Source organism: Embleya australiensis (assembly GCF_051903075.1).
In the GTDB taxonomy this organism is placed as follows: Bacteria; Actinomycetota; Actinomycetes; order Streptomycetales; family Streptomycetaceae; genus Embleya.
This window is the reverse complement of record NZ_CP182423.1, coordinates 4015092-4130434: the sequence shown is the minus strand read 5'-3', so window position 1 is coordinate 4130434 and position 115343 is coordinate 4015092. Positions and strand designations below refer to the sequence as shown.

The following is a 115343-nucleotide window of genomic DNA, read 5'->3' as shown; positions in this document are numbered from 1 at the left end:
GACGAGATCCACTACCCCGGTACCTACCTCGCCGGCCGCTACGACCGCGTGGTTTCCACGATCGACGGCCGCCAAGTGGAGAACGAGGACCTGATCAACTGCCCGAACTGGCTGCCGCTCACGTTTCGGGCAGGTGGCGCGACCGGGTGGTTCGGCGAGGATCCCACCACACGGATCATGTCCCAACGCCTGGAACTCGACCTGCGTCGAGGGGTGTTGACGCGGGACGCCTTGGTCGTCGACGCCGCCGGCCAACGCACGCGGCTGCGCCAGCGGCGGATCGCCAGTCTCGCCGACCCGCACATCGCGGCTCTGGAGACGGTGCTGATCCCGGAGAACTGGTCCGGCCCACTGCACATCCGCGCAGAACTGGACGGCACCGTCACCAACACCGGAGTTGCCCGCTACCGGAGTCTGGTCGGCCGTCATCTCACCCCGGCCGGTCAGGGGAGCGGGCAGGAATCCCTGTGGTTGTGCGTGCAAGCCGTCGGTTCTCCGCTTCGAATCGCCATGGCCGCGCGCACTCGCGTTCACCGCGACAGCGCGACGATCGAAGCCGAGCCCGTCCTCGAGTCCCCTCCGGGCCGACCGGCACAGGTCTTCACGATCGAAGCCGTCGCGCGACAGTCGGTGACCGTGGAGAAGACGGTGTCTGTGTACACCTCCCGCGACCCGGCCGTCGGTGATCCACGGACCGCCGCCCTTCGTATGGTCTCGCGCGCGGGCGCCTTCGACATCCTGCTGCACGACCACGCGACGCGCTGGGCCCAGCTCTGGCGCCGATTCCGCACCGAGGCGGAGTTCACCGACCGAGCCGGCGAGAGCAACACCCTTCACCTGCACCTGTTCCACACCGCACAGACCTACTCCGAACACACCGTCGACCTGGACGCCGGGATGCCCGCCCGCGGCTGGCACGGCGAGGGATATCGCGGACACGTCTTCTGGGACGAACTGTTCGTGCTGCAAACGCTCAACCTGCGTACACCGCAGATCAGCCGCGCGGTATTGGAGTATCGGTACCGACGTCTGGACGCCGCCAGACAGGCTGCCACGGACACCGGTCTGCGAGGGGCGATGTACCCCTGGCAGAGCGCCACCGACGGCACCGAACAGGCTCCGGGTACCCACCTCAACCCGATGTCGGGGCGGTGGCTGCCCGACCGCACACACCTACAACGTCACGTCGGCCTGGCGGTCGCGTACAACACCTGGCAGTACTACCAGGCCACCGGCGACGCCGACTTCCTGAACACGGCCGGCGCAGAGATGCTGCTGGAGATCGCTCGTTTCTGGGCCGACATCGCGCGCTACGACCCCATCTTGGAGCGATATCGGATCCGGGGCGTCATGGGCCCCGACGAGTACCACGACGCGTACCCGGGGGCCGACCGCCCCGGCATCGACGACAACACATATACGAACGTGCTCGCCTCGTGGGTGCTGGCCCGAGCGCTCGACGCACTCGACGCACTGCCCGGGTATCGGCGGGACGAGTTGACCGAGCGACTCGACCTGCGCTCCGGCGAGTTCGACCGATGGCGCACGGTCGGCCGTCGCCTGCATGTCCCCTTCCACGACGGCGTGCCCAGTCAGTTCGCCGGATACGAGCGCCTGGCCGAACTGGACTGGCGGCACTACCGGCGGCGATACCCCGGCAACCGGCGCCTCGACCGTATTCTCGAGGCCGAGGGGGACAGCGTCAACCGCTACAAGGCGTCCAAGCAGGCCGACGTCCTGATGCTCTACTACCTTTTCCCGACTCGGGAGATTCGCGGGCTGCTGCGTCGGCTCGGCTACCGGGCCGGCCACGAGATGACCCAGCGCACGGTCGACTACTACCGGGCGCGCACCGTACACGGGTCGACTCTCAGCTCCGTGGTGCACGCCTGGGTGTCGGCGCGCACCGATCGCCGTCGATCGTGGCACTTCTTCCGCGACGCGTTGGGCGGCGACGTTCACGATGTGCAGGGAGGTACCACCGCCGAAGGCATCCACCTCGGCGCAATGGCCGGGACGGTGGATCTGTTGCAACGCTGCTACATCGGGCTGGATACGCGCGGGGACGTGCTGTGGCTCGATCCCTGCCTCCCCGCCCGGCTGAGCCGACTGGAGGTCGAGCTGCGCTACCGAGGCCACTGGGGTGTGGTCGTCGAGATCGGTCGACGAGAGGTCACGGTACGGCTGCGCCCGGGGCAGGGCGACTCGGTCCCGATCGGGTTCCGTGGCTCGGTGATCGAGATCCCGCCCGGTGGCAGTCGCACCTTCACCCTCTGAAACAGGACCGCCCCGTGCGCCTTCAGTCGCCGGATGTATCCGACCCGCCACGGCCACGAGCCTTGCCCTTGCGCAGGGTGTGCGCCCCCGCGGTCAGGACCGCCAGGCGCTCCCGGTACTCCTCGGTGTCGATCTCGCCACGGGCATAGCGCTGAGCCAACACCTCGGTCGCCGAGGAGCCCGTCGGCTCCGGGGTTCCGCGGCCGTGCGAGGTATTGCGTACCAAGAGCCACACCACCGCGACGATCACCGCGATCAGGAGCAGCATCATCACCGACCCCCATACCCAGTTCCAGCCGTCGTCCTCGTACATGTGGCCCACGTGTCGCGCGGGCGCCGTCACCAGGGCCGAAGCCAATGTCATCGTCCTCACCTTCCTCGGACGCCGAACCCGACTTCCACCTTCATGGTGCGTCGGAAGCTCGACGAGCACCGGAGTCGTTCGGCCCACCCGACCGGGCCGACCGACCCTTCCGCGCGATATCGCCGGAACCGACCGTGGGGATGAGCGGGCTTCCGCTCCCACTCGGGACGACGCGGCTACCCGTGCAGCCGGTGGACCCTTCGACCGACGGAGGGCGATGTGAACTACGCGAGGAAGCAGACGACGCCGCCGGTTCGGCACCGGACCCTGTCGGCCCGGATTCCCGGTGTCCGTGAGGTGATGAGCACGCCGGTCGCCCGGGTCGCTCTCACTGACACCCCACGCAGGGCCCGCGACTTGATGCTCACGCTCGGACTGCACCACCTGGCCGTCGGGGTGTGTCCGGTCGCCGGGGTTGTTCACGACGCGGAGACGGGGAGCGTTCCGTAGTAGGCGTCGCGCATGAGGGTGATCATGTCGTCGAGCATCGCCATGCGCGGGTTCGCCGGGGCGCACTGGTCCTCGTAGGCGTTGAGTGCTTGGCGGGGCAGCGCGTCCAGGAACTCCCTCTCGTCGACGCCCAGGGCCTGGAACGACGGCTCGACGCCGACACGATCCCGGAGTCGTTCGACTGCGGCGGCGAGCGATCGCACTCCCTCCGCCGGCGTCGCGGCGGGGAGGCCGAGTGTCCGTGCGATGTCGGCGAAGCGTTCGGGTGCGCGGTAGTGCTCGTATTTGGGCCACCCGGCGAGTTTGCCGGGTGGGCTGCCGTTGTAGCGGATCACGTGTGGCAACAGGACGGCGTTGGTGCGGCCGTGGGCCACGTGGAAGGTGGCGCCCAGGGTGTGGGACAGGGCGTGGACGATGCCGAGGAAGGCGTTGCCGAAGGCCATGCCGGCGATGGTGCCGGCGTTGTGCATCTTCTCGCGTGCCTCGGGGTTGGCCTGACGGTCGTTGACGGCGCGTTCGAGGTTGTCGAACACGAGCCGGATGGCGTGCAGGGCGAGGCCGTCGGTGAAGTCGTTGGCGTAGACCGAGACGTACGCCTCGATCGCGTGGGTGAGGGTGTCCATGCCGCTGTCGGCGGCCAGGGCGGGCGGCAGTTCCGCGGCCAGCAGCGGGTCCACGATGGCCACGCTCGGGGTGAGGGCGTAGTCGGCCAGCGGATACTTCTTGCCGGTCGCGGAGTCGGTGATCACGGCGAACGGGGTGACCTCGGCGCCGGTCCCGGACGTGGTCGGTACGCATACCAGCCGGGCCTTCTCACCCAGGACGGGGAAGCGGAAGGCGCGCTTGCGGATGTCGAGGAACTTCTGCCGCATGTCGGCGAATTCGACGTCGGGCTGTTCGTACAGCAGCCACATGACCTTGGCCGCGTCCATGGGTGAACCGCCGCCGAGGGCGAGGATGGTGTCCGGACGGAAGGCCCGCATGAGATCGGCCCCGCGCCGCACCGAGTCGATACTGGGTTCGGGCAACACGTCGTCGATGATCTGTATCGTCACCGGCAGCTCCCGCGAGTGCAGTACGTGCCGAACGCGGTCGACGTAGCCCAGGCGGGTCATGGTCGCGTCGGTGACGATGGTCACCCGGTGTACGTGCGGCATGTCGGCCAGATAGCGGATCGCGTGCGGTTCGAAATAGATCTTGGGTGGGATCTTGAACCACTGCATGTTGTTGCGGCGGGTGCTGACGCGCTTGATGTTCAACAGGTTGACGGCCGAGACGTTGTTGGAGGTCGAGGTACCGCCCCAGGTGCCGCAACCCAGCGTCAGCGAGGGCAGCAGGCCCGTGTAGATGCCGCCGATCGCGCCTTGGGAGGAAGGTGCGTTGACGATGATGCGGGCGGTCTTCATGTGCCGCCCGTAGTCCTCGGCCACGGCGCAGTCCTCGGTGTGGACGACGGCGCTGTGTCCCATGCCGTGGAAGGCCACCATGTCGGCGGCGAGGGCGAAGCCGTGTTCGCGCGAGTCGGCGCGCAGGACGGCCAGGACGGGGCACAACTTCTCACGGGTCAGCGGCTCTTGCGGACCTACCCGGTCGGCGCGGGCGAGGATCACGGTGGTGTCGGCGGCCACCGTGAATCCCGCCTGGGCGGCGATCCACGATGGGCTTTGTCCCACCGCCGCGGGATTGACCCGGGGTTCGCAACCGGGGCTCGTGTCCGAACCGAAGAGGTAGGCCTCCAGCCTGCACTTCTCGTCGTCGGTGGCCAAGTGGGCGCCCAGGGTCGCGAATTCGGTCAGCGCCGCGTCGTGGATGTCGGTGTGCAGGATGACGGCTTGTTCGGAGGCGCAGATCATGCCGTTGTCGAACGCCTTGGACAGCACGACATCGTTGACCGCGCGGCGCAGGTCCACGTCGCGGTCGATGTAGGCGGGCACGTTGCCGGCGCCCACGCCCAGGGCGGGTTTGCCCGCGGAGTAGGCGGCCTTGACCATGCCCTCGCCGCCGGTCGCCAGGATCAGCGCGACTCCGGGGTGGCGCATCAGGGCGGTGGTCGCCGCGATCGAGGGGTTTTCGATCCATTGCACGCAATGCTCGGGTGCGCCGGCGGCGACGGCCGCGTCGCGCACGATCCGGGCGGCCGACGCGCTGCATTGTTGGGCGGACGGGTGGAAGGCGAAGACGACCGGGTTGCGGCTCTTGAGGGCGATGAGCGCCTTGAAGATGACGGTGGCCGTGGGGTTGGTGACCGGGGTGACGGCGCACACGACGCCGACCGGTTCGGCGACCTCGACCATGCCGGTGATCTCGTCCCGAGCGACGATGCCGACCGTCTTGAGGCTGCGCATGCTGTCGGTGGTGTATTCGCAGGCGAACATGTTCTTCGCCGCCTTGTCCTCGAAGATGCCCCGGCCGGTCTCGTCCACGGCCTCGCGGGCGAGCCGGGTGTGCTGGTCCAGCGCGGCGACGGACGCCTTCTTGACGATGTGGTCGATCTGCTCCTGGGTGAACCCTTCGTAGGCGGCCAACGACTTGGCGGCGTCGGAGACCAGGGCGTCCACCGCGGCGTCGATGTCGGATGGGCCCGGGTCCGCGGCGGGGGCGGGTAAGGCAGTGGCGGCGCGGCTGCTCATGGCGGGATTTCTCCTTGGTCCGAGTCGGAGGCGGTTCATGAAGGCGCGCCGAAGTTCCAGGCGCGGCCCGATCGGGGCGATGTGGGTCCTTCGCGGGCCCGGTTCGGCTCAGTGCCGTGGCTCGCGGATGTTCGTCGGCCAGGTCCAGTCGCGTACCTCGGGCATGTCCTCGCCGTGTTCGAGGATCCAGGCGCGGTGTCGGGTGCGGGCGTCGACCATGCTCTGGCGTACCGTCGCGGCGCGGGTGCCCAGGCCGGGGACGCGGTCGATGACGTCGATCACCCGCTGATAGCGGTCCATGTCGTTGAGGACGACCATGTCGAACGGGGTCGTCGTGGTGCCGTACTCCTTGTAGCCACGCACGTGCAGGTGGGCGTGGTTGTGCCGGCGGTAGGCCAGCCGGTGGATCAGCCACGGGTAGCCGTGGTAGGCGAAGATCACCGGGACATCCGTGCCGAACAACGCGTCGTACTCACGATCGGGCATGCCGTGGGGATGCTCCGTCTCGGGAACCAGCCGCATCAGGTCGACCACGTTGACCACGCGCACGCGCAGGTCCGGGAGCAGGCGGCGGATCAGGTCGACGGCGGCGAGGGTTTCCAGGGTGGGTACGTCGCCGGCGCAGGCCAGGACGACCTGGGGGTCGCCGTCGTCGTTGGAGGCCCATTCCCAGATCCCGGCGCCGCGCGTGCAGTGCAGGATTGCCTCGTCCATGGTGAGCCAGTCGGGGGTCGGGGTCTTGCCGGCGACGATGACGTTGACCAGGCCGCGGCTGCGGAGGGTGTGGTCGCCCACCGACAGAAGGGTGTTGGTGTCCGGGGGCAGGTAGACGCGGACGACCTCGGGGCGCTTGTTGATGACGTTGTCGACGAAGCCGGGGTCCTGGTGGGAGAAGCCGTTCTGGTCCTGGCGCCAGACGTGGGAGGTGAGCAGGTAGTTGAGCGAGGCGATGGGTGGGCGCCAGTCGATCTCGCGGCAGGCGTGCAGCCACTTGGCGTGTTGGTTGAACATCGAGGACACGATGTGGGTGAACGCCTCGTAGCAGGAGAACACGCCGTGCCGCCCGGTGAGGAGGTAGCCCTCCAGCATGCCCTGGCAGGTGTGTTCGGACAGGATCTCCACCACGCGCCCGTCCGGGGCCAGGTGGGTGTCGAGGTCGGTGATCGGCTCCTGCCAGGCCTTGGCGGTGGCGCGGTAGACGGCGCCGAGGCGGTTGGACTCGGTCTCGTCCGGGCCGAACAGGCGGAAATCGCGGCGGGTTGCCGTCCGGGCGAAGACCTCGCGCAGGAACTCGCCCAGCGCGCGGGTGGGTTCGGAGGAGGACGCGCCGGGTTCGGAGACCTTGACCGCGAAGTCGTGCAGGTCCGGCAGCGGCAACTCGCGTACCAGAGTGCCGCCGTTGGTCTCGGGCACCGCGCCGAGTCGGGTGTCGCCGGCGGGGACGTTGGCGAGCACGATCGGGGCGGGGTGCCCGTCGGCGTCGAAGAGTTCGTCCGGTCGGTAGGACCGCATCCACGCGTCGAGCAGGGCCAGGTGCTCCGGGTTCTCGCGTACGCCCGCCAACGGGACCTGGTGCGAGCGCCAGGTGCCCTCGACGGGCGTGTCGTCCACGATGTGCGGGCCGGTCCAGCCCTTGGGGGTGCGCAGCACGAGCATCGGCCATCGGGGGCGGGTGTGCGCGGTCGCCTTCAGGTGCGTGATCTCGTCGAGGGCCTCCTCCAGTGCGGCGGCGAACTCGGCGTGTACGCGGGCGGGTTCGTCGCCCTCGACGTGGATGGGGCGCCAGCCGTACCCGGTGAGCAGCGCGTCGAGTTCGGCGCGGGGCATGCGGGCGAGCAGGGTCGGGTTGGCGATCTTCCAGCCGTTGAGGTGCAGGATCGGCAGGACCGCGCCGTCGGTGCGGGGGCTGAGGAACTTGTTCCCGTGCCACGACGCGGCCAGCGGCCCGGTCTCGGCCTCGCCGTCGCCGATCACGCACGCGACGACCAGGTCGGGGTTGTCGAAGGCGGCGCCGAACGCGTGCGAGAGGCTGTACCCGAGTTCGCCGCCCTCGTGGATCGAGCCGGGCACGCCCGGCGCGATGTGGCTGGGCACGCCGCCGGGCTGGGAGAACTGCCGGAACAGGGTGGCCATGCCGGCCGCGTCCCGGGGGACGTTCGGGTGGCGCTCGCTGTAGGTGCCGTCCAGCCACGACGCGGCGAGCGCGGACGGGCCGCCGTGTCCGGGGCCGGTCACGTGGATGGCGTGGGTGCCGCGTTCACGGATCACCCGGTTCAGGTGCGCGTAGATCAGGTTCAGACCGGGCGAGGTGCCCCAGTGCCCGAGGAGGCGCGGCTTGATGTGCCCGGGCCGCAACGGCTCGGCGAGCAGCGGATTCTCGCGCAGATAGATCTGCCCCACGGCGAGATAGTTCGCCGCCCGCCACCACGCATCGACCATCGTCAGATCCGGCGCCTCGGGAATCGCCATCGTCATCGGTCTTCCTCTCGTCCGTCGCCGGAACTCTGCTCATGCCCACGCTCGTGCTCGACCACATGCGGGGTGAAGGGCCGAACGGCCCTACGGGACAGGCCAAACGGGTCGATGCCGCCCGCCATGAGGCGACACGTCCTCAGTCGTGTGTCGAGGAATCCGTATGCGGTGAGGCGGGCACGACGACCAGCGGGCAGCGGGCGTGGTGGATCAATCCCTGGCTCACCGAGCCCAAGAGCATGCCGCGGAAGCCGCCGACCCCGCGTGTGCCCACGACCAGGCACAATGCGTGCTCTGCGGCTTGCACCAAGGTTCGGACGGGATGCCCGACCGCGACCTCGCGACGCACGGGAACATCGGGATACGTCTCCGCCCGACCGGCGAGCGTTTCGGCCAACCGGATTCGGCCCTCCGTGATTTCCTCGGGCATGGCCGAGGCGCTCATCAGACCCGAGCCCGGCTGTCGGACGTGGATGGCAACGACCGTGGCACCGCGTTGCGCGGCCTCGTCGAAGGCGTAGTTGACGGCGGCATCCGAGTGCGACGAACCGTCCACGCCGACCACGACCGTAAGCGGGTCCGCGGTCGCGTGTTCGGGTTCGCGGACGATCACGACCGGGCAGGGAGCGTGCGCGGTGACCGGCACCGCGATGCCACCGGTGGTGAGCAACTCGGTCGCCGCGCACAGCTTGCGTGAACCCAGGACGATCATCGCCGCGTGGGACGCTTGCGTGCGCATGACCGTGGTCGGCTCCCCATCGAACAGCGCCGTGTCGACTACGAGTTCGGCATGCCGGGTCGAGGCCAGGACCGCAGCCTCGGCCAAGGCGCGCAGTCCCGCGTCGCGAAACCGTTGGCTCCAGGTCTGGTGGTGCGGATTGGTCTCGGGGTGACGATCCGCCCCGGCCGGCCAGTCGAGTGCGTGTATCAGGTGCAGTGGCAGTCCTCGTCGGGCCGCCTCGTCGGCCGCCCAGACCACGGCGAGCCGGCCGGCGTCGGTGTGTTCGACCCCGACGATGATCGGAGCGGGTCCGGCGTACGTGCGCACGATGCCTCCTTTCCGGGGGCCGGTTCGCATGTCGGCTCCCGGTGATGTCGATGACGGTGGAGATTCCACGCCGATCAGGTCCGGCCCGTGTGCGTTCCCGTGTCGGTTGCGTTCGGGGTCTTCGTGCCGGTGTCGTGCGCGGCCGTCCGTAGTGTCTCTGTCACGGGCCGGCGAGGGGTTGGGGCTCCGGGAGGCCCATACCCCATCCGCAGCACCATCTGGACGTGGCCGGGGCCGGTCCGCGGGTCGCGCAGGGTCGCCCGGGTATCCGGCCATTCGACGGCCTGATGCAGGACCGACATACGCAGACCGTGGACGGTTGCCAGCAGCCATACCCTCTCCATGGCCTGACCCGCACGCAGCCAGTCCTCCGGACGGTCGAAGCGTGTGGTGAGGGTGGCCACCTGGGGCAGTGCCTCGAAGCGCCGCGTCGATGTGGGATGGGTCGGCGGGTGTCCGGTGAAGGCGCGCACCGGCACACGGGCGTCGTGGTCCTGCGGGCCCAGGGCCGCACGCGGAATGCCGTCGGTGCTGAGCTCCTCGACGCGCAGCCACGTGCGGGTCTCCGCCTGCCGGGCGAGGTCTGCGGCCGTGCGTTGTTCGGCCTCGGCCGTCAGGTTCAGGACGCGGCGGGCGTCGGCTTCTTCCAGCACGTCCAAGACCACGCCTTCCGCCCCGGCGGCGGTGATGAGTTCACCGACGACGCGCTCCGGCACGTCACGGTTGGCGAACGGCAGCCGACTCGAGTGCCGGTCACCGATCGCCGCATACAGGTCCGGGTCGTACGGATGCGAGGCGTGGGTGAATCGACTCAGATCGAGTACGGCTGCCGCAGGCGGTTCGTTCCCGTCGGGCAGCAGCGTGACTTGCGGATCCCGATCCAGTCGTCCGGCGGCGACACGCATGTTGAATACGGCCGCGCCGACCGAGATGTGCAGGGCTCGGCCGTCGGGATCGGTGAGCGGGACGGCACGCGTCCTGTCCGCGTACACCGCGATCCCGAGACCGTCGCTCGTGGGTCGGAAGTACCACGGCTGGCTGTTGTGGAGTGAGGGTGCCGCACCGCCCGCAGCAGCCAGGAACCGTACATCGGCGGGGCTCAGGGATGCGTTGGTCATATCGATCTCTCCCCACGGCCCATCGATGCGGCCGCATGCCGGGAACGGGGCGTCGGAGGCCGCTGTCACGGGGCCTGCGCCGGATATGTCCAGTCTCGGCGGATCGGCGTGGGGAGCACAGGGCCGGACGCCCCCGGACGGCCAGGGCCATCAGTCCCCCGTCTCGGGTGGCGGCCCTATCCGCGTCCTCGTCCCACGCGTTGCGATCCACCGGTCGGCGCGGGCGGCGAGGAAGCCGAGGGCGGCGCCCGCGAGCGGGATCAGGAGGTCTGTGGCCGGGAGGGCGTGCGTGCCCAGCAGGTCCCGCAGCATCGGCACGTACACCCCGGCCAGGCCCAGGGTGGCGGAGGCGAGGACGGTGATCGGCAGGAACGGGTTGTCGCGGGTGAATACCCGCGTGCGCAGACCCGTGACGATACCGAGCTGTGCGCCGAGCAGGGTCAGGAAGAGCACGGTTTGCCAGGCCCGCCCCGTGTGGTCGCTCCACGCACCGGCGGCAAGGCTGACGGCGGTGACACACAGACCCAGGCGCAGGACCCGCTGCCACAGGCCGTCGCCGAGGATGCTCTGCTCGGGTGGGCGGGGCGCTCGCCGCATCGTGCCGGGGCCGGCGGGTTCGGCGCCGAGGGCGACGCCGGTGAGGCCGTGGGTGAGCAGGTTGATCCACAGGATCTGGGCGGCGAGCAATGGCAGGGGCAGTCCCAGGAGTGGTCCGAGCATCATCACGGCGATCTCGGCGGCGCCCCCGGAAAGACCGTAGACGAGGAAGCGGCGGATGTTGTCGTAGACGCGCCTGCCCTCCTCCATCGCGACGACGACCGTTGCGATCTCGTCGTCGGCCAGGACCAGGTCGGCTGCCTGGCGGGCCACTTCCGTGCCGCGGTCGCCCATGGCTACGCCGATGTCGGCGCGGCGCAGGGCAGGACCGTCGTTGACACCGTCGCCGGTCATCGCCGTGACGTGGCCGCGTGCGCGCCATGCCTGGATGATCGTCAGTTTCTGCTCGGGCGTCGTTCGGGCGAACACCCGGGCTGCGGTCAGGTCCCGGTCGGGGTCCGCGCGCAAGTCGGCGCCGGTGAGGACGGTTTCGTCGCCGTCGCGCAGGATGCCCAGACGAGTGGCGACGGCTCGTGCGGTGGACGGGTGATCACCGGTGATCATCACGGGCGTGATGCCGGCGTCGTGGCAGGCGGCGATGGTGGTGCGGGCGGCATCCCGGGGCGGATCGCTGATGGCGATCAGGCCGAGCAGGGACATCCCCTCCTCCGCGTCCTCCACATGGACGGGTACGACGTCGAGGCGGCGGGCGGCGACGGCCAGGACCCGGTATCCGTCGGTCGCCAACAGGTCGGCCTCGCGGCGTGCGGCGTGGAGGCGATCGGGGTCGTCGGCGGTGATGAAGCCCGGGGACAGGACGACCTCCGGGGCGCCTTTGAGGACGGCTCGCAGGCGGCCGTCGTGGTCGCGGTGCACGGTGGTCATGCGTTTGCGGTCGCTGTCGAAGGGGGCCTCCGCCGCCCGGGGGTGTTCCTCGCGCAGCGTGGCGCAGTCGATCCCGACCTTGCCGGCAGCGGCGAGCAGGGCCGCCTCGGTGGGGTCCCCCAATGCCGACCAGGAGGCGTCGGAGCCCGGTGGTACCAGGTGGGCGTCGTTGCACAGCGCGGCGGCGGTGAGCAGCTCGCGCACGCAGGCGGTGGTGTGCGCGTCGATCGGCCGCCCGTCGACGAGCACCGCTCCCTCGGGCGCATAGCCGGTGCCGGTCAGTTCGGCCGTGGCCTCGGGAGTCCACACGCGCTCGGCGACCATGCGGCCCTCGGTCAGGGTGCCGGTCTTGTCGGTGGCCAGCATCGTGACCGAGCCGAGCGTTTCGACGGCCGGCAGGTTGCGGACGATGGCGTGCCGCGCCGCCATACGTCGCGCACCCAGAGCCAGGCCCAGGGTGACCACGGCGGGCAACGATTCGGGGACCGCGGCGACCGCCAGACTGATGGCGGCGACTGCCATCGATTCGGTCGGTTCCCCGCGCACCAGGCCCAGGACGAAGACCACCAGACACAGGCCGACAACCACCGCGGCGAGCACCCTGCCAAGGTGGGCGAGCCTGCGCTGCAACGGCGTCGGTTCGGAGCGGTTCTGCATCAGGGCCGTGATCCGGCCCAGGGCGCCGGCCGCGCCGGTGGCGGTCACCTCGGCAAGCGCGCGACCGCGCACGATCACCGTGCCGGCCTGAAGGAGGTTGTCGGCGCCCGTTTCACCGGCGGGATCGAGGGCGGACTTGTCCACCGGTACCGATTCCCCGGTCAGGGCGGACTCGTCCACGAGCAGGCCCGACATCTCGTGCAGGACGGCGTCGGCGGGCACGATGTCGCCCTCGCTCAGCAGGACGATGTCACCGGGCACCAGGCTCGCCGACGGCACCTCGCTCTCGGCTCCGTCGCGCAGAACCCGCACCGCCGGTACGGACAGGTCCGACAGGGCCGTGACGGCCCGGTCGGCGCGGATTTCCTGAACGACTCCGACGAGCGTGTTGACCGTGACGACGACAAGGATGACGGCCGTATCCGCGGCGTCGCCGGTGAGCGTGGTCAGGACGGCGGCGGCCAGCAGCACCAGGACCAGGGGGTCGCGCAGTTGGGTCGCCACGCGCGCCCACAACGGTGTGCGCCGCGCCTGTCGCACCAGGTTTGGGCCGTACCTGGCGATTCGCTCGTTCACCTGGCTGCCGGTCAACCCGCGGACGAGGACCGGGTGTTTTGCGGGTGCGTTCGGGGCCGGGGACACCGGTGGCGTGTGGGGCACGATCGTTGGCCGATCTGTCGGGATGGATCTGCGGCCGGGTGGCGTGGCGGCAAGAGGGGCACCGGGCGGCGGCCCGATCGATTTCTCGGCCGAACGGCGCAATCGCGGGCAATGGCGATGCGCGGGCGCCGGCCGGCCCGACCGATCCGGAGCGCCGGCCCTCTCGCCCGACTGTGCCGCCGACACCCGTCGTCCGGGCAGGGCCGTTCGGCCCGGCTGCTTCGATGAAGGGCCCCGCGTCGCCGGTGCTCTCCGGCCCTCGGCTGCCACGACGGGGCCACCGGCCTTCTCGTCGGGGGCAGGCGGAGCCCGGAGCCGATCCGCCCCGCCGGGCGCGCCCGGGTTGGCGCAGTTCAGCCGTCCGGGTTCCAGGACGGGCGACGCCCGAACATGCCGGTCCACCGATCTCGGACCCCTCCCGGGCACACGAGGCCCACGGGCCACTCACGCGAACCGATACCGCGTGTGAGCCCACCGGACCCCGCGAGGGAGGCGTTCGGCCCTGGGCGCAACCAGGGTGACGCCACAGGGTAGGGACATGAGCGAATACACGACGAAACGCCCCCTCGACCGCGAGGAGGCGTGGACCCTGATGGCGGGTGTACGGATGGGACGCGTCGTCGTGAGCGAGGATGCTCTGCCGGCCGTCCACCTGGTGGCCTTCGCCCTCGACCGCGACTGCGTAGTCTTTCGTACCCGCGCCGACTCCCCCCTCGCGAAGGCCGCCCTGGACGCGGTCGTCGCGTTCCAGGCCGACGACGTCGGCCGGCCCGAACACGCCGGCTGGACGACCACTGTCATCGGCCACGCCTCGCGGGTCCACGATCACGCGGATCTCGCCCGTTTGGATCGCCTGCTGCCCGAGTCGGACGACGGTGGGAAACGGGTGTGGTTCCGCGTCACATCCGAGTTCGTCACCGGCCACCTCTTGCGACCGGCGCCGGGCACCCACGCCTCCTGCTGAGCCAACGCCCGCGTGTCGGGGACGCCACCCGAACGGCGAGGCAAGGTCCCCTGCGGGACACGCGTCACAAACACCGGCGGGCCCAGGAACGTCCTGTGACCGGTACACCGCGCTCGAGGCCGCGTCTTGTTCGGGCCGGGTTGATGCAAACACCGACAAGCAATCCGACGACCCCGATGGGGTGCGGCCCCGGACGGCGGTCGGCGTGTCCTAGCGATCTCGTTGCGCACGCAGGCGTGGGTGCCCGTCTCGAGGTATGGCCGGCGTTGCGAAGTCGCGGTCGATGCTCGCTCGTACGCGGGCGACAGCCGTGCTGCGGACGCGAGGCTCGGTGAGCGGGCCTGCGAAGGGCGTGCGCTGGTCTCCGGGTGACTGCGGGCGGGGTCCGGCGCGTGGCACGGTCCCGACTCCCCCGCGTTCCGGTCCGACTCTCGCCGGGATGCTGAGCCGAACGAGCAACGGACGGACATCGCCGTCCCGCGCGGATCCACGCGCACCATGCGTGTCCCCTGCTCACCGATCTGCACAGTGCGATGCCGACGGGCACGATCCCGACACGACTGCCGTGACGACCCAGCGAAACCCGATGATCCCATCCGCCGAACCCGTAGCCGGCTCGCGGTCGGGTGGACCGGCGCGGTTTGGCACGATGGGCCCTTAGGAAACGCATCGACAGGTCACCGATTCCCGGGGAGGGACTGCTGTGACGTCCGAGAAGCGACCGGCGTTGCCGGCGCGGATGCGGCTGGACGAGCTGCTCGACGAGTTGCAGGCCCACGTGGAGGTGGTGCGCTCGGCTCGGAATCGGGTGAACGGGCTGTTGGAGGCCGTGCTGACGGTGGGCAGCGACCTCGACCTGGAGATTGTGCTCCGGCGGATCGTGGAGTCGGCCGCGTCGCTGGTCGACGCCGAGTACGGGGCACTGGGGGTGATCGGCGAGGAGGAACGTTTGTCCCGGTTCCTGACCGTGGGCCTGGCCCCGGAGACGATCCGCGAGATCGGCCCCTACCCCACCGGACGCGGCATCCTCGGCCTGCTCATCCGCGACCCGCGCCCGCTGCGCCTGCACAATCTCAACGAACATCCCGAATCGTTCGGCTTCCCCGCCAACCACCCGCCCATGAACACCTTCATGGGCGTGCCGATCCGCATCCGCGACACCGTCTTCGGGAACCTGTATCTGACCGACAAACGCGGCGGCGCCGACTTCGACGAGGACGATGAGGCCGTGCTGCGCACCCTCGCCGCCGCGGCGGGTGTCGCGATCGACAACGCGCGCCTGTACGACGACGTCCGCCGCCGCGAACGCTGGCTCGCCGCCAGCTCCGACCTCACCCGCAGCCTGCTCTCCGGCGAACCCCCCGCCGACGTGCTCCGCTCCTTCACCGCCGCCATCCGCGAGATGGCCGACGCCGACCTGGTCACCCTGGCCGTACCCGTGCACGGCAGCGCAGACGGGGACCTGGTCGTCGAGGCCGCCGCCGGACCGTTGGCGGACCGTGTTCGCGGTCTGGTCCTGTCCGGCGAGAGCACCCTGATGGGCAAGGTGTTCGGCTCCGGCGAGACGATCACCAGGACCGACCTGGCCCGTGACCCCGGCGCCGTGGTCGCCCACACCGCCGAAGTCGACCTCGGCTCGGCGTTCCTGCTCCCGCTGGGCACCCCCGACAGCATCCGCGGCGTGCTCCAGGTCGCCAACCGGGCCGAGCGCCCGCAGCTTTCGGACGCGGTGCTGCGCATGGTCACCGGCTTCGCCGACCACGCCGCACTCGCCCTCGAGATCGCCGAACGACGCCGCGACGCCGAACTGCTGACCGTGCTCCAGGACCGCGACCGCATCGCGCGCGACCTGCACGACCTGGCCATCCAGCGCTTGTTCGCCACCGGCATGACCCTCCAAAGCGCCACGCGCTTCATCGACCACCCCGAAGCCCTCGAACGCGTCGAAACCGCTGTGGACGCCCTGGACGACACGATCAAGGTCATCCGATCCACGATCTTCTCCCTCAAGGCCCGCAACCGCGACACCGGCACCGGACTGCGCGCACGCTGCCTGCGCGAGGTCGACACCGCCACCCAAACCCTCGGCTTCGCCCCCACCCTGCGCGTCGACGGCCTCCTGGACACCTCCGTGCCCGAGAACGTCGCGACACACCTGATCGCGGTCCTGCGCGAAGCCCTCGCCAACGCCGCCCGCCACGCCCACGCGAACCGCGTCGAGGTACACGTGGAGACCGACGACAAACACGTGCGACTTCGGGTCCGCGACGACGGCGTCGGTCCACCCGCGTCCGCGACCCGCGACAGCGGGCTGGGGAACATGCGCGAACGCGCCGAAACCCTGGGTGGTACCTGCTCGTTCGGCCCGGCACCCGACGGCGGCGCACTGGTGGAGTGGCGCATCCCGCTGAGTTGACCGCGTTCGAGCCGTTCCTCGCGAGGGGCGTTCGCACGCACGACGCGGGCCCCACCCGCGGCGGCGGGAGCTCCCGGTCGGGTCACTCGGCCCCTTGTCTCCGGGTCCATCGGCCCGTGTGCGACGGGGACGGTATGCGTTGACATGGACTCGGAAAGGGCAACGCCCGCCCGTGCGGATGCCCCCTTCGAGAAGGGACGAGTCCATGTCTGCCATTGCGCCCCCTCCCACCGGACACGTGGTCGTCGGCGCGGACGGATCGCCCGCCGCGCTCTCCGCCGTCAGCCAAGCCGCCCTGGAGGCGGCGAACCGGCATCTGCCGTTGGAGATCGTCGGCGCTTGGGCCTTGCCCGACGACGCTCAACCGGACGCATTCGCGCCGCAGATGCGCCGTGAGGCCGAGGACGCGACGAGGGCGGCCGCCGCCCACGCTCAGGCGCTGCACCCGGGGATCTGGACGATCGCCCGGGTCCGCCGCGGCCCCGCCCACGAGGTATTGCTCGCCTCCGCCCAACACGCCTCGCTCATGGTGCTCGGAAGCCGCGGACACGGCCGGATGGCCGGTCTGCTCTTGGGCTCGGTCAGCCTTTCGGTGGCCGCGTACACCCCGTGCCCGCTGCTGGTGGTACGCGACAGGCTCGAGGCCGCGTCCCGGCCGGACGGCTCGGGTGAGGGCCTGGTGGTGGTGGGTGTCGAGGACTCGGATTGCGGTCCCGCGGTGGAAGCCGCCTACGAGGAAGCCCAGTTGCGGCACCTGCGGGTGTGCGCGCTCAACGCGATCCCACCGGTGGTCCCCACCCCCCTGGGGCTGCCCGCGGCGGCCATCGAATCCATGGCCGCGGAAACTGCCGTGCGACAGGGCGCCGTCCACGCCTCGCTGGCCACCTCGCGGGCCAAGCACCCCGAGATCGAATCGCAGGTGCGGGTCGTGCGAGAGGGCGCGAGTCGGGCGCTGGTGGAGGCATCGCGCGAGGCGGACCTGGTGGTCCTGGCCGCACACCGTCGCACCGCGCGCTTCGGCACGCGCCTGGGCCGCGTCAGCCACGCGGTTCTGCACCACGCACACGCCCCCGTCCTGATCGTGCCGGTCGGCTGACGGACGTACCGGACCCGGCCGAAGTCCCGAATGCGGTCGCCCGGTTCGACACGGGAGCAAGGAAGACGTTCGAAGCGGTCTGCGCCCCCAGGCGGTCGTCCCCGATCCGTCGGGAACGACCGCCTCTTCGTGCCGTCCGCCCCCCCGGCGCCGGCAACGTCCCGACGACAACCGGCTGTTGGACCCATCGATTGGGGCCGGTCGGCCCTGGGGCGGGGCGCCTGGATCGCGGGAGATTTGCGTCACGGCCCAGCAACGCACGTCGGCGGCCGAGTGCCGGGCACCGAGCCTGGCGCCACCAGGGAGGGAACCCGACATGGCAACCGCACACGACCACCGACTGTCCTCGCGCCTGCACCTGCCCCACCGCCCCACCTCGGCGCCCCGAACCCGGACGGACGCAACCGGGCCCGACGTCGTGGCCGGTGCCCCGGCGATCGCCGCGACCCGCACCGTCGATGTCGCCGTGGCGGGCCTGCGCGTCCTGCTGGGCTTCGTGTTCCTGTGGGCGTTCCTCGACAAGACGTTCGGCTTCGGCTACGCCACCGCGAACGGCAAGGGCTGGGTCGACGGCGGTTCCCCCACCAAGGGGTTCCTGTCCCACGTGCACGTCGGCCCGATGGCCGGCACGCTGCGCGGCTGGGCCGGGGAGACCTGGGCCGACTGGCTGTTCATGCTCGGCCTGCTCGGTGTCGGCCTCGCCCTGATCATGGGCATCGGCCTGCGCCTGGCGGCCCTGTCCGGCACCGCCATGATGGCGCTGATGTGGATCGCCGAGTGGCCGCCGGCAAAGCACCTCGACAACGGCAAGCCCACCGCCTCCACCAACCCTTTCACCGACTACCACGTCATCTACGCGATCTCGCTGATCGCCCTCGCCGCCGTCGCCGTCGGCAGCCGACTCGGCCTCGGTGCCCTGTGGGCCCGCCTGCCGATCGTCCGCGACCACCGCTGGCTGCTCTGATCGCCACCGCGATCACCACGGGCTTCGGCCGGGTACCGTCCGCGTGACGGGCCCGGCCGAGCCACGTGCCGTCACGATCCCCAGACCCCGATGCCCTGCGTACCGACAGGAGCCGGACACCATGCGCACCCCGCACCCTCCCCCCGAGGAACCCGCCTCCGAACCACCCACCGCAGCGGCCGACCCCAACGAGCGCACGCACGAGCCGCCCGAGCCGATCCGACGGTGGCTGGCCCACGCGGTGCCGCCCGGCGCGTCGATCCCGACCCGGGTGGAGTTGCGCGCACACGGCCGGATCCGGGTACGGCGATGGTGGTGTCCCTTCGAGTCCCGGCAGACCCTGACCCCGCCCACCGCGTTCCGCTGGGACGCGGATGTCCGGGGACCCGCGGGGATCCGGATCCGCGGCTTCGACCGCCTGGACGCGGACGGCGCCGCGATGCGGTGGCGGCTGTTCGGCGTGCTGCCGTTCATCGGCGCGTCCGGTGCCGACGTGACCCGCAGCGCGGCCGGTCGCCTGGCCGGCGAATCCGTCTTCGTACCCACCTTCGCGCTGCACCACGACGTGCGTTGGCAAGAGGTGGACGACACGCGCGCCGTCGCCCGTTTCGCCGTCGCCGGCTATCCACAGGAGGTGACGGTGGCCGTGACACCCTCCGGCGCCCTGGCATCGGTCTCCCTGCCCCGCTGGGGCAACCCCGACGGCCGTCGGCATCGCAAACATCGTTTTACCGCCACCTTCGACGGCGAGACCTCGCAGGGCGGATTCCTGCTGCCGACCGGCATTCGAGCCGGCTGGGAGGATGCCGGTGCGTTCATCCGGTACGACATCGACGCGGCGACCTTCCACCGAGGCGACCGGTGAATACGCCCCGTCGCCCCGTCACGGTGATTGCGCCTCGGCCCACCGGCACAGGGCCGTTCGGCCCTGGTCCAAGACCCGCTCGGAGTTCGAGAGTGGAGGGATGAGCGAAGACCTCGTGACCACACGTCCCCTCGACCGCCGGGAGACGTTGGCACTCATGGCCGGCGCACAGGTGGGCCGTGTCGTCGTCAGCGAGGGCGCTCTCCCGGCCGTGCACCTGGTGACGTTCGCCTTCGACGGCGAGTCGGTGATCTTCCGCGCGCCCGCCGACTCCGCGCTCGCGAAGGCCGCGTCGAACGCGGTGGTCGCCTTCCAGGCCGACCACATCGACCCGACCACCCGAACCGGCTGGACGGGCACCATCACCGGCCACGCCTCCCGCGTCCACGCCCCCGTGGCCACCGCGGGTCCGGCACACCCACTCGCCGTATCCGACGACGAGGAGGGGGCGAACCAGGCGTGGTTCTCGATCACTTCCGAATTCGTCACCGGCCGACTGGTAGAACGCACCACGGCCTTGTGCTCGCCTGCGAGTCGGGCGCCGGCAACCGTATCCCCACCCTCGGCGGGCGCGTGAGCCCGAATCGCCCGCCCGACACTGCGGTGCGTCGGGTTTCGCTGCGGCCGACCGCTTTGCGGACGCCGTAGGCTCCGGCGCTCGGCGGGCCGCCGTTTCGTGGCGGAGCCCGAGACCGGCCGGTGCGGTCGGTCTCGGGTTCGTCGCTCGCCGGCGCCGTTCGGGGCATCGGGCCGTCATCGCGGTGGGGTTCCGTGTGTCAGCGCAGGCGCCGCAGGTACGGGTCGTGGCCCTGTCGCGGGGCGAGGCGGATGCGGGCGTCGAGGACGGTGACGCCGTCGGGGCGGGCGACCAGCGGGTTCAGGTCGGCCTCCGCGAGTTGGGGCACGTCGTCCGCGAGCCTGGACAGGCGGTGCAGGATGTTCTCGATGCCGGCCGTGTCGGTGGGGGACGCGCCCCGGTGGCCGTAGAGCAACGGCGCCCCGCGCGAGCCGGCGAGCAACGCGTGTGCGTCCAGGTCGGTCAGCGGGGTCAACCGGGCACCGTGGTCGGCGAGCACGTCGGTGGTCACTCCGCCGAGACCGAACAGCACCAGCGGGCCGAGTACTTCGTCCTGGGTGACGCCGGCAATCAGCTCGACGCCGGAGGCGGCCATGGGTTGGATGACCACGCTCTCCATCAGGGCACCGATGCGATCGGCGAGGTCGGTGAAGGCCGCGCGCACCGCATCGTCGCCGACCAGGCGCAGCCGGACCCCGCCCACATCGCTCTTGTGCACGATCTGCGGGCCGTACGCCTTGAGCACGACCGCGCCGTCGGCGCCCAGGGGCGCAATGTCGCGGGCGAGCGCCACCGCCTCGTCGGCGTCGAAGGCCTGGCGCCACGGGCTGACCTCGATGCCATAGGTGCCCAGCAGGCGCGCGCATTCGCGCGGCGGCAGCCATCCCCCATCGGGCTCGCGCACCAGGTAGTCGGTGGCGAGCGTGCGGGCCGCGCCGCGGTCGACGTCGGGCAGCGGCGGTACCGTGCCGCGCGGTCGGGTCAGCCACATCGAGCGCTCGTGGGCGTGGGCCAGGGCAACTGCCGCGGTGCGTGCGTCGTTGTACACCGGCACCGTCCCGCCCGCGGCAGGCAACAGTTCCACGGAGGCGGCGCGTTCCGGGGCGATGACCACCACGGGCCGCTCCCGTACCGCCGGGCCCTCCAGGAGATCGCCCAGCGGGTCGCCGAGGGCGGTCGGCGCGAGGGCCAGGACGACGGCATCCACGTGGCCGGCCGCCAACACCCGGTCCACGCAACGGCGCAGGGTCTCACCGTCGATGGTGGCGGTGGTATCGACCGGGTTGGCGCACGCGGCGCCGGCGGGCAGCAGCGCCCGCAGGTCGGCCTCCAGGTCCGGGCCGAAGCGCGGCACGGCCAGTCCCGCGTCCACGCAGGCGTCCGCCGCCAGCACTCCGGCGCCGCCGGCGTTGCCGATCACGGCGATCGAGGCGCCGTCGGGCAGGGGTTGCGCGTGTAGCAGCGCCGCGACGGCGATCAGGTCGCCGAGGGTTTGTACGGCGGTGACCCCAGCCTGCCGGAACAGCGCGCCACGCGCCACGGTGGGGGTGACCGCCGCGGCGGTGTGCGACCCGGCGGCGCGGCGCCCGGCCGCGGAGCGACCCGCGTCCACGGTCAGCACCGGCTTGGTGCGGCCGACCGTGCGGGCGATCCGGGAGAACTTGCGGGGGTTGCCGAAGGATTCCAGGTGCAGGATCGCCATCGTGGTGCGCGGGTCGGCCTGCCACCACTGGAGCATGTCGTTGCCGCTGACGTCGTACTTGTCACCGAGTGACGCGAACGTCGACACCCCGATCCCCAGGCGGTTCAACTGCTCCGTCAACGCGATGCCGACCCCACCGGACTGGACCGCCACGCCGGCACTGCCCCGAGTGGGGATGGCCCAGCCGAAGGTCGCGTTGAGCGAGGTGGCGGGGTCGGTCTGTGCGATGCCCAGGCAGTTCGGGCCGACCATGCGCATCCCGTGTCGGCGGATGGAGGCGTGTACGCGCGCCGCCTGCTCGGGCGTGCCGCCCGAGGTCACCACCACCACGGCTCGCACCCCGACGCGCCCGCAGTCCTCGACCAGATCGGGGACCCGGTCGGCCGGGACCGCTACGACCACCAGATCCGGCACTTCGGGAAGCGACCGCGGAGTCGGGAATGCCAACACCCCGTCCACCTCCGTCGCCGTCGGATGCAGCACGGCCAACGACCCGGTATAGCCGGCCGCCTTGACGTTGTGCAGCAGCGCCCGGCCGACCGAGTCCGCCCGCCGCCCGGCGCCCGCGATCGCCACCGAGCGCGGGGCGAACAGCGGGACCAGGCCGGCCACATCCGCCAGCGCCTCTCGTCGGGCCACGGCGGTCAGATAGCGCTCGGTCGTCGGGATGTCGCCGTCCAGTCGAATCGCGCAGCTCAGCACACCGGACACCAGACGGTTCCGAAGCGGCATCCCCAAGTCCTCCAGGACCCGCAACATCGGCCGATTCCACGGCAACAGGTCCGCCACCAGCATGCGCACGCCGTCTGCGCGGGCCATGGTCACCACGTGCTCGATCAGCAGCGTGCCGATCCCCCGCCCGTGCCACGCGTCGGCCACTGCCAGCGCCAGTTCCGCCTCGCCGGAGCCGGCCGCGCCGTTGTACTCGACGACCCCGACCACCTCGTCCCCGCCGTGCGTGAGCGCGATCAACGCGCCACACCCGGCCCGATCGGGTGTACACACCCGCTCGGTCGTTTCACGCGCCGCCGATTCGGAGGCGCCGAAGAAGCGTAGGTAGGAATTCTCCGCCGACATCGCGCGGTGCATCGCCAGCACGCGTTCCCGGTCCTCGGGTTCGGGACGACGCAGCAGTACCGTCTCGCCGTCGGCGGCCAGCGCCCAGATCGCGTGCGGTGTGTCGACCTCGTGCATGGTCCCGTTTCCCTTCGGCCGGGCGCCTTCGCGCCGCTCGTCGCCAGCCTCGCGCGGATCCCTCGCGCCGGGCAGGGCCGACCGGTCCCCCATGAGGGGGTCCGTCGGCCCTGTGGGCCGGGTCTCGGCGACCGGCAGTGTTCGAGGCGAGGCCGGCACACGCCGGTCCGGGCTCAGGGAGGGCACCGTGAACATGCATCAGGGGGCGCCGCCGATCGTGGTGGGCGTGGAGCCCACCGAGGCGAGCGGGTTGGCCGTGGTGTGGGCAGCGGACGAGGCCGCCCGTCGCCGACTGCCGTTGCGTCTGGTCCATGCCTTGGACTGGCCGACCGGTGCCGACCGTGGGCCCGGCGCGAGCACGCATCGGCAGACGTGGAACGAACGGTTCCGCAAGGTGGGGACGCGTGCGCTGGAGGAGGCTCGGGCAGTGGTGGCGGCGCGCCATCCCGGGGTGGTCGCCGAGTCGGTCCTGCTCGACGGTGCGCCCATATCGGTGTTGCCCGGGCAGGCGCGGGACGCGGCGATGATCGTGGTGGGCTCGCGTCGCCTGTCGGCGACGACCGAACTTCTGGTTACCGGCGGCATCGCGACGTCGATCACCGCGCACGCGAGGTGCCCCGTCGTGGTCGTCCGCGAGCCCGAACACAGCGATGCCGATCCGCGCACGATCGTGGTCGGTGTGGACGGGTCCCGGCGTTCGGCGCCGGCGGTGGCGTATGCCTTCGAGGAGGCCGCCCGCCGCGGCGCCGCGGTCGTGGCCGTACATGTACGGCAACTGTCCACCGGTCTGATAGTCGGGTTGCACACGGGTGAGGAACTACGGGAGGGCCGGATCCGGCTCGCCGAGACGCTCGCCGGGTGGGGCGAGAAGTATCCGGACGTGTCGGTGCGCCGCGAAGTCGTCGTCGGACACCCGGTCAAGGTCTTGACCGACGCCGCCGAACACGCGCTGGCTTTGGTCGTGGGAACCCGGGGACACGGCGGCTTCGCGGGCATGCTGCTGGGTTCGGTCAGCCAGGGCTTGATCCACCACGCCCGGTGCCCACTGGTGATCGTCCCCGTCGCCGACGACGAGCGCCCGCACTCGTGACCGGGAACACGGCGAGCCGCACGTCCCCCGCCGGATGAACGCCGCTGCGGAGCCGCCGTGAGCGACTTTCGACCGCAGGCATCGGCGCCGGGGCGGTCACCGTCGTCGCCGGCCCCGGAGCACCACGAGTTCGAGCACACGCACGGTCGTGTGGGCCTGTGCCCTTCACGATGCACCACGCCCACCGGGCTCGGGACCCGCGGCTTGCCGCACGAGACCACCCGCGCATCCTGCTCCTGAGCCGCGTCCTCACCGAGACCCTCCGGCTGTACCTCTCGGGCTGGTTCCTCACACGCACCACCACCCACCCCACCCAACTCGCCGACGCACACCTGCCGACCGGAACCCTCACAGCTGGGTGCGACGGTCAGCGCTAATTGGCCATGGGCAGCGGTTGTTGGGCCGCCTGGGCCTCGGCGCCCGTTCGGTGCGACTCGTCGAGACGGGTGACACCGCATCGTGGTGGTTGACACCGCCCCAGCGTCGGGCGGGCCGGCGCCGATAGACCCGTCTCGGACGCCCGTGGCAGTCGCGAGTGCACGAGGAGCGGACTCTGCGTTCGTGGAGAGTGTGATTGCTCGGAGCGTCGATGAGCTGGATGCGGATTCGAGTGAGGTGGCCGAGGATGCGCAGCATGCGCTGATCGCGATGGGGCCGCAGGTTTTGGACCGGTTGTTGGTTGCGGCACCGGGGTTGGGCTCGTTCGGGCAACTGCGTGCCATCGAGGTCTTCGGCGCACTGGGGGATCCGCGTTCCGGGATCCCCCAGTGCGGGATCCGCGTTCGGGGATGTCCTCATCGGCATGCTGGGCAGTGACGACACGGTGGTAAGGCAGTGGGCCGCCGAAGCCCTGGCCGGGTTTGGAGTCCGGCGGGCCGTGCCGCGTTTGCGGCAGACCTACGAGAGCTTTCGGCAATGTGGTAAGAGGTCCGATCACAGCGAGGGTGTGGTCCTGCGCTGGGCTCTCACCGAACTCGGTGCCCGCCTTGTCGTGCTTCCGCTGCGGACCGCTGCGTTGCGCTGCCAGGTGGAGGGTTCGGGTCTCGTAGGGCCGACGGCTCACCTCCTCGAAGCAATTGGCGATCTGGCCGATCACGGCCAGGCGGTGCTCTCCTTCCAGGTGTGGCGGGTCGAGGCCGACGGCCGTGCTCGAGGAACGCACGGCCCGGACATCGATTGGAATGTCGACATCCGGAGTCCCCGGTCCGGGATCGTCGCCGAATGCAGGAACTGGGCCCTGTTGGCGGCCGAGGCCACCGCCCAGGCGCCGGACCGGGTGGCGACGATCTGCTGGATCGATGCGGCGGACCTGTGATCAGGGTCCCGGGTGTGGGCGTTCGACTGCGTCGACCGCCATGCATGGCCCGGTCACCGAGCTGCTCGTCCGAGTCGATCATTCGGGCTGGGTGGGCGCCGAACGCCAGGCACGCCTTCAACCCCGGTCGGGTGTCGTCTCGGATGGCCAGGCAGATCTAACCAAAGTGGCCAACAGTCGATGACCACCCACCGTTGACCAGCGGTGTTCCGAGCGCGTTCGGCCATCTAGGGCGCGTATCCAGTCGTGATCAATGAGTGTTCCGGCTGAGGGCTTTGACCCAGATCATCGCGGCGCGGAGGTGGAGGCCGGCGAGGTAGCTCTCAGGGGTCTTGTCGTATCTGGTGGCGATGCCGCGCCAGGCCTTGAGCCTGTTGATCAGGCGCTCGACGGTGTTCCGTTCCTTGTAGAGGTCGGCGTCGTGGCGGACGGGTCGGCCGCCCCCGCTGCCTTTCCTCTTGCGGTTGGCGGCCTGGTCGCTCTTCTCCGGGATGACCGCCCTGATGCGGCGTCTGCGCAGGTGGGCTCGGTTGCCGCGGGACGAGTGGGCCTTGTCCCCGGCGACCGCGTCGGGTCGGGTGCGGGGACGCCCGACGGGCCCTCGGACCCGTATTTTCTCGAGGACGGGGACGAACTGCGGGCTGTCGGCGGCCTGTCCCGCGGTCAGGACGAAGGCCAAGGGGCGACAGTCCCGGTCGCAGGCGAGGTGGATCTTGGAGGTCTGGCCGCCCCGCGAGCGCCCGAGCAGGGCGGCCCTCAGCCGGATCCGGTGCCGGCGCCGGACACGTCGTCGTTCCTCCCGCTCCGGGTCGATTCCGGCCCCGTTCCCGTCTTGTTCCCCCGGGTCGCCCCCTTTTGCCGGGCCTTCTCCTCCTCGGCGGCCTTCTCCAGGGCGGTGAGCGTGTGGGGGTCGAGACGCATCCCGGCGGCGTCGTGGTGAGCCCGGACGGTGGTCGAGTCCACACTCACCAGCGACAGGTCCACCCCGCCCCGTTTCGCGGTCTCCGCGATCAAGCCCTCCAGCAGGGCCTCGAAGACACCGGCGTCGCGCCACTGCCGGAAACGGTTGTGGACGGTCGGCCACGCACCGAACCGCTCCGGCACCTCACGCCACTGCGCACCCGTCCGAAACTTCCAGATCACACCCTCGAACTGCTGCCGCAGCCGCTCGGGATACGGACCGTACGCACCGATCGGCAGGTACGGCCCGATGAACTCCCACTCCACGTCCGTCAGTTGCTCTCGCGTCACACCAAACCGATCTACCAGACCAGGACCGCCTTGACGAAGAATCCCACAGATTGATCACGACCCGATACACGCCCTAGGTGTATTGCCCACGGAGGTTGGTGACGGATTGCATGGTGGGTTGATCTTGAACGAGTGAGGGCCTTTCGGGTTCGGTGTGGATTGCGACATCTGCACCGACCAACGAAAGGCCCTCATGCCCCACCGTAATGCACCCCTGACCGAGACCGGACGCCTGCGCCTGGCCCGTTGCGTCGTCGACGACCGATGGCCCCTGCGACGCGCGGCCGAACGCTTCCAGGTGTCGGTGACCACCGCCGCCCGATGGGCCGCCCGCTACCGCGAGTCCGGCGAGGCCGGAATGGCCGACCGCTCCTCCAGGCCACACCACAGCCCACGCCGCACCCCGACCCGCACCGAACGCCGCATCGTCAAGGTCCGCGTCCTGCGCCGCTGGGGACCCGCCCGGATCGCGTACCTCCTCGGACTGAACCCGGCGACCGTCCACCGCGTCCTGACCCGCTACGGCCTCGCCCGCCTGGCCCACCTCGACCGGGCGACCGGCCGGGTGATCCACCGCTACGAACACGCCGCCCCCGGCGACCTGGTCCACGTCGACATCAAGAAACTCGGCAACATCCCCGACGGCGGCGGCCACAAGGCCCTCGGCCGCGCCGCCGGACGCAAGACCCGCTCCGGCGCCGGATACGCCCACCTCCACAACGCCGTCGACGACCACTCCCGCCTCGCCTACACCGAAATCCTCACCGACGAGAAGAAGGAGACCGCCGTCGGATTCTGGGCCAGGGCACACGCCTACTTCGCCTCGTGCGGCATCACCGTCCGACGCGTCCTCACCGACAACGGCTCCTGTTACAAGTCGTATGCCTGGCGCGACTCCCTTGCGGCACAAGGGATATCGCACAAGCGCACGCGCCCGTATCGACCGCAGACCAACGGCAAGGTCGAACGCTTCAACCGCACCCTCCTCGACGAATGGGCCTACGCGCAGCCCTACCGCACCGAGACCGAACGCCGCGAAGCCTTCCCCGCCTGGCTCCACACCTACAATCACCACCGCGGACACACCGCACTCAAGGGCCAACCACCCGCAAGCCGCGTCACCAACCTCACGGGTGAATACACCTAACGCCATCCGTCCAACTTGGCCTCGTGGGCCCGGCCCGACCCGGTGGGGACCCGGTCGACACGGGTGGCGAGGGCGACGTCGACGGGGAGCGTAAGAGCGGGCATCCCCGCCCGTACCCCGGACCCGGCCTCGTCATCCGGAGCCGCAGGCGCACGCCGTCGCGGTCACCGTGGGGTGGCGTCGGACCGCGCCCCGGAAGGGTCACGGCTGGACCGGGAGACGCCTCCCGTGTTCGGTTTCACGGTGAATCGCCGGCCGGCGCTGCTCGGGACTCAGTGATGGGGCGCGGCCATCGGATTCTCCTCGCGTCGTGTACCGGAACCGCCCCATCGAGGCGATTTCTCTCTTTCAGGATCCCGACGGGTGCACGGTCGAACTCGAGGCGGTCGCGCGACCGAACGGCGCCCGCCTGGCGTGAAGTTGTTGCGACGGGGCGGCGGCGGTGCGGGGCAGTCGCGTGGGCGACCGCGGGTGGACCGATCGTGGCAGTGGTCGGTCCACCCGCGGTGGGGTGTCAGCTGCGGCGGATGATCACCAGGAGTAGTACGGCGGGGACGTCGCCCGCGTTGCAGATGGCGTGGGCGACATCGCCCGGTAGAACGGCCATGTCCCCCTGTGTCAAGGCCACTTCGTGGGTGCCCGCTCGTACGGTGACACCGCCGCTCAAGATGGTGAAGACTTCGCGGGTTCCCGGTTCGTGGGGAGGGAAGGGCCCCGCGGTATTGCCCGCCTGGACGGTGTAGCGGACCATCTCGACGCCGTCCATTGCGGGAAAGAGCGACTCACGGATCGCGCCCGTGTTCTCGTCGACCATCGCGACGCTGCTCGTCCCGCGAAGGATCTGGACCGGTGGGATGACGTGTTGCCCCAGCAGCTCGGACAGGGGCGTCGCCAACGCGTCCGCGATGGCGACCGCGGTGCCCAGGCCCGGCCTTCGCTCACCGCGTTCGATCTTGGACAGCGACGCCCTCGACACCCCGCTCTTCTCGGCGAGGGCCTCCAGGGTCAGCCCCGCCTGCCTGCGGCGATGACGCACGGACGCGCCGAAACTGGCGTCTACCACTTGATCCTCACCATTGGGCTTGTCGCCCCTTCGTCACGATCACTCCGATGTTGCCACCGCGTCGATCTCCACCGCCAGGTCGCCCAAGAGGCGGCTGACCTCGAGCGTCGCCCTGGCCGGGCGATGGTCACCGAACACCGCAGCGTACACAGTGTTCACCTCGGCGTAGTCCGAGAGGTCGGCGAGGTAGATGGTGGTCTTGAGCACCTGCCCCAGCGAGGAGCCCGAATCGATCAGTACCCGTTCGAGGTTGCGCAGGACGATCGCCGTCTGCTCACCGGCGGGCAGGTGCGAGAGCGGCTTCGATGTGTCGGCGTCGAGCGCCAGTTGCCCGGCGCAGAAGACCAGGTTTCCCGCCGTCTGGACGTGACTGTACGGGCCCAGGGGCTGGGGGAGGTGTTCCGAGTTGGTCATTGTTTGTTTCCTCCGGATCTCTTTTTGTAGAATATTCTTCTATTGTGGACCTGGCAAGAGAGCATGGCCGCGACGTCGCGACGGAAGCTCAGACGGTGCGTGCCGCCCGGTCGAGTTCCGTGCCCTGCGGGGTGGCGGTCTCGATCGGTCCCTCGCCCGACTCCGTCGGAGCGGGTGCCGCCGCCACGACGCCGCCGACTTTCGATTTGAGCACGGTGACGACCGGCACGATCAGGCAGTAGGCCAGGGAGAGTGAGGACGGCAGACCCCACACACGCACCACGGCGTTGAGGGCGCTGAAGACGACGCAACTGCCGGCGGCGGCGGCAATGCCGAGCACTGCGGATTTGACCGAGGGGGTCAGGAACACTCCCCCGATCGCCATGCAGACCAGGGCGCCGTTGAGGCCCACGACCCCGACGTAGACGAGGAAGCCGTCGAAGCCCATCAGAGTCGCGGTGGCGACCGCGGCGGCGGAGCCCAACAGCGCCAGGGCTGCGAGCAGTCGCGAGAACAGGGCTATGGCGACGAGAAACACCAACGCCGCGGGGACGCTCTCCAGGAAGAACAACTGGCTGATGCCGTGCAGCACCGCGCGTACATGATCCGTCAAGGAATCGGTGCCCGCGATCGCCGCAGGAGTGTCTCGCAGGGTGGGATCGACCGAGAGGGGACGGGTGGGATCCGGAGGGGTCACGTAGGGGCGCAGGTGAGTGACGTCGGCCTGCTGGAGCGCGATGACCAGCATCATCAGCACGCCGTTCATCGGCAGGGCCAGCGGGGGCACCCCCCAGGTGCGCGTCATGAAGCACATGAGCGCCCCCATGGTCAGCGCCGTCACCGCGGCGGCGGCCGCTGCCAGGGCCAGCACGGTCGGACTCCACGAAGGCGCGAGCAGGACCCCCGCCCCCGCTCCGGTCAACGCGCCGTTGAACCCGTAAAGGCCCAGGCGCGCGTCGGCGCGGTCGAAGCCCAGCAGGGCGGCTGTTGCGGTCGACGCCACCACTCCCACCGAGACGAGCGCGCCGAACCAGGGCGACACCCACCACACGGTGACGAGCATGATCGTGCCGGTCAGCGGATTGCCGAGGAAGCCGGCCATGCCGACGCCGCGCAGACAGTTGGTCAGGAAATCGAGTGCGGGATGCTCGGCACATCGAGCCGACAGATTCGGCACGACGCCGGTGAGGGTCTGTCTGGTCAGCGGTGGCCTGATGGTACGGCGGGCGTTGCCCATGGTGTCTCTCCTTGACGGGCCGGTCGTGAATACACCCGACCGACGCGGGCGTCGGGTTGAGCTGCGTCGGTCGCCGGGGCGGCCTCGCCGGAGTAGGGGCGGCAGGCTTGCCCCTTCGAAGCGTGAACCGGTCGCGACGGCGTGCGGCGGGGGACCTGCCGGTTGATCGAGCGGCGGGGGGAATGTGGTCGCGCGGGGCCGGTTCGCGACTCCTCGGCGCGGAGTGCGGTTCGTGGCCTCGATCGTCGGTTCCGGGAAGGAGTGACCGGACGTGAGGTGGACTGGGCGACCGCCGTATGGCATCGAACTGCCTGCGTGTTCACGGAGTCCGACGGATGACGCAGGAACGTACAGGCCCCGGACCCGCCCGGCAAGACCCGATTCCGTTCCCTTGTTCTTTCCCGGCGTGAGGTGCCACAGCCAGGGACGCCGGGACCGTCGGGCTGTCACGCGGGCCGAGGATCGAGCGCAGACGGGAGGTGTTCGGCCCACTTCCGGTGTCTCATTCGACGGACCCGACATGCCTTGACCCCGCGTTCCCCAGGGAGTAGAACTTTCTTCATTAGAAGATTAGGCAAGAATTCTGGTCGGGCATAGCCCCCAAAGCACCGCGCACGACAGAAGTCGCGGTCCGTCGACCGAACGCCCCAACGCGGCTCCCCAGGGGCTCGCCGCGCCACCGACAGGTGTCGCTCCTCCTTAGATCCCGGAGAAAGCACCAATGCCACGAACCCCTTCCCCCACTCCTGCGCTGCGGATCTTTCGGGCCCGGCGCATCGTCACCTTCGATCGGGACGCGGAGGCCTTCGCCACGCTCGGGGAACGCGTCATCGACACCGGGACCCTCGCCGACCTGCGCTATCGCTTCCCGCTCGCCGAAATCGTCGACTTGGGCGATCGGCTGGTCGTACCCGGTTTCAACGACGCCCACTGTCATCCGTCGGTCACCGCGGAAACACGGCTGCGACTGGATGTGTCACCCGCGGCCGTGAAGGACGTCGAGGATCTGCGCCGGGTACTGAGCGCCCGTGCTGCCGCCACGCCCGAGGGCGGATGGATCTTCGCCGCCGGGTTCAACCCGGCTGGAAGCGCCGGGAGTCGCATCGACAGGAATTTCCTGGACGCAATCTCCACACGGCATCCGATCGTCGTCGTCCTGTTCAACTGGCACATCGCGGTCGTCAACTCCATGGCGTTGGAATCGACGGGCCTCACGGACGCGTCCGAGGCCCCGGTGGGCGGGGAGTTGGGATTCGACACCGCAGGCAGGCTGGATGGGTGGTTGTACGAACAGGCGTTCCTGGAGCCGTACTGGTCCGGCACCGGGCGTCCCCCGTGGGTCCCCGAGCCGGACCAGGACTCGTTGATGGACGCATTGGTCGAGGAGAACAACCTCCTCCACTCTGTGGGGATCACGTCGTACTGCGACGCGATCGTCACGCCCCGGGTATGGCGCACCTACCAGGCGACGCGCGACGCGGGTCGCTTGACGGCCCGCGTCGGAATGCTGCTGTGGAGCACCTACTTCGACACGGCCGAGGAACTGGGCCTGGGCGCCGGATTCGGCGACGATCGGCTTCGCTTCCTCGGGATCAAGGCCATGTACGACGGGGCATTGAGCGGCGGAACATGCCTGTGCAGCACACCGTACGCCAGCGCCACGGACGGCAGGAACGGCATCCAACTGGTCGACGAGCGGGCCTTCGCCGATCTGGTCGGGGCGGTGCACGCGAAGGGCATGCGCATCGCGGTTCACGCGAACGGAGACCGCGCGATCTCCGAGGTGCTCGACGCCATCGAAGCAGCGCAGGCGGCTTCCCCCGGGGCCGGTCTCAACCACAGGATCGAACACTGCAGCATGGTCGACGATCAGCTGCTGGAACGCATTCGTGCCGCGGGCGTGACCCCCGTGCCGTTCAGTGGTTCCATTCGCCAGCACGGCCCGCAGCTCGTCGGCTTCTATGGTGCGGACCGAGCGGCCACGATCCTGCCGCACCGGTCCTTCCTCGACGCCGGCATCGTCGTCGGGGGCTCCTCCGACTACCCGACGACCCCTATCGCCCCCCTGACCGCCATCGCCTCCATGACCACCCGGGCGACCGCCGAGGGCCAGGTCATCGGCGCCGACCAGCGGATCAGCGTCCTGGAGGCGCTCGAGCTCTACAGTGTGGGATCGGCCCATGCCTGCGGCGAGGGCGACCACAAGGGCCGGCTCGCGCCCGGCTACCTGGCGGACTTCACCGTCTTGGACACCGACATCATCACGGCGGGACCCGAAGGCGTCAGCGAAGCGAACGTCCTGTCCACGTGGGTCGGCGCCGAACGCGTGTGGTCCTCGTGAACGTCCGCCGGCCCGCTCCCCCGGACGCGGCGCCGACACCACACGCCACGGCGCCGCACATATCGCCCGCGGGCGCCCACCGGGGCGCTCGACGAACCGCAGCCAACCGAAGGACCTGGTCCTGATGACCGAAACCCACGGCACCCGGGACGCAGCCCCGGGCAACCGCCCCAGCCTTCCCCAGGACGAGGTCCTCCTGGCGAGCGTCGAACACGTAGGCGAACTGTTGAAGACCAGAGCGCTTTCACCGGTCGAACTCACCAAGGCCGCTCTCAATCGCGTCAACCGCCTCAACCCCCGCCTTCGTGCGTTCGTCCACGTCGCGGCAGCCGAGGCCCTCGAGGCGGCGACGCAGTCCGAGAAGCGGCACCGACGCGGCGAGGCTCTCGGGCCCTGGGACGGAATTCCGGTCTCGGTCAAGGACATCTGTGCCGTGGCGGGTCTTCCCCTTGAAGCCGGATCGGCCGTGCTGCGGGGCCATGTCGCCGCATACGACGCCGAGATCGTCCGCGTTCTGCGCGGGACGGGAGCGGTCATCCTGGGAAAGACGTCCCTCGACGAGTTCGCGCTGTCCACCTCGGGCCCCGCCCGCAACCCGCTGAACACGGCGCTGTCCCCTGGGGGTTCCAGCGGCGGGGCGGCGGTGGCGGTAGCAACCGGAATGTCGTTCGCGGACATCGCCACCGACACCGGCGGCAGCGTGCGCATCCCCGCCCACTGCTGCGGAGTCGTCGGCCTGAAACCCACACATTCCCTGCTGCCACTCGACGGCATCGTGCCCCTCGCGCATTCGCTCGACCACGTCGGCATCCTCACCCGCACCCTCGGCGACTCCGCGTCGTTCCTGGCGGCCCTCCAACCCGGGGACGGACCCGCCGTGCCGGCCGACGTGCCGGCCTTCTCCTCCCTGCGCGTCGGCGTGGTCCCGCAACTGCCCATCCGGAGCGACGCGGTTCGCCGCGACTACGAGCACCTGACACAAGTCCTACGCGCCGAGGGAGCCGATGTCCGCGAGGTGTCGCTGCCCGATCTCGACGCCGTGTCCGCCGTACACATGACCGTCCTCAGCGCCGAGATGTCCCGGTACCACCGGCAACGCTTCGGCCCCAAGGAGTCCCGGTACGGCGACGGCATGACCGCGGTGTGCGAGATCGGCGCCGACGTCTCGACCGAGGCTTACACCGCGGCACGGGAGGCCCGCGGGGAGTTGTGCCGTGCGATCGACCGGCTCCTTGTGGACGTGGACGTGCTCGCGCTCCCGACACTGCTCATCGACGTGCCCGAGGCAGACCGTGCGACGGTCACCATCGCCGGGATAGAACAACTCGTCACCCCCGCGATGGTGCGGCTCACCTCCCTGTTCAACCACACCGGGCACCCGGCGGTCACCGTGCCACTGGCCGCGAACCTGGGGGAGCAGCCCTCCTCGGTCCAACTCGTGGCCCCCTACCACCAGGAGCGACGGCTCCTCGCCGCAGCGCAACGCATCCGCGCCGGGATGGCGTCGCGTTGAACGCCCGATCGTCCCGAGGCCGCGCCCGCCATCGGCCGGCCCTCGGGGTCGGGCGAGTCGAGGGATCCACCCCGCTCGCCACGCACGAACGAATCCGGAGGCCACTGTGCCGATGCCATCACGCGAGGTGAGGCCGGACGTGCGAGGCCGCGACGCCACTGCGTTCGTGACCTGCGCCGCGACGCTTCTCGCCTTGATGAACTACACCGCTCCGATGGCCGTGCTGCCGGACATGGCGGCGTCTTTCGACAGCAGTGCCGCCGGCAAGACCTGGATCCTCAACGGCATAGCTGTGGGGCTGGCCGCCACTTTGCTCACTTCGGGCAGCCTGGCGGACAACTTCGGCCGTCGTAGGGTCTTCAGCGCGGGGCTCGTCGCGTTGGCCGCGGCGTCACTGGTGTGCGCCGCAGCTCCTTCGACGGGACTCTTCGTCCTGGGCAGGTTCGCCCAAGGCACCGCGACCGCCGCCGTCATCGCAGCCGGACTCGGCGCACTCGCCAACGCCCACCCGGATGCCCGGGCCCGCACCCGGGCGACCGGTATCTGGGGGGCGATGCTCGGTGCGGGTATCGCCCTCGGGCCGCTGGCGTCCGCCCTGGCCGAGGCACTCGGCGACTGGCGACTGTTCTACGTCGGCCTGGCCGCGAGCTCGGCGGTCCTGGCGGTCGCGGCCGTCGTCCGCATGTCGGAGTCACGAGCGCAACGGCCGCGCAGGGTCGACCTCTGGGGCATGATCACGTTGACCGCCGGGGTGGCGCTCCTGATCACGACGCTGACGTTCGGTCGCGAGGGCTGGACACGCCCCGAGACAGGATGGCTCGGCGCGGCCACCGCGGTGATGCTGATCCTGTTCGTGGTGGTGGAGAACCGCCGACGCGAGCCGATGCTGGACATGGCGCTGTTCGCCGATCGCGCCTTCGTCGCGGCCACCACCGGGGCGTTCGCGAACGGATTGGGAACGATCGCCCTGATGAGCTACCTGCCGACCCTGCTCCAGACCACGATGGGTCTCAGCCCCCTGCACACGGCGGAGATCTACACGGCGTGGGCCGGCACCTCCTTCGTCGTCGCGCTCGCCGCTCGACGTTTGGCCGGACGCGTGTCACCGGGCAGTCGCATCACCATCGCGTTGGTGATGGCCGCGGTGGGTGCCCTGGCCATGCTGGGGGCCTGTGGGGCCGATTCCTGGCCCCGTCTGTTGCCCGGTCTGTTCATCGCAGGCATCAGCAGCGGCGTGATGAACGCGACGCTCGCCGGCCAGGCCGTCGCGACGGTGCCGCCGGATCGCACCAGCATGGGCTCCGGCGCCAACAACACGGCGCGGTACATCGGTTCCGCCCTCGGTGTGGCCATCGTCGTCACGGTGTCAACCGGGAGCGCGGACGCGGCCGAGGGGGCCGACGCCGCACTGTGGGTCTCCGCGGCCATGTCCGCGGTCTGCGCCTGCCTCGTTCTGGCGACGCGTCTTCGACACCCCGGTCGCGCCGAGGCAGCACCTTCCGGCCCCGGCCGCGCGCCCGAGCGGCCCGTCGCCCGCTCGACGTCGGCGTCGGGCCGTCGCGAGTGAAAACGGGTACCGGGGGGCCCGCTGAAACGGGGCGCCGTGCTTGTCAACCCGGGGCGGGCGCGGTCACCGGAAGATCCCACGCAGACCCTCCAGATAGCGTTCCGGAGTCAGGTCGCCCGAAACGTGGTGCTGTACGACGTAGCCCTGGATCATCGACAGGAGAGTGCGCCCTGCGGCGGTCGGATCGGCGCCGGAAGGAGGATGGCCGTTCACGGCGAACTGCCGTGCCAGTTGCGTGAGTTCACTCAACATGTCGGTTTGTGGTCGCGCGAGGACATCGCCCAGTCCCGAGTCGCGCAACGATTCGCTCCAGGCGTGGATCATGATGCGCCCGGTGTCCTCAGAGGGCGTTGAGTCCGTTTCTGATAGCGGCCGCGTCCGGGTTGTTCGAGGAGCCCTTGGCGGACGAGTCGTCCCAGGCGGGAGCGGGTGACGTTGATCGAGGGCTCGTCGGTGGGTAGGCCGAGGCGCTCGTGCAGATCGCGGACGCGGAACACCTCGCCGGGGTGCTCGTCGAACGTGGTCACGATGCGCTGGCGGTGGCGGTGGCGGTCTCCGCAGGGGTCGTTGCGTGGTCGGGAGGGGTGAGGCCGTCGATGACCCTGCGGGTGGCGGCAAAACTCGTCCAGGCGGGCTTCGGTCTCGGCGAGGGCGGCGGTGAGCCGCTCGGTCTGCTCGCCCAGGTTGTCGGCGTGTGCGGCGGTCTCGTGGTGTTGCGTCTGCAGCAGCCGCAGGAGTTCAGCGACGTTCACGCTGCCAGATCCACGTCGTCCCGCCAAGTGGGGGTAGGGGCGGTGAGGCGTCGGAGCGGCGTCGGAGCATGCCGGCGGTGGAGGCCCGGTAAACGCGGGAGGCCGCGTTGTCGGGTCGGTGGTCGTAGTCGCGGGCGAGGCGCCGCTGCAGCATGAGGGTGCCGTTGACCTGCTCGACCACCCACCGCTTCGGTTGCGGGACGAAGCCCTTGCCTGCGTCGTCGGGGGTTGCGTCGGACCACCTCGACGGTGATGTCCTTCACCGCCCCGTGGACGATCACGGCAGCTTTGAATCCCCGGTCGACCAGGACCTTTTCCAGGCGCATCCCGCATCGTTCGGCCGCCTGGTCCAGCAGGGCGATGCCGGCCTCGTTGTCGTGCGCGCTCGCGCGAGGATCACCACACCGATGATCAGGCCCAGCACGTCGACGGCGAGTCCCCGCTTCCTGCCGGGCGTCTTCTTGTTCGCGTCCAGGCCCGTCGTCTCCTTCGGCACCCCGGCCGCCACACGGACGGACCGGGTGTCGATGATCACCAGGGACGGGTCCTCGACACCACATCAGCAGGAACGGGACTTAACGTCCTCTCAACCCCGCGACCCGCCCTGACCAGCTAATCAACACCTCCTGCACAACCGGGAAGCTAATTTCCCGCACCAGCGCGCCCTTTGGCGATTGCGGGTCGCAGCCGGTGGCGACTCCCTGTGGCAAGCGTGGAGCCCGGGCCGGCCGATGAGCATCGGTGTGCCTGTGCCGGCCCCGGGCGCACGCTTCGGTCTCAGGCCGGTTCCGTGGCTTCGTCCGGTCGAGGCATCGTGTCGGCGAGTTGAGCCTCGGTCCAGCGGGGGGTGATGTGTTGGGAGCAGTTCCAGTTGAAGCCCTCGACGTCGATGACGATCAGGCGCTCCACGCTCCCCGGGGTGCGGATCACGCCGAGTCGAACAGCCAGGTCGGGGTTTTGTGTCGGGTCGTGAGCAGTGGCGTGGCCGAACAGTTTCAGTCGTGCGCGGCTGGCATAGTCCATGAAGAACAGCGCCACGCGATCGTCGGCGCCGATGTTCCCCGTGGTGATGTACTGCCGGTTTCCCCGAACGTCGGCGTAGGCGAGGGTGTGTGTGTCGAGGACGTGCACGAAACCCGCCGGTCCTCCCCGGTACTGGATGTACGGCCATCCTGTGTCGCCGACGCTTCCCAGGTAGAAGCCGTCGCTTTCGCCGATGAAGGCGGCTTCGAACACGGTGAGCGGATCGGGTCGATGGTCCGGATGGCCGGTCGGGTGGCGATCGGCAACGGGACTGGCGTGTCCGCGTTGGGCCTGTCGGACGGATTCGGTGTAGGCGACTTGGGCGTAGCGGGTCATGACTTCTGCCTTCCTTTGCGGGGGAGGTCGGTCGCGTACGCGGCGTGGTGGGAGGGTGCGACGTGGTGCGCGGTGTGATCGTCGTCCGTCTTGGGAGCGTTTCGTTCGCGTCCCCAGTGCCAGGACAACGCTGCGGCGAGCAGTACGAAGGCGGCGGCAAACGGGGCCAGGCCGAGGGAGCCGATCACCGCGAGTCCGCCCGCGCCCACGGCTCCGGCGAGCGCGACAGCCGCGTACAGCGACGATTGGTAGAGGGAGGTGACGAGCATGGTCGGGCCGGACCATCCAGCGATGAGCTGTTGCTGTTGCGGCGTGGTGATCGCGAGGGAGACCAGTCCGGTCAGGGCCGCCGCGGGAACCGCGAGGGCCATCGATCCGCGCAGCGCGGGCAGGACGAGGAAGACCGCGACGATGGCGGACAGCCCGCCGAGCACGGCTCGGCGGGCGCCGCGACGGTCCGCGAGATGTCCGGCCATCAGGTTTCCGATTGTCCCCGCGATTCCGAACGCCAGTACCAGCAGAGCCAGTTCGCCGCCCTCTCCGCCGCCGGTGGCGGGTTCGAAGATGGCGCTCAGGTAGGTGTACGGGATGTAGATGCCGGTGAAGGCGAGCACGGTGATGGTCAATTGCTGCCGTACACCTTGCGAACGCAGCGGCTTGAAGCCGCCCCGCAGTCCGGTGCGGGTGGTGACACGATCGATGTTCGGGAGGCAGAACAACAGGACGGGTGCGACCAGGAGCCCGAGAGCCGCCACGCACCACATCGTGGCGCGCCAACCCATTGCGTTGCCCAGCACGGTTCCCAGCGGCGCACCCAGGACGAGCGACAGGGTGATGCCGAGCATGACGAGTGAGATGGCCTTGCCGCGATGTGCGGGTCCGGCGAGAGTCGAGGCGGTGGCGCTGGCGTTCGCGGTGAACAGTCCCGCGCCCGCCGCCGCGACCACGCGTGTGACGAGAACAGCCCAGTAGCCGGGTACGACGGCCGTGGCCACGTTGCCGATCGCGAAGATGATGAGGGCGGTCACGAGTACGGTCCGTCCCGACCAGCGTGTCGTCAGCGCGGTGAGCACGGGGGTGAGCAGCGCGTAGGCGATGGAGAACACGGTGACCAGTTGTCCGGCCGCGCCGATCCCTACGTGGAGTGAGTCGGCGATATCGGGCAGGACGCCGGAGATGACGAATGCGTCGGTTCCCATCACGAATGTGCCGATCGCAAGGACTGCGGCGTGCCGACGCCAGGCGTGATCGCTGCCCGGGGCCTGCGCGATGTCGGGTTCGATCCGGTCGGCGGACGGGTTCGGTCGGGACGTTCGGGTGACGGGGACGTCGGGCCCTGTGGCCGCGGTCGCGTGCGGCGGCAGGTGCGGGGTATGTGGGCTGGACACATGCACTCCTTCGACAGCCATCGTAAGCTACGACGAGCATCGTAACTCTATTCCGATGAACATCGTAATAGGCCGGATCTCCAGGGAGTCGAAGACGTGCATACGCCCACACACACGCTGCTGCCGCAACCCGACCTCGCTCGGGTCGACATCGCCACCGTCCTTCAGGCGCTTTCCGACCCCATCCGACTCCGCATCGTGCGCGAACTCGACATCGTGGGCGAGGCCACATGTAGCTCGCTCGACGTACCGGTCAAGGTTTCAACGGCGTCACACCATGTGCGCATCCTGCGCGAGAGCGGCGTGGTCTCGACCCGCATCGACGGCACCTCCCGTCCCAGCCACCTGCGTCGAGCCGAGCTCGAGCACCGCTTCCCGGGGCTTTTGGCTGCCGTCCTGGGAGCAACACCCCCCAGCCCCGGGGCCGACCAGAAACCGCTGTCGGCGGATTCGTCGCGACGGCCGGCGAGCTGACCACCCGAGCGGCCGATCCGACCGTCACCCCAGGGGGGCGAGGGCTGCCTCGGCGGTGTGCCTCACGAGGGACCTTCGCGAGAATCGGCCTCGGCGATCCTGACCGACGCGCCCGAGGCCGACCATCGCCTGCGTCACACCCAGTCCGTCGCCGGCGAAACCGAATCGGTCGACGCAGATTCGGACCATGGACACCCGACAGACGTACGAGCGCTCCACGATCCCGACCGCGAGATCGAAAGCCGCCTCGCCGTCGACGCGGGCCACCTCACGCCGATCGGTGGAGCCAACAGGTGAGCTTGTCGTTTAACCCTCGGCGGTGGGTACGCGCACTGCTCGACAGATCGCCGGTCATGATCGCACCGGTAGGGCCGCGTCTCGCGGAGGTATTTCCGACGACGAGTTGGGGCAGTCCCAGGTGCGGCCCCTGCGCCGAGGGGAACGCCACGAAGAACGTGCCGAACGCCGAGCCGACGACGGTGGCCACCAGCGTCCAGAACAGGCCTGCGCCGACGGCGAGGGTGGCCACGCCGGTGGCCAGTCCGGTCAGGTTGACGTTGGTGACGAACCAGATCGCGCCCAGCGTGGAGACCTTGCCGTGGCGTTCGTTGCCGGGAACCCAGTCGATGGATCGCTGCTCGATCCCGACGGCCGGACCGGTTCGACGGGTGGGGCTTCCTGGGGCTGCGCGGTTTCGGTCATGGCCGAACTCCCAGGACGCGGGGACGAAGGGGGTGTGCGGGAATCGCGCCGGGTCGTGCGTCCGGTGCCTGTGACAGCGGTGTGCCGAACCTCGGAGGTGCCGGCGCTGCTCACCGACGGCGAGTCGGGCGCAAACGCCGAGGGTTACCGCGCGGCGGCCGGCCGACCCTCGGATCCCGAATCCCCCGTGGTGGATGGGCAGTGCCGCGTCATGCCGTCGTGTCGTCGCTCCGCAGCGCGCGCCGTGCGGCGCCGATGGCGTGTGGGTCCCAGCCCGGTCGAGGCACGGAGTCCATGAGCAGTCGGGTGTAGGCGTGGTTCGGCAGGGCCAGGACGTCGGCGGTGCGGCCGGATTCGACGACCCGGCCGCGGCGCATGACGATGACGTCGTCGGTGACGCATCGGACCACGCCGAGGTCGTGGGTGATGAACAGGTAGCCGATGCGGGTCTCGTCGCGGATCTCGGCGAGAAGGTTGAGGATCTGCGCCTGTACGGACACGTCGAGCGCTGCGACGGCCTCGTCGAGGACGAGGATGGCGGGCTCGACCGCGAGGGCCCGAGCGATGGCGACACGTTGCCGCTGTCCGCCGGACAGTTCGCGGGGAAGCGCGTCGGCGGCGCGGGTGCCCAGGCCCACCTGGTCGAGGAGTTCGCGGATCCGTGGTGTCGGATCGGTGCCGGGCCGGTGCAGTTTGAGCGTCTCTCGGAGCACGGCCTCGGCGCTGGTGCGCGGGTCGAGCGAGAGGTAGGGGTCCTGGAAGACCATTTGGATCTGGCGGGCGCGGGCGAGGCGTTCTGCGCGGCCTCGGGGTTGCGTCGTCCGGTCCTGTCCGCGGACGCGGACGTGCCCGGCGTCGGCGCGGTCCAGTCCCACGACGATGCGGGCAGTCGTGGTCTTCCCGGAGCCGGACTCGCCGACGATGCCGAGCGAGCCGCCGTCCGGCAGGGTGAAGGTGACGTCGTCGACGGCTCGTACGTCGCCGAACGTCCGGCACAGTCCGCGGACTTCGAGGAGGGGGTCAGGCATTGCCGGGCGTCCCTTCGAGACGGTCGCTGTGGTGGCAGCCGGCGGTGTGTGCGGGTTCGCCGCGCGCGGGCATGCTTCGGGGGGACTCGGTGGTGCACAGGTCGGTGGCGTGGGCGCAGCGTGGTGCGAAGGGGCAGCCGACCAGTTCCCGGCGTAGGTCCGGGGGTTGGCCGTCGATGGCGGCGAGTCGGCCCTGTGGGGCGTCCAGGCTCGGGGTGGAGTCCAGTAGGGCTTTGGTGTAGGGGTGGCGGGGTCGGGCGAACACCGATGCGGCGGGCCCGGTTTCGGCGATGCGGCCCGCGTACATGACGTAGACGCGGTCGCTGATGGCTGCCGCGAGGCCCAGGTCGTGGGTGACGAACAGCAGTCCGGTGCCGAAGCGGGCGCGCAGGTCACCGAGGAGGGCGACGACTTCGGCCTGCGTGGTCACGTCCAGTGCGGTGGTCGGTTCGTCGGCCAGCAGCAGGGTCGGGTCGCCCATGAGGGCGGCGGCGATCATCACTCGTTGGAGCATGCCGCCGGAGAGCTGGCCGGGGTATCGGCGCAGCACGTCGGTGGTCAGTCCGACGGCTTCGAGGAGTTCGCCGGCGCGGGCTTCCGCGGCGGCCGCAGACATGATCTTGTTGAGCCGTACGCTCTCGGTGAGGAAGTCGCCGATGCGGCGCAGCGGGTTGATGGCGGTGCGTGGGTCCTGGAAGATCATGGCCGCGGTCCGGGTGCGCAGATGGCGCAGTTGTCGGGCGTTCATGGTCAGGACGTCGTCGCCTGCCACGTGCACGGTGCCCTCGGTGGTGGTGCCGGCGGGCAGGAGGCGCAGGACGGTGCGCGAGGTGAGTGTCTTGCCGGAGCCGGATTCGCCCACCAGGGCCACGGTCTCACCGCTGCCGACAGTCAGGTCGACGCCGTCCAGGACCGGTCGGGCGGTGCGCGGCAGGCGCATGCGAAGGCCGCGGATGTCCAGCGCGGCGTGGGAAACCTCATGGGCCGCGGACGGCGCCTTGCCCGCCGGGTCGTGCTTCGTGATGTTCATCGGTTCCTCCCGGCGACCTTGTCGGCCCAGCGTTCGCCGACCACGTTGAACGCGACGACGGTCAGGATGATCACCAGGCAGGGGATGATCGCGGACAGCGGGTAGCCGCTCTGGATCGCGGATTTGCCGTCGAAGACCATGCGTCCCCAGTCCGGGGTGAGGGCGGGTACGCCCAGGCCGAGGAAGGACAGGCCGGCCAGGTCGATGAGGGCGTAGCCGAAGTTGACGGTGCATTGGGCCAGGACGACGGGGGCGATGTTGGGGACCATGTGCCGCAGGCAGACGTCGGTGGCCGAGTGGCCCTGGACGCGATATGCGGCCACGTAAGGGCGTTCGCGTTCGGCGAGGACGAGGGAGCGGGCCAGCCGGGCGACATAGGGCAGGTACGCGATCGACAGCGCGACCACCGGGGCGAGAAGGCCCTCTCCGTATACCGACGTGAACAGGATGGCGAGGAGCAATCCCGGGAAGGCCAGCGTCAGTTCGGTGGTGCGGGACAGGAGCGAGTCCAGCCATCCGCCGCGCCACCCGGCCACGACGCCGACGGCTCCGCCCGCGATGGTGGAGAACACCACGACCCCGAGCGGGCCGAGTAGCGAGGTGCGGGCGCCCTCCACGAGCCGGGAGAGGGTGTCGCGTCCGGCCGCGTCGACGCCGAGCGGATGGTCGCGGGACGGTGCCGCGAGAGCGTTGCCCAGTTCCACCGTGTTGGGGTCGTGCGGGGCGATCCACGGCGCGATCAGGGCGACCGCCACGACGAGGCCGACGAAGGCGGCGCTCACCAGGTACAGGGGGCTGTGGCCGGTGGCGCGGATCCGCGCGAGTCCGGGGCGGCGTACGAGGGTCGTGCTCATGCGGTGGCCCTCGTTCCCAGGGTGATGCGCGGGTCGACGACGGGCAGCAGGAGATCGATGATCAGGTTCACGGTCATGAACAGCCCGACGATGATGAGGGAGATGGCCTGGACGACGGGGAAGTCTTTGGTCGTGGACGAGAGTTCGAGAAGTTGGCCGACGCCGCCGACGCTGAACGCGGTCTCGACGAGGACGGTGCACACCAGCAGGCTGGAGACGATGAGCCCGCCGGTGGTCAGCACCGCGCCCAGGGCGTTGCGGAAGACGTGACGGCTGACGACGTGCCGTTCCGGGATGCCGCGGCTTCGGGCGACCGCGACGTGTTCGGAGCCCAGTTGCTCGAGCATGGCGCTGCGGGTCACCCGGGCGAGCATCCCGACCAGGTACAGCGCGAGCGCGACGGCCGGCAACGTCAGGTGCCACAGCATGGCGCCGAATCCGTCGCCGCTGCCGCTCCCGCCGGAGGGGAACCAGCCGAGTTCGACCGCGAGGAAGCCCTGGAGCAGGATCGCCGCGACGAACGCCGGGGTGCCGATCGCGAACGTGGTGCCGACGAGGATCGCCGAGTCGGTCGCGCCGCCGCGCACGGCACCGGCCCAGCCGAGGGCGAGCCCGAGCACCACGACGACGACCAGGGCCATGCCGACCAGCAGCAGGGTGGTGGGCAGGCGCGAGGACAGCAGGTGGGACACGTCGGTGCGGTACTCGATCGAACGGCCGAAGTCGCCGTGCAGGATGTTCCCGAGCCAGCGCGCGTACTGCTCGATGAACGGGTCGTTCAGGTGGTACTGCCTGTCGATCGCCGCGAGGGCGGCCGGGGACGCCGACCGCCCTCCCAGCAGGAAACTCGCCGGATTGCCCGGCGCGAGGTACATCGCGCCGAAGACCACGAACGAAGCGCCGAGCAAGGTGGCGGCCATCTCCAGCAGCCGCCGGACGGCGAATCTCACGAAGTTCACCCCGCGGCCCCCACATCCGCCGCCCACGGGTAGTACATGTACGCGATGGTCGTCGGCGCGCCGGTGATCTTCTTGTTCAAAAAGACCGTGGACGGCCACTCGGCGATGGGCAGCCACAGCACCTCGTCCGCGGCCTTCTGCTGGAGTTTCGCCTCCAGCGCGAAGCGCTGCGCCGGGTCGTAGGTGTCGGTGATCTTCGCGACGAGCGCGTCGAATTCGGGGTCGCCGTAGCCGGCGTGGTTCTGGTAGCCGCCGGTGCGGAAGTTGCGCAAGAGGTCGACCGGGTCGGTGACGGACAGGTAGTACGTCTCCGGAAACATGTCGATGCCCTCGCGGGCCTTGGGGTCGGTGAACAGCGCCGAGAACGCGTCCGGGGCGATGGTCTTCAACTCGACCTTGAGGCCGATCCTGGTGCCGGCGTCCTGGATCGCGGTGGCGACGAGGGAGACGTCCTGGCCGATCGGGCTGGTGGCGACGGTGACCGTCTTGCCCTTGGCACCGGCCTCCTCGACGAGCTTCTTCGCCTGCTCGATGTCCTGCGTGCTCGACGGCAGGCGGTCGAACGCGGCGGACTTCGCGTCGCCCGGGGCACCGGCCCAGGCGGCGCGCGGGGTGAGGGAGGCGGTGGGTGTCCCGTTGCCCGCGAGCGCGGTCTTGACGATCCCGGGCCGGTCCAGGGCCATTGACAGGGCCCTGCGCACCCGGACGTCGGAGAGGGTGCCCTTCATACTGGTGACGTTGACGTTGAGGGTGCTCAGGCCCTCGCCGAAGTACAGGGTGCCCGTGCCGCTGGTACGCAGCCGCTCGTAGCTCTCGCTCGGTATGAGGAAGCCGCCGTCGACCTCGCCGCCGAGCATCGCGTTGGTGCGCGCCGACGCGTCGGTGAGGAACTTGAACTCGACGTGCTTGGCCTTGGCCTTGCCGCCCCAGTAGTCGTCGAAGCGTTCGAGTTCGAGGGATTGGCCCTTGGCCCAGTCGCCGAGTTTGTACGGGCCGGTGCAGTCGAGGCCGCCGGTGGTGCCGTAGTCCTTGCCGGCGGCCTCGACGCCCTTCCTGCTCGCCACGACGCCGGCCGCGGTGGCCATCAGTTGGGGGAAGAGGGAGTCGGCCTGCTTGAGTTTGACGCTCACCTGGAGCGGTCCGGTCGCGGTGATGGTGTCGACGTTCTCGAACGACTCGGCCCACGCGGCGCCCAGGTCGGGGTTCATCTGGCGGCCGAGACTATAGACGACGTCGTCGGCGGTCATCACCGACCCGTCGTGGAACTTCACCCCGGGCCGCAGGTCGTAGACCCACGTGGTGGGATCGGGATTGGCCGCCTTCTCGGCCAGGCCCGGTGCCAGGGTCAGTTGCGGCGTCCAGCGCATCAGACTCTCGCAGACGTTGGACAGCACCGTGTTCTGCGGGTAGTCGAACGCGGTGATGTAGTCCAGGGAGAGCGGTTCGGCGTACAGCGCCCAGCGGAACGAGTCGATGTTCCCCTTGGCCGGCGGGGTACCGGGGGAGAGCCGGTAGTTCGCGGCCTGTCGGGCCGGGTCGTGCTTGGGCGGTCCGGAGCAGGCCGCGACCATGGCGAGGGCGGCCACGGCGGCGACCGCGGGCGGCGCGGCCCGTCGCGCCCGTCCGAGGGGGGTGGGCCCGGGTCTCGTCATCGGAGGTTCCCTTCGGTGGTCGTCGGGTGCGCTGCGGGGATCTGCTGGGTGATGCAGTGGACGCCGCCGCCGCCGAACGCCACGGTGCGGGTCGGGACGCCGACGACCTTGCGGTCGGGGAAGGCGGACTGGACGATCGCGAGCGCGCCCGCGTCCTCGGGGTGGTCGGCGATCGGCACGATCACGCCGCCGTTGGCGATGTAGAAGTTGAGGTAGCAGACCTCGGTGTCGCTGCCGCCCCACGCGACGAACGCCGTCTGGGGGACGTCGACGATCTCGAACGGGCGTCCCTGCGCGTCGGTGGAGGCCTCCAGTACCGCACGGTTGGCGCGCATGCGCGCGTAGTCGGGGTGTGCCGGGTCGGCGGGCAGTTGCACGATGACCTTGCCGGGGGCGGTGAACGCGCAGACGCCGTCGACGTGTCCGTCGGTCTCGGTGTCCAGAAACCCGCCGTAGGGCAGCCAGATGATCTTGGTGACGCCCAGGCGTGCCTCGAGCTCGGCCTCGATCTCGGCGCGCGTCATTCCCGGGTTGCGGTTGGGGTGCAGCAGGCACTGCTCGGTGGTGATGAGTGTGCCCTCGCCGTCGACGGTGATGGCGCCGCCTTCGAGGATCATCCGCGAGTCGATCCGCGGGTCGCCGAGCGCGTCGATCAGGGCCGCGGCGATCCTGTCGTCGGCGTCCCACGGATGGTGCTTGCCGCCCCACGCGTTGAAGCGGAAGTCGACGCCCGCCCGCGAGCCGGCTTCGTCGAGCACGAAGATCGGGCCGGAGTCGCGGAACCACGAGTCGTCGATGGGCAGTTCGATGATCCGGATGCCGTCGCCGCACAGTGCGCGGGCGTCCTCGGCGGCACCGGGGACGGTGACCATGGTGACGGGCTCGAACTCGGCGATGGCGCGGGCGACGGCGGCGTACTCGTGCTTGGCGTGGTCGAACATGTCGCCCCACAGGTCGGGCCGGGTGGGCCAGGCCATGAGGCAGCCGTCGTGAGGGGTCCACTCGGCCGGCATTCGGTACGTCATGGGTTTCTCGTTTCGTCGTGCGCGGTGAGGTGTGGTGCGGTGCAGGCGGACGGGTGCCGGGCCTGCCCCGGGATTTCAGAGGAAGTACAGGCGGTTGAGGGGGACTTCGTCTGAGGGTTCGGAGTGCAGCGCGGCACCGTCGAGGGTCACCAGGCCGGTGCGGGCGTCCACCCGCACCTGGCCGGTGCGCGCGTTGTGCACCATGTCGGCGGGGCCGATGCCCCGGGTGCCGCGGACGGCGACCCGGCGGCGGCGGGTGGTCATGCCGTCGTACGGCCGGCCGGCCGACCCGGCTTCCGCGGCGGCTCGGCTGACGAAGGCCACGGACAGGTCGGCGGGTGTCGCGCCGTGTCCGCCGAACAACGGACCCATCACCAGCGGTTGACAGTTGTCCGTGGCGGCGTTCGGGTCGCCGGTGACGCCGTAGGCCGGGAATCCGGACTTGAGGACCATCTGCGGCTTGGCCCCGAACGTCGCCGGGCGCCACAGCACGATGTCCGCCAGCTTGCCGACCTCGAGCGACCCGACCTCGTGGGAGAGTCCGTGCGCGATGGCCGGGTTGATGGTGAGCTTGGCGATGTAGCGGAGCACGCGCGCGTTGTCGTCGTGCGGGCCGTCCCCGTCCGCCGGGCCGAACTCGTGCTTCATCTTCCCGGCGAGCGCGAAGGTACGGCGCACGGTCTCGCCCGCGCGGCCCATGCCCTGGGCGTCCGACGACGTGATGCCGATGACGCCCAGGTCGTGCAGGACGTCCTCGGCGCCCATCGTCTCGGTCCGGATGCGGTCGCGCGCCATGGCGGCGTCGCCGGGAAGGTCGGTCTTGAGGCCGTGGACGGAGACGATCATGCCGTAGTGCTCGGCCACGGCGTCGCGTCCGAACGGCAGTGTGGGATTGGTGGACGAGCCGATGACGTTGGCGACCCCGGCCATCGTGAGGACGTTCGGGACGTGTCCGCCGCCGCAGCCTTCGATGTGGAAGGCGTGAATGGTGCGCCCTTCGAGCACGGAGAGGGTGTCCTCGACCGACAGGCACTCGTTCAACCCGTCGCTGTGCAGCGCCACTTGCACGTCGTGGTCCTCCGCCACCCGCAGCGCGGTGTCGAGGGCGCGGGCGTGTGCTCCCATGTCCTCGTGGACCTTGAACCCGCAGGCGCCGCCTTCCGCGAGCGCTTCGACGAGTGGCGCCGGGTCGGAAGCCGAACCGCGACCGAGGAAGCCGATGTTCACCGGCCACGCGTCGAAGGAGTTGAAGGCGTGCCGCAGCGCCCAGGGCGAGTTGACGCCGACGCCCCAGAGCGGGCCGAACTCCTGGCCGATGATCGTGGTCACGCCCGACGCGAGCGATGCCTCCATGATCCGCGGGCTGAGCAGATGGACGTGCGTGTCGATGGCGCCGGCGGTGGCGATCAGGCCCTCCCCCGACACGATCGCGGTGCCGGTGCCCACGACGACATCGACACCGTCGAGGGTGTCCGGGTTTCCGGCCCGCCCGATCGAGGCGATGCGCCCCTCGCGGATGCCGATGGACACCTTGCGGATGCCCTGGAACGCGTCGATCACCACGACGTTGCTGATCACCACGTCGCAGGTCTCGCGGACGGTCACGGCCTTGAGATGCAGGCCGTCCCGGGCGGTCTTGCCGAAACCCGCGAGGAACTCGTCCCCGGCGGCTTGCGCGTCGGACTCGACCCGGACGACCAGACCGGAGTCGCCCAGGCGGATCCGGTCACCCGCGCGGGGGCCGTGCACGGCCGCGTACTCACGGGCGTCGAGGGGGCTGCCGCTCATGCGAGTTCCTTCCCGTGGCCGGGCTTCGGCGTCGTCGCGCCCGGGGCGTCGCCCGCGTCGGGGGCCGCGCCGAGGTAGCCGCACGCCGCCGCGCGGCGCAGCGCCTCGGCCTTGGCGCCCGGCGCGTCCAGCGGTCCGTCGACCAGACCGGCGAAGCCGATCGCGATGCGGGCGCCGCCCATCGGTACGAGGCCGACTTCGACCTCGGCGCCGGGGTCGAACCGGGTCGACACGCCCGCGGGCGCCGCCGGCCGCATGCCGTAGGCCGCCGCCCGGTCGAAGTCGAGGCGCGGGTTGGCTTCGAAGAAGTGGAAGTGTGAGGTCACGCTGACCGGCACCGAGGCGGTGTTGCGCACCGTGATCCGGGTCACCGGCTCGGGCCCGGCGGCGGCCCCGGTCGCCGGGATCACCGCGCCGGGTGCCGCGTCGCCGTGGCCGGGATGGCCGAACGGGTCGGTCACCACGGCAAGTCGGGTGCCGTCGGGGAAGACGGCTTCCACGTACACCTCGGTGACCAGGTCGACGACGCCGGGCAGCACGTCGTCTGGGCCGAGGACACAGCGGGCGGCCTTGACGGCGTCCGCGAGCCGGTGTCCCGCGCGGGCCGCCTCGCACACGGTGTCGGCGATCAGCGCGGTCGCCTCGGGCATGTTCAGCAGCAACCCGGCGTCCCGGCGACGGCGCGCCAGCTCGGCTGTTGTGAACAGCAGCAGCCGATCGCGCTCGGTCGGGGTCAACTGCACGGTGTCTCCAGATGGTTCGTGACATGCGGACGGGGCAACGGGCTCGTCCCCGCGCGGATGGAGCGGATCTGCTGTCGGTGACGGCCTACTTGGGTGCCGGCACGGCGGGTTGGTCGTGGGTGGCGCAGTGGATGCCGCCGCCGCCGGACGCGATGGCGTCGATCGGGACGGGAACGACGTCGCGGCCGGGGAAGTGGTCGCGGAAGATCTGGCGCGCCCGGTCGTCCGCCCGCTTGTCGCCGAAGCGCGGCATGAACAGCGCGCCGTTGGCCACGTAGAAGTTCGCGTAGCTGGAGACGAACGCGTCGCCGCGTCCGGTGATCAGATCCGGGTCCGGCTGCGGGAGGTCGACGACCTCGAAGGGCTTGCCCCGGGCGTCGACTGCGGTCTTCAGCACGGAGCGGGCCTGGTCGCCGGCCCGCGACCAGGAGTCCGCGGGGCCGCCGGGGAACGCGGTGTCCAGCAGGACGGCGCCGGACGCGGCGTAACGGACCAGGCAGTCGACATGGGCGTCGGTGATGTCCTCGCCGCGGACGCCCGCGAACCAGACGACCCGGGTGACGCCCAGGGTCTGCTTGAGCCCGTCCTCGATCTGCTGCCGGGACTTGCCGGGGTTGCGGTTGTCGTTGACCACCGAGCTCTCGGTGACCAGCAGTGTTCCGTGGCCGTCGGTCTCGAACGAGCCGCCTTCCGCCACCAGCGGTGCCTGGTTGCGAGGGACGCCGTAGTGCGCGAGGACGCTGCGCGCGACCCGGCCATCGTTGCCGTGCCGCTGCTTGTTCCCCCAGCCGTTGAAGTTGAGATCGACGCCCGCGACCGTGCCGCCGTCCTCGACGAACACCGGGACGATGTCCCGTGCCCACAGGTCGTCGACGGGGACGGCCAGGACCTCGGCGTCCTTCCCGCAGGCGTTCTGCGCGGCGGCCTGCTGGTCCGCGCCGGCCAGGACGACGACCGGCTCGTACTCCGCGACGGCTCGTGCCAGCCGGGCGATGTCCTGGCGTACCGCGGGCAGGTCCGCGCCCCAGATCCCGGCCGAGGCGGGCCAGGCCATGAACGTGCGCTCGTGCCGGTCCCATTCGGCTCCGAACCTCCGCGATCCGGCTTCGGCCGTTTCCGGGCCCCCTCCCGGCGCTCCGCGACCGGCACCCTCCCCAGGAGCGTCGGACGTGGAGTCTGCGGTACAGGCGACGGCACCGAGGGCGACGACACCGGCACCGAGCAGACCGCGCACAACGGCGCGGCGGGACGGGAGGACAGCGGACATGGGGAACTCCGGGAGGGGTCGTGCGGTGGGCGTCGGGAACGGCAGGCGCCGAAGGGGGATGGGGCGGGGCGGGCGGTCAGGCCACCGGTTCCTGCATGGTGGAGCAGTGGATGCCGCCGCCCCCGCCGCCTATGCGGTCGGTGTCCAGCTGGACCACCCGGCGGCCGGGGAAGGCGGCGGCGACGACCTGACGGGCCGCCTCGTCCTTGGCGCGGTCGCCGAACTGTGACATGACCACGCCGCCGTTGCAGACGTGGAAGTTGACGTAGGAGTCGACGAAGTCCGGGTTCGTCGAGCGGATGGTGTCCGGGCCGTCGACGCGGATGACCCGGAGCCGACGGCCCCGCGCGTCGGTGGCGGCGGACAGGATCGCGAGCTGGTTGCGGGCGTCCTGCGCCCAGATATCGGTGCGGCTCGCGGGTGGGACCTGCACCATCACGATGCCGGGGCCGATGAAGCGCGAGGTGGCGTCGATGTGGTCGTCGGTGATGTCCCGGCCCTTGATCCCGGGCACCCAGATCATCTTGCTCGCGCCGTAGGCGGCCAGCACCGCCTGCTCGATCTGTGCCCTGGTCATGCCGGGGTTGCGGTTGCTGTTGACCAGGCTGGACTCGGTGGCCAGGACCGTGCCGTCGCCGTCGGTCTCGACGGCGCCGCCTTCGCCGGTGAATCCGGCGCGGGTGAAGGCGAGTCGGTCGTACGCCGCGATGCCGGCGGCGACGCGGGCGTCCTTGGCGTGGGTCTGCTTGTTGCCCCAGCCGTTGAAGCCGAGGCCGACGGTGTCGCGTCCCCCCTGGCCGTCGGTGCGGAAGACAGGCGCGGTGTCGCGGGCCCACAGGTCGTCGACGGGAATCGAGCTGATGACGGTGACCGTCGAGCCGCATTTGGCGCGCGCGGCGCTCGCGGCGGCGGCATCCGGCGCGCACATGACCACCGGCTCGAAAAGCGCGATCGTCTTGGCGATCAGGGCGATGTCGTTCTGGACGCCGCTCAGCCGGCGGCCCCAGATGGACGAGCCGGTCGGCCAGGCCATCCAGGTGCGGACGTGCGCGACGTCGTCGGCGGGCACCCGCAAGGCCGCCGCGGCGTGCGCGGCCGGGGCGAGGAACGCCTGGCCGCCGACCGCGAGCCCGGCGGCGCCGAAGAGGACCCCGCCGAGCACACGGCGACGCGAGGGCTCGGCGGCAACGGTCTCCGGTGCCGAACAAGAGGGGGTGGTGCGCGCTCCATGCATGGCTGACTCTCCCTGTCGGGTGGTAGCTCCGCCGCTCGGCGGCACGGATGGACGAACTCGCGGATGGTGGGATTGCCGGCGGTAGGGGGCGCACATGGCACCCGGAGTCCCGGTCCGGCGTGCCCACACTGTTCCACTGACTGAAAAGTCAGTCAATAGCGCGAAGGGTAAACGGCCGCAGCGGATCTCGGGTGGGGCCGGGCGCCTCACGCGGGCGCACGCGGTGACCGCAGGTGTCGGCGGCGACATCGATCGGCCGCCCGACGGGCGTGATCGCACGAAGCGCGAACGAGCCTGTGAATCAAGCATGAACGGGCCTGTGAATCAGGCGCGAACGAGCCTGTGAATCAAGCGCGAACGGGCCTGTGAATCAGGCGCGAACGAGCCTGTGAATCAAAGGGTTCGGTGGCGCGGTCGCCGGTACGGGCGAGCAGCCCGCAGGGCGCTCCGGCCCACGACCGGGAATCTCTCAGGCGTGGCCGAGGTGGGCCAGCTCGGCATCGATCGCGGCGAGTATGAGGGTGCGGGCGCGGTCGAGCGTCAGCCCCTCGCTCAGCCAGCGCCCACTGAGTCCTTCGAGGAGCGCGGTGAGCCGTTGGGCGGCCTCCAGTGCCCGGTCCGCGGGCGCGGCCGGCAGCACCGCCGTGATCAGGTCGGCGACCTCGCCGTCCCACACGTGCGTGGCCTCGGCGAGGTCCGCGCGCAACAGGGTGTCGAACATCGCGCTCGCCCGCAGCTCGCCCCACGCGGTGCTGTTCTCGCGGACTTCGGCGCTGTCCTGGAACTCCAGGAGCAGTGTCCGCTCCAGCACGGCCCGCGGGTCTGTCAGACGCTCGGCGGCGACGTGGGCGGCGGTGTAGCGCTCGGCCCGGTTGTTGATGAACTCCAAGCTCGCGCGCAGGACTCCGGCGCGGTCCTTGAAGTGGTAGTAGATCAGCCCGTTCGACACGCCGGCCTCGGCGGCCAACTCCTCGATGCGCAGACCCCGCACCCCGCGGCGGGCGATGAGCCGAGCCGCAGCTTCCATGATCACGGTACGACGGTCGGCGGCCATGGTTCGACACCCTACCCTTCGGCCCCACGGGCACCACACACCCCGCCCATTGCGCGGCGGCGGCGACCCGAATGGGCGGAGGGAATCGCCGCGGTGGCCGCTCATCGGAACTGTGGTCGCGGGCCACCGGACCGAAACCACCCGCGGAGTCGAGGCGGCGACCGGTGATCACGGACGCGCCCGTCCGGTTATGATGACTGAATATTCAGTCAGTCGGATGGGTGGCCCCGCGCCGCCCTGATGGGGTGGCACGAGTGTCGAGCCGTCAGTCATTGATCCTGGAAGCCGCCGCCGGGCTCATCGCCCGGCGCGGGGTGCGCGGCCTGCGGGTGGAGGAACTCGCCGCCGAGGCCGGAGTGTCCGTCGGGTTGGTCTACTACCACTTCGGCGACCGGGCGGGGCTCATGCGGCACACCTGGGAGTTCATCAACGAGCGCGCCGAGCGCTACACGCGGTCCGAGGCCGACCCGGACCTGGATCCGCGCGGCCGGCTGGAGGAAATGCTGATGCTCGAACTCCAGGACACCCCCGAGGTGCGGGAGAACAGCACGGCCTGGGGAGAGTTCCAGGCGAGCGCCGTCTTCGTGCCGGAGCTGGCACTTCAGATGCGCGAAGCCACCACGCACTGGGTGCGGGACGCGCAGGAGCTGATCCGCCGCGGGCAGGACAGCGGCGACATCGCCCCGACCGTGGCCCCGGCCGACGCGGCCGAGCGACTCACCGCCCTCGTCGAAGGCCTGAGCGAGCGCTGGCTGGCCGGCTCGCTCCCCCTGGATCGGGCTCGTTTCCTGCTCCGGAGCGCGCTGGCCCTGGAACTCGGATCGCGGCCACCCGCCTGATCCGCCCCGGTCGCCGCTTCGCCGGACTGCCCGGCAAGGACGGCTTCCGGGTGCGCGGTGGCCCGGGTGTGCCTTCACCTGGATGCTCGCATCAGGAATCGACTGAATTTCAGTAGGTGAGACGGTGGGATCACGGTGATCCGGCTTCGCGATGCGTCATCCTCACGAGCCCACGCTCGCCGTCTCGGATCCGCCGCAGGCCGCGGAGCGGTTTTCCCGCACCCTCTCTACACACGCCGCGATCCGTGCTGCGGCACGACCGGTTGGAGCTCTCCCATGTCCGATCCCCCTCCCGCCCCAGTGGCACCCTGCGCGCTCTGTCACCTCCCGGTTCTTCCAGCCCGGCGTCGTCATGGTGCGGGTACCGCCGGCGGGCCGCAGGGACGCCTGGGTCCGTGATGCCCGCGAACAACTCGCCATCGTGTCCACACCTGCCGACGTCAAAGGGCGGCGCCTGCAAGTGCTCACCGGGGAAGGTCCGCAGGACACCCGTTCGACGAATCGCGACCTGGCCGACTCGTACCTGAACCTCCACCCGGTCACGGCGCAGTCCGGCGGCCGGCGCACCGACGCCGCGGTCCGCGCGGCGCTTGCCGACGCGTTCCCCGGGCGTGCGGTGATCCAGCTCGACGTGGACCGCGCGACTGTGGGCGGTGGGAGCTTCCACCGCTCGACCAGGCAGCAGCCCGCCACGTGACGCGTGTGAGTGCGGCACCGTCGGGGTGCGCCTTCGGGTCGTCCCGAAGCCTCATTCGTTCGCCGCACGCCACGGCCATACCCGGCGCGCAAAGTCCACATTTGCGGCAAATATGCGGTTACGTTGATGCCCTGCCCACTCTGGTCCGGCCGCGGCCGAACACCCGCGCCATCGAAGGACGGATCCTGTGCCCGAATCGCCCCTGATGCCCCGTCGGGCAATGTTGCGTTCCCTGGCGGGAGCAGGCGCGCTCGCCCTCGGCGCGGCCGCATGCTCCGACTCCTCGGACTCCTCCGGCCCGACCGTGCCCGGGTCGTCCCCGCCCGCGACGTCCGGCGGGACGGGCACGGCGCCCGAAGCCGCGGTGTCGGCCCGCCGGTTCGGCGCCGAGTGGGACAGCCATGTGCGTACGTTCATGTCCTGGCCCGCCGCGACCGGTATCTGGGGCGCCGACCTGCCCGCAGCGCGCGAGGACATCGCCCGGGTCGCCCGCGCCATCGCCGCGACCGAGCCCGTCGTGCTGCTCGCCCGCCCCGACCAGGCGGACGCCGCGCGGCGAGCGGTCGGCGCGGACGTCGACGTCGTACCCATGCAGGTCGACGACCTGTGGGCGCGGGACACCGTCCCGGTGTTCGTCGAAGAGTCCGGTACGGTCCACGGCGTCGACTTCAACTTCAACGGGTGGGGCGACAAGCAGTCCCACGAACACGATGCGCGGGTCGCCCGCGAGGTGTCGGCCAAGTACGGCATCCCGCTCGACCGGACGTGGCTCGTCGCCGAGGGCGGATCGTTCGAAACGGACGGCGTCGGCACGCTGATGGTCACCGAGAGCTCGATCGTCAACGACAACCGCAACCCCGGCAGGACCCGGCAGCAGATCGAGGACGAACTCGAGCGGGTGCTCGGCATCACCAAGGTCATCTGGTTCGAGGGCATTCGCAACCAGGACATCACCGACGCGCACGTCGACTCGCTCGCCCGGTTCGCCGCACCGGGCGTCGTGCTGCTGGACAAGGCGTTCCCCGGCGAGCCCGCCGACTCGTGGTCGCGCTCGGCCGACCAGGCGAGAACCGTCCTGCGGGACGCCACCGACGCGCGTGGCAAGCCCATCCGGGTCGTCGACCTGCCGCAGCCCGACCCCGAGCGGATGGCCGCGCCGCCCGACGACAACTTCGTGTCCTCGTACGTCAACTTCTTCATCGGCAACAAGGCCGTGTTCCTGCCGCGTTTCGGCGACAAGGCCGCCGACGACCGCGCGCGGGGCATCCTGCGCGACCACTTCCCCACCCGCGACGTCGTCATGGTGCAGATCGACGCGATCGCCGCCGGCGGCGGCGGGATCCACTGCGCGACGCACGATCAGCCGGGCACCCCGCCGGCATGACACGGCCATTCCGTCCGTCCTGGAGCCGAGGCCGCCTCGCGGCCGCGGTGGCCGCCGCGTTGGCACTGGGGGTGGTCCTCGTGGTAGGCGTCTGGCTCCAGGTCGGCGAACGCATGGCCTTGGACACCCGTTACCGCGCGTCGAGTTCGGCGCCCGACCGGGTGGACGTGCGGGCCTCGGTGCAGCGCGTGGACGCGGCCGCGCGCGAACTCGTCCTGCGCCTGCTCGTCACACCGCGCGGGAACCTGGCCGAGGACGGCGGTCCCGCCCCTGCGGTGAGCCTGTCCCTACAGACCTCACCGGAGGTGCGCGGTGACCTGAACTTCCCCGCCCACACCCGAATTTCCACCGTGGATCTGCAAGTCGCGCTCGGCGGAGGGTCGGTCTCCGACTACCCGTTCGACCACTACCGGACCATGCTGGAGTTCGCCGCACAGGCCGGCGGCAAGCCCATCCCGGTGAACATGACGCTGAGCAACAGCGACGCGCTGTTCGCCCTCGACGTCGATGCGAGCACCGACGACGGCGTGGCGGTCTTCGACGTCGGCATCGAACGTTCGGGAACCGTGCTGCTGTTCGGTGTCTTCATGATGGTCGCGATGTGGGCCCTGGCAATTGCCGTCCTCATCGGTGCCAGGACGTTGGTCGTCGGCCGTCGCGGCCTGGTCTGGCCGGCCCTGGGCTGGATGGCCGCGACACTGTTCGCCCTGGCGGCGTTCCGCAACACCGCCCCCGGCAGTCCCCCGATCGGTTCGCTGCTCGACTACCTCGCCTTCCTGTGGGCCGAGGCGATCGTCGCCGCGTCCCTCACGGTCACGGTGCTGGTCGGCGCCGCAGTGGAAAACCATGCCACGGCCGAGAAGAGCTGAACTCCGCGACCTCGTCTCGACCGCCGCCCCCGCCCGTTTCCCGCCCGCCCCTACGGAGGCCACCCGTGCGCCCTGCCGGCAACCCCCGATACCGCCGTCCCTCTCGTCCGCCTTCCAGCCGCTCGCGTCCGGCGACCCCCAAGACGTCGGCGGGTACCGGATCGCCGCCCGCCTCGGGGCCGGCGGCATGGGACGCGTCTACCTCGCGCACACGCCGGGAGGACGACCGGTCGCGCTGAAGGTCGTTCGCCCCGAGTACGCCGAGGACCCGCAATTCCGGGCCCGATTCGCTCAGGAGGTGGCCGGCGCCCGACGCATCCACGGGCTCTACACGGCGCAGGTGGTCGACGCGGACGCCCACGCCGAGGTGCCCTGGTTGGCAACGGCGTACGTGCCGGGTCCCTCGCCGCACCAAGTCGTCGAAAGATACGGTCCGTTGCCGATCCGAACGGTGTTGTTGCCGGTCGGCGGCATCGCCGAGGCCCTATCGAACCACCCTCGCAGGGAACGACGCGTTCTACTTCGGAACCCGGAGCGCACAAGCAACACGCTGGCTGCGCCGGGGCCGAAGGTCCGTTTCGTTGGTGAAAGTTGATGTCGGCAGACTTCCGTGCTCATTCCCTGCGGCAGGATCTCGCTGCTCGATCAGGGTGGCGGTCAGCCTTCGGGGCTGGCCGGGGGTCGCAACACCCGGGCCCAGCCGAGCACGCGCGCGCCGCAGGAGTGGCGGTCGACCTTCGGGTCGGCCGGGGATCGCAACCACCACCGCATGTCGGGGTATGCCTCCCGGTACCCAGCCGGGTACACGGGAATGTGCTCACACGGAAGGGCGGCTACATGGTGCCGGCCCTTTGGGGCCGTGGCCGCGACTGGGATCATGAACGCATGCCCGAGGAATCGAACCTGCTGTCAGGCCTGTGGCCGCTCGCGCCGTCCGATACGACCGACTGGTTGATGGAGCTGTGCGGCGATGGTGTGACCGGGTTCATGCCGCCCGCGATGCCCGATGCCGTCTGGGTGCTCAACGCCATGTACGAACACGAGCAGGGGCCGGCCGAGGTGTCGTACCACGAGTACCGCCGGGCGCGTCTGGCGGACGGGAGCATCCGGCCCGCCACCCTGGCGGGCGTCGATCTCGAAGCGGGTATCGCCACGGGAGGCGGGCTGGGCCGCGCCGAGCACCCCGGCCGCGGCTGGCGGCGGCTGCGCTGGGCGGAACTCGCCCGGCGCAGCGGCGATCCCGTCGTACCCGACGGGCGGCTGCCCTCCCGCCGCTGTTTTCCCTCGGCCAGGAAGGAGGGGAGTTGGCCGCTCGGTATCGTCCCGCCCACCGAGGGGAGCCTGGACCGTGAGACCTGGGACCGGCTGATCGCCGTCCTCACCGAGCACAGCCTCGCGGGTGCGGACACTCCCTGCCTGGCCTACTACAACCCGTTGATGCTCACGGCCATCGACATCGACAACCTCCATGTGCGGGCCGGCCGCCTCGGCGATGCCGCGATTCTCTACGACAACCCCGAGGCCGACTTCAGCCCGTCCAACCTGTGGGCGAAGGACCGCTCATGGGTCCTGTGCACCGACTACGACCTATGGGGCACCAAGGTCGCCGGGCCCCCGGCTCTCGTCGAAGCGCTGCTCAACGACCCCGAGATCGAGGCAGTACGACTGTCTTGGGCACCCTGATGACGCGCCCGAGCGAACCGAAGCGCTAGCGCTTTCACGTGTACTCGGCTGAGCACATTCACCACCTGTACGCCGACACCGCATCGGTGGTTTGCCCATCACGCCTTGTGGTGACCGGCCTTTGGATCGGTCGAGGGTCGCAACTCCGCGAGGCGTGCCATCGGCGAGTGGGGGACCGTGGCGATCAGCCCTCGGGCTGGTAGGGGATCGCAACTCCCATGTCGGGTGTGCCGCGCCCGTGTCGGACCGTGGATCGCAACAGTCTGTTGTGTTCCCCACCGGCTGCGGCCGTGTGGTGGCGATCGTGCGGGAACGTCTTCGCGGACGCGGGGTCGGCCGGGTGTCAGAGTCCGGCGATGTGTCGGCAGGGTTTGCGTTGGCTGTAGCCGCCGGCAACGGCGGTTCCGACCGCAGTCCAGAAGGGCTCGGAGTCGCGGAAGTGGCCGCCGAGTGTATGCCAGTTCAGGCCGGGATGTTCCGTGCGCAGGGCGACCAGGCCCGCGGAGGCGAGGCCGCAGCGTTGATACGACGGGTCGGTGTACGGCTGTTCGACCATCCGACGCGACAATCGCGGCAGATCAGATAGTCGACGGCGAACACGGATTCGCCCTCGAGGTTGGCCGCGCGTTGCCGCCACCCGGTTCGTTCACCGGAGACCGTGTCCTGCCACGGTGTGTCCAACTGCGGAACGACGGGCCAGCCGTATTGGCGACCCCCGCTGCAGCGCCGCAGGAACGCCCGCCAGGCACACGGACCGACCGCCCAAGTCCACCCAGCGCGCGTGCGGCCCTCGCTGCCGGCAGCTGTTCCCGTGAGCCGGCCCATCCGATGGCGCCACCCTGGATCGCCACTACTACGTCGGCTACGCGAGGTCCCCCGCGGCCATCGATCAACTGCGCGTTGTGCAACAGCACCATCCTTACAGGACAACCCTATTGGGTCCCTGTCCGGAACCTTCGTGGCACCTCACCCACACCACCACCCGGACACCAACCGGACACCCCCAGGCTCAACAGCGTGCGCCCCCAAAATCTCCCCGCCGTGCCCCCGTCGCCCATCTGCGCCTCCCGCGCGCCCTGGCGTGTGTACGTCGAGCGAGGCGCACTGGAGCCAGTGTCCTTCCGCTCGGATCCTGGGAGGTGGCCGTGCCTGCGCTCCCTGCCGGTCTGCCATCTCCGGGCGCTCGTCGGATGGCACGAGGCTTACGACAACGCTGGAGCGCAACGGTTCTTAACGGCCGGTTCGTTCCGGGCATTCGCCGGAGCCACGGCACCGCGATCGTCGACAGGACGGACCCCCATGTCCGCATCAGAGCGTGAACCGATCGCGATCATCGGCATCGGTTGCCGGTTCCCCGGCCGTGTGGCGAGCGCGGCAGGGCTGTGGAATCTGGCGGCCGAGGGCCGACGGACGACGGGCCCGGTGCCGATGAATCGGTGGGATGCCGGGAAACTGGCGGCCCTGCACGACCCGGAGTTGGCCGCGCGAGCGGGGCACGGCTGCTTCCTGGAGGGGGACGTGTGGGCTTGGGACCCGGGAGCGTTCTCCGTCGCGCCGATGGAACAACGTTGGGTGGACCCGCAGTTCCGGGTGCTGATGGAGGTCGCCTGGCAAGCCGTCGAGCATGCCGGGGTACCGATGGACACGATGCGTGGATCACGCACCGGCGTGTACATGGGCACCTACGCGCCGGACAACCTCTTCCGACAGGCCCGACCGGTCGAGGACGCTCCCAACAGTCCCTATCTCTTCGGGAACTTCACCGCCGGCGCGGCGGGCCGGGTGGCGTTCTCGATGGATCTGCGCGGCTCGGTGATGGTGGTCAGCACACACTGCTCCTCCGGTCTCGTCGCCCTGGACAGCGCGTGCGGCGCACTCACGTTGGGCGAGTGCGACACCGCGCTGGGCGGGGCGGTGCTGCTGATGCTCTCGCCCGAGACGCACTACTACGAAGCCCCCTTGTTGCTGTCCGAGGCCGGTGGGTGTTTCGCCTTCGATTCGCGGGCCGACGGCTACGTACGGGGCGAGGGCGCGGGCGTGCTCGTCCTGAAACGGTTGGCCGACGCCCGACGCGGCGGGGACCGGGTGCTGGCCGTCATTCGGGGCAGCGCGGTCAACAACGACGGCCGGGCCGGCCGCCTCACCGCGCCCTCCGCTTTGATGCAGCAGCAATTGTTCCGCGAGGCGGTCGCCAAGGCGGGGATCGACCCGGGCGAGGTCGGGCTGGTGGAGGCCCACGGTCCCGGAACCATGGTCGGCGATCCGATCGAGTACATCTCCGTCAACGCCGTCTACGGACGCGGCAGGGGCCGGTGCGCCCTGGGTTCGATCAAGACGAACATCGGACACTCGGAACCCGTGTCGGGTATCGCGGGGGCCATCAAAGCCGTGGAATCCCTGCGCCGCGCGACCATCCCTCGCCACTGCCCTCGCCGACCCGGCCACACCGGCCCCTGCACGGGAATCGCCCTGGCCATGGGCAATGAGCAAACGGGCCGGACGCCTGCCGAGGCCGCCCGCATCCTGGTCTCCCGAACCGTCGCTCTCGTACGCCGGCTCACCTCATGGGACCCCCCGCCCCGGCTGTGGATCCTGAACGAAGCGGGCCGGGCACCGACGGCTGCCGCCGCCATCCGCGACCTGCTCCGCTCCGTGGCCTACGAACAACCCGAACTTCGCGCCGGCACCGTGGACTTCACGGCGGACAGGGCCTCGTACACCGGCGTCGTCGACGAACTGCTCGACATGCGGCAAGCGCTCACGGGGATCACACTGTCACCCACCGGACGCCACATCACGCAGGTACTCGCCGGCCCCGACCGCGTCACCACCGCTCCGAGAACCCAACAGCTGATCCGGCCCGGCGCGGCCCACCTCGTCACCGGGGGATTGGGCGGCCTCGGCCTGCTCACTGTCGAATGGCTCGCAAGGAGCGGAGCGGGGCGGATCGTCATCAGCGGACGTTCCGCACCCTCCACCGACACCGAAGCCCGTCTGCGCGGCGTCTTCCACGCAGCCGGAGTCGTGGCGGACGCCACCCTCACCAACCTCGACGACGAAACCCTCGCGCGATTCTGGCGCGGCAAGGCCGAGGGCGCCTGGATTCTTCACCGGGCCACCGCGGAGACGGAACTCGACCACTTCGTCCTCTACTCCTCCGTCGCCTCCTTGATCGGCGCCCCCGGACAGTCCGCCTACGCCGCGGCCAACGCCTTCCTCGACGGCCTGGTGACCCTGCGCCTCGACCACGGCCTACCCGCCACCGGCATCCACTGGGGTGCGTGGAGCGAGGTCGGCCGCGGACGGCACCTGGCGGACCGAGGCTTCCTCACCATCAGCCCCGCCGACGGCATCGACGCCCTGGAGCGCATCCGGGCCGGCCATCAACATGTGGCCTACTCCCCGCTGGACATCGCCCGGTGGATCGCGCCCTACCCGGCCCTGCGCTCCTCCACCCTCCTCGCGCCCCTCCTGGCCGGCGAGGAAAGCGACGACGACACCACCGCGGTACGCGACCGACTCCTGAACGCCGACGGCATCGCGGAACGTCGGGAAATCCTGGAGTCGTTCATCACCGAGACCGTCCGCGAACCACTCGGCGGCACCCAGTCGCCACATCGGCCCGCACACCAGCATGGTCATCCTCGGCCTGGACTCCCTCGGCGCCGTCCAGTTGCGGCAGCGCCTTCAACAGGCCCTGGGCTTCCCACTCAAACCCGGCGTCATCTGGGTCAAACCCAGCGCCGCCGCCCTCACCGACACGCTCCTCGACGCCATGGGGCTCCGCGTCGCCCGGGAGGACCACTGACATGACACACCGGGCGGCGACCCCCGCCGACGCCGAACGCACTCCCCCGAGAGCCGCAACCGGTCGCCGACCGTCGCGGCCGATTCCGCTCACGCGGCTTCGCCGCCGGTCCCCCCGGACTCGCAGGAAAGGCCCGAATGCAGGCGAAAGCTTCGGCGTGGTCATCCGTTCGGCGGTCGACCGCATAGGCCTCACCACCAACGTAGGGCCACCGGTACCGGCTGCCGCCCGACCCATCCGTCGACACCACCACCGCATCCGCTCACACGGTGGTACCGATCCCAACCGGAGGTTCCCGTGCCCACCAGATGCCCCGACGCGACAGCGCGCACCACCGGACCGCGCACCCGACGTTGGCGCAGCCCCATCGCCTTGTGGGCCGGATGCGGGATCATCGCGGTGCTCGTCCAAACCGCGATCTTCACCCGGTGGCTCGCCGCCGGCAACATCCACAGCGCCCCGAAGGACTTCACCATCCCCACGTACCGCGCGGCTCTCATCTGGGCCGAGCAGGCCGTGGCGATACTCATCGTCGTCTTCTGCTTCGTCGTCGCCTGGCGGCAGAGCCGCAGGGAACACAACGTCTCCTGGAACGCGGCCCTCATCATCGGAGGTACCTTCACCTTCTGGCTCGGCTTCCTCAGCTGCTGGGACCGCCAGTACGCGGCCGCCAACCGGTACGCCCTGAACATCACCAGTTGGGCACCGTACGTCCCGGGCTGGCACGGCCCCTACCCCGAGCGGCAGATCGAATCCATCGTCGGGGCACAGATCTTGATGTATACCGCCCTCATCGCCTGGCCCTGGTTACAGCTGTTCCTGCTGCACCCCATCCTGCGCAGGAAGCCCCACTGGGGCTTGGCCCGCCTGATCCCGGCCCTGCTGATCACGGGACTGGTCGCCGATCTGCTCATCGAGGGCACCCTGATCGTCTTGTTCGGGGCCTATTCCTGGCCTGTCGCCAACCGGGACCTGGCACTGTTCGGCGGCCACTGGTACCAACTACCACTGGTCAGCGTCGCCGTCGGCGCCGTCACCATGGCCTGCATGCCCACGTTCATGCAACTGCGTGCCGAACGCAGCGGCCGTCCCGTGCACATCTTCCGCGGCGGCGAACTCTTCGCCCGACCCGCACACGCCTGGCTGCGGGTCCTGGCGGGGGTGGGCTTCATGAACGCGGTCATGGGCCTGTACTGGGTGCTGCTCCCGCTCTTCGCCACCGCGTCCGGCCCCGATCCCCTCCCCGCCGACATGCCCGGCTGGCTCTGGCACTCCTGACGTCCCCGCCCCCGGAGGAAACCGTGTCCCGAAAACCGCCCCCGCGACGGCCCCTCCGCAACCCCCACGACCGTGCCCGCACGAGCGTCTCGTCGACGCTTCCGAGTCGACGGCGCCCGTGTACGCGACTATGGATGTCCCACGTATCCCCGCCGGGCGCCTACCCGCCATCGAGCGACACCCCGGGCGGGATCCGGTGACCCGACACCACCGCGCAGGCTCCCCGACGACCCGCGGCGAACGCGCCGTGGTCATCGGTGCCGGCATCGCCGGCCTGCTCGCGGCCCACGTACTCGCCGACCACTACGCGCAAGTGGTCCTCCTCGACCGGGACGCGATCCCCACCACAGCGGCCAACCGCAAGGGAACCCCCCAGGACAGGCATGTGCACGCCCTCTTCACCGAAGGCATACGCGCCATCGACGCCCTGCTCCCCGGCCTCACGGACGAACTCGGCGACCGCGGAGGCCATCGCATCGACATCGGCCGGGACCTCGCCATCGCCACCCGGTACGGCTGGGGCACCCGTTTCGATTCCGGGCTCCATGCCATCGGCGCCGGCCGCCCACTGATCGAAGCGACCATCCGACAGCGCGTCCTGGCATCACACGGCATCCACCTGCTCCAGCGCCACCAGGCCGACGGCCTCATCGGCACCTTTCGCCGCGTCAGCGCGGTCCACGTCCGCGACCTCACCACAGGCACTGCCACCACCCTCCCCGCCCACCTCGTGGTGGATGCCGGCGGACGCGGCTCCCACCTGGCGCGATGGCTGGCAGACCTCGGCTGCCCACCCGTACCGGAGAGCGTCGTCAACGCTCACGTCGGCTACGCCACCCGCATCTTCCGGATCCCCGGCCCGAACACACCCACCCACTGGCGCAGCTGTTACATCCCGGCCATCGGTCCCCATACTCCCCGCGGCGGCGTGATCGCCCCCATCGAGAACGACCGGTGGATCGTCACCCTCAGCGGCATCGGCCCGGAGCGTCCCACTCCCACGGAGGAAGACTTCCTGCCCTTCGCCCGATCACTGACCGCTCCGACCATCGCCCACGCCCTCCGAGGCGCCGAACCCCTCACCCCCGTGAGATGCACCAATGCCACCACCAACCGCCGCCGACACCTGGAACGGGCCGACGGCCTGCCGGACAACCTCATCGCCGTCGGCGACTCGGGCTGCTGCTTCAATCCCGTCTACGCACAGGGCATGACGGTCGCCGTCCTCACCGCGCACCTGCTGGCGGACATCCTCGACCGGCACCGGGCCCAGTCGGGCCTCGCCCGCCACTACCACCGTCGTCTCAGCCGCCTCCACGACACCCCCTGGAGCCTCGCGACCACCGCCGACCTCGCCTTCCCCACCACCGAAGGACCACCCCCGACCGCGAGCCAACGCATCCTCGCCCGCCACCTCGACCACGTCCTCGCGGCCGGAACCCGCCACCGACACACACAAGCCGCGTTTTTGGGTGTGCTGACCATGACCAGCCACCCCGTCGCGCTCCTGACACCCCGAGTGGCCCTGAGCGCCACGACGACCCGACACCGGGCACTCGCGCCCGCGGACACGCCACCCCCTCCCACGCCGGACCCACCCGCAGTCCGCGGCAGGCGCCGGAAACGCCTCTCCTGACACACACGCGGTGTCGATCACGGCGCCCGTGGTGAACCTGCGACCTCGGCCATCTTTCGTTGGATCCGCCGCGTCCCGGACGCGGCGGCCCCTGGGAGTTCACTCGCTCTCGGTGTGCCGGTGCGGGTAACGCTCGTCGCGGACCTGCGGATTGCCCGGAGTCGAGTGCGGATGGCGGGCGACCTCTGCCGGCCCGTGCTCCCCGACTGCGGTCACGATCGGCTCGTCGCCGTGGAATCGGGCCCAGACTCGCGAGTCGCCCAGCTGGTGCGGGACCGAATAGCGCACCCCGTCAACGGAGATCGTCGAGTCCCAGCAGAACCTTCGCGTCTCGCCGAACGCGACCGCGAACGGCTCCTGCGGCAGCGGGCACAGCCGGGTTCGCTCCTCGCGAGCATGTCCGCGGGGCGGCGACGGGTCGCGCGGTGCGAGCGGACGTTGACGCTCGACCGGGTTCCCGCCGGCCCGGCGCAACTTCACATGCCTGGCCACAGTGTGGTGGTCACAGCCCGCCAGTGCGGCTGCGGCCCGGTAACCGCCCGTGAGGTCCGATGCCGCAGGATGTCCATCGACACCGGTCCGGCATCACCGCACCAGGACCCACCGACCTGCTGGAGGCCCAGGAGTCGGCTGCGCGGGCCCGCGGTGGCTTCTGCGGCGTCCGGGGCTGCCGGGTCAGGCGAGATCGGGAAGGGCCAGCCACTCCTGCCAGGAGAGGTCGCGTCCGACGTACCGCGGGCGTTCGAAAGGCCATGCCTGCGCGATCCACTGCGGGACGAGCGCGTCCAGTGCCTGCTCGAGTTCGGTGCCCGCCCGGTCGTCCACCACCCACCAGGAGATCTCGGCGTCGGCGCCGGTCTTCTTCGGCGGGTCGATGTAGACGCAGCCGAGCAGGGCCGTGCCCGCGTCGTCGAACAGCGCGTAGTTGAACGACTTGTGGGCCGCGATCTCGTCCGCGTGCCGGATCAGGTCCTCCCGGTCCTGCTCGAACGTCATCGTGGCCACCGGCCAACCCCAGGCCTCGCCGTAGATGGACCACAGGCGTTCCCGCGAGCCCATCACGGCCGGGTAGTCGAGCTCGGTGTCGGCGCCGCTGATCGGGCGCAGGTGGTGGTGGCCGGGCAGCGCCACGCGGACCGGATGGACGAAGTCGGCAGGCAGCCAGGTCATGGGCCGGAGGCTAGCAGCCGGCGGGCCGCCGCCCCGCACCCGGTTACATCCCGGGCTCAGAAAAATCGGGCAGGCAAACCGGCCGGAACTACGGGTTGCAGCGCGGCAACCTCCCCGCCGGCACAACAGCCGGCGATCCACAAGGCACCACCGCCCGGACGGCTTCACCCAGCGCGTGATTCCTCACCGCATGGCCCGCGGGAAACATTCCTCATATGCCGGGGTTCTCGCGCTCCGGGCTCGCGTACCAGGGACCTGGTGGACCTCTCCCGCCGGTGGTCACGGTCAAGCCGAAGTCGAATACCTCCGGGCGACCCGCCCGGTCCCACCACCGCCGGGCCGCCTCGACCTCGCTCCACAACGAACGCGGCCCCGCCTGAAGGACGTTCGGACGACGACCATCGGCAAAGCCCGCCGCGGCCACCGAGGCAACCGTGCCGCCGGCACTCGCCACGCCGGGCCACCCCTCGGGAAGGTCGATCGTCGGCGGCGCGGCACGTTGCGCGCGCAGCTTCATGAACCACAGCGCCATCGTGAACGGACCACTCGCCCGCGTCGACGACTCCACGACCAGGCGCAGGGCCGCGTCGTGGGGGCCGCAGTCGGTGCCCCAGGGCAGGAGGAAAATTGCTTCGGGGGCGGCTTGTTCGAGCCAGGTCGCGGGGATGTGGCGGACTCCGGCGGTGACGTGGATGCGGTCGTAGGCGGCGCCGGTGGGGTGGCCGTGGGTGCCGTCGCCGGTGATCACGGTGACGTTCGGGTATCCGGCGCGGGTGAGGTTCTTGCGGGCCTGGTCGGCGAGGTGCTCGTCGACCTCGACGGTGGTCACCGTGCAGCCGCGGGCAGCCAGGAGGGCGGCGGTCCAGCCGGTTCCGGTGCCGCTGTCGAGGACGCGTTCGCCGCCGTGGATGTCGAGGTCCAGGAGCATGTCGGCGACGGCGGAGGGCATCGATGCCGACGACGCCACCGGCCCCGGGGTGGGCCCGGTGTGGCGGCCGTTGGCCGGCGTAGGTGAACGGCGACACCCGGTCCGGGGTGAACAGCGCGCGGTCGACGGTACGGAACGCCCGCTCCCAGCCCGGCGGCATGCGGTCCATCGACACCAACAGGTCCGCGATCGAGGCCGGTTCCACCGCTGCCCTTCCGGCGGCGCGCAGACCCGAGCGACGTTCAAGCGCGGTACGCCGACACGGCCCCGGCGACCCACCCGCCCGGTACGACGACGAGCAGCGGGCACGTGCGCCCGGTCCTCGTTGTCGTCCCGACCGCTGAGGCGCTGCGGCTGCCAGACGGCGCCTCCACCGGGGCGGTGACGCGGACTACCCGACCCACCCGACCCACCGGTACGCGCCGTGACTCCGGCCGGCGTCCGGCACGCGGAACCCGGGGCCGTCGTCGGCGAACCGCCGGTGTCGGGTCATCGTGCGGTGAGGACGTGCGCCCACGGCTCGTCGATGTCGGCCAGGCCCAGCACGGCGACTACGTTGTCGAGCATTCCGGCGCCGAACCAGTGCCGCACGGCGTCGTCGTCGCCCAGGAGCTGCTGGACGGTGGCGACCTGCTTGGCGTAGCACCGGCGTACGGCCTGCCCCACGAGCGGCTCGCCGGTGGCGCAGTTCGCGTGCATGAGGAAACGCAGGATGCTCCGGTCCGCGACGAGCGCGGCGTAGGCGCCGCGCGCGGCGCCCAGCGCCTCCTCCGGCTCCGGCCCGGCCCCACCTGATGCCGGGGCGTGGGCGACCAGCGTGTCGGTCATGACGACCGACACGTGGTCGACCACCGCCGCGAACAGCGCTTCCTTGTTGGGGTACAGGCGATACAGGTACGGCTGGGAGACGCCGGCCCACTCGGCGATCTCGTGCGTCGTCGTCCCGTAGAACCCCTTTTGCGCGAAGCAGTCGACCGCGGCGGCCATGATGGTCCGGCGTCGTTCGTCGCTCTTGGTGCTGGTACCGGCGGCAGGCATGGGCGTCAGTCCAACATGGCTTGGGGTCAGGCGCCAAACGTGACGCTGCGGTCGGAGGCGGCCGGCACCTCGGAGGGTGTGAGGGCCTCGATCGCGACCAGGGGGTTCCAGTAGTCCAGGTAGTGGGTGATGCGTGCGTCGTCGTCGGTGCGGACGACCGAGATGCAGGTCTGCTCGTACGGCTTGCCGGTCGGCAGCGCCGTGCCCGTCGAGCGGAATTCCGCGACCACGAGGCTCGGATCGACCGTGTCGTGGAACACAAGATCGACGAACCTGATGTCGAAGGTCTCGGGGAAGCCGCGCATGTGGGCGAGCAGGGCGTCTCGCCCGATGATCTGCTTCGGCACGCCGTCCGGGGCGTACGGGAACTCGAGTACCGCGTCCGGGGCGAACAGCTTCACCCACTCCTCGGTGTCTCCCGCGGCGGTGAGGCGCAGGTGCTCGGCCAGGGCGTGCTGGGCAGCGGCGCGGCGGGCGTCGTCTTCCGTGCGTGTCATGCTCGCTCCTATATTAGTGGTCGACCGATAACCTACTACGTCCGCGATCGGTGTGGGTGGTTGGTGTGGTGAATGGTCAGCCCGCCCGCACCGGTTTCACGCGTCGTTCATCACCCTGCGGCAGCCGACTGGTCGCCTCATGTCGGCCGGCGACGCGGGAATCCGAACCACCGCTACAGGCCCTCCGTCGACTCCCGTCGCCGACGACCGACCACTGCCACGACACCGACCATTCACAGTGCGTTCCGGTCCGTCGGGCAGGGCATTCTCACCATGCGGCCGGCCGATCCCTGGGTGTCGTCCCGCCCACCCGGCCGAGACGAGATCACCGACTCCCCTACGGACGAAGACAGATCCCGACTTCGCACCCACGCGCCCCATGGACCGTCCGATGAGAAACCCGCCGGACGACAACACGAGACCACCACCGGGCCCGCTCCGCAGCCCCATCGCCGCACCCAACGCGCCGACCCGACACCGAGACCTCCAGGCGCGGCGAGCCCCGCCTCGAACCACCAGAACAGTCCCGGCGGGAGCGCCGGATGCCCCCTGCCACCGTCACGCTCACAGACTCTGCGTCCATCGAAGGCACGGACCTGGTCCCGGCGGGGCCACCCGCCCGTCGTCCCCGTCGGCGGGAAGGGCTCGGGGCGCATCTCGCGCACCGGCCTGGTGTGTTGCGCGCCCGGCCGGCGCACCCGGCCGATGTTCCGGATCCGGCTGCACCGCGGCCGCAAGGGCGACCCGAAGGGCGTCCGCGAGAAGGACTTCGCCGAGCTGTTGGACTCCGCGCACCGGGAGCTCGGCGGTCCGATCGCCGACCACGGTCACCCGCGCGTCGAGGGCGCGATCCTCGACCAGGGCCTGTGGAGGTAGTGCACGGTCACGGCGACGGCCGCCGGGTCGTCGCCCGGGCGCGGGCGGGTGGTGGGGATGAACGTGGTGTGCCGCTGGGTCCGGGCCTTGACCGCGACACGATCACACTGCTCGGCGACGAACGCGCGGGCCGCGTCCGGGTCGCACGTGAGCAACGCGTCGGGCACGGTGAACCCCACCCGGGCTGCGGACCACAACTGTGTCGGCTTCAACCTCGCGGCCACCGCAGGAATCGCGCCACCACACCTGGCCCGCGCGATCTGCCACGGCGGGCGGGGCCGGATCCGGCAAGCGTACCGCGAGGGCCAAGAATGACGGTCGACTCGAATATGGAAACACCGCATGATCGTGAACCGGCAAGATCAACATTCCGGATTTCACGGAAATCGCGACAGAACCAGAAAAGGCCATCAGACGCGTAGCGCATTCACTCGGTTACCCATATGCTGAACTCCTCCTTGCACTCGGCAAGGTTGACTCCACCCCGGAGGGTAGCAATGAACATTCGGAAGTCCGCGGCGGCCTCTGCCGCCTTAATGATCGCCGGTCTTGCATTCGCCGGACTGTCGGCAAGCCCTGCCGCCGCGTCTCCGGAACAGTGCAGCAGCAACCGCTTCTGCCTCTACGAAGACGAGAATTTCCAGGCGGTTTTCGCCGGTTTCACCAGGAACCAAAGCCAACTGTACGACCGGGACCTCAACGACAAGACCACCGCGATCATCAACAACACGGATGACGCATGGTGCGTATATTCCGACGTCTCGTACACGGGCTCGCGGCGTGAAATCGGGCCCCGCCAGGTCGTTTCGTCCTTGCTGGCCTACGAGTGGCAGTTCAACGACGTCATCAGCTCCATCTCGCGTGGCGGTTGCTGACCTGCCCCTGCCGAGACCCCGAAAGGGTGGTGCCCTGCCTGCTCGCACGAGCGGACAGGGCACCATCGTGCCATGGCCGCCCGGGAACGCATCCACACGATCCGCCACATGTGAAGCCGCACCGGCCCTCCGACCGTCGAACGTGTTTATCGTCCCCGACGAGTCGTGGATAATCAGCCCCGGCCGAGTGGAGTGCTCCGCGGCGGAAGAAATCGGCGCAACGCCAAGAAAAGCGTCATCACCAATTCCTTTCCCTGGGTACGCACGCATAAGGGAAAGAAGGAAGCGATGACACTTTTTCTTTTTACGAGATCCCAACGACCATTGATGTACCGACTTCTTTCCGAATACCACCCGTCCGACGGGTCGGGAACTCCGCCGGGTTGCCGCTGGAATATTCACCGTCTGCACGGCGCCGCATCAAGTCGGTCCAGCTGATTCAAACTCGCCCTCAGCCCTGATGGCACACTCGAGAAACAAGTTCGAGGCGCCGCAGGCGGTCCGGCACAAATGGCTGTTCCGGCGCGAGTCGGTGCCGACCAGGGCGTCGTCGCGAATCGGGGAGACAAAGTGGGAAATCATACTGCGCGCACGTTCGCTCCCACGCCCGAGCAACCCCTTTCTCCGACCCGAGCGCCTCTCCGGACACTGGGGTTTCAGGTGCCCTGGCCCACGCGCTCGCCGCCGACGGCCGCATCCTCGCCTGCACGTCGGTCCGAAGTACCCGAACGACGGTGCGTCGTGCCTGTACATCGACAACACGCGTGTGGTGCCGAAGGGTGACGCCGGCGCCTCGGGTGCCACGGCCCGGGATCAGTTTCCCCAATCACATCGATGCCTCCCGTAGTGGGTTCGTTCGTTGACGTCACCTCGTGCGGAGCCAGGGTCGGGTACGGATGTCGAAGCCGGCCCGCCGGACCCCCGGCCGGGCGCCGACCGGCCGGCCGACGCACCGACGGCGCCGGCGAAGCTTCGACGTGGACGCGCCTCGAGTACTTCGGGGTTGACGAGTGCCCGTGCGGGGCTCTCATACGCGGTGCGTACGAACGATTACACGATCGCAACGACCGGCCTCACAGGGGAACCCGCCAAGGTTGCACGACGTGACTACGAAAGTAGCTGGCTGTACTGCCGCGCCTGTGCTATGAACCGACCCCGATCACGGGCCGCTTCGCAACGCGCGAGGCGCCGCGGGACGAGCCGTGGCGCGCGACCGGGAGGGCCCGGAGCCGATGGCCGTCCGTCCTGCGCAACGCGATCGACCGCGTCGTCGCACTGCTGTGGCCCACCCTGACCACCGGCGCCTCGGAATCGTCGGACGGCGGCGCATCCGGCCCGTGACCGCGGCCTCGATCGGGAGGCGGGAGCGTTGCGGGTGCGAAGGCGGACGGCCCGGCACGGGCGGCCTGCACGGGCGGCCCGGCCACTGCCACGATCGGGGTGGCGACATCGGGGGCGACCCGGTCGTCGCCGACCAACCTCTCCGCCGTCGGCCCCGCATCAGGGACCACAGGGCCGAACTCGCCGGCCTGTCTCGTCCCCTCCCACCCTCGACCGGAGCGGGTGCCCGGAAACGCGACGGCCCGACCGGTGGCCGGGCATAGGCGATGTCGTGGGCACCGGGTCCGTCCATCAGACGGTCGAACATCCGCTGGGCGGTGTGCTGTTGTTCGGGTGGAGCGTTCCGGGTGGGCATGGAGATGCCGTCGACCAACGGCCCGTACGGGTCAGGCCTGGACGCCTGGCATCACTGACTCTTGCGCGCTTCGGGCCGCTGTCCGCACGCTGCTCCGTGACACGTGGTGCCTGCGCTGTACAGCACCGGGCCGACTGGGTGGTGTCGGCGGATCGCGGCGAGTGTCGAGAGGGTCGGGCCTGATCGCGTGAGGGGCCAGAGGGCTCCAATCGGCCAAATCGAAATCGAGGGGCTGCGGTCGAGCGGCCTACGGCCAGCGGAAGCCGAGGGCTGGATGACAGTGAGGCCGCAGGTGGGAGACGCGGTGCCGTGGGTGGAACGGTGAGCCGTCCGTCCCACTCAAGGCGCCGCTTCCGCGGCATGGAGAGGGACTTCCGGACGTCGTCCGGCCGCCTCTTCCGACGCGCGACCATCCGGTGTGTCGGCTGATCGTGGTACGCAGCGAACGCGTCTACGTCCTGCAGACGACTGGAACAGGACCACCTGCGGCCGTGGCACACCACGTCTCGGTTCCCTGGGTGCTTCGGCCGTGTCGAGGGTGTGGTTTCCCGAACCCCGATACGGGGGGCTGCGCCCTCGGCCGGGGGCCGGTCGGGCGGCCACGCTGGAGACATGAGAACCACAGCGATGCCGGGCCTCGCGTACGCCGGGATGCGGGCCCGTCCCATGACGTTCGCCGGGGTCGCCGCCTCCGTTTCCTCGCCATCGCGTCCGTGACGCTGTTCGGGACACTCGTCGCGACCCCGGCACCCCCGGCCCCCGACGGCCGGGCGGACTCGCGCTCCCCGGCGGCGCGTTCGGCGAAATCGCCGTCGTCGCGGCGGTGTTCGTGGTCGCCACCACCCTCGGCTACGCCGCCCGCCGGCAGCAGCGCGAACTCGTCCTGCTGCGCGCTGCGGGCGCGACCCCACGCCAGGTGCGGTGACTCGTCCGGCTCCAGGTCGCCGCGGTCGTGGCCGTGGTCGGTCCGCCGGCCTGGGCGACGGGAGCGTACGGCGCGCGGTGGTTCGTCGACGCTCTGGCCGGGCACGGGGAGGTGGCGGCCATGACGGCGGTGAGGGTGTGTGCGGTCGTCGACGTGGACCGGAACCGTGCGGGCGAGGTGTACTCGGTGTATGCGTCCGCCGCTGCCGCCTCGCCATCGACCGCGAGGGTGACGGCGCCTGCCGTGAAGGCGCCAAGGAACAGCCGTCGGCCTATGGGCATGGGTGAACTCCCTCTTCTCGCCTGCTTCCGCGGTACCCGCGGCCTGAACGTCCTATGGTGATCATCGCCGTGCCGTGCCGTGCCGGGACAGGGACGGGCGGGGGCAGTTCCCGGAGGTCTTCCGCAGCCGGACACGGGAGCTGTGGTGGTATGGCGGCTTCACCGGGCGGCTGTTGCCGCGCGGAGGACTTCGGGGTCCACGTCCGGGACGGCCAGGCGCGGGTTCGCGCCCGCAGCGACGACTCGCATCACGAAGCCGGCGGCTTCCTCGGCCTGTCGGGCGGTGGCGAGTCCGCCCAGCACGGCGGTGTTCGCGCCGAGGTCCCGGATCAGGGACGCGGTTCGGTCGAGGGCCTCGGCCTGTTCGGCCCAGGGGCCGGGCCCCATCGGCGTGGCGGTCGCGCCGATCCGTTCGGCGGCAAACGTCGCACGGGCGGTGCTGCGGCCCGTGACCAGGATCGTATGCCCGGCGCCCGCCCACGCCTGGCCGAGGCCGACCGCGAGGTTACCGGTTCCCAGGATGCCGATCTTCACGTGGATCTCCTTCGTTGCGAGGGGTGTTGACGAGAACGCTGGGAAACCGGCTCCTACCGATTGGTAGGGACGCGATCGTAGGATGGGTTCATGAACCAGGACGGTTGTGAGACCTTCGTCGCGGACTGCCGTGTACGGGCCGCGGTCGAACTCGTCAACCACACGTGGGGCCCTGTGGTGGTGTCCGCGCTGCGGATGGGACCGACCCGGCGCAGCGTCCTGTTGGAGCGCATCGCCGGAGTGAGCGACAAGGTGCTGACCGAGTCCCTGCGGCGTCCGGCGTCACGGGGCCTGGTGGCGCGGACGTCGGTCGGCTCGCGACGCGACGCGGCGGCGCTGTACGAACTGACGCCGCTGGGGGCGTCCTTCGCGGCCGGGCCGCCGGCCCACCTTGCGCGGTGGGCCGCCGAGAACCTCGGTGAATTGTCGGGTGAACTCTCGGATGAAGTGCGGGAGGAAGTGTCGGCGGCACCGTGACCCGCGAGAGTGGATGGCGGGCTTGGGTCCGGCTGCCGAACGGTTTCGTCGAGGCGCCGTGAATCCACGGCGGCGATCCCCTACGGCTCGTAGCGCATCACGAAAAGGACCCTCGCGGACTGCGAACCGGACCCGCGCACGGAGGAACGGCTCGACCGGTTCGTCCCAGTGCGTCGCGTCCCGCAGGATCGCTGCGGGAATCCGTTCCCCCGCGCTTCGGTGAACAGCCGTGTCCGCCGACGGCGGTCGATCCACCGCAACCGGGCCCGTGTACCGGGCGGATGGAGCCCGTCTCGGGGGTGCCGGGATCGGTGGCGGTGGATCGCCTTCGCGCCGTTCGGCGGAGCATCGGTCGGCCGATCCCGGGAAACCGGAGGAGATGAGTGCCCTGACCGATCACGCCTCGGATCCACCCTCGGGCCGTGCCGTCACCGCCAACCTCGCCGTGGTCTACGTGGTCTTCGGGTCCACCTACTTGGCGATCCGCATCATGGTCGAGACGATTCCGCCACTGCTGGGCGCAGGCCTGCGCTTCTTCGTCGCGGGCGCGCTGTTGTACGGCTGGTGCGCCGTTCACCGCAGAGGGATGCCGCGCCTGGACCGTCGAGATCTCGCCGGTACCGCGGTCGTCGGACTGCTGGTCATCGGTGGTGGGCTGGGGCTGCTCACGCTCGGGGAGCATTCGGTGCCCTCCGGCTTGGCCGCCCTGCTTGCGGCGGCGGTCCCGGCGTGGGTCGTGCTGCTGCGTGCCGCGCATCGCGAGACCATCGGATGGCTCACCTGGTGCGGGGTGATCTGCGGCCTGGGGGGTGTGGCCATGCTGAGCCTGCTCGGTCACGCCTCCGGCGACGCGGCCGTGTGGGGTGTCGTGTTCCTGCTGGTGGCCGCGTTCTGTGAGGCAGTCGGTTCCTACTACGCCCCCCGGTTGTCGGTGGCCGAGGATCCGATCCTGGGCTCGGCCGTACAGATGCTCGTCGCCGGTCCGGTCCTGTTCGTGGTGGGCCTGGCGGTCGGGGAACGTCCGGACCTCGGCGCCTGGTCGGGGCGCAGCGTGGCGGCGCTGCTGTACCTGATCGGACCGGGATCGATCCTGGCGTACGTGTCCTTCGTGTGGCTGATCTCGCGCACCCGGACCTCGATCGCCACGACGTACACGTACGTCAATCCGGCCGTGGCGCTGTTTCTGGGGTGGCTGGTGCTCGACGAGTCGATCACGGTGGGGATCGTCGTCGGTGCGGTGGTGATCATCGTGGGTGTGATGGGCGTGCTCGTCGGCGAGCGGCGGACGGAGGCGCGAACGCGGGAGGGGTCCGACATCGCCCCGGGGACGAAGGCGGACGCCGACCGGGCGTAGCGCCCTTCGGCATATCGCGCCGAAGGGCGCCCCGAGACCGCGGGCCGCCCCGCCCAGGGGGCGAACTGTGTCAGATCGCCGGTTTGATCGCCTCCACCAGCAGGTGGTAGCCGAGCGTGTTGAACGGCGCCGCGTCGGCCAGGAAACGTTCCATCCCGGCGACGAAGCCGGCGACCGTCTTGTCCGCGAGTACCTCGTCGGCCAGCCAGACGGCGATCGGCGAGTTGCCGCGCAGCTGCGTCACCGTCATGCCGACGGTGGCGAACAGGACGGTGAGTTCGTGCGGGCTGAAGCTGAACCACGGGGCGACGTACTCGTCGCCACTGCGCGTATTGGTGAACAACAATTGTTTGTTGGCCACGTCGGTGACGTCCACCGAGGCGAATCGGTCGCCGGTGAACATGCGCTCGAAAACGGAGTTCTTCACGCCGAGCAGCATCCGGCCTCCGGGACGCAGTACGCGTCGGACCTCCGCGAAGACGGCCGGTCGGTCCGCGATCGGGATGTGCATGAGCGCAAGCATGCTGGTGACGGTGTCGAAGGAGGCGTCCGGGAACGGAATCGCCGCCATGTCGCCCTCACGCAGATCGGCCGCCAATCCCCTTTCACTCAGCTTGCGTTCGGCCACGTCGAGCATCGACCGTGAGATGTCCAGGCCGCTCAGTCGTGCGCCGCGTTCGGCCATCGGCACCGTGAAGCGTCCGGTACCGCAGCCCATGTCGAGCACCCGCTCGCCGGGCCGGATCTTGCCGAGCAGGAAGTCCCGTTCGGCTTGGGTGAACAGGTCGTCGGAGGGACCGTTGCCGGGAATGCGCTCGTCGTACTCCTCGGCGACCCGCAGGTACACGGACCTGACGGTCTCCTTCTGGACGGCCGCCAGGTCGCGTTCGTCGTCGTTCGTGTGGTGGGCGGGCGTCGATTCAGGGGTGGTCACGTTTTCTCCCTCGGGTTCTCGGGTGCGGCGGTCGTGGGTGAAGGCGACGCGGTATTCCACTCGGCCGATGCGGGTGGCTGCGGGACAGGCGCACATGCGACTGGGCACTGCCGTGCCCGGAACTCCGGGCATCCGGCATTGGGCATCGGGCATCGGGCCGAGCCCGTTCCCGGGCGGTGCACCGGGTAAGTCGAGTCGATGTGTCGTCGCATGAATCCGCAGGAGCCCGCACGGTCTCGCGGATCTGGATCACCGGGCGGCGAGCTGTTGCTCCCGTGCGCTCCGATCAACCCCGTGCGATCGGTTGGAACGTGAATCGCGGTCGTGCGCGGGGCGACCCGATGCCCGGGGTCGGCGTGGTGCTGCGGCCGATCTTCGAGTTCGGGTCATCCGTGATCGGAAAGAAGGCTTTCGGGCCTCGCCATTTCAAAATATGAAGCTCCGCCCGAGGTTGTCAACAGACCCGTCGCAGCTCTTCGCGGGTCGCAAAAACAGTCTCTGAGCTGCGCGAACAGAGAATTGATCATGATTTGACGGGTGCATCTTTCCTTTCGAAAAAGAAGTCGAGGCCATGTCTGTTTGTTCATTCGGATCGCGGGCAGCATTGTGATTCGATCTCCATCGAGGACCGCTCTCGTCGCTGCGATCGAACTCTCGCAGCATTCTCGGAGCGGCTTTGGACACCCGCATCACCGATCACCGAGGGTGAAGTCGGAATCGGAATTCGATCATCCGAATCATTTCTTCGATCGAGGAGCGGTGCAGGCTTTATTCGCGATGCTTCGGGTACCAGAGGAATCGCCTTCGGACCGTTTCGTCGGGACCCATGGAGGAGAGCCCATGCATGCCGCCATGATCGTGGATCACGTCGACATACGAGTTCGTGCGCGCCGAATACTCGACCGGCCCGCATTGCGTGCGGAGCGAGAACGCGTGTGGGCGGAGGCCCACGACACGGCAGGTCTCGCGCACACCGACGCGACCTACCGCGCGCTCGGCGCCGAAGGCCTGCTCGCGCCCCACTGGCCCCGCGCGTACGGCGGGCTGGGCGCGGACGCGTACGCGGCGGCGGTGGTCGCGGAGGAACTCGCCCTGCACGGAATCCCGGACAGCGCGCGGGTGAACACCATCGACAACGCGGGGGCCACGATCCTCGCCGCCGGTACGCCCGCCCAACGCGCCCGGTACCTGCCCGCGATGGCCCGAGGGGAGAGCGTGTTCGCCGTCCTGTACACGGAACCGGACGTCGGCAGCGACCTCGGCGGCCTGTCCACCCGGGCGGAGCCGACTGCGCGGGGGTGGCATCTGAACGGCGTCAAGGCGTGGAACGCCCGTACCGCCGAGGCCGACCACGCGATCTGCGCCGCCCGCACTCCCGGCGACAGCGGCAACAAGTACGCGGACATCAGCCTGTTCGTCGTCCCCCTGCACCGTCCGGGCGTGCGGGTCGCTCCGGTGCCCACGGTCAACCCCGAGCGCTTCTTCGACGTCCGCCTCGACAATGTCGAGGTGCCGCATGAATCGTTGGTGGGCCGCCCCGGCCAGGGCTGGCCCCTCCTGGCCCAGGCGCTGGGCCTGGAACGCACCGGCATCTGCTTCGCCGGCCGGGCCCGGCGCTGGCTCGACCGCCTGATCGCCTGTCTGGAAACCGACCCGGGCCTCCCCGACGTCCGGGTGCGGCAGGGCCTGCCACGCCTGGACGCAGAGGTGGAAGCCTGTCGATTGCTGGCCTGGCGAGCGGTGCAGGACGTGGCGGAGCGCCGCCCGGGGGCCGCGACGGCCGCGGCAGCCAAGTGGTGGGCGAGCGAACTGGCCCAACGGGTCGCCGCGTTGGCCTGGGAAGTGCTGGGCCCATCCCCCGCCGACGGCACCGCCCACCCGCTGTTCCCGGATCTGGCAGTCGCCGTCCGCGAAGCCCCCGGGCTCTCCCTGGCCGCCGGCACCTCGGAGGTACTCCTGGACACCGTCGCCGGCGACCTGCTGGACGGCGACGACCCCTGGGCAACGGAAGAGGTCTGAGATGTTCGTCCGCACCACGTGGCAACGCCACTTCGCCCACGATCTGGAAGTCGCCTGGCGCGGCTGTACCGGCGACGACGCGCACGAACGCGCACGCACGCTGATGGGCGACAACGGTTGGAACGGCCTGCTCGTGCCGGCCGACGACGGCGGTCTGGGCCTCGGTGGCACCGAGGCCGGATTACTCGCCCAGAGCCTGGGCCGGGCCCTGCTCCCCTTCCAAACCATGGGGTCCGTGCCGGCAAGTCTGGCGCCGGCACACACATGGACCCCACCGCCCGCCGGTGCCGCGGCCCCACCGCGGCCGAGCGTGGCCGTGTGCGCGCCCTCGCATCCCCACGTGATCCGGTCGGACGGCTCACTCGGCTACCTGCTCCACGACGTCCCGGACCTCGTCCTGCTGGCCGACGAGGCGACCGGGGGGCTGCGGACCGTGTCGAGCGGCCGGCTGCGTGCCGACCCGTACGCCGGTCCCGCCGGCCCCCTGTGGGCGGTCGGCCCCCGGGACGAGGCCGCCGGGCAACTCCGGGGCGACGTCGGTTCGTTGTGGGCCATGACGACATGGTTGCGCGGCGCGTACCTGCTCGGGATCGGCGCCACCGCACTGGATGCGGCTCTGACCCGGGCGCGCGAGCGGCGCCAGTTCGGCCGGACCATCGGCCGCAACCAGGCGCTCGCCTTCCCCCTGGCCGCCCAACGCGCCCGCCTTGAAGGGCTGCGTCTGGCGGTACAGGAAGGTCTGCTGGGCCTGGCCGAGGGCATCGACGCCTCGATCGCCCACAAGCGTGCCGAAGCGTTCGTCGACGCGATTCTCGGGCTCGTGCGGGAATGCGTCGACCATGGCCTGCACGTACACGGCGCCGCGGGTCTGGCCGAGGGGCGACTCGCGACCCGGTGCTATCGCCACTTGCTCGCCGAGACGCCCGGCGCCGGCCGACTCGCGGGTGCCGCCGGCACCACCGCACACGTACCCGCGGAGCCGTTGCGATGCCCACGCGTGATCGGCCCGCCCGAACCGGTCGACGTGTCGGCGTCGGCCCGGCTCAGGGTGCCATCCGCAGTCAACGACACCGCTGTTCCCCACCCGCCCGATCTGTGCGTACACCACCTCTTCGAGCGTGCGGCGGCCCGATATCCCGACCGCACGGCACTGAGTTCGGCCACCGGGACGCTGACCTACGCGGAGTTGGACCGTCGCGCCAACCGACTCGCGCACCTCCTGCGAGAGCACGGCGTCGGCCCCGACGACGCCGTCGGAATCTGCCTGGAACGCGGCATCGACACGATCGTGGCCGTCCTCGCCGTCCTCAAGGCCGGTGGCGCCTACGTGCCCCTGGACCCGGAATACCCGGCGGCGCGCCTGTCGTTCCTGCTTCGCGACAGCGCGGTGGTGCTGTTGCTGACGCACGCGTGGATCGGCGACTGGCTGCCGGAGACCTCCGTACCGGTCCTGTTCCTCGACGAGGTTCGGGACCGGCCCGACCGCGCCCTCGATACGCCCCCGGACGACGCGGCCACCGCGGCCCATCTCGCCTACGTGATCTACACATCCGGGTCCACCGGCACCCCCAAAGGCGTCGAGGTCGAACACCGCAACCTGGTCAATCGTCTGCTCTGGGACGCCCGAACGTTCCCGTTGACCGGCGAGGACGCGATCCTGCACCACACGTCCCTCAGCTTCGACATCTCCGTCTGGGAAATCTTCGCGCCGCTGGTCTCCGGCGCCCGTCTGGTCGTGGCGGCACCCAAGGCGTCCCGCGATCCGCACGCCCTGTTGACGGAAGCGGTCGCCGAGGGTGTCACCATCCTCGCCTGCGTCCCCTCGCTCCTCGACGTCCTGATCGAGGAAGACGAGCCCGCGCTCGCCGACATCGCCGGTCTGCGCCGCGTCTTCAGCGGCGGCGAGGCTCTTCCCCCCGTACTGTGCCGGCGCTTTTACGCCGCCAACCCGGGCGTGGAACTGCACAACTTCTACGGCCCCAGCGAGTGCACCATCGACGTCACCCACCGGCACTGCCGACCCGAGGACGGCGAGGGATCGGTGGTACCCATCGGCACACCTATAGACAACGTTCGGGTGTGGGTGCTGGACGCCGACGGGGCGCCCGTACCCGTCGGCTACCCGGGCGAACTCCACGTCGCGGGCGCGTGCGTGGCCCGCGGCTATCGGGCGCGGCCGTCGACGACCGCCGAGCGCTTCGTGCCCGACCCCTTCTCGACGGATTCCCGGGCCACCCTCTACCGCACCGGCGACGTGGTGCGGCTGCGCCGGGACGGAGCCGTGGAGTTTCTCGGCCGGTCCGACCACCAGGTCAAGATCCGCGGGCACCGGATCGAACCCGGCGAGATCCGGGCCGAGTTGGAGGCGCACCCCGATGTGCGCACCGCCCTGCCGAATGTGATCCCCGGGCCGAACGGGATCTCCGGGCGGATCGAGGCCCACGTGGTGATGGCCGACGGCGCCGCGTTCGACGAGGCGCGTCTGTTGGAGCACCTGCGCGAACACCTGCCCACGCAGCTGATTCCGTCGAGGATCGGCGTCATCTCGAAGGTTCCGTTGGACACCAACGGCAAGATCGATCACCGGGCGTTGCCGAACCTCGCCGGTCGCGACATCGACTCGGGCGCGGATCCCGGCGAAACCCCACACGCCCTGGCCACCCTGGCCGCGCGAATCCTGAGCGTGGATCGGGTGGGACCGACCGACGACTTCTTCGCCGCGGGAGGCACATCCCTGGACGCGGCCCGCTTCGTCTCCCGGGCACGCCGCGAACTCGGCCTGGACATCGACGTGGAGACTTTTCTCGCGCAGCCCACGATCGCGGCGTTGATAGCGCGCTCGGCGAGTGCAGGCACCGAAACCGGCGCGCGCACGGATGTGGACACCGGCGCGGACGCGGAACCGGGAACGGAATCGCGGCCGACGCCGGAGGGGAGGGTCACCGATGTCTGAGCCCGCCTCGTGGCTGCTGCCCACGCCCGACCCGGGGCCGAACTGTCGCGTGCTCCTGTTCTGTTTCCCACCCGCCGGCGGCGGAGCCGGGGAGTACCGCTCGTGGGCCGCGGACCTGGGTCCGGAGATTCGGGTCTGCCCCGTCGTACCTCCCGGCCGAGACACCAGATCCGGTGAACCCCCGCTGACGGACCCGGACTCGTTGATCGCGGGCGCGGCCCGGGGACTGGCCGAGCGACTCGACGCCGCGCCCCAACGGCCCTACGCCCTCTTCGGACACAGCCTGGGCGCGATCATCGCGTACGAGACGGCCAGAACACTGAACGCCGCCGGCCGTCCACCGGTGATGTTGGTGGCGTCCGGGAGCGAACCGCCCTCGCGGGTGGCCGAGTCCGCCCGCGCCCGCCACTTGCTCCCCGATCCGGAGTTCCTGGCCGAGGTGAGCCGGCTCGGCGGCGACTCCGCAGCCGGGGCGCACGCACCCGAACTGATGCGCGCACTGCTGCCGCGACTGCGCGCCGACTACACGATCGCCGAGACCTACACCCATCGGCCCGGCGCGCCGCTGACCTGCCCGATCACCGTGTACACGGGAGACCGGGACGACTCCCTGCGCCCAGAACTCCTCACGGAATGGGAGCGGCTCAGCACGGAGGCGCCGACGACCGTGCGACGCTTCCCCGGCGGACACGCCTACCTCGACGACGCTCGCCCCTACCTCCTGCGCGCGCTGCGCAAGGACCTCGATACGGCACTGAACAAAGGGTGAAGGCGTATCCGATCGGCCACCACCCTGCCCGACCGCGAGCGCAGCGAACGATGCCTTCATCCGGGCCGCCGAGCCGTGGGATACGTGCCACCCCCTGCCGCGGGCTGCGCAGGGGGGCACGGGCCGTCAGTGAAGCAGACGGAAGAACCCGCGCACCTGCTCGACCAGCGACTCCGGTTGCTCCAGCGCGGCGAAGTGGCCACCATGCGGCAGTTCCTCGATCCACCGCAGGTCGGTGAATCGCAGCTCGGCCTCCCGCCTCGACGGGTGGGTGATGTCGCGCGGGTAGATCGACAGCCTCGATGGCGCGGTCACCTTGTCGCGGAAGTTGGCGAAGCTCTCCGGCAACGTGTGGCTGCGGGTCAGGCCCAACGGACCGAATTCCCCTACACCCACGATGCTCCGGTGATCACTCCCATCGATGGGAAGTACCGGGTCACGGAGCCGAGAACCCGCTCGCCTCACAACGGGCGAGCGGACATCGGAGAAGCCGACAACCCGCAGGACGCCGTCGCCTTGGTCGTCGCTCATCTGCCCCCGGAGTACGGCCCGGCAGTCGTCGGGACCGCCCACGACTTCGACGGATCGGATGCCATGTAACACGTCGCCGGGTTGTGGAGCGAGGCCCGGCCCGGATCACGCACGACCACCGCCACGCGCGGAGCTACGCACGCCTCGTCCCACTGGCCGAGAGCCTGAACTCGTTTGCACGAGACGCCCGTTCGCTCTCGACACCCATCACGTCACGAAAGACGGCTCCCGACACGTCGCGGTTGCCCCACATTCGCCCGCACGGGAGTTCGCATGTGTCGACAGCCGTCGAATCGTTGGACCCCGCGCCTGCCGGGGCTGAAGTATCGACCCGGGCGGGCCTCCCGCTCGGTGGAACGGCCGCCGCGGAGCGGTTGCGACACGGTGGCTATCCCTAGGAACGGGAAGGGCTCTCATGCGTCTTCCCCGATGGCTCGCATCGGTCGTCCCGGCCGCCGTCGCGGACGTGGCCTTGGCTACCGCCGCCCCGACGGCGACGTGACGGGGCGGGGACCGCCGTCCGCCCCGCATCCCCGCTGCCACCGTCGGACTGTTGACGGGGCGGCAGCCCCGTATGTGCGCGCCGGCCGACGGTGCTTGTGAGGCGGCACACGAAGAAAAGGAGAAATGGTGAAGTTACGGATAACCCGCGTGGGGAAGGCCCTGGGGGCCGCGTTGACCACCGTACTGCTCGCGGTCACCCTCACCGTGGTGGGTGCGCCTGCGGCCCATGCCGCGTCACTGGGCTGCGTTACGTTGAACGGCGCCGGTTCCGACCCGTGCACCCATCAGACCAGCATCGAAATCAATCTGACCAGCACCTCCTACAGCGCGAACGGATCCCGCCACGACTGGTGGGGGCCCTTCACGGTCCTGCGGATGCAAAAGGACAACAACCTCGTTCTGTACTGCCAGAGCGGAGGACGGATCGGCAGGGCGGTCTGGGCCTCCAACACCGTGGGCGCGAACTACGACGCCGGGGTGACCTTCGGGGGCCTGGGTCATGTGAAGGTGTGGCGGACCAATTGGCGGACCAACCCCGCGAACCCGGGGGCGCCGCCGTTCCTCGCCACCTCGAACGTCTGGGATTCCAACACCGACACGGGCGGCGCCGGCGCCCAACTCCTCGTCCAGGCGGACGGCAACCTCGTCATCTGGAACACCACGTTCGAGCGCGCGATGTGGGCGTCGAACACCTACCACGCCTGCGGAAACGGGGACCAGAACTACTGGGTCGGATACCGGTGATCCGTCCCCACGAGTATGCCGCACGGTGACTGGACCGGACGCCGACGACCACCGGCGGCACACACGACTCGCCGTCGGAGGCCCTGAACGCCCCCTCGAACACGCCCTGTCCAAGCAGCACCCAGACTGAACGACACCCGAGGCCCGGGCCGAAGACCACCGACCCGGGCCTCGCACCCGCCCACCGTGCGCCGCGCCGGGCGGTTTCGTCCCGGACATCGGCAATCAGCGCCGCGATGCTCAGTTGCCGGAACCGCACGCGGGTGACCAAGAGATGAACGTAGAGCTCGGATTCTCGGGCGGGCGGAACGAACTCCGGTGCCTGATCGGTCAGCACGCATGCACCCGTGATGCGGATGATCAGATCCCGGCGGATCCGGGTCTGCCCGGCTTGGGATCGGCGGCCTGACGTTGACGCTCGACCGTGATCCACGGGTGGCGGCTCGGCGGAGCGGGCGCCGCGGCCGATGTGGCGCAACGCCGGCGGTACGAAGGAGCGGTTGCTCGCGCGGGCGCTGTGGTCGACAGGGGCCGGCGACTCGCCGTGCCCGGTCGGATGCGCCGACCGGCGTGCCCCGACCGTGATCGCCACGTCACATCAAGATCGGCACCCTCGGGTGACCTCGGCCGCCGACGAACGGCGCCTCGGCCTCGCCTATTTCTCCCTTGGGCGCGGACCCCTTCGGCCCGGCGTCACACGGATCTCGCCTCGGTCGCCTTCAGGCGGTGGCCGACGGGATCTCGTCCGCCGGCGCGAGGCCCGGGGAGGCCGCCGCGGTGGGCCGGTTCGCCACCTTGAACTTCAGGTGCAGTACCCGGTCGCCCTGGATGACCACGTGCGGGTCCTCCAGCAGGTGCTGTCCGTCGATCCCGCCGAAGTAGCGCACGCCCGAACCGAACACCACCGGGACCACATCCATCGCCACCTCGTCCACGAGGCCCGCCGCGAGGATCTCGGCGCCCGCCTCGCCGGCGTTGACCGCGACGATCCGATCTCCGGCGAGTTCTCGGGCCTTGCCGATCGCGGCCTCCGCGCCGGCGACGAAATGGTACGAGGCCTCGGGGTGCCATCCCTCGGGCTTGGGCCGGTGCGACACCACAACCACGTGATCGCCCGCGGGCGGCCTGCCCTCCCAGCCGTTCACCTGGTCGAACAGCTTGCGACCCATCACGATCGTGCCGATCGACGCCCACATCGACCGGACGTAGTCCGCCGATGCCTGCGAGACCCTGATGCCGCCGCCGGTCCCGGCATGGTCGTACTGCTCCTCCCCGCCGCCGAGGATCGGCACGTCCCCGCTGAAGTACCACTCGTGCAGGGGCTCGACATCGCCCTTCTCATCGGCGATGAAGCCGTCCACCGACACCACGCTGTGCATGATCACCTTGCCCATGCGTCCTCCTCGGAACGTTCCCGCCGTGTGTGTTCTCTCGTGATGATCCTTTCGCCCCGGGAGGTCGAGGGCATGTAAAAAATCAATCGACGGGCATCGGGCCCAGTTCCCCGGGGCCTCTGCCCACGGCGGGGAATCGGCGCAGCAGGGCCGCGTACCCCGTCGGCGTGTGGCCGGTGAAGTCCTTGAACTCCCTGCTGAAGTGGGCCTGGTCGAAGTAGCCGGCGGTGTGCGCGAGCGTCGCCCAGTCGACCGGGCGCAGGGGGTCCACGGACACGATCAGCCGGGCGAACCGGTAGATCCGCGCCACCCGCTTGGGGGTGACGCCGACGTGGGCCTTGAACAGGTTCGCCAGGTGATTGCCGCTCACCCCGGCGGCATCGGCCAACGTACCGACCGGGATCGTGCCGTGCGAGGACTCCAGCCGCCGGCCCGTGTACCGGACCACGTCGAGGCCACGTGCCGGCGACCGGGCGAGTCGCGACCACAACTCCTCTTCCAGCACCCGCAAAGCCTCGGCCGCCGGCACGGCGTCGCCCACGCGGTCGCGGATCCGGTCCACGGAGCGTCGCCAGCCGGCGTCGACCGGTACCCACCGGTTGCGCAGCTCGGCCGCCGGCACCCCGGCGAACGGCGACATGCCCCAGGGTTTGAAGTGCACCCCCATCAGCCGTACCCGCGAGGGGTACTCGAACCGGAAGCGCCTGGTCCACACACCCATGAACCATCCGTCGGCGAACACCGCCGGAGGCACCGAGTCGTCGGAGTCCCACAGCCGGACGGGCCCGCCCAGATGAAGGAACAGGTGCGCCGACGGCATCGGCGGGACGTTCATCAGCCGGTGGTCCGGCACACCGCTGAGACAGTAGATGTCGTCGATGAACCGGTCGAGCGGTGGGGCGGGAACCCGGCCGATGTATTCCATGATCCCAGTGTGGCCCGTCGTCGTGGACTCGGCGTCGGGCCGTCCCGATGTGTAGTCGGCCGTGTACCGGGTCGGGCGCCCGGGCGGGCGGTGTTGCCCGGGGCCTAGCTAGTTCTGCTGCGGTGCCAGGGTGCGCAGGACGTCGAACTCGTTACCCTCGGGGTCGGCCATGACCACCCAGTCGCGGTCTGCGCCCTGGCCCACATCCGCCGTGGTGGCGCCGAGGCCGAGCAGCCTGGTCGCTTCGTCCTCGGTGCTGCCGTCGATCGGGCTGACGTCGAGGTGAAGCCGGTTCTTGAGGGTCTTGCCCTCGGGCACTCGGATGAACTGCAGGGTGGGCGGCATCTGGCGTGCCCGCACATCCTCCACGGTCGGCACCCGGTCGGCGCGGCGATCCGAAAAGGGCTCAGCCCTGCCGAGGCAAGGACGCGGTTGCGTGCGCAGGCTCGTCCAGCGGGTGCACAGCGACGGAAATCTTGCCGCGCGGGCGCCGGCGGCCTCCGCCGGCCGAGCCGCCTTCCAACAGCGCGTGCGCCTTCGCGATGTCGGCCAGCGGCAGCACGGCGCCGATCACCGGTCGCAGTTCTCCCCGGTCGACCAATCGGCCGATCGCCTCCAGCTTCGCCCGGCCGGGGCTGACGAAGACGAAGTGGTAGGTCGCGTTCACGCCCCACGCGGCGAGCAGGTTCTGGGGTTCGGGGATGTCCACGATGGATACCACGCGGCCTCGGTCGGCGAGGACCTCCGGACTGCGGGTGAGGGTGTCCCCGCCCACGGTGTCCAGTACGACGTCCACTCCGCCCGTCGCACGGACCTGCGGCACGTAGTCACCGGTCGAGAAGTCGATCGCGAGGTCGGCGCCCAGTTCGGTGACGAACTCGTGATCCCTGCCCCGCGCGGTGGTCACCACCTCGGCCCCGAGCGCGCCGGCGACCTGGACGGCGACCGTGCCGACCCCGCCCGCTCCGCCATGCACCAGGACCCGCTCTCCCGCCCGTACCCCGGCGCGTTCGACCAGCGCCTCCCACACCGTCACGCCCACAAGCGCGAGACCGGCGGCCTCGACGTGCGACAGGCGCGCGGGCTTGCGGGCGACCAGTGCCTGGTCGACCACGTGGAACTCGGCATAGGTTCCCTGCCCGACGAACACCGGCGCCAGGTACCAGACCTCGTCGCCGGGTTGGAAGTCGTCCGCCCCGAGGCCGGTTTCGACCACCACGCCGGACACGTCGTTGCCGATCACGGCAGGCAGCGCCACCTGGTCCCGGTAGTCGCCGCGCCGGGTCTGCAGGTCGAGGGGGTTCACGGACGTGGCCATCACACGCACCAGAACCTGGCCGGGCCCCGGAGTGGGTCTTGGCAACTCGCGGGCGGCGAACGCGGTGTCCGCGGCACCGAAGCGGACGAGCTCCATCACACGCATCGAAGTCGACATGCGGCAACCATAGATCGACATATTGCAAATCGTCAATATGAGCCTGAGCTACGATGAACGTGTGTTCTCGGAGGCGGAGTTGCTGACTGTGTTCCGGGCCCTGTCCAATCCGGCCCGCCGCCAGATGCTGGTGTGGCTCAAGGAGCCGATGGACTTCCCGGGCCAGGAACTCGACGACGTCGAGATCGGTGTCTGCGTGACCGACATCCAGCAGCGCGCAGGCCTGAGCCAGCCAACCACCTCGCAGTACCTCACGATGTTGCGGCAGGCAGGGCTGGTGATCGCCACACGTCGAGGCAAGTGGACCTACTACCGCCGCGACGAAGCGAACATCGCCCGCCTCTTGGAGACCCTTCGCGGCGTCTTCTGAAGCGCGTCGCGGAAAGGCCGTAGGCCCGGCCGGGGACGGCCGCGGTGTGTGCCTCCGGCGGACCGAGTCCTGCCGGCACCCCTCCACCATCGGACCACCATCACGCGGTCCAAGCCATCGCCGTCCTCCACACGCCTCGGCCGCATGGCCCACAACGTCACAGAGCCCGGCTTCTGATGACGGTGCGCAGGTTGTCGCGCGATCTTCAACAGCCCGCTCTGCTACGCCCGAGCCGTTTCCCGCGCCAGGCCTCGGCCGGCTTCGGAGAACGCTTCGAGGAGCAGGCGGCGTCGGCGACCAAGGGGGCGGACGAGCGGGGACGGACGACGGGAGGCCTGACGGTGCCGCTAGCGTGGCCGCATGGAGCGCGGCCCGCTGGACGAATGGCAAGCAGTGCGTCGCGTCGTCGACGGTGTTCGGCGCGACGGCGCGTTCGAGGCGCGGACCTCCACGAAGGCCCTCGCGGCCATTGCCGGCTGCACGGTGCCGTTGCTCGCGGCGATGGCGGGGTCGTTCGCGAGTCCGAATCCGGACATGCCGAAGGTGCTCGTCCCGGTTGTGGCGGTGCTGCTGGTGCCCGTCGTCGTGTGGATCGTCCGGCTGGTCGTGCCGCGCGTGCGGCTGCGGGTCGACGCGGACGGCATCGCGGTCCGCGGGCGGCGCGTCGTGGCGTGGGAGGACGTGACCGAGTTCCGCACCGGGATCGCCGCGGGGCGGGCACCGCAAAGCTACGTGCTGGTCGAACGCGCCGGCGCCGCCGGCCCGCTGCCACCCGTGAAGCTGCCGATTCTGCTCGACGTCGACACGGCGATTCTGCGCGCCGCACTCAACACCCTCCTCGTCGAGCAGCGCGAAGGAACACAGCCCGGCCCCGGACCCGTCCGGCCGCGCCCGAGCCGGCCCTGACGCGGCCCACGGCCCTACCCGCGGTGGTTCCGCCAGGCCGCGATCTCCGGCTCGGGCGGGCGCCGACGCGGCAGCGCGGCTGTGTCCGACGGCCGCGGCCCGTTCGTGTCGACCACCGCCCACGTCGGCGATCCGCGGCACTCCGCCGTGCCGCGGCGGCGGCGCCACGATCCCGTGCGCCATCCGCAGCCGGGGCGTCGTTGCTCGGCCCCGGCCGAGAAAGATCGCCGTACACAGGCGGAATCGGGGTGTGGGCAGGCGCTTCACCTTGTCCAGTCCGCGACAACGTGCAACCCTGGGGTTGCGTCACGCTGGTGGCGATGAAAGGAGTCCCCGTGAGTGTGGACCGGATCGAACGCGAAACCCTGATCGAGGCATCCCTGGAGCGGGTCTGGTCGTTGGTGGCCCAGCCCGGATTCTGGGTGGCCGACAAGGCGAGTCTGCCCGGCACAGTGGCCAGGGAAGGCGAGGAGATGGTGGCGAAGAACCCGGAGTACGGCGACTTCCCGGTGCGCGTGGTGAAGGTCGATCCGCCGACCTATCTGGCCTATCGCTGGGCCAGCGCGTTCCCCGGCGAGGCATTGCGCGAGGACAACAGCACCCTCGTGGAGTTCATGCTGACGGCGGAAGGCGGCAGGACGCGGCTGCGCGTGGTCGAGAGCGGGTTCGCCGCGCTGACCGGATCCGAGAAGCTGCGCGGCAAGGCGGTCGAGGACAACACCGGCGGGTGGTACCAGGAACTCACCGCACTCAAGACGCGCGCCGAGCAGTTCTCGGTGTGACCGACGAACCCTGCGGCGCCGTCGAGGCTGTCGACACCGTCCTCGCGGCTCTGGCCCACCCGACGCGACGCCGGCTGCTCGAAGTGCTCGCCGCTCGGGGCGAGGCCACCGCGACAACGCTCGCCGAAGATCTTCCCGTCTCCCGTCAGGCCGTGGTCAAACACCTCGCCGTCCTGGACGCAGCCGGGCTGGTGAGCGGCGGCCGCATCGGGCGCGAGGTGCGCTACGCGGTGCGGCCGGCGGCGCTCGATGCGACGGCGCGGTGGATGGCCTCGCTCGCCGCCGACTGGGACCGGCGCCTGACCCACATCAAGCAGGTCGCCGAAGCGGCGGAGCGGGAATCGCAAGGACCGGACCAGCCGTGATGGGAACCCGTAACGAGTCACGCCCACCGGCGTGACCCCGAAGAGGAGCATGATCATGTCCACGGAGAACCGACACCTGACACACGCCCCTGCCGCATACGCCTGCATGATGGTGCGCAGGCCCGCGACGGAGGCGTTCCAGGCCTTTGCCGATCCGGCCGTCACGACCCGGTTCTGGTACAGCAAGAGCAGCGGGCCCATGGTGACGGGGGCCGAGGTGCGCTGGGAGTGGGAGACCTACGGGGCATCAGCCGACGTCCGTGTCCAAGAGGTGCAGGAGGGACGTCTGATCCGGTTCGAGTGGGGCAACTACGAGCAACCGACCACGGTCGAGCTGAAGTTCACCCCCCACACGGAACAGGTCACCTTCGTCGAGGCGACCGAGACCGGCTTCCAGGGCTCGGGGGACGACACCGTCCGCTGGGTCAACGACACCGTCGGCGGCTTCGCCACCGCTCTGTGCGCGATGAAGGCCCTGCTCGAACACGGCATCGAGCTCAACGCCGTTCCCGACCACCACCCGACCTGACCACCACCCGGGCCCGCAGCCGACGACGCGTTCGTCGATGGTTGGCAGCGAGCACAGCGGCGCAGGCCGGACTCGATGCACTCCATCCGGCCCGTCGTGGAAGACCCCCGCAGACGGCCGATCCCAAGTCGACCCCACATGCGCGGGGATTGCTTTCGTGGCGGCTTGGGGTCGGTCGTGCCGACGGGTGAGGAGCGACCGGCCGGCCCCGGGTCGGCGCGCCGCCCTCGCCCGCCCCGAATCGGGTTCGCCAATTTGTGCCGCAACTGGTTCAGACCATTGACCGACCGGAATCACCGTTCCCAGCGTGATGACGCGCCCCCGGCAACGAACGCACGCGACTCGCGCAGGTCGCGCCCGACACGATCCGAACCCGGACCGTGTGGTTCCACGTTCGGATGCGGTATTCGACGTCCCATCGACTCGACGACCAGGCTCCGGCACACGCGCACACGTGCACGCGCGGTTCGACACGCGCGCGGATCGATCCGAGGCCGCGTCCGAACGAGTCTGCCCCGTCCCGGCACGACTTCGTTCACGAGGAGAATTTCGATGCGCGAAATGCGCAAGCGGAACGTCCTGGCCACGCTGAGCGCCTCGGTGCTCGCCCCGCCCTTCCTCCTGCCCGCGCCGTCCGCCTCCGCCCACGGATTCATCTCCGGTCCGGAAAGTCGCTCCGCGTACTGCTACGACGGCACGGTCCAGGATTGCGGCGACATCCAGTGGGAGCCACAGAACGTCGAGGGTCCGAAGGGCTACCCTGCGGGTGGACCGCCCGACGGGCAACTGTGCGCCGGCGCCGACGAACGCTGGGCCCCGCTCGACGACCCGCGCGGCGGCAACTGGCCCACCACCCGGCTCACCTCCGGCTCCAGGTTCGGCTTCACGTGGGAGATCCAGGCCAACCACTCGACCACCTCGTTCCGGTACTACGTCACCAAGCCGACCTGGAACCCCGCCACACCGATCACCCGCGCCCAAATCGAGAGCACCCCGTTCCTGGACGTGCCCTACCACGGCGCCCAGCCCGGCACCCACGAGGTACACACCGGCACCCTGCCCACCGGGCGGACCGGACGAGCGGTGATCTTCGCCGTCTGGACCATCGACGACACCGACAACGCCTTCTACTCCTGCTCCGACGTCACCTTCCGACGCTCGCGCGCCCCCACCCGCGCCCCGGCGGCCGGCTCCACCGGCCGCCGGACCCCCGCGTGGCGGGGATGCTTCTCCACGAGGACTTCGAGGGCCGGACGTTGCGCTCGAAGTGCCCAGGGGCGTTGCAGGCGCGGGTGAGGGCGTTCGGACCGAACCTCGTGACCGTCGTGGGCCGATGCCCCGCTCCCTCGCTCAGGGTTTCCGTCCGAACGGGTCAAACCGACTCGGGCACGGCGGCGTGGATGCGCGGTGACCCAGGCGGTGCCGTCCGGGTCACTTGCCGTGCACGAAACCCCAGTAGTCGGCGACGATCGAGTCGAGTTGGCGGGCGGCCTCGAGGATGCTCTCGGGGTCCTCGCCGTGCTCCAGCCCGTAGGCGATCGTCTCGGCGGACTTGTCGACGAACTCCGGGGACGGTTCGCTTCCCCACCACTCCATGTACTCGATGAGCGGTACGGGTATGTTGCCCAACTTGCGTGCGGCGGAAGCGATTTGGCCGTAGAGCGGGCACCAGACGGCGAGGTCGCTGTGCACGTACAGCGCCACCCCGCCGGGCTTGCCGAGCATGCCCGGCGCGATCAGACCGCCGACGGCGCGGGCCAGGCGTCCGCTGGTGGCGACGGAGAATTCCTCGGGCCGCAGGTCGACCGACCGAGCCGCCTCGGCCAGCAACAGGCGTGCCTGCGCCAGGGTCTGCACGATGAGGGCGAAGAGGTTCAAAGGCGCGTCGTCGTGGTGGCGCGCGACCAGGAGTCCGTAGGTGACCAGTTCGGCCTCCTGGCAGTTGAACTCCGCGATCACTAGACGCTGGAGCAGTTCCTGGTCCACGTCGTCGGCGCGTACGCGTGCGACGGTCTCGTTGCCCTCGATGCAGCGTTCGACATCGGGTCGCATGGTCTCGATCAACTGTTCGGCATTCATCATGGTCCTTTCTGGGGCCGGTGCCCGGCGATGATCCCTTTCGGGAATCTTGACATCGAAAGGAGTCGCCGAGGCCGATCCGTGGATCGATTCCCGGACCGGTCCGAATATGGCGATCTCCTTCGCCGGGGCGGCTACCCGGCCACATCGATACCAATCGACGCCGGACACCCGAGTGCAAGCAATTCGATGCCGAAAGAACGCCTTCCGCTTTTGCTCCGGCGCGAGTCGCCTGCCACGGATTCGATGCGTTCCGCACGCCACGACTGCGCTTGAAACCGCAGGTCAGTGATCAGATCGATATTACATATTTCTCGAAGTGTCGCGCCGGCTTGATTCAGATGATCGAAGCCAAGAAATACGGCACGCGAGTGAAGGGAGTTGCTGGAGAACCGCCAGAGTTGTTCCCGCAGGCTGATCCCAAGAATTTTCGGACTATATTTGCCGAAAACGCATCGGGTCTGGAAAACGGTGAAGACGTTTCAGCGACCCTCCACCAACAGACGGGAATCCCTCCATGTCAGCCCCCGACCGTGACGACACCTCGCGCAGGCGCCATGTGGCCGTGGTGCGCGAGATCAACGATGTGCACACCGACTATCCGCGCGAGGCGACCGTGCACGAACTGTTCGCCCGCCAGGCCGAGCGCACTCCGGACGCACCCGCGATCGTGCGCGGCGATCGTCGCCTGACCTATCGCGAACTGCACGCGGACGTGCAGCGGTTGTCCGACCGGCTGATTGCGGAGGGCGTACGGCCGGGCGACGTGGTGGCCGTGGTGTTGCCGCGGTCGATCGAGTGCGTCACCGCGGTCCTGGGCGTACTGAGTGCCGGCGCTGCCTATCTACCCCTGGACCCGGACTACCCCGAACGCCGCCTGACCCAGACCCTCACCGATGCCGAGGTGCGGATCGCGGTCAGCGACGAGAGCCACCGCGCGTCGCTGGACCACCTTGCCAAGGGCCCGGCCGTGGTGGACGTGCACGATCTGCCGGAGTCCACGGGCGCCGCGCGTGCGGTCCGGGTCGGGCCCGACGACCCCGCCTATGTCATCTACACCTCGGGCTCCACCGGTGCGCCCAAGGGTGTCGTCGTCTCGCACCGGGGGCAGGTGCGGCTGGTGCGCGAGGGCGATCCGCGCCTGCGTCTGTCGTCGCGCGATGTGCTGTTGGCCACCACCAATCCGACGTTCGACGTCTCCTGCTTCGAGATGTTCGCCGCCCTGCTCAACGGGGCGTGCCTGGTCGTGGCCGAGGTCGACGCGCTCTTGGACGCCGACTCGCTGGCGGAGGTGTTGCGCGCGGAACACGTGACGGTCATGTGGCTGAGCGCGGGCCTGTTCCATCAGATGGCCATGGTGCGTCCGGCGATGTTCGCCGGGCTGCGCACGCTCATCGCGGGCGGCGACGCGCTCTCGCCGGAAGCGGTGCGCCGGGTCCTGGCGGAGGGCCCTCCCGGGGCGCTGCTCAACGGCTACGGGCCCACCGAGAACGCGTCGCTGTCCACCGTGTACGAGATCACCGAACTCGCTCCGGACGCCCGGACGGTGCCGATCGGTACGCCGGTCGCCAACTCCACCGCGTACGTGCTCACGTCCGACGGCGAACTCGCCGACGCCGGCGAGAGCGGCGAACTGTGGGTCGGTGGCGACGGCGTGGCCCTGGAATACCTCGGCCGGCCGAAGGCGACCGAGGACCACTTCGTGCACGATCCCTTCACCCCGGACGCCTCCGGGCGGCTGTACCGCACCGGCGACCTGGCCCGGTGGCGCGAGGACGGGGTCCTGGAATTCCTCGGACGGCGCGACCGCCAGGTCAAGATCCGCGGCTACCGGATCGAACTCGACGAGATCGAGGCGCACCTGACCAAACACGACGACGTGCGCGAGGCGGCGGTGGTCGCCTCGCACGAGGGCGACCGGGAATCGCTGATCGCCTGGGTCACCGCCGTCGAGGACGCCGACACCGACGAACTGCCCGGGGAATTGCGCGACTACCTGCGCGACCGACTGCCCGAGTACATGGTGCCGCGGCCGATCCTGGTGCGCTCCTCGTTGCCGCTGGCCGACTCGGGCAAGCTCGACCGGCGGCGGCTGCTGCGCGAGGCGCAGGAGCGGGCCGAGGCCGACAGCGCCGAGGGCCCGGATCCGCGCACACCCGTGGAGAAGACGACGGCCGAGGTGTGGTCGGAGGTCGTCGGGGTCGAGACCATCGGCCGCGACACGGACTTCTTCGCCCTGGGCGGGAACTCGCTCCAGGCGACCCGCGTAGCAGCGGCCTGTCGTGCCCGTTTCGACCTCGATCCCGGGCACAGCCGGTTCCTGATCCGTGTCCTGCTCGACAACCCGACGCTGGGCGCGTTCGCCACACGCGTGGCGTCACTGATCGAGGACCCGGGCCAGGACACCGCCGAGGACGCGGTGGACTTCGAGGCCGAGGCGCGGTTGGACCCCGATCGGCGTTTTCCCTCCGCGCAGGAACCCCCCACCACCGGCCGGCTGGTCTTCCTCACCGGCTCCACCGGGTTCCTGGGCACCTACCTGCTCGACGCCCTGCTCGACGACGCAGTCGCCGAGAAGGTCGTGTGCCTGGTCCGGGCGCCGAACGAAGACCGGGGCCGCCGCCGGCTGGCAGCGCGCATGCGTCGCTACGGGCTGGACCCCAAACGCCTGGACGAACGCGTCACCATCGTGCTCGGCGACCTGAAGCAGCCGCGGTTCGGCCTCGACGAAGCCGCGTTCGACGCGCTGAGCGAGTCGGTCGACACCATCCTGCACGCCGGTTCGCAGGTGAACTTCGCCTACCCCTACGCGGCCCTGCGCGAGAGCAACGTGGGCGGCACCCGCACCGTGCTGGATCTCGCCTCGCGCGGCACGGCCAAGATCCTGCACTACGTGTCCACCATCGCGGTGATCGCCGGCTTCGGCGTGTCCGGCGTCGACCGGGTGGAGGAGGACGAACCGCTGCGGTTCGGCGACCGGATCTCGCTGGGCTACCCCGAGAGCAAGTGGGTGGCCGAGCGGCTGGTGGCCCAGGCCGCGCAACAGGGCCTCGCGACGGCCGTGTACCGACCCTACGAGATCACCGGGACCACGGACCGAGGCATCTGGAACACCGACACGATGATGTGCGCGCTGTTCCGCAGCATCGCCGAGACGGGCCTGGCCCCCGACATCCCGCTGCCGCTGGACTTCGTACCCGTCGACTACACCGCGCGCGCCATCGTGCACATCCTGGCCCGACAGGCCGCGTGGGGACACGCCTACAACATCGCCAACCCGCACGACGCGCGGCTGGGATCGTTGGTGGACCGGCTGCGGGCGATGGGCTACCCCATCCGCACCGTGTCCTACGACGAATGGGTCTCGTACATGGCGGACCTGACCGCACGCGATCCCGACCAGCCGATGGCACCGTTCATGCCGATGTTCCTGGAGTCCGCACACGACGCGGACATCTCGGTGAAGGAGATGTACTTCGCCGGCACCTTCCCGGACTTCGGCCGCGCCAATCTCGACGAGGCCCTGGCCGACTCGGGATTGACCTGCCCTCCGGTCGACGACGACCTCCTGGACATGTACCTGCGCTACTTCGTCTCGTCCGGCTTCCTGCAGCCGCCCGAACACCCGGATCGCCCGCAGGCGCACTGACCGCATCGCACACAGGGAGAGGATCATGCGCATCGCCGTCATCGGCGCGGGCATCGCCGGGCTGACCGCCGCCTGGCTGCTCGACGAGGAACATCGAGTCACCGTCCACGAGGCCGCCGACCGGGTCGGCGGCAACATCCACACCGTCCCCGTCAAAGGCGGCGGCGACAGCGCCCTGCCCGTCGATCTGGGCGCCCAACTGCTGTCTCCCACCGCCTATCCCTGTCACACCGCCCTGTGTCGGGCCCTGGGGCTGGCGGCCGACCACACCCTGAACGTGCCGATGACCGCGACCTTCTCACCGGTGGGAGCGACGACGCCGACACTGGTCACCGCCGACTCCCCGGCGGACGGGACCACCGGCCGCACACCGGTGGGCGGCCCGGCCGCGGCGACGTTCGCGACCCTGCTCACCGAAGTGGCCCGCCTGGACGCCGACAACGGCCCCGTCACGACCACGGTCGCCGAACTGGCCGCCACGCTGCCGCCCGACGAGGTACGGGGCACCTTCCTGGCATGGTGTGCCTCTCTCGTCGGCTGCACGCTCGACCAGGCCGCCGAGACGCCCGCACGGGCGCTCGCCGTCTGGACCACCGGAGCCTCCCCCGAACACCCCGACGCCGCGCCCGTGTGGCACCTGCTCGCCACCGGACTGGGGGATGTCGCCGACCGGATCGCCGCCTCGCTGCGCACCGCCGTCCGAGTCGGCACACCCGCGCACACGATCGAGATCCGAGACGGTCGTCCGCACCTGCACGACGCCACCGGAACCACCGACTACGACGCGATCGTCGTCGCGACGCCGGCCCCGCGAGCCCGGGACCTGCTTCGGCGCTGCCCCGATCTCCAGGCCCCGGCAACCCACTTGGCGTCGTACGACTACGTCCCCACGACCGTGGTCCTGCACCGCGACCCCGTCCACATGCCGCCCGACCGGGCGCACTGGTCCACCACCTGCGTCACCGTGGACGATCCGTGGGCCGAGAGCACGGTTTGGCTGGGACCGGTCCTGGGCGCCGACATCTTCAAAAGTTGGGTCACCCACCGCGACGAGCCACAGGACGTCATCGCCCGCGCCGAGTACCGACAACTGCGCCCCACCGTCGCCGGAGCGCTGGCGACCCATGCACTCGCGGCCCATCAGGGCCGCCACGGCGTGTACTTCGCGGGAAGCCACCTCGCGACCGCCGACAGCCAGGAAGCGGCGGTGTGCTCCGCGATCGACGCCGTGCACCCACTGGTCTCCACCGCGGGTCGGTACGCCCTGCTCACCGCCGGTGCCGCCCGACACTGACCGGCCCTCTCGCGCGGCGCCGACACGGCGTCGACGCGCGGGCCCGGCAGCGGTCGACGCCGCCGGGCCCGCGCACATCCCCAGGAATCCACCATGGCTCTCAAGACCGCCGCCCGTACCTCCACCATCTCCTACGACATCCGCGGCCCGTTGGCCGGCCTCGCCGACGAACTCGAGGCAACGGGGCGCGACATCATCCGCCTCCACCTGGGCGACCCGGCGGAACACGGCGTCGCCGCGCCGGCGGCCGTGCTCGACGCCGTGCGGCGAAACCTCGACGCCTCGTGCGGATACGGCCACTCCCAGGGCATACCGCAGGCCCGAGACGCCGTCACCGCCTACTACCGGGAACGCGGAATCGACGACCTCGACCCCGACGACGTCACACTGGGCAACGGCGTCTCGGACCTCGTCCAGGTGGCCCTGCACGCCCTGCTCGACCCCGGCGACCAGGTCCTGCTGCCCGCCCCGGGATACCCGCTGTGGGCCGCGGCCGTGACCCTGGCGGGCGGAACACCGGTGCACTACCGCTGCGACGAGGGGGCCGACTGGACCCCCGATCTCGCCGACCTGCGCGCCCGGACCGGACCGCGGACGGTGGCACTCGTCGTCAACTCGCCCCACAACCCCACCGGCGCGGTGTGGCCCGCCCCCGTGCTCCGCGACATGGTCGAACACGCCCGCGCACACGACCTGACGCTGCTGTCCGACGAGATCTACGCCCACATCCTCTACGACGCCTCGCACACCATTCTCGCCGGCCTCGCGCCCGACCTGGCCTGCCTTACCTTCGGCGGGCTGTCCAAGACCCATCGGGTGCCCGGATTCCGCGTCGGCTGGATGCTGCTCACCGGTCCACGCCGGCACACCGCCGAATACGCGCGCGCACTCCACCTGATCGCGTCGCTGCGCCTGTGCCCCAATGTGCCCGCCCAACACGCGATCGTGCCCGCGCTGCGCGACATCGAGCGGACCGCGAGGGAACTGACCGGGCCCGGCGGTGTGCTGCGCGAACGGCACCGGAGCGCGTGGCGGGCGCTAAGCGGGCTGTCCGACGTCGGCTGCGTGCGACCGCGAGGCGCGTTCTACCTCTTCCCCCGCCTGCCGCCGGGTCGCCGAGACGAGTCGTTTGCCCGCGAACTCCTGCGCACGCAAGGGGTATTGGTCGCCCCCGGCAGCGGCCTGCACCACCCGATGGGCGACCACATCCGGTTGACGAGCCTGGCCGAGCCCGCCCGCTTCGCCGAAGCCGTAACCCGGATCGGCCTCCACCTCGATAGTCCCAGCGGGTCCCCGACGACCCGCTCGTCCCAGCGGTAGGACGCGGAACAGGTCCGCCGACACACGGATACATCCGCACCCGCACGCCTTCGGAGAAGCCCCATGCCACAGGATCGTCTCGTCGACCCGACCGGTGCCGAACTCGTCTGTGAGATCCTCGTGGACGAGGGAGTGACCCACGTCTTCGGCAATCCGGGTACCACCGAGATCCCGTTCGTCCGGGCCGTTGCCCGGCGCGACGACATCGCATACGTGCTCGGCCTGCAGGAGGCGACGGTGGTCGCGATGGCCGACGGTCTGGCCCGCCTGAGCGGACGGCCGGCGTTCGTCAGCCTCCACGCCGCCGCCGGACTCGGCAACGGCGTCGGCGCCCTGACCAACGCGGCGGCGGCCCATGTACCCATTGTCGTCACCGCCGGGCAGCAGGATCTTCGCCACCTGTTGAGCGGGCCGGTGCTGGCCGGGGACCTCGCCGGACTGGCCGAGCCCACCGTCAAGTGGGCACACGAGGTCCGCACCCGCGCGGAGGTGGGACCCTCGCTGCAGCGAGCGTTCCGCCTCGCGCTGAGCCCCCCGACCGGCCCGGTGTTCCTGTCCGTGCCGATGAACCTCATGGACGAACGCGGCCCCGGCACACCCGAACGCACCCCCGCGGGTATCCGCGGCGCGGCCCCGGTCGAAGAGCTGACCAGGCTCCTCGACCGGACACCGGCGCACGAGATCGCCCTCGTCTACGGCGACGAGGTCGCCCGCTCGGCCCCGGACGAGGGCATCGCCCTCGCCGACGCCCTGCGGGCGCCGGTGTGGGGGGCCAGTTGGCCGTCCGCCAACCCCTTTCCCACCACCCACGACCTGTGGCGCGGCTACCTGCCGCCCACTGCCTCGGGCATCCACGAGACGCTGTCGGACCACCGGCTGGTCCTGGTGCTCGGCGCACGTGCCTTCCTCGCCTATTTCCCCTATGCCCCGGGACCCGTGACCGACGCGGATACCCGGGTCGTCCAGATCAGCGACGAGCCCGACGACGCCGGTCGCACCACGCCCGTGGAGTTGGTCCTGCACGGGGACCTGCGCGCCACGATCGCACGCCTGTTGGTCGCCCTGGCCGAACGCCGGCGAGGCGGGCCCGGGCCGGCGCACGCCGATGCGGGGCCGGCGCCCGCCGGTCCGGATGCGGCGGCCGTGCGGGGCGGTTCAGACGGGCCGCTCGACGCGCGCTCCGTCGCTCGCGTCCTGGCCGCCGCGTTGCCCGACGACGCGGTGGTCCTGGACGAGGCTCCCGTGACGACCGTCGACCTGCGCCAGGCGTTGCGCCTGCATCGGCCCAACCGTTATCAGTGGGTCGCCGGCGGCCTGGGCTGGGCCATGCCGGCGGCCGTCGGCGTGGCAATGGCGCCCGCCCGCGAGGGAAAGCGGGTGTTGTGCGTCGTGGGTGACGGGTCCGCCCTGTACTCGCCGCAGGCACTGTGGACCGCCGCCCGACATCGGCTGCCGATCACGTACGTGGTGGTCAACAACCGCGAATACCGCGTCCTGAAGGACAATTGGCAGATCCACACGCCCGGCGACCACGACTACCTGGCCCTGGATCTCGACCGCCCTCGCGTCGACTTCGTCGCCCTGGCCCGGTCCATGGGCGTCGAATCCCGATCCGTCACCGACGGGAAGGAACTGCGCCGCGCCCTGCTCGACAGCCACCGACGCGAGGGCCCGTTCCTCGTCGAGGTACGGCTCATGACACAGCGCGCCCGACCGTAGGTATCGGCACCGATCCCGGGCGATCCGGTGTCACGGCTCCTCGGGACGTGTCCTTCGTCCCTGTTTCGATCGCGAGGATCCGCGACCCGGCACCACGCGAACCCTACGGGCCCGCGTCGTGGCGACGGCGCACGGCGCCACGTGGCCGATCCGCCGGTGGGCCGACCACCTCCGGGGTCGTGCATTCGGCCGGAGCGACGATGTGCGGCCCCGGGGCGGGCTCGATGCGAACGTGGTCGACTCGTCCGTGGGCTTCGGCGGTGGACGTGGAGTCCGGGGTGTTCTCGGCTTGGGCCAGGAGCGTCTGCAGGGTGGTGTAGCGATTGAGGCAGTGGTCGCCGACAGGGGCGATGACTCCCCGGAGGGCGGAGAGGGGAGCGAAGCGTCGAGGGACATTGATGCTCGAGGAGCGATTCTCGATGCCGGTGACGACCCGCCGTGCGACGGCCTGGGGGGTGATGGCCGTGCGGAGGGGGCGAGGCAGGATCGTGGTGAGCAGCCTGGTGGCGATGGCGTGGCCGCCGAACACGCAGGTGGTCAGGGGCGTGTCGACCCAGCCGGGGTTCAGGATGCCGACGGTGGTGTGGTGGACGCGCAATTCGGTGCGCAGGGCGCGGGCGAATTGTTCGACGCCGGCCTTGGACGCCGCGTATGGAGCGTTGAGGACGCCGTTGAGGTGGGCGTAGAGCGAGGAGGTGATCAGGACGTGGCCGCGTGCCGCGGTGACGGCCGGAAGAGCCGCACGGACGGTCCGCCATACACCCAACAGATTCGTTTCCAGGATGCGTTCGAAATCGTCGGGGTCGATGGTGGCGATGGTGGCCGGCGGGTCCGGAGGGATCCCCGCGTTCGCGAACACGACATCAAGGGAACCGAAGCGGTCGACCGTGCGCTCGACCGCTTCCGCGAGGGCGCGCCCGTCGGTGACGTCGACGCTCATGGCGAGGGTACGACCGGGGCCGAGCGATTCGGCCAGACGCGCGAGAGAGTGGAGGTTGCGTCCCGTCAACACCACGTTCGCACCCCGCGCGTGCAGGGCCCTCGCGCTCGCCGCTCCGATCCCACCGGCGGCGCCGGTGACCAAGACGGTCTTGTTCTCCACCGAGTACCTGGGCATCCGGCTCCTTGCGGGACTGCGGGCGCGATTGGTGGGCGGGCCGCCACAGGTCTGCGCCGAGGCCGGCCGCCCAGGATGCTCAAAGTAACAGAGTTTTGACACAGAGTGACTAGCGCCGCCACCCGGTCCGTTCACCGGAGACCGTGTCCTGCCACGGCGTGTCCAACCGCGGAACGACGGGCCGGCCGTATCGTCGACCCCACCGACCCCCGCTGCAGCGCCGCAGGAACGCGCGCCACCGGTCCCGCTCCACCACCCGTCCCACTTCGTGCGCGCGCCCGGCCAACTCCCGCGCTGCGTACGTGTCGTCCCCCGTCGCCATACATGTCATCGTGCCCGACCCGACGACGGGTGATGTGTCCGCGCGGTGGTCGGCCTTCGAGTCGATCGGGATGCACAAGCGGCAACGGGTTCGTCCGGGACACGATCGCTGGCGCTGAGGTGACCGCCTCCGGACCGGTCGATATGCGATTCACGGGGAGCGTCCGGGCCGAGGGATATGGTGTTCACGGCGAAGACGCCCCGGAGAACGACGCGTTCTGCTTCGGAACCTCGAGCACACACGCGACACGCCGACTGCGCCGAGGTCGAAAGTCCGCTTTGATCGCGAACGTGAATGCCTACGGGCTTCCGAACACATCACCTTCGAGAGGATTTCCCTACACGGAGATCGCGGCGACGGCGAGACCGACCACGCCGTAGCGGTCGGTCTTCGGACCGGCCGTGGATCGCAACACCAACGACGGCGGATGGCGGTCAGCCTTCGGGCTGGCCGGGGATCGCAACATGGTCATGCAGGGACAGGGCGGCGGAACCACGCTCATGGCGGCCAGCGTTCGGACTGGCTGGGGATCGCAGCCTCGAACGCTTCGGGACCCTGCTCCGGGACGACGTGTGGCGGTCGGTCTTCGGGTCGACCGGGGATCGCAACGCGGCGAGCACGCATGGCATGGCGGCGGCGTATCGGTGGCGGTCGGCCTTCGGGTCGACTGTGGATCGCAACCCGGGTCCTGCACACCACTACAAGGTGTATCAGCGTGGCAACCTGCCGTCGGGTCGGTCGGGGATCACAACGGGGAACGTCCGGGCCTGGTACCGCTCGAACGCAGGTGGCGGTCGACCTTCGGGCCGACTGGGAATCGCAATCATCGAAGATCGGGTCACCGCAGAATCACAGCGGGGTGGCGACCAGCCTTCGGGCTGGTCGGAGATCGCAGCGTCGTGCTGTCCGTCGAGGCCAAGCAGGCGGTGCGCGCGTGGCGGTCGGCTTTCGGGTCGACCGTGGATCGCAACTTCGTCACGGGCGAGGACATCGGCGAGGCACAAGGGTGGCGGTCGACCCTCGGGTCGCCCGGGATCGCAGCCAGGGATATGGCGGTCGGTCTCGGCGTATCCTTGCGTTGCTTCGGCTATCGAGGTTCGGGTGTGTTCCGTCGACTTCGCGATGCTCGGTGTTCTCCGAGGCTCGGCCGGTTTCGGGTTCCGTTGCCCGTGGTGTCCGGGCAGACTGGGACCGATCGAGAAGCCGAACGGGATCGGGGAGGACACGATGGGCAGGACCACGACCGTCGACGGCAGGACCGTCGAGCTGCCGAACACCCTCGCCGAGATCCGCGCCGCGCTCCCCGAGGAACGCCAGGCCGAGTTCGACAAAACCGTCGCCGAGACCCCCCTGGACGAACTCCCCCGCGTCGCCGTACTCCACTACGCGCTCCCTGACCGGGCCCGGGCGGAGGACGACGCGCTCATGGATCGCATCCAGGCCGGCGACTTCTCCGGCCTGGTCAACGCCGACGGCACCCCGTTCGTTCCGTGAGCGTCTACCGCGTGGCATACGCCCCGGAAGCCGCCCGCGAACTCGCCAAACTCCCACCCGCCCGCCGCACGACTGTCGAGAGGGCGATAGACCGCCTCGCGGACGACCCGTACGCCCACGGAACCGCCCTCGGCGGGGACAAGGACCGCCGCGAGGCCACCGTCACGGACGTCTTCATCGTCTACCTCGTCTCCGCATCCGTACTGACCGTCACCGTTGTGCGCGCCGTACCCGAACCCCACTGAAACCCGCGAACCGACCCACCGACGAACGGAATCTGGACGTACTCGACGCGCAAGGCCTTGGTGCCCGCCGGTGTTCGTTGCGGAGTGTGGTGGGAGTAGAGAGGTAGGCTGCCGTCGTGTCGGCGGGGATGCGGAACCTGCGGCCAGGACGCACCCGACCTCGGAACCTTGAGCACACACGCGACACGCCGACTGCGCCGAGGTCGCTTTGATCGCGAACGTGAATGTCAGCGGGCTTTCGAACGCGGTGGCCCTGGCGGGATTTCCCTGTTCGGGCAGGGTGGCGGTCGACCTTCGGGTCGACTGGGGATCGCAACGGCCAGGGCGGCGCCGAGATTGACGGTCAGCACCGGTGGCGGCCGACCTTCGGGTCGACTGGGGATCGCAACTCGATACGGGCGATGACGTGGCACTCGCGTTGCGCGTGCGGTCGACCTTCGGGTCGACTGGGGTCGCAACCGGTGGGAGACGCCCGATGGCGCGATGTGCCCACGTGGCGGTCGGCCTGGAAGTTCGTTGACGTCCAATGTGGAGAGCGTGACTGCGGGATAGGCTGCGTCGGTGTCGGTGACGAAGTCGCCGCAGGGGACGGTATCTTCTGCTTCGGAACCCCGAGCGCACATGCGACATGCCGGGTGCGCCGAAGTCGAAGGTCCGCTTTGCTCAAGTACGTGAATGTCGGCGGGCTTCCAGGCACGGTGCCTTCGGCGGGATTTCCCTGCTCGGGCAGGGTGGCGGTCGACCTTCGGGCCGACCGGGGATCGCAACGACGGTTGGACGGAGTCACGGGTCTGTCCGCGCCTCGTGGCAGTCGACCTTCGGGTCGACCGAGGGTCGCAACGATCGGACGTAGGTCGGCCGCTCGCAGCAGACGCAGTGGCGGCCGGCCTTCGGGCAGGTTGGGGATCGCAACGCCTGGTCTGGGGCGTCGATGTCCTCGCGCCGGACCAGGCCCCCTCTCGGGCCGGCCGTGGATGGCAACATCACGTGGGTGAGGTGCGTGAGCGAGCCACCGCGTGGCGACCGACCTTTGGGTCGGTCGAGGATCGCAACGCAGGCCGGTCGGGCGTGAGCCCCACGGCCGCCGTGGGAAGCGGTCGATCCGGGTCGGCCGAGGCGCGATACGACGCGGAAGAACTCGTTCGCGTGGGTCCGAACGCCCTCGCGTCGATTCTCGACGCCTGCTGATCCGGGTGGCCCACCGGCCCGCCCCCCGTTCGGGGCGGGCGGTGGGCCCATGTGCTCACGGACTCGACGGTGTCCGTCGCATCGCAACCGACGGGTGGATCGTCAGTAGCAGTCCAGGCTGGAGGCCGCGTCGTTCGACTGCACGTTGGGCGAGCTCGCGCCCGGCAGCATCCTCCAGATGCGGCCGCCGCCGGCGCCGTAGTCGTTCCAGACGTCGACGAACCTCGTCGGGGAGTTGTCCGCCCAGGCCGACGCCTGGTCGTTGAAGCCGTAGTCGGTCAGGTTGATGATCAGGCCCGAGCAGATCGCCGGGATCGCGTTCCAGGCGAGCATGCGCCCGCCGAAGCCGCTGTGCTCCCACAGACAGAACTGGTCGTAGCCGCAGTCGGCGACGCCGCGCAGGCCGGCGAGCTTCAAGGTGACGGCGCCGTTGTGCCAGGAGACGGTGTCCGCGCCGGTCTGCACGCCACCGGGGTGCTCGGCGAGCACCTGGGCCATCTGCGTCCGTAACGATGCCGCCGTGGGGGCGGCGTCGGCGACGCCGGTGCCGACGGGTAAGCCGAGGCCGACGACGACCGCGGTGGCCAGTGCTGCTGACTTGATCTTCATTCGATACCCTCGCTGTCCGTTCGCATGGATACGTTCGGTCCGTTCGCGCGGTTCGATGGATCCGGGAACAGGGACGGCGGGGGTTCGCGGTGGACCCTCGCGGACTCTCTCGCGCAGGGCGGGACGTGCTCACCGGACCGGTTCCGCTCCGCGCCGCTCCCGTACCCATTAAGTCGAACCCGGGGCGCCCGGGCAAGCAAACACGATATGAACTCCCGCCCCAGACAAGGCAATTGGCAATCCGGCACCTCATTGCCCGGCACCCACACCCCGTCCTGCGGGCACCGCGCCGGCCCGGCCGGGAGCGCTCTTCCGTACCGCCGGCGGCCGGTGAAGGAGACGCTGCACCCGGGCATGTGCCGTTCGTCGACCAGGTGTCATCGCAACCCGGTCGCCGGTGCGCTCTTGCCGGGCGCAGCCGGGGCCGTCGGGGAATTCGCCTCCCCCGAGATCATCCGTGCCGGGTACTCGCGGGGCCGGGCAGCGCAGCCGGGAGTCCGGGGATGATCACCCTCGGGGTGTCGTACAGGGTCCGCGTCCACGCGAGATGGCGGTCGACCCTCGGGTCGACCAGGGATCGCAGCCATCGGTGTCGACTCCGCCTTCGACGCGAACGTCGGCAGGCACGGCGGCGCGTCCCGTACGCGGGCACCGAAATCGTCGAGGAACCGAATCCCCCGCTTGCGCGGGGCTGATCGGCCGAGGCATCGAGCTCTCCGTGTAAGCGAGTTGGTCGTACGGTCGGTGCTCCGAGCTTACAATTGCGTGTTCAAGCCGGGTGTGCGCCAGTGGTGCTCTGTCGGGTCGGCGTCACACCGTGATGTGGGCGCCGGTGCGTTGTGTGGACGGGACTGTCGTGCGGCTCGAGTCGGCAAGCTCGGCCCGCGGCCGCCGTCCGAGACGTCGGTTGTCGTCCGGACGGGCCCATGCCGGGCCGGACAAGAGAGTCACCGTGTGGGTGTGCTTGGGACAAGGGGGACCCGTGGACAGGTCGGGCTGCTCGACGACGGATCACGTGTTCCTCGAGTACGCGGTCAAGAAGGGCTTGGCCATCGATCGCGTGCGTTGGCGGCACGTGTTCCGGGACTCGATCTGGGGATTGGCGATCACCCTACTGCTCATCGGGGTGACCTGGGCATTGTTCGGTCCGGTCGTACCGTTCGTGATCGCCGGGGTCTTCGTGGGCTGGGGTGTGCTCTGCCTGGGGTATCGACTGGCCCGGGGCCATCGGCCCGGGTGCGCGGCCAGGTTGGCAACGCTGTCGGTGTTCCGGTTCTTCGAGAACGCCCTTGACGCCGTGGGGCAATAGGGGCGGTTCGGTGGGTTTCCCTGCTCGGGCAGGGTGGCGACCGACCTTCGGGCCGGTCGGGGATCCAACTGCCCCGCTCCGCAGAACGCGCCGGACAAGTGCGAAGTGGCGGTCGACCTCGAGTCGATCGTGGATCGCAACACACCACCCTCGGCCGCCCGCACCTCGGCCCGCACGTGGCGGTCGACCTTCGGGCAGGCCGCAGGTCGCAACACCTTGAACGAACCGCTGTATGTCGACCCATGCGTGGCGTTCGGCCTTCAAGCTACTCGGGCAAGGCGGTCCATCGGGTGTTCGCATCCGGCGGGCAGGAGGCGTTCTTCGAGGGGCACGTTCACGCCTTGCGGGCACTGGGCGGTTATGTGGGTGACAACTCTTCCGCGATCTCGTGTTTCCGGTCAGGATGGTCGCTCCCGTCGAGGAGCGCGGATGGCCTGGCAGCCGGAGTTGGTACGACGCGTCGATGCCTCGGGCAATCCCACGGCGTCGCTGGGGCATGCCTTGGTCGACGACTATCTCGAGTTCGTCGCGGCCCGCTGTCGACCCAACACTCTGCTGGCCACCGCCTATGACTTGAAGGTCTTCTTCTCGGCGGTGCCCAAGGAGCCGACCGACGTCGTCACGGCGGATGTCTTCGCGTTCATCACCGCGCAGAAGAAGCCGCGACGCGGGCCGAAGGTCGTCCGGCTTGAGGATGGTGAGGCGGGGCTGTCGGCACGGACCATCAAGCGCCGGCTGGCCAGTGTCTCGGGTCTGTTCGGCTACCTCATGACCCGCGACGACGTGGTCGTTCAACGCAATCCGGTTCCGGTGGGGCTGGCCAACCGCAGGCGGAGCGGTAATCGCGGGGCGCCGTTGCTGCGCACGCCGCGCACTCTGCCCCGCGTTCTTGGCCCGGGCGAGGTCGAGGCGGTGCTGGGCGCGCTGAACACCGTGCGGACCGGGCCATGATCCTGGCGATGCTCCTCGGCGGGCTGCGCCGCTGCGAGGTGCTCGGTCTTCGGCTGGGGGACCTCTCGCCGGGCGAGCGTCGGGTCTTCATCAGCGAGGGCAAGGGCGGCCACCAGCGTCTGATACCGATCTCCGCGCAGTTCTTCAGCACGGTCGGCGACTACCTGGACCGCGAGCGTCCCCCGGTCGACCACGACCGGCTGTTCGTGGTGCTGCGCGGCCCGACCCGCAGCCGGCCGCTGTCCGCCGCCGGCCTGGACGAGATCCTCGAAGGAGCCCGGAAGCGGACCGGACGACCGCGGCTGCCCTGCCATCAGCTTCGCCACACCTGCCTGACCCGGCTACAGGAGGCGGGCATGGCGCTGGAAGCGGTGCAGGCCCAGGCCGGACACCGCTCCATCGAATCGACCCGGATCTACATCCACCTGGCCAACAGCTGGCTCGCCGAGCAGTACCTGCAGGCCGGCGCCGCCATCGACGCGGACAGGACGGGCGCCTGATGCGCCGGGCCCGCGCCGCGGCCCTGCCGATCGTGCGCCCTGACCTCGTCGAGTACTACCTCGCCCACCGGGCCGCCCAGGGCATGAACACCGACCGCAAGGTCCGCTGGGGCGCCCGCGCCCTGCTCGCCACAGTCCCGGACCTCGCGGACTTTGCGGGCCTGCCGCTGGAACGCCGGCTCGCCTTCAACCACGAGACGCGCCGGTTCATCAGCTGGCTCGCGGTGACCGGACGCCTCCAGCCCGGCGCGGACTACCTGGTGGCTCGGCGCCCGCGCCTGGGCATCGTTCTGGCCCGCACCGATCCCGAACTGCACCTGCGCTTCATGGAGACCGCTCGCTCGCTCGGCTTCCGCGACACGGTCGCGATGACCCAGTTCAACCTGCTGGCCCACTTCGTGGCACTGTTCGGCCGGCAGCCTCACGAGCTGCGGCAGGCCGACTGGGACCAGGGACGGCACCTGCTGCTCGAAGCGGCCCTCCGCATCCCCAACCGCGGGGTGAAGGCCCTCTCGACGGCCCTGTTCAATCTGAGGCGACGCTGTTCCACTGCAGCCTGTCCGACCAGCTGCCGCGAAGGCGCTCGCCGGACCGGGCCGACATACGGGCCCAGGAGTGGGCCCGCGTCCCGGCCGCACTGGCGGGGAGCATGCAGCACTACCTGCAGCAGATCGGCGGCACGCTGCGGCCGGGAACCGTGAAGAACGCCGAGCTGACGCTACGGGAGTTCGCCCTGCTGGTGACCGACGAGGACACGGCGGTGAGCCGCGTGGCCGACCTCAAACGGTGGCACATCGAACGCTACCGGCAGTGGCTACTGGAGCGGCCGGCCGCCCGCGGCGGGCCACTGCACCGGCACACCGTCCGCGACCGGCTGAGCAAGCTCCGCGGGTTTTTCCGCCGCCTGGACGAGTGGGACGCCGACGACCGACCGCCCCGCCAGCTGGTGTTCGACAGCGACTTCCCGATCGCAGACGAGCCACTGCCCCGCTTCCTAGACGATGCGGCGGCCGCCAAGCTGCTGGCCGCCGCCCGCCAGGACCCCGATCCGTTCACCCGGTTGGCCATCGAGATCCTCGCCCGCACCGGGATGCGTCGCGGCGAGATGCTCGGCCTCACGATCGACGCGGTGGTCCAGATCGGCTCCGCCTACTGACTGCGCGTCCCGGTCGGCAAGATGCACACCGACCGCTACGTCCCCCTGCACCCGCAGCTGAAGACGCTGCTGGACGACTGGCTGCTGCACCGGCCCGAGGGCCTGCGGTCGAACCTGCTGTTCATCGATCACGGCCGCCAGGTCAACGCTTCCCGCATCGAGCAGGCTGTCCGCAAGGCGGCGGAGCGGGCCGGCCTCGGCCGAGTCACGCCCCGCCAGCTCAGACACACTCTGGCCACCCAGGCGATCAATCGCGGTATGTCCCTGGAGGCGATCGCCGCTCTGCTCGGTCACCGGTCGTTGTCCATGACGCGTGTTTACGCGCGGATCGCCGACCGGACGGTGGCGGACGAGTACTTCGCGGTCTCGGAGAAGGTTGAGGCGCTCTACGACGCCCCGCGCCGACTGCCGGCCGACGCGGAGGGAACGGAGATGGCCAAGCTCCGCCGAGAGATGCACCGCCGAATGCTCGGCAACGGCTACTGCGCGCGCCCCGTCGAGATGGACTGCCATTTCGGGTCGATCTGCGAGTCCTGCACGTTCTTCGTCACCACCATCGATTTCCGCCCCACCCTCGAACGCCAACGCGATGACGCAGCGGCGAAAGGACAGGTCGCCCGCGAGCAGATCTTCGATGGAGTCCTCAGCCGACTCGACGGAGAAGCATCCTGACCTCCTCCGAGTCAGCGGATGATCAACTCGATGGACGCCCGACCAGGTCAGGTGACACGCTCCACTGCGTGACCGCGATTCGAATCCTGGCCGAGTTCGGCTCGTCCGCAGCCATCGGCCCGCTGCACTGCGGCGCGTCTCTCAACGACATCGCGGCGACCCTGGGCCCGCCGTGGGACATCGGTCGGGTGAGCAAACGGCGGCGCTGGCCTCATCTGTTCTCCTACGGGGATGCTGAGCTCTGTGTCTGTCGCTGCCGCCGCGTCACGATGATCAGCGTCCAGACCTGGCGAGACGCCGTCGAGCTTCCCGTCCCCGGGACGGAGAGACTCGCGGCGTTCGCCGGGCCCCTCACACACTCGCAAATCACGGCGGAGCTCAACACGATGGGCTGCCGCTTCAATCCGGTGACACTCCGCCAGCCGCCTGGACAATTGACGCTGCAGGTCACGGCGACGGGTGTCACTTTCACCTTCCGGACCGAGGCTGGCTCCGAGCCCCTCCTGGACAGTGCCAGCCACTGGAGCAACACCCACGAGTGCACACTCCAGCCAAATCACGCTCCAGATGACGGCTTCGGCGCGTGATGAACCCCGGTGATCCGGCCAACAGCCAACGGCCCCGGTCAGGGTCCGGCCCCCCAAAGTGCGCTCCCGGAGCTTGACAGCGAGACCCGCATATTAGAGGAGTGCCGACCGGGAAGGTCCGCTACGACAACCTTAGAGCCGCCGTCGCCCAGGTCCTGGGCTTCTCACGGCAGCGCGTGGAAGCCGAGCGATGGACGGCGTTCCGCTCGCACCACGGCCTGGAAGCTCTCTATTGCCGGCCTGGCCTCGGCGGCGCCCACGAGAAGGGCGGCGTCGAGGGCCAGATCGGCTGGTTCCGCCGCAACCACCTGGTTCCCGTCCCCGAAGTCGCCACGCTCGCCGAGCTGAACGAAATGATCGAGCAATGGGACCGGGAGGACGACGCCCGCCGGATCCGTTCCCGGCCCCGCACCATCGGCGAGTACTTCGCCGTGGAGCAACCCGTGCTCGCGCCGCTGCCGGACGAGCCGTTCGAGACGGGTCGCCTGTTCACCCTCCGCGTTGACCGATACAGCCAGATCAGCGTCCGCACGACCGCTACTCGGTGCCGGTGCGTCTGATCGGCCGCACTGTCCGCGTCATGCTGCACGCCTCCGAAGTGGTCGTCCACGACGGACGAGAGGAGGTCGCACGTCACGAGCGGCTGATCGCCAAGGGCGGCACGCACCCGCCTCGACCTGGACCACTACCTGGAGGCACTGGTGCGCAAGCCCGGAGCCCTGCCCGGGGCGACCGCGCTCGAACAGGCACGTTCCGCGGGCAAGTTCACCCCGGTCCACGACGCCTGGTGGGCAGCCGCCCGAAGGGCTCACGGAGACCGGGACGGCACCCGCGCCCTGATCGAGGTCCTGCTGCTGAGCCGCCACCTGCCCCACGAACACCTCGTCACAGGCCTCGCGGTCGCCCTGAAAGCCGGAGCGTTGACCGCCGACGCCGTCGCGCTCGAGGCCCGCAAGGCCGCCGAGACCGACACGCCCGGACTTCCCGCCGAGCCCGAGCGGCCGACCACAGGCCAAGCGAACGTCACCTCCCTGACCGCCAGGCGCCTGGCCCACCTCCCACCCGACACCCGGCCACTGCCCTCGGTGGCCCACTACGACCAACTGTTGCGACACCGGCGACCGAACCGCCCGACCACCACCTGAAGGAGAACGCCGTGACCTTCCCCCACCAACGAGGACTCACCGAGCAGGCCGCCAATGCCGCCGCCGACCAGGCATGCCGGATGCTGCGGCTGCCCACCATCCGCGCCCAGTTCCCCGAACTCGCCGAGACCGCCTCCCGCGAACAGATGTCCTACCTCGGGTTCCTGGCCGAACTGCTGATGTCCGAGTGCGACGACCGGGCCCGGCGCCGCTCCGAGCGCCGCATCAAGGCCGCCGGCTTCCCTCGCGATAAGTCCTTGCGCAAATTCGACTTCGACGCCAACCCCAACATCGACCCCGCGATGATCCACACCCTCGCCACCTGCGAATGGATCAAGAAGAGCCTCCCACTCTGCCTCATCGGCGACTCCGGCACCGGCACCGTCAAGTCCCACCTGTGACGGCGGTCATGGAAAGCTGGGTCTTCGGCGATTTCCGTGAAGCGGATCATGGTGTGGTAGTCGTGCTGGGTGCTCGGGGGTCAAGTCGCTGAACTGCTGGGAGTCTTGTTTCCGCATCTGTCGCGGGTGGTGGTCGAGGCGGTCTCCGCTGTCGGGAGGTCGGTGCGGATCAAGGCGCGTTGTACCGGTCTGGAGGCTGAATGCCCGGGGTGTAGGTCACCGTCCCGGCGGGTCCACAGCCGGTATGCGCGGATGCTCGCGGACACCGCTGTGGCAGGTCGCCCGGTCGGAATCGAGCTGCGTGTTCGTCGGTTCTTCTGCGACGAAGTCGCATGCCGGAGAAGGACGTTTGCCGAGCAGGTCGACGGGCTCACCGTCCGGTACGGTCGGCGCACCCCGACCGCGCAGCGGCCGCTGGAGCGGGTCGCGCCGGCACTTGGTGGCCGGGCCGGCGAGCGCCTGACCGCGCACCTGGCCGTCCCGACGAGCGGGTCGACGTCCCGGCGCCGCTGCGGGTGGAGGTGCTGGGCGTGGACGAATTCTCTCTACGGCGCGGCCGGGTCTTCGGCACGATCCTGGTCGACATGCAGTCGCACCGGCCTGTCGACGTGCTGCCGGACCACACCGCGGACACCTTCGCCGCCTGGTTACGCGACCATCCCGGGGTTCGCATGGTCTGCCGCGACCGCGGCGGTGCGTTCGCCGAGGCCGCCGAACGCGCGCTGCCCGGTGTTCCGCAGGTCGCTGACCGCCGGCATTTGCTCGACAACCTCGCCACCGCGGTGGAGAAGGCCGTCCGGCGACACCGTGCCTGCCTGAACCCGCCCCCACCCGAACGCACCGTCCCTGACAGCACACCGGACCCCGACGACGAGGAAAGCCCGGCCCGGCGGCAGATACGCGCCCGCTGGACCGAGATCCGCGCCCTGCATGACCTGGGCCTGACGATCACTGCGATCAGCGAGCAGACCGGGCCGGCCGCAAGACCGTCCGCCGCTACGCGCACGTCGCCACCGGCGACGAGCTGATCACCGTCCGACCGCGCCGCGGCAGCGCCCTCACACCCCACATGCCGTACCTCGCCGCGCGGTGGGCCGAGGGCTGCAATAACGCGCAGACGCTCCGCGACGAGATCGCCGCCCGCGGCTACACCGGTAGTCGCAAGACCGTCCGCCGGTTCCTCAACAGCCTTGCAGACAAGGATGGTTCGCCCATGAAGCCACTTCCGCCGCCGCCTGTCCGCGACGTGGTCCGATGGATCGTCGGGCGACCCGAGCGGCGGAGCGAAGCCGCCCGGCTGCAACTGAAGGACCTGTGTGAGCGCTGCGACCATCTCGCTGAGATCGACCGGCTCGCCCGCGGCTTCGCGACGCTCCTGCGACGACGCCACGGCCACCGACTTCCCGAATGGCTCGCCCGGGCGGACGCCTCCGAGATCAAGGAACTCCGCACCTTCGCCCAGGGCCTGCGCAAAGACCTCGACGCCGTCACCGCCGGCCTGACCCTCCCCTGGAGCTCGGGCGCGGTCGAAGGACACGTGAACCGAACGATTATGTGGAATCTGAGTTGTCAAGGTCTTCGGCGGTGCCGGCAACCGCCGGCCCGCAGTTGTGGGGCAGATGGGCGACGACCAAGGCGACTGCGTCACCAGGGGTGTCGGCTTCTCCGATGTCCGCCGGTCCGTGAGGTGACCGGGTGTGCCACCAGGTCACTCGGTAGCTTCCGTTCGCGGGGGTGATCACCGCGATGTCGTGGGTGTAGGGGAATCCGGTGCAGCGGCTGAAGTTCAGCGTCCGGTGGCTGTGGAAGGGAAACAGGGCTCGCAGCCGCGGCTGAGCGTATGCAGCCTCGATGAGCTCATGGTCAACGTGCCATGCAGTGGTCCGCCGGTAACTCGTCCATTGGGCCTCGACGGCGTCACCACGCTCGTGGGCCTCGGCGAGCGGACTGTAGTCGACGAACGGGCATGCGGACTTCAGGCGTGCCAAGGTGACGCCGGACTGCCAAGCGCCGAAGGCCGACGCAACGGCGTCCAAGCTGGCCGTCGTGCCTTTGGCCATCATGACGCCGCGTTCCCAGAAGTCCACGATGAAGACGCGCTCTGCGATACCGAGGAGAGCGGTGGTCGTCCGCCTGTCACCGTCCGCTCGGGCTCCGCACCGCCACCAGCCCGGAGCGCGTTCGGGAAGCACGTCCAGGGCATGTCCAGCTTCGTGAACGGCTGTCTGCAGGATGCTCTGGAGCGTGCCGTCCAGACCGAGTTCGGGATAGAGGTCGGCCAGGTTGTCCGCGGCGGGGTCAGGAGTCACGATTCCCCTTCTTGCCGATGCACTCCGGGTGCGGTCGGCCCTTTGACACGTCCCGACGGCGGCTCGCTGCGTCGGACTTCGACGAGAGG

General features: G+C 70.2%; 98 protein-coding genes and 7 pseudogenes (2 of these 105 cut by a window edge). 58 read left to right on the top strand and 47 right to left on the bottom strand.

Annotated features, from left to right (window positions below; translation table 11 throughout):
- On the top strand, positions 1-2277 hold the 3' portion of the coding sequence (locus ACMXN5_RS48365) for a glycoside hydrolase family 65 protein (RefSeq protein ID WP_439681257.1). It extends 150 nt beyond the left edge of the window; 2277 of the gene's 2427 nt are visible here — the last part of the coding sequence; its start codon lies beyond the left edge, outside the window; the stop codon is at positions 2275-2277.
- 22 nt (positions 2278-2299) lie between these two features.
- Here the strand turns inward: ACMXN5_RS48365 and ACMXN5_RS48360 are convergent, their stop codons facing one another.
- From ACMXN5_RS48360 to ACMXN5_RS48335, 6 genes are all read right to left on the bottom strand, one after another.
- Positions 2300-2641: an SHOCT domain-containing protein gene (locus tag ACMXN5_RS48360; RefSeq protein WP_439681256.1), complete on the bottom strand. Its 342-nt coding sequence runs from the start codon at positions 2639-2641 to the stop codon at positions 2300-2302.
- A gap of 419 nt (positions 2642-3060) precedes the next feature.
- Positions 3061-5721, bottom strand: coding sequence for a bifunctional acetaldehyde-CoA/alcohol dehydrogenase (gene adhE, locus ACMXN5_RS48355; RefSeq protein ID WP_439681255.1), 2661 nt, complete (start codon positions 5719-5721; stop codon positions 3061-3063).
- 108 nt (positions 5722-5829) lie between these two features.
- The gene (locus ACMXN5_RS48350) at positions 5830-8196 is read right to left on the bottom strand and encodes a phosphoketolase family protein (protein ID WP_439681254.1); all 2367 of its coding nucleotides are present in this window, start codon (positions 8194-8196) and stop codon (positions 5830-5832) included.
- A 136-nt stretch (positions 8197-8332) separates the two neighbouring features.
- Positions 8333-9241 carry a universal stress protein gene (locus ACMXN5_RS48345; RefSeq protein ID WP_439681253.1) on the bottom strand — a complete coding sequence of 303 codons (909 nt, stop codon included), beginning with the start codon at positions 9239-9241 and terminating at the stop codon, positions 8333-8335.
- Between the two features lie 74 nt (positions 9242-9315).
- Positions 9316-10359: an Acg family FMN-binding oxidoreductase gene (locus ACMXN5_RS48340; protein WP_439681252.1), complete on the bottom strand. Its 1044-nt coding sequence runs from the start codon at positions 10357-10359 to the stop codon at positions 9316-9318.
- Between the two features lie 150 nt (positions 10360-10509).
- The gene (locus ACMXN5_RS48335) at positions 10510-13140 is read right to left on the bottom strand and encodes a cation-translocating P-type ATPase (RefSeq protein WP_439681251.1); all 2631 of its coding nucleotides are present in this window, start codon (positions 13138-13140) and stop codon (positions 10510-10512) included.
- Between the two features lie 556 nt (positions 13141-13696).
- On the opposite strand from ACMXN5_RS48335, the gene ACMXN5_RS48330 reads away from it, so the two are divergent.
- The 6 genes from ACMXN5_RS48330 (at position 13697) to ACMXN5_RS48305 (ending at position 20040) form a co-directional block, all read left to right on the top strand.
- On the top strand, positions 13697-14122 hold the full coding sequence (locus ACMXN5_RS48330) for a pyridoxamine 5'-phosphate oxidase family protein (protein ID WP_439681250.1): 426 nt from the start codon (positions 13697-13699) through the stop codon (positions 14120-14122).
- A gap of 739 nt (positions 14123-14861) precedes the next feature.
- A complete protein-coding gene (locus tag ACMXN5_RS48325; protein WP_439681440.1) occupies positions 14862-16538 on the top strand; it encodes a sensor histidine kinase in 1677 nt (558 codons plus the stop codon).
- A gap of 205 nt (positions 16539-16743) precedes the next feature.
- Positions 16744-17634 (top strand): universal stress protein, encoded by an 891-nt coding sequence (locus tag ACMXN5_RS48320; protein WP_439681249.1) that lies wholly within the window; start codon positions 16744-16746, stop codon positions 17632-17634.
- A gap of 316 nt (positions 17635-17950) precedes the next feature.
- A complete protein-coding gene (locus tag ACMXN5_RS48315; RefSeq protein ID WP_439681248.1) occupies positions 17951-18598 on the top strand; it encodes a hypothetical protein in 648 nt (215 codons plus the stop codon).
- Between the two features lie 121 nt (positions 18599-18719).
- Positions 18720-19463: a DUF6544 family protein gene (locus tag ACMXN5_RS48310; RefSeq protein WP_439681247.1), complete on the top strand. Its 744-nt coding sequence runs from the start codon at positions 18720-18722 to the stop codon at positions 19461-19463.
- A gap of 100 nt (positions 19464-19563) precedes the next feature.
- Positions 19564-20040, top strand: coding sequence for a pyridoxamine 5'-phosphate oxidase family protein (locus ACMXN5_RS48305; RefSeq protein WP_439681246.1), 477 nt, complete (start codon positions 19564-19566; stop codon positions 20038-20040).
- 199 nt (positions 20041-20239) lie between these two features.
- On the opposite strand, the gene ACMXN5_RS48300 is transcribed toward ACMXN5_RS48305, so the two are convergent.
- Positions 20240-22936: a bifunctional acetate--CoA ligase family protein/GNAT family N-acetyltransferase gene (locus tag ACMXN5_RS48300; protein ID WP_439681245.1), complete on the bottom strand. Its 2697-nt coding sequence runs from the start codon at positions 22934-22936 to the stop codon at positions 20240-20242.
- Positions 22937-23129: 193 nt separating this feature from the next.
- On the opposite strand from ACMXN5_RS48300, the gene ACMXN5_RS48295 reads away from it, so the two are divergent.
- The 4 genes from ACMXN5_RS48295 to ACMXN5_RS48280 all read left to right on the top strand — a co-directional run bounded on the left by ACMXN5_RS48295 (position 23130) and on the right by ACMXN5_RS48280 (position 25341).
- The gene (locus ACMXN5_RS48295) at positions 23130-24026 is read left to right on the top strand and encodes a universal stress protein (RefSeq protein WP_439681439.1); all 897 of its coding nucleotides are present in this window, start codon (positions 23130-23132) and stop codon (positions 24024-24026) included.
- Positions 24027-24196: 170 nt separating this feature from the next.
- On the top strand, positions 24197-24403 hold the full coding sequence (locus tag ACMXN5_RS48290; RefSeq protein ID WP_439681438.1) for a cytochrome P450: 207 nt from the start codon (positions 24197-24199) through the stop codon (positions 24401-24403).
- Between the two features lie 184 nt (positions 24404-24587).
- Positions 24588-24842 (top strand): hypothetical protein, encoded by a 255-nt coding sequence (locus tag ACMXN5_RS48285; RefSeq protein WP_439681244.1) that lies wholly within the window; start codon positions 24588-24590, stop codon positions 24840-24842.
- The gene (locus tag ACMXN5_RS48280) at positions 24829-25341 is read left to right on the top strand and encodes a HEAT repeat domain-containing protein (protein WP_439681243.1); all 513 of its coding nucleotides are present in this window, start codon (positions 24829-24831) and stop codon (positions 25339-25341) included. Before ACMXN5_RS48285 ends, ACMXN5_RS48280 begins: the two co-directional genes overlap by 14 nt.
- Before the next feature lie 250 nt (positions 25342-25591).
- Here ACMXN5_RS48280 and ACMXN5_RS48275 read toward each other — a convergent pair.
- Positions 25592-26592, bottom strand: a pseudogene (locus ACMXN5_RS48275) (IS5 family transposase).
- Positions 26593-26785: 193 nt separating this feature from the next.
- On the opposite strand from ACMXN5_RS48275, the gene ACMXN5_RS48270 reads away from it, so the two are divergent.
- Positions 26786-27739 carry an IS481 family transposase gene (locus ACMXN5_RS48270; protein WP_439681242.1) on the top strand — a complete coding sequence of 318 codons (954 nt, stop codon included), beginning with the start codon at positions 26786-26788 and terminating at the stop codon, positions 27737-27739.
- A gap of 514 nt (positions 27740-28253) precedes the next feature.
- Here ACMXN5_RS48270 and ACMXN5_RS48265 read toward each other — a convergent pair.
- The 3 genes from ACMXN5_RS48265 to ACMXN5_RS48255 form a co-directional block, all read right to left on the bottom strand.
- Complete coding sequence (locus ACMXN5_RS48265; protein WP_439681241.1) at positions 28254-28802, bottom strand: helix-turn-helix domain-containing protein; 549 nt, start codon at positions 28800-28802, stop codon at positions 28254-28256.
- Between the two features lie 39 nt (positions 28803-28841).
- Positions 28842-29216, bottom strand: coding sequence for a RidA family protein (locus ACMXN5_RS48260; protein ID WP_395874123.1), 375 nt, complete (start codon positions 29214-29216; stop codon positions 28842-28844).
- A gap of 88 nt (positions 29217-29304) precedes the next feature.
- The gene (locus tag ACMXN5_RS48255; RefSeq protein ID WP_439681240.1) at positions 29305-30453 is read right to left on the bottom strand and encodes an urea transporter; all 1149 of its coding nucleotides are present in this window, start codon (positions 30451-30453) and stop codon (positions 29305-29307) included.
- 721 nt (positions 30454-31174) lie between these two features.
- On the opposite strand from ACMXN5_RS48255, the gene ACMXN5_RS48250 reads away from it, so the two are divergent.
- The 3 genes from ACMXN5_RS48250 (at position 31175) to ACMXN5_RS48240 (ending at position 35874) form a co-directional block, all read left to right on the top strand.
- A complete protein-coding gene (locus ACMXN5_RS48250; RefSeq protein ID WP_439681239.1) occupies positions 31175-32794 on the top strand; it encodes an amidohydrolase in 1620 nt (539 codons plus the stop codon).
- A gap of 124 nt (positions 32795-32918) precedes the next feature.
- Positions 32919-34307: an amidase gene (locus ACMXN5_RS48245; RefSeq protein WP_439681238.1), complete on the top strand. Its 1389-nt coding sequence runs from the start codon at positions 32919-32921 to the stop codon at positions 34305-34307.
- Between the two features lie 112 nt (positions 34308-34419).
- Positions 34420-35874, top strand: coding sequence for an MFS transporter (locus ACMXN5_RS48240; protein ID WP_439681237.1), 1455 nt, complete (start codon positions 34420-34422; stop codon positions 35872-35874).
- 63 nt (positions 35875-35937) lie between these two features.
- Here ACMXN5_RS48240 and ACMXN5_RS48235 read toward each other — a convergent pair whose 3' ends face one another.
- From ACMXN5_RS48235 to ACMXN5_RS48215, 5 genes and pseudogenes are all read right to left on the bottom strand, one after another.
- Entirely contained in the window at positions 35938-36198 is a 261-nt protein-coding gene (locus ACMXN5_RS48235; RefSeq protein WP_439681236.1) for a TetR family transcriptional regulator C-terminal domain-containing protein, read from the bottom strand.
- Complete coding sequence (locus ACMXN5_RS48230) at positions 36195-36626, bottom strand: type IV toxin-antitoxin system AbiEi family antitoxin domain-containing protein (RefSeq protein ID WP_439681235.1); 432 nt, start codon at positions 36624-36626, stop codon at positions 36195-36197. The genes ACMXN5_RS48235 and ACMXN5_RS48230 overlap by 4 nt, the downstream gene beginning before the upstream one ends.
- Positions 36623-37179 (bottom strand): annotated as a pseudogene (locus tag ACMXN5_RS48225) (transposase); the annotation flags it as partial. The pseudogene ACMXN5_RS48225 and the gene ACMXN5_RS48230, both read right to left, overlap by 4 nt.
- A gap of 224 nt (positions 37180-37403) precedes the next feature.
- Positions 37404-37985, bottom strand: a complete 582-nt coding sequence (locus ACMXN5_RS48220; protein ID WP_439681234.1) for a pyridoxamine 5'-phosphate oxidase family protein — start codon at positions 37983-37985, stop codon at positions 37404-37406.
- Entirely contained in the window at positions 37982-39373 is a 1392-nt protein-coding gene (locus ACMXN5_RS48215; RefSeq protein ID WP_439681233.1) for an MFS transporter, read from the bottom strand. Before ACMXN5_RS48215 ends, ACMXN5_RS48220 begins: the two co-directional genes overlap by 4 nt.
- A gap of 96 nt (positions 39374-39469) precedes the next feature.
- On the opposite strand from ACMXN5_RS48215, the gene ACMXN5_RS48210 reads away from it, so the two are divergent.
- On the top strand, positions 39470-39847 hold the full coding sequence (locus tag ACMXN5_RS48210) for an ArsR/SmtB family transcription factor (RefSeq protein WP_395874137.1): 378 nt from the start codon (positions 39470-39472) through the stop codon (positions 39845-39847).
- A 268-nt stretch (positions 39848-40115) separates the two neighbouring features.
- Here ACMXN5_RS48210 and ACMXN5_RS48205 read toward each other — a convergent pair whose 3' ends face one another.
- The 12 genes from ACMXN5_RS48205 to ACMXN5_RS48150 all read right to left on the bottom strand — a co-directional run bounded on the left by ACMXN5_RS48205 (position 40116) and on the right by ACMXN5_RS48150 (position 53183).
- Positions 40116-40475 (bottom strand): cytosine permease, encoded by a 360-nt coding sequence (locus ACMXN5_RS48205; RefSeq protein ID WP_439681437.1) that lies wholly within the window; start codon positions 40473-40475, stop codon positions 40116-40118.
- A gap of 283 nt (positions 40476-40758) precedes the next feature.
- Positions 40759-41577: an ABC transporter ATP-binding protein gene (locus ACMXN5_RS48200; protein WP_439681232.1), complete on the bottom strand. Its 819-nt coding sequence runs from the start codon at positions 41575-41577 to the stop codon at positions 40759-40761.
- Complete coding sequence (locus ACMXN5_RS48195; protein WP_439681231.1) at positions 41570-42607, bottom strand: ABC transporter ATP-binding protein; 1038 nt, start codon at positions 42605-42607, stop codon at positions 41570-41572. The genes ACMXN5_RS48200 and ACMXN5_RS48195 overlap by 8 nt, the downstream gene beginning before the upstream one ends.
- Positions 42604-43461: an ABC transporter permease gene (locus ACMXN5_RS48190; RefSeq protein WP_439681230.1), complete on the bottom strand. Its 858-nt coding sequence runs from the start codon at positions 43459-43461 to the stop codon at positions 42604-42606. Before ACMXN5_RS48190 ends, ACMXN5_RS48195 begins: the two co-directional genes overlap by 4 nt.
- Entirely contained in the window at positions 43458-44411 is a 954-nt protein-coding gene (locus ACMXN5_RS48185) for an ABC transporter permease (RefSeq protein ID WP_439681229.1), read from the bottom strand. The genes ACMXN5_RS48190 and ACMXN5_RS48185 overlap by 4 nt, the downstream gene beginning before the upstream one ends.
- Positions 44412-44416: 5 nt before the next feature.
- Positions 44417-46072, bottom strand: coding sequence for an ABC transporter substrate-binding protein (locus tag ACMXN5_RS48180; RefSeq protein WP_439681228.1), 1656 nt, complete (start codon positions 46070-46072; stop codon positions 44417-44419).
- Positions 46069-47097, bottom strand: a complete 1029-nt coding sequence (locus tag ACMXN5_RS48175) for an agmatine deiminase family protein (protein ID WP_439681227.1) — start codon at positions 47095-47097, stop codon at positions 46069-46071. The genes ACMXN5_RS48180 and ACMXN5_RS48175 overlap by 4 nt, the downstream gene beginning before the upstream one ends.
- Positions 47098-47172: 75 nt before the next feature.
- A complete protein-coding gene (locus ACMXN5_RS48170; protein WP_439681226.1) occupies positions 47173-48885 on the bottom strand; it encodes an urease subunit alpha in 1713 nt (570 codons plus the stop codon).
- Positions 48882-49628, bottom strand: coding sequence for an urease subunit gamma (gene ureA / locus ACMXN5_RS48165; protein WP_439681225.1), 747 nt, complete (start codon positions 49626-49628; stop codon positions 48882-48884). The genes ACMXN5_RS48170 and ureA overlap by 4 nt, the downstream gene beginning before the upstream one ends.
- An 85-nt stretch (positions 49629-49713) precedes the next feature.
- Positions 49714-50895, bottom strand: a complete 1182-nt coding sequence (locus tag ACMXN5_RS48160; protein ID WP_439681224.1) for an agmatine deiminase family protein — start codon at positions 50893-50895, stop codon at positions 49714-49716.
- Positions 50896-50971: 76 nt separating this feature from the next.
- A complete protein-coding gene (locus tag ACMXN5_RS48155) occupies positions 50972-52129 on the bottom strand; it encodes an agmatine deiminase family protein (RefSeq protein WP_439681223.1) in 1158 nt (385 codons plus the stop codon).
- A gap of 469 nt (positions 52130-52598) precedes the next feature.
- Complete coding sequence (locus tag ACMXN5_RS48150) at positions 52599-53183, bottom strand: TetR/AcrR family transcriptional regulator (RefSeq protein ID WP_439681222.1); 585 nt, start codon at positions 53181-53183, stop codon at positions 52599-52601.
- A 254-nt stretch (positions 53184-53437) separates the two neighbouring features.
- On the opposite strand from ACMXN5_RS48150, the gene ACMXN5_RS48145 reads away from it, so the two are divergent.
- The 6 genes from ACMXN5_RS48145 to ACMXN5_RS48120 all read left to right on the top strand — a co-directional run bounded on the left by ACMXN5_RS48145 (position 53438) and on the right by ACMXN5_RS48120 (position 58655).
- Positions 53438-54022 (top strand): TetR/AcrR family transcriptional regulator, encoded by a 585-nt coding sequence (locus tag ACMXN5_RS48145; protein WP_439681221.1) that lies wholly within the window; start codon positions 53438-53440, stop codon positions 54020-54022.
- A 151-nt stretch (positions 54023-54173) separates the two neighbouring features.
- Positions 54174-54719 carry an agmatine deiminase family protein gene (locus ACMXN5_RS48140; protein ID WP_439681220.1) on the top strand — a complete coding sequence of 182 codons (546 nt, stop codon included), beginning with the start codon at positions 54174-54176 and terminating at the stop codon, positions 54717-54719.
- A 220-nt stretch (positions 54720-54939) separates the two neighbouring features.
- Positions 54940-56103, top strand: coding sequence for an agmatine deiminase family protein (locus ACMXN5_RS48135; protein ID WP_439681219.1), 1164 nt, complete (start codon positions 54940-54942; stop codon positions 56101-56103).
- The gene (locus ACMXN5_RS48130; RefSeq protein WP_439681218.1) at positions 56100-56972 is read left to right on the top strand and encodes a DUF4436 family protein; all 873 of its coding nucleotides are present in this window, start codon (positions 56100-56102) and stop codon (positions 56970-56972) included. The genes ACMXN5_RS48135 and ACMXN5_RS48130 overlap by 4 nt, the downstream gene beginning before the upstream one ends.
- A gap of 187 nt (positions 56973-57159) precedes the next feature.
- Positions 57160-57567: a hypothetical protein gene (locus tag ACMXN5_RS48125; RefSeq protein WP_439681217.1), complete on the top strand. Its 408-nt coding sequence runs from the start codon at positions 57160-57162 to the stop codon at positions 57565-57567.
- A 290-nt stretch (positions 57568-57857) separates the two neighbouring features.
- On the top strand, positions 57858-58655 hold the full coding sequence (locus ACMXN5_RS48120) for a hypothetical protein (RefSeq protein WP_439681216.1): 798 nt from the start codon (positions 57858-57860) through the stop codon (positions 58653-58655).
- A 343-nt stretch (positions 58656-58998) separates the two neighbouring features.
- Here the strand turns inward: ACMXN5_RS48120 and ACMXN5_RS48115 are convergent, their stop codons facing one another.
- On the bottom strand, positions 58999-59211 hold the full coding sequence (locus tag ACMXN5_RS48115) for a hypothetical protein (RefSeq protein ID WP_439681215.1): 213 nt from the start codon (positions 59209-59211) through the stop codon (positions 58999-59001).
- Positions 59212-59954: 743 nt separating this feature from the next.
- Here ACMXN5_RS48115 and ACMXN5_RS48110 point away from each other — a divergent pair.
- The 3 genes from ACMXN5_RS48110 (at position 59955) to ACMXN5_RS48100 (ending at position 65377) form a co-directional block, all read left to right on the top strand.
- Entirely contained in the window at positions 59955-62468 is a 2514-nt protein-coding gene (locus ACMXN5_RS48110) for a beta-ketoacyl synthase N-terminal-like domain-containing protein (protein ID WP_439681214.1), read from the top strand.
- 292 nt (positions 62469-62760) lie between these two features.
- A complete protein-coding gene (locus ACMXN5_RS48105; protein ID WP_439681213.1) occupies positions 62761-63741 on the top strand; it encodes a spirocyclase AveC family protein in 981 nt (326 codons plus the stop codon).
- A gap of 247 nt (positions 63742-63988) precedes the next feature.
- Positions 63989-65377 (top strand): NAD(P)/FAD-dependent oxidoreductase, encoded by a 1389-nt coding sequence (locus tag ACMXN5_RS48100; RefSeq protein ID WP_439681212.1) that lies wholly within the window; start codon positions 63989-63991, stop codon positions 65375-65377.
- 117 nt (positions 65378-65494) lie between these two features.
- Here ACMXN5_RS48100 and ACMXN5_RS48095 read toward each other — a convergent pair.
- The 6 genes and pseudogenes from ACMXN5_RS48095 to ACMXN5_RS48070 form a co-directional block, all read right to left on the bottom strand.
- A pseudogene (locus tag ACMXN5_RS48095) lies at positions 65495-65826 on the bottom strand (Mu transposase domain-containing protein); the annotation flags it as partial.
- Positions 65827-66052: 226 nt separating this feature from the next.
- Positions 66053-66547, bottom strand: coding sequence for an N-acetyltransferase (locus ACMXN5_RS48090; RefSeq protein WP_439681211.1), 495 nt, complete (start codon positions 66545-66547; stop codon positions 66053-66055).
- Positions 66548-66758: 211 nt separating this feature from the next.
- Positions 66759-67496: a protein-L-isoaspartate O-methyltransferase family protein gene (locus ACMXN5_RS48085; protein ID WP_439681210.1), complete on the bottom strand. Its 738-nt coding sequence runs from the start codon at positions 67494-67496 to the stop codon at positions 66759-66761.
- 468 nt (positions 67497-67964) lie between these two features.
- Entirely contained in the window at positions 67965-68513 is a 549-nt protein-coding gene (locus ACMXN5_RS48080; protein ID WP_439681209.1) for a TetR/AcrR family transcriptional regulator, read from the bottom strand.
- Positions 68514-68539: 26 nt separating this feature from the next.
- Complete coding sequence (locus ACMXN5_RS48075) at positions 68540-69010, bottom strand: nuclear transport factor 2 family protein (protein WP_439681208.1); 471 nt, start codon at positions 69008-69010, stop codon at positions 68540-68542.
- 827 nt (positions 69011-69837) lie between these two features.
- Positions 69838-70110, bottom strand: coding sequence for a hypothetical protein (locus ACMXN5_RS48070; RefSeq protein WP_439681207.1), 273 nt, complete (start codon positions 70108-70110; stop codon positions 69838-69840).
- 273 nt (positions 70111-70383) lie between these two features.
- Here ACMXN5_RS48070 and ACMXN5_RS48065 point away from each other — a divergent pair, with 273 nt between their 5' ends.
- Complete coding sequence (locus tag ACMXN5_RS48065) at positions 70384-70761, top strand: peptidase inhibitor family I36 protein (RefSeq protein WP_439681206.1); 378 nt, start codon at positions 70384-70386, stop codon at positions 70759-70761.
- A gap of 3061 nt (positions 70762-73822) precedes the next feature.
- Here ACMXN5_RS48065 and ACMXN5_RS48060 read toward each other — a convergent pair.
- Positions 73823-74197, bottom strand: a complete 375-nt coding sequence (locus tag ACMXN5_RS48060; protein ID WP_439681205.1) for an NAD(P)-binding domain-containing protein — start codon at positions 74195-74197, stop codon at positions 73823-73825.
- Positions 74198-74287: 90 nt separating this feature from the next.
- Between ACMXN5_RS48060 and ACMXN5_RS48055 the strand changes: the two genes are divergently transcribed.
- On the top strand, positions 74288-74674 hold the full coding sequence (locus ACMXN5_RS48055; protein ID WP_439681204.1) for a winged helix-turn-helix transcriptional regulator: 387 nt from the start codon (positions 74288-74290) through the stop codon (positions 74672-74674).
- A 379-nt stretch (positions 74675-75053) separates the two neighbouring features.
- Positions 75054-76028 (top strand): EamA family transporter, encoded by a 975-nt coding sequence (locus ACMXN5_RS48050; RefSeq protein ID WP_439681203.1) that lies wholly within the window; start codon positions 75054-75056, stop codon positions 76026-76028.
- 70 nt (positions 76029-76098) lie between these two features.
- Here ACMXN5_RS48050 and ACMXN5_RS48045 read toward each other — a convergent pair whose 3' ends face one another.
- Positions 76099-76962, bottom strand: a complete 864-nt coding sequence (locus tag ACMXN5_RS48045; RefSeq protein WP_439681202.1) for a class I SAM-dependent methyltransferase — start codon at positions 76960-76962, stop codon at positions 76099-76101.
- An 840-nt stretch (positions 76963-77802) separates the two neighbouring features.
- On the opposite strand from ACMXN5_RS48045, the gene ACMXN5_RS48040 reads away from it, so the two are divergent.
- Genes ACMXN5_RS48040 through ACMXN5_RS48030 form a run of 3 tightly spaced genes read left to right on the top strand, consistent with a single transcriptional unit; the run spans position 77803 to position 82703 of the window.
- A complete protein-coding gene (locus ACMXN5_RS48040) occupies positions 77803-78981 on the top strand; it encodes an acyl-CoA dehydrogenase family protein (RefSeq protein ID WP_439681201.1) in 1179 nt (392 codons plus the stop codon).
- Between the two features lies 1 nt (position 78982).
- Positions 78983-81934 carry an amino acid adenylation domain-containing protein gene (locus ACMXN5_RS48035; RefSeq protein WP_439681200.1) on the top strand — a complete coding sequence of 984 codons (2952 nt, stop codon included), beginning with the start codon at positions 78983-78985 and terminating at the stop codon, positions 81932-81934.
- Positions 81927-82703, top strand: a complete 777-nt coding sequence (locus ACMXN5_RS48030) for a thioesterase II family protein (protein ID WP_439681199.1) — start codon at positions 81927-81929, stop codon at positions 82701-82703. The genes ACMXN5_RS48035 and ACMXN5_RS48030 overlap by 8 nt, the downstream gene beginning before the upstream one ends.
- Before the next feature lie 126 nt (positions 82704-82829).
- Here ACMXN5_RS48030 and ACMXN5_RS48025 read toward each other — a convergent pair whose 3' ends face one another.
- Positions 82830-83099, bottom strand: coding sequence for a hypothetical protein (locus ACMXN5_RS48025; RefSeq protein WP_439681198.1), 270 nt, complete (start codon positions 83097-83099; stop codon positions 82830-82832).
- Between the two features lie 9 nt (positions 83100-83108).
- Here ACMXN5_RS48025 and ACMXN5_RS48020 point away from each other — a divergent pair, with 9 nt between their 5' ends.
- Both ACMXN5_RS48020 and ACMXN5_RS48015 read left to right on the top strand, forming a co-directional pair.
- Positions 83109-83303: a DUF6193 family natural product biosynthesis protein gene (locus tag ACMXN5_RS48020; protein ID WP_439681197.1), complete on the top strand. Its 195-nt coding sequence runs from the start codon at positions 83109-83111 to the stop codon at positions 83301-83303.
- A 582-nt stretch (positions 83304-83885) separates the two neighbouring features.
- Positions 83886-84482, top strand: coding sequence for a hypothetical protein (locus ACMXN5_RS48015; protein WP_439681196.1), 597 nt, complete (start codon positions 83886-83888; stop codon positions 84480-84482).
- Positions 84483-85201: 719 nt separating this feature from the next.
- Here ACMXN5_RS48015 and ACMXN5_RS48010 read toward each other — a convergent pair.
- The 4 genes and pseudogenes from ACMXN5_RS48010 to ACMXN5_RS47995 form a co-directional block, all read right to left on the bottom strand.
- Positions 85202-85876, bottom strand: a complete 675-nt coding sequence (locus ACMXN5_RS48010; RefSeq protein WP_439681195.1) for a dihydrofolate reductase family protein — start codon at positions 85874-85876, stop codon at positions 85202-85204.
- Positions 85877-85958: 82 nt separating this feature from the next.
- Positions 85959-86801: a helix-turn-helix domain-containing protein gene (locus ACMXN5_RS48005; RefSeq protein WP_439681194.1), complete on the bottom strand. Its 843-nt coding sequence runs from the start codon at positions 86799-86801 to the stop codon at positions 85959-85961.
- Positions 86802-86909: 108 nt separating this feature from the next.
- Positions 86910-87197, bottom strand: a pseudogene (locus tag ACMXN5_RS48000) (VOC family protein); the annotation flags it as partial.
- 10 nt (positions 87198-87207) lie between these two features.
- Positions 87208-88236, bottom strand: coding sequence for a zinc-binding dehydrogenase (locus tag ACMXN5_RS47995; RefSeq protein WP_439681193.1), 1029 nt, complete (start codon positions 88234-88236; stop codon positions 87208-87210).
- 61 nt (positions 88237-88297) lie between these two features.
- Between ACMXN5_RS47995 and ACMXN5_RS47990 the strand changes: the two genes are divergently transcribed.
- The 6 genes from ACMXN5_RS47990 to ACMXN5_RS47965 all read left to right on the top strand — a co-directional run bounded on the left by ACMXN5_RS47990 (position 88298) and on the right by ACMXN5_RS47965 (position 92484).
- Positions 88298-88606, top strand: coding sequence for an ArsR/SmtB family transcription factor (locus ACMXN5_RS47990; RefSeq protein ID WP_439681436.1), 309 nt, complete (start codon positions 88298-88300; stop codon positions 88604-88606).
- Between the two features lie 360 nt (positions 88607-88966).
- On the top strand, positions 88967-89512 hold the full coding sequence (locus tag ACMXN5_RS47985; protein WP_439681192.1) for a hypothetical protein: 546 nt from the start codon (positions 88967-88969) through the stop codon (positions 89510-89512).
- Positions 89513-89847: 335 nt separating this feature from the next.
- Positions 89848-90294, top strand: coding sequence for an SRPBCC domain-containing protein (locus tag ACMXN5_RS47980; protein ID WP_439681191.1), 447 nt, complete (start codon positions 89848-89850; stop codon positions 90292-90294).
- Positions 90291-90659 (top strand): ArsR/SmtB family transcription factor, encoded by a 369-nt coding sequence (locus ACMXN5_RS47975; protein ID WP_439681190.1) that lies wholly within the window; start codon positions 90291-90293, stop codon positions 90657-90659. The genes ACMXN5_RS47980 and ACMXN5_RS47975 overlap by 4 nt, the downstream gene beginning before the upstream one ends.
- Before the next feature lie 55 nt (positions 90660-90714).
- Positions 90715-91188: an SRPBCC family protein gene (locus tag ACMXN5_RS47970; RefSeq protein WP_439681189.1), complete on the top strand. Its 474-nt coding sequence runs from the start codon at positions 90715-90717 to the stop codon at positions 91186-91188.
- Between the two features lie 552 nt (positions 91189-91740).
- On the top strand, positions 91741-92484 hold the full coding sequence (locus ACMXN5_RS47965; RefSeq protein WP_439681188.1) for a lytic polysaccharide monooxygenase auxiliary activity family 9 protein: 744 nt from the start codon (positions 91741-91743) through the stop codon (positions 92482-92484).
- Between the two features lie 135 nt (positions 92485-92619).
- Here ACMXN5_RS47965 and ACMXN5_RS47960 read toward each other — a convergent pair whose 3' ends face one another.
- The gene (locus ACMXN5_RS47960) at positions 92620-93270 is read right to left on the bottom strand and encodes a hypothetical protein (protein ID WP_439681187.1); all 651 of its coding nucleotides are present in this window, start codon (positions 93268-93270) and stop codon (positions 92620-92622) included.
- A gap of 514 nt (positions 93271-93784) precedes the next feature.
- On the opposite strand from ACMXN5_RS47960, the gene ACMXN5_RS47955 reads away from it, so the two are divergent.
- From ACMXN5_RS47955 to ACMXN5_RS47940, 4 genes are all read left to right on the top strand, one after another.
- Complete coding sequence (locus ACMXN5_RS47955) at positions 93785-96916, top strand: amino acid adenylation domain-containing protein (protein WP_439681186.1); 3132 nt, start codon at positions 93785-93787, stop codon at positions 96914-96916.
- 25 nt (positions 96917-96941) lie between these two features.
- Complete coding sequence (locus ACMXN5_RS47950; protein WP_439681185.1) at positions 96942-98210, top strand: FAD-dependent oxidoreductase; 1269 nt, start codon at positions 96942-96944, stop codon at positions 98208-98210.
- 93 nt (positions 98211-98303) lie between these two features.
- A complete protein-coding gene (locus ACMXN5_RS47945; RefSeq protein ID WP_439681184.1) occupies positions 98304-99530 on the top strand; it encodes an aminotransferase class I/II-fold pyridoxal phosphate-dependent enzyme in 1227 nt (408 codons plus the stop codon).
- Positions 99531-99593: 63 nt separating this feature from the next.
- Positions 99594-101249 carry a thiamine pyrophosphate-dependent enzyme gene (locus tag ACMXN5_RS47940; protein ID WP_439681183.1) on the top strand — a complete coding sequence of 552 codons (1656 nt, stop codon included), beginning with the start codon at positions 99594-99596 and terminating at the stop codon, positions 101247-101249.
- Between the two features lie 103 nt (positions 101250-101352).
- Here ACMXN5_RS47940 and ACMXN5_RS47935 read toward each other — a convergent pair whose 3' ends face one another.
- Positions 101353-102366 carry a short-chain dehydrogenase/reductase gene (locus ACMXN5_RS47935; protein ID WP_439681182.1) on the bottom strand — a complete coding sequence of 338 codons (1014 nt, stop codon included), beginning with the start codon at positions 102364-102366 and terminating at the stop codon, positions 101353-101355.
- Between the two features lie 1549 nt (positions 102367-103915).
- On the opposite strand from ACMXN5_RS47935, the gene ACMXN5_RS47930 reads away from it, so the two are divergent.
- Together ACMXN5_RS47930 and ACMXN5_RS47925 are read left to right on the top strand one after the other, a co-directional pair.
- The gene (locus ACMXN5_RS47930) at positions 103916-104182 is read left to right on the top strand and encodes a hypothetical protein (protein ID WP_439681181.1); all 267 of its coding nucleotides are present in this window, start codon (positions 103916-103918) and stop codon (positions 104180-104182) included.
- A gap of 11 nt (positions 104183-104193) precedes the next feature.
- Entirely contained in the window at positions 104194-104427 is a 234-nt protein-coding gene (locus ACMXN5_RS47925) for a type II toxin-antitoxin system RelE family toxin (RefSeq protein WP_439681180.1), read from the top strand.
- A gap of 1290 nt (positions 104428-105717) precedes the next feature.
- Here ACMXN5_RS47925 and ACMXN5_RS47920 read toward each other — a convergent pair.
- On the bottom strand, positions 105718-106224 hold the full coding sequence (locus ACMXN5_RS47920) for a peptidase inhibitor family I36 protein (RefSeq protein WP_439681179.1): 507 nt from the start codon (positions 106222-106224) through the stop codon (positions 105718-105720).
- 982 nt (positions 106225-107206) lie between these two features.
- Between ACMXN5_RS47920 and ACMXN5_RS47915 the strand changes: the two genes are divergently transcribed.
- The 13 genes and pseudogenes from ACMXN5_RS47915 to ACMXN5_RS47855 all read left to right on the top strand — a co-directional run.
- Positions 107207-107533 carry a hypothetical protein gene (locus ACMXN5_RS47915; protein ID WP_439681178.1) on the top strand — a complete coding sequence of 109 codons (327 nt, stop codon included), beginning with the start codon at positions 107207-107209 and terminating at the stop codon, positions 107531-107533.
- Positions 107534-107962: 429 nt separating this feature from the next.
- Entirely contained in the window at positions 107963-108484 is a 522-nt protein-coding gene (locus ACMXN5_RS47910) for a site-specific integrase (protein ID WP_439681177.1), read from the top strand.
- A complete protein-coding gene (locus ACMXN5_RS47905; protein ID WP_439681176.1) occupies positions 108481-108984 on the top strand; it encodes a tyrosine-type recombinase/integrase in 504 nt (167 codons plus the stop codon). Before ACMXN5_RS47910 ends, ACMXN5_RS47905 begins: the two co-directional genes overlap by 4 nt.
- Positions 108984-109685, top strand: a complete 702-nt coding sequence (locus ACMXN5_RS47900) for a hypothetical protein (RefSeq protein ID WP_439681175.1) — start codon at positions 108984-108986, stop codon at positions 109683-109685. Before ACMXN5_RS47905 ends, ACMXN5_RS47900 begins: the two co-directional genes overlap by 1 nt.
- Entirely contained in the window at positions 109634-110140 is a 507-nt protein-coding gene (locus ACMXN5_RS47895) for a hypothetical protein (protein ID WP_439681174.1), read from the top strand. The genes ACMXN5_RS47900 and ACMXN5_RS47895 overlap by 52 nt, the downstream gene beginning before the upstream one ends.
- 21 nt (positions 110141-110161) lie before the next feature.
- Positions 110162-110812 (top strand): tyrosine-type recombinase/integrase, encoded by a 651-nt coding sequence (locus tag ACMXN5_RS47890; protein WP_439681173.1) that lies wholly within the window; start codon positions 110162-110164, stop codon positions 110810-110812.
- Between the two features lie 68 nt (positions 110813-110880).
- Positions 110881-111399, top strand: coding sequence for a hypothetical protein (locus ACMXN5_RS47885; protein WP_439681172.1), 519 nt, complete (start codon positions 110881-110883; stop codon positions 111397-111399).
- A gap of 101 nt (positions 111400-111500) precedes the next feature.
- Positions 111501-111959, top strand: a complete 459-nt coding sequence (locus ACMXN5_RS47880; protein WP_439681171.1) for a hypothetical protein — start codon at positions 111501-111503, stop codon at positions 111957-111959.
- Positions 111960-112100: 141 nt separating this feature from the next.
- Positions 112101-112544, top strand: a complete 444-nt coding sequence (locus ACMXN5_RS47875; protein WP_439681455.1) for a hypothetical protein — start codon at positions 112101-112103, stop codon at positions 112542-112544.
- Positions 112545-112555: 11 nt separating this feature from the next.
- Positions 112556-112942, top strand: a pseudogene (locus ACMXN5_RS47870) (ATP-binding protein); the annotation flags it as partial.
- Between the two features lie 72 nt (positions 112943-113014).
- Positions 113015-113260, top strand: a pseudogene (locus ACMXN5_RS47865) (transposase family protein); the annotation flags it as partial.
- 200 nt (positions 113261-113460) lie between these two features.
- Positions 113461-113973: an ISL3 family transposase gene (locus ACMXN5_RS47860; protein ID WP_439681170.1), complete on the top strand. Its 513-nt coding sequence runs from the start codon at positions 113461-113463 to the stop codon at positions 113971-113973.
- Between the two features lie 41 nt (positions 113974-114014).
- Positions 114015-114470, top strand: a pseudogene (locus ACMXN5_RS47855) (DesA/ISL3 alpha bundle tail domain-containing protein); the annotation flags it as partial.
- A gap of 25 nt (positions 114471-114495) precedes the next feature.
- Here ACMXN5_RS47855 and ACMXN5_RS47850 read toward each other — a convergent pair.
- Both ACMXN5_RS47850 and ACMXN5_RS47845 read right to left on the bottom strand, forming a co-directional pair.
- Complete coding sequence (locus tag ACMXN5_RS47850; protein WP_439681169.1) at positions 114496-115254, bottom strand: DUF6193 family natural product biosynthesis protein; 759 nt, start codon at positions 115252-115254, stop codon at positions 114496-114498.
- A protein-coding gene (locus ACMXN5_RS47845) for a tyrosine-type recombinase/integrase (RefSeq protein ID WP_439681168.1) crosses the window boundary here: on the bottom strand, positions 115244-115343 show its final stretch. It continues 2024 nt past the right edge of the window; 100 of the gene's 2124 nt are visible here — the last part of the coding sequence; the start codon falls outside the window, past its right edge; the stop codon is at positions 115244-115246. Before ACMXN5_RS47845 ends, ACMXN5_RS47850 begins: the two co-directional genes overlap by 11 nt.

What these genes read in the sequence shown, in the direction of transcription:
- ACMXN5_RS48360 (WP_439681256.1), bottom strand. Translation starts at nt 2,641, where the DNA reads ATGACATTGGCTTCGGCCCTGGTGACGGCGCCCGCGCGACACGTGGGC.
- adhE (WP_439681255.1), bottom strand. Translation starts at nt 5,721, where the DNA reads ATGAGCAGCCGCGCCGCCACTGCCTTACCCGCCCCCGCCGCGGACCCG.
- ACMXN5_RS48350 (WP_439681254.1), bottom strand. Translation starts at nt 8,196, where the DNA reads ATGACGATGGCGATTCCCGAGGCGCCGGATCTGACGATGGTCGATGCG.
- ACMXN5_RS48340 (WP_439681252.1), bottom strand. Translation starts at nt 10,359, where the DNA reads ATGACCAACGCATCCCTGAGCCCCGCCGATGTACGGTTCCTGGCTGCT.
- ACMXN5_RS48330 (WP_439681250.1), top strand. Translation starts at nt 13,697, where the DNA reads ATGAGCGAATACACGACGAAACGCCCCCTCGACCGCGAGGAGGCGTGG.
- ACMXN5_RS48325 (WP_439681440.1), top strand. Translation starts at nt 14,862, where the DNA reads ATGCGGCTGGACGAGCTGCTCGACGAGTTGCAGGCCCACGTGGAGGTG.
- ACMXN5_RS48320 (WP_439681249.1), top strand. Translation starts at nt 16,744, where the DNA reads ATGTCTGCCATTGCGCCCCCTCCCACCGGACACGTGGTCGTCGGCGCG.
- ACMXN5_RS48315 (WP_439681248.1), top strand. Translation starts at nt 17,951, where the DNA reads ATGGCAACCGCACACGACCACCGACTGTCCTCGCGCCTGCACCTGCCC.
- ACMXN5_RS48310 (WP_439681247.1), top strand. Translation starts at nt 18,720, where the DNA reads ATGCGCACCCCGCACCCTCCCCCCGAGGAACCCGCCTCCGAACCACCC.
- ACMXN5_RS48305 (WP_439681246.1), top strand. Translation starts at nt 19,564, where the DNA reads ATGAGCGAAGACCTCGTGACCACACGTCCCCTCGACCGCCGGGAGACG.
- ACMXN5_RS48300 (WP_439681245.1), bottom strand. Translation starts at nt 22,936, where the DNA reads ATGCACGAGGTCGACACACCGCACGCGATCTGGGCGCTGGCCGCCGAC.
- ACMXN5_RS48295 (WP_439681439.1), top strand. Translation starts at nt 23,130, where the DNA reads ATGCATCAGGGGGCGCCGCCGATCGTGGTGGGCGTGGAGCCCACCGAG.
- ACMXN5_RS48290 (WP_439681438.1), top strand. Translation starts at nt 24,197, where the DNA reads ATGCACCACGCCCACCGGGCTCGGGACCCGCGGCTTGCCGCACGAGAC.
- ACMXN5_RS48280 (WP_439681243.1), top strand. Translation starts at nt 24,829, where the DNA reads ATGCTGGGCAGTGACGACACGGTGGTAAGGCAGTGGGCCGCCGAAGCC.
- ACMXN5_RS48270 (WP_439681242.1), top strand. Translation starts at nt 26,786, where the DNA reads ATGCCCCACCGTAATGCACCCCTGACCGAGACCGGACGCCTGCGCCTG.
- ACMXN5_RS48260 (WP_395874123.1), bottom strand. Translation starts at nt 29,216, where the DNA reads ATGACCAACTCGGAACACCTCCCCCAGCCCCTGGGCCCGTACAGTCAC.
- ACMXN5_RS48255 (WP_439681240.1), bottom strand. Translation starts at nt 30,453, where the DNA reads ATGGGCAACGCCCGCCGTACCATCAGGCCACCGCTGACCAGACAGACC.
- ACMXN5_RS48250 (WP_439681239.1), top strand. Translation starts at nt 31,175, where the DNA reads ATGCCACGAACCCCTTCCCCCACTCCTGCGCTGCGGATCTTTCGGGCC.
- ACMXN5_RS48245 (WP_439681238.1), top strand. Translation starts at nt 32,919, where the DNA reads ATGACCGAAACCCACGGCACCCGGGACGCAGCCCCGGGCAACCGCCCC.
- ACMXN5_RS48240 (WP_439681237.1), top strand. Translation starts at nt 34,420, where the DNA reads ATGCCATCACGCGAGGTGAGGCCGGACGTGCGAGGCCGCGACGCCACT.
- ACMXN5_RS48235 (WP_439681236.1), bottom strand. Translation starts at nt 36,198, where the DNA reads ATGATCCACGCCTGGAGCGAATCGTTGCGCGACTCGGGACTGGGCGAT.
- ACMXN5_RS48220 (WP_439681234.1), bottom strand. Translation starts at nt 37,985, where the DNA reads ATGACCCGCTACGCCCAAGTCGCCTACACCGAATCCGTCCGACAGGCC.
- ACMXN5_RS48200 (WP_439681232.1), bottom strand. Translation starts at nt 41,577, where the DNA reads ATGCCTGACCCCCTCCTCGAAGTCCGCGGACTGTGCCGGACGTTCGGC.
- ACMXN5_RS48195 (WP_439681231.1), bottom strand. Translation starts at nt 42,607, where the DNA reads ATGAACATCACGAAGCACGACCCGGCGGGCAAGGCGCCGTCCGCGGCC.
- ACMXN5_RS48190 (WP_439681230.1), bottom strand. Translation starts at nt 43,461, where the DNA reads ATGAGCACGACCCTCGTACGCCGCCCCGGACTCGCGCGGATCCGCGCC.
- ACMXN5_RS48180 (WP_439681228.1), bottom strand. Translation starts at nt 46,072, where the DNA reads ATGACGAGACCCGGGCCCACCCCCCTCGGACGGGCGCGACGGGCCGCG.
- ACMXN5_RS48175 (WP_439681227.1), bottom strand. Translation starts at nt 47,097, where the DNA reads ATGACGTACCGAATGCCGGCCGAGTGGACCCCTCACGACGGCTGCCTC.
- ACMXN5_RS48170 (WP_439681226.1), bottom strand. Translation starts at nt 48,885, where the DNA reads ATGAGCGGCAGCCCCCTCGACGCCCGTGAGTACGCGGCCGTGCACGGC.
- ACMXN5_RS48160 (WP_439681224.1), bottom strand. Translation starts at nt 50,895, where the DNA reads ATGTCCGCTGTCCTCCCGTCCCGCCGCGCCGTTGTGCGCGGTCTGCTC.
- ACMXN5_RS48155 (WP_439681223.1), bottom strand. Translation starts at nt 52,129, where the DNA reads ATGCATGGAGCGCGCACCACCCCCTCTTGTTCGGCACCGGAGACCGTT.
- ACMXN5_RS48150 (WP_439681222.1), bottom strand. Translation starts at nt 53,183, where the DNA reads ATGGCCGCCGACCGTCGTACCGTGATCATGGAAGCTGCGGCTCGGCTC.
- ACMXN5_RS48140 (WP_439681220.1), top strand. Translation starts at nt 54,174, where the DNA reads ATGCGTCATCCTCACGAGCCCACGCTCGCCGTCTCGGATCCGCCGCAG.
- ACMXN5_RS48135 (WP_439681219.1), top strand. Translation starts at nt 54,940, where the DNA reads ATGTTGCGTTCCCTGGCGGGAGCAGGCGCGCTCGCCCTCGGCGCGGCC.
- ACMXN5_RS48130 (WP_439681218.1), top strand. Translation starts at nt 56,100, where the DNA reads ATGACACGGCCATTCCGTCCGTCCTGGAGCCGAGGCCGCCTCGCGGCC.
- ACMXN5_RS48125 (WP_439681217.1), top strand. Translation starts at nt 57,160, where the DNA reads ATGGGACGCGTCTACCTCGCGCACACGCCGGGAGGACGACCGGTCGCG.
- ACMXN5_RS48120 (WP_439681216.1), top strand. Translation starts at nt 57,858, where the DNA reads ATGCCCGAGGAATCGAACCTGCTGTCAGGCCTGTGGCCGCTCGCGCCG.
- ACMXN5_RS48115 (WP_439681215.1), bottom strand. Translation starts at nt 59,211, where the DNA reads ATGGTCGAACAGCCGTACACCGACCCGTCGTATCAACGCTGCGGCCTC.
- ACMXN5_RS48110 (WP_439681214.1), top strand. Translation starts at nt 59,955, where the DNA reads ATGTCCGCATCAGAGCGTGAACCGATCGCGATCATCGGCATCGGTTGC.
- ACMXN5_RS48090 (WP_439681211.1), bottom strand. Translation starts at nt 66,547, where the DNA reads ATGACCTGGCTGCCTGCCGACTTCGTCCATCCGGTCCGCGTGGCGCTG.
- ACMXN5_RS48085 (WP_439681210.1), bottom strand. Translation starts at nt 67,496, where the DNA reads ATGCCCTCCGCCGTCGCCGACATGCTCCTGGACCTCGACATCCACGGC.
- ACMXN5_RS48080 (WP_439681209.1), bottom strand. Translation starts at nt 68,513, where the DNA reads ATGCCTGCCGCCGGTACCAGCACCAAGAGCGACGAACGACGCCGGACC.
- ACMXN5_RS48075 (WP_439681208.1), bottom strand. Translation starts at nt 69,010, where the DNA reads ATGACACGCACGGAAGACGACGCCCGCCGCGCCGCTGCCCAGCACGCC.
- ACMXN5_RS48065 (WP_439681206.1), top strand. Translation starts at nt 70,384, where the DNA reads ATGAACATTCGGAAGTCCGCGGCGGCCTCTGCCGCCTTAATGATCGCC.
- ACMXN5_RS48055 (WP_439681204.1), top strand. Translation starts at nt 74,288, where the DNA reads ATGAACCAGGACGGTTGTGAGACCTTCGTCGCGGACTGCCGTGTACGG.
- ACMXN5_RS48050 (WP_439681203.1), top strand. Translation starts at nt 75,054, where the DNA reads ATGAGTGCCCTGACCGATCACGCCTCGGATCCACCCTCGGGCCGTGCC.
- ACMXN5_RS48040 (WP_439681201.1), top strand. Translation starts at nt 77,803, where the DNA reads ATGCATGCCGCCATGATCGTGGATCACGTCGACATACGAGTTCGTGCG.
- ACMXN5_RS48035 (WP_439681200.1), top strand. Translation starts at nt 78,983, where the DNA reads ATGTTCGTCCGCACCACGTGGCAACGCCACTTCGCCCACGATCTGGAA.
- ACMXN5_RS48030 (WP_439681199.1), top strand. Translation starts at nt 81,927, where the DNA reads ATGTCTGAGCCCGCCTCGTGGCTGCTGCCCACGCCCGACCCGGGGCCG.
- ACMXN5_RS48010 (WP_439681195.1), bottom strand. Translation starts at nt 85,876, where the DNA reads ATGGGCAAGGTGATCATGCACAGCGTGGTGTCGGTGGACGGCTTCATC.
- ACMXN5_RS48005 (WP_439681194.1), bottom strand. Translation starts at nt 86,801, where the DNA reads ATGGAATACATCGGCCGGGTTCCCGCCCCACCGCTCGACCGGTTCATC.
- ACMXN5_RS47995 (WP_439681193.1), bottom strand. Translation starts at nt 88,236, where the DNA reads ATGTCGACTTCGATGCGTGTGATGGAGCTCGTCCGCTTCGGTGCCGCG.
- ACMXN5_RS47985 (WP_439681192.1), top strand. Translation starts at nt 88,967, where the DNA reads ATGGAGCGCGGCCCGCTGGACGAATGGCAAGCAGTGCGTCGCGTCGTC.
- ACMXN5_RS47970 (WP_439681189.1), top strand. Translation starts at nt 90,715, where the DNA reads ATGTCCACGGAGAACCGACACCTGACACACGCCCCTGCCGCATACGCC.
- ACMXN5_RS47965 (WP_439681188.1), top strand. Translation starts at nt 91,741, where the DNA reads ATGCGCGAAATGCGCAAGCGGAACGTCCTGGCCACGCTGAGCGCCTCG.
- ACMXN5_RS47960 (WP_439681187.1), bottom strand. Translation starts at nt 93,270, where the DNA reads ATGATGAATGCCGAACAGTTGATCGAGACCATGCGACCCGATGTCGAA.
- ACMXN5_RS47955 (WP_439681186.1), top strand. Translation starts at nt 93,785, where the DNA reads ATGTCAGCCCCCGACCGTGACGACACCTCGCGCAGGCGCCATGTGGCC.
- ACMXN5_RS47950 (WP_439681185.1), top strand. Translation starts at nt 96,942, where the DNA reads ATGCGCATCGCCGTCATCGGCGCGGGCATCGCCGGGCTGACCGCCGCC.
- ACMXN5_RS47945 (WP_439681184.1), top strand. Translation starts at nt 98,304, where the DNA reads ATGGCTCTCAAGACCGCCGCCCGTACCTCCACCATCTCCTACGACATC.
- ACMXN5_RS47940 (WP_439681183.1), top strand. Translation starts at nt 99,594, where the DNA reads ATGCCACAGGATCGTCTCGTCGACCCGACCGGTGCCGAACTCGTCTGT.
- ACMXN5_RS47935 (WP_439681182.1), bottom strand. Translation starts at nt 102,366, where the DNA reads ATGCCCAGGTACTCGGTGGAGAACAAGACCGTCTTGGTCACCGGCGCC.
- ACMXN5_RS47930 (WP_439681181.1), top strand. Translation starts at nt 103,916, where the DNA reads ATGGGCAGGACCACGACCGTCGACGGCAGGACCGTCGAGCTGCCGAAC.
- ACMXN5_RS47920 (WP_439681179.1), bottom strand. Translation starts at nt 106,224, where the DNA reads ATGAAGATCAAGTCAGCAGCACTGGCCACCGCGGTCGTCGTCGGCCTC.
- ACMXN5_RS47910 (WP_439681177.1), top strand. Translation starts at nt 107,963, where the DNA reads ATGGCCTGGCAGCCGGAGTTGGTACGACGCGTCGATGCCTCGGGCAAT.
- ACMXN5_RS47905 (WP_439681176.1), top strand. Translation starts at nt 108,481, where the DNA reads ATGATCCTGGCGATGCTCCTCGGCGGGCTGCGCCGCTGCGAGGTGCTC.
- ACMXN5_RS47900 (WP_439681175.1), top strand. Translation starts at nt 108,984, where the DNA reads ATGCGCCGGGCCCGCGCCGCGGCCCTGCCGATCGTGCGCCCTGACCTC.
- ACMXN5_RS47895 (WP_439681174.1), top strand. Translation starts at nt 109,634, where the DNA reads ATGCAGCACTACCTGCAGCAGATCGGCGGCACGCTGCGGCCGGGAACC.
- ACMXN5_RS47890 (WP_439681173.1), top strand. Translation starts at nt 110,162, where the DNA reads ATGCACACCGACCGCTACGTCCCCCTGCACCCGCAGCTGAAGACGCTG.